Source organism: Bacillus manliponensis, assembly GCF_000712595.1.
GTDB lineage: Bacteria > Bacillota > Bacilli > Bacillales > Bacillaceae_G > Bacillus_A > Bacillus_A manliponensis.
The window spans coordinates 1-115,343 of record NZ_JOTN01000013.1 but is presented as its reverse complement, the minus strand read 5'-3'; the positions used below and the strand labels follow the sequence as shown (position 1 = coordinate 115,343).

Genomic DNA, 115,343 nt, shown 5'->3' with positions numbered 1-115,343 from the left:
ACACTTCCATCAAACTCCGGAAGGTAATTTCGCTATTGTATCAATTAAATCAGGTGAACAACTATTATCTGAAACACTCTTTGAAGAAGTTACATCGTCTAAAGCAAAACAAGTATATAATGCACAAGTAGTAGGCGTAAATGGCGAACGTCGTTATGTAATTATTGAGGTGAAAGGTGTACAGACAATCGTTCCATTTGATAAATGGTCACATTCGTATACAACCGCTACTTCCATTACAGTTGGTGAAAAGGTAGAAGTAGTTATTGACCGTGCCGCGAAGAAAGAAAACAACTATGTATTCGTTGCAAATAAGCGCGTACTAGAGCAAGACCCAATGGAACAATTATTAACAATCAAGAGAAAAGACCGTTTTGTAGGAAAAATTGTACAAGTTGATCCCATTGCTGGTATTTTTGTTGAAGTTGCACCTGGTGTTGTATTTAAAGGTCTAAAGGGTAGAGGTGTATCTGACCCAACATTCTTAGATGCTGAAAATCACACTTTAGTTACCTGTGAACTATTAAAAATGGATGCAAATACAAGAAGAGGGACTGTACGTATTATCAACTATCCACAAGGTCAAAAGAAAAATTTAGATGTTTACCGTTACTAATCAATGATAAATCAAGAAACAAAATTGCCCCTGTATTGTCCCTCTTTACAGGGGTTATCCCATGATGAAATTAATAATTTAAATATATATCGTGTACATAATCAAAATAAAAAGTATCGGTATAGCAATGGCCATGATTTAATTTCTAAAAGACCTGAGTTACAAGAAAATGAGGGTTGGCTCATTTTACTGTTTATAGGTGATCATGTTAGCGTACGTTATAGTCAGCTGCTGTACTTTATGAAAAACAGAATTAAACGTCAAACGATGAGCAAAACCTTACAAACTCTTGATTACTTTCAACTGATTCAAAAATGGAAGGTTGAATTATTAAATGAGGATGAACCCGAAAAATCCTATGAAGAAAGTGCATTCACCTTAACTGAGTATGGGTACCAAATATTGAAATATTGGTGTGGCAGGCAATATTTCTATCACCCTAAATATTTTGATAAGCACGGAAAATATGTTCATATACGCTACTGGCAAGATATTGATATGTTATGCCATTTACGCTATAAATCAGCTTTCATTGACCATAAAATGCACGCAAAACTTAGCGGAGGTTTATTACCAGCCTCCTTCTGCTTTAGAGCTTCACAGCAAGAAGATAAACAAATCAATTTTTTAGTTTACTCTGTAATCGAATCAGAAGACCTTCGAAAAATTAAGTCTGTAATGAGTGCTTGGGATGAATTTGTTGAAAAAGGTAAAAACCTTATTATTAACAACTATCCAATACAACCAACTGTTTTAGTTATTTATGTATCGAGTGTAAAGAAGGCAAGGTACATTAATCGTGAATTAATGATAGATTTAAAAAAGGCTAATATACGTTTCTGTGTAGCAGAGGTTCTACATAAAGATGGCTTAGTTCATGCTTTCTTTAACCCTCTACCTGAAGAGGAGTTACAACAAATTCAAATTTCATTATTTAACTAATAACAAGTAATCTACTTCCTCTTTCTTTTAATAAAGATTTACTAAAAATTCAACAAGACAATAGTTACATAATCGATAAATTGTAATTTATATAAATTGAATGATAGAGAAAACCCTTATATCTCAACTGCCATGTTATAGGCAATGAAGATATAAGGGTTTTTTGTATATAGATTTATATTTCGTATATAATTAGGCTAAACTTATATTTAAATCTCCAATGATATAGAAAATGTCAAAGGTATTCTTGATAATAGATTATAATATTCTTAAGTATAAGAGATTAAATTCTCAACATTTCCAAAAATTCTCAAAGTTTCACTATAAAATCTAAGATATTTCTAATATTATTAATTATGAGGGGGAATAAAGTATGTATATTTTAACAAGAAGCTTTATATTAGATACTACAAATTTAGACGTTACAATTATTGAAATCCTGATGGATCGTGAAGGAAAACAAGAAGGTTTAAAACGTACTGTACGAAAAATGAAAGATATACCTAAAACTGTCCTGGAATCTATAGAATTATTAGAGAATCAGTCTCATTATGAGGTTCAAGAAATTGATCAAAGTTCTGCTAAGTTTTTTATCGAAAAAGAACAGTCTGTCCTTTATCTTGATAAACAAATACAAGATAAAAATCTCCATTAAATAAATTGAATTATTTATCTTTTGTTATTACTTATTTATTTGTTAGTTAATTATTATTAGTTATTATTAATTATTTTTATCGTTTATACAATATAATGTCTAGTCCCCAAGTCTAATATTGCTTATATGCAGGAAACTAGATGAACATAAACTATATATATATTTATTTAGTTTATGTTTATCTAGTTTCCTGTTTTTTTATTTTCCAGCCAAGTTACTTATACTTGATGAATTAAAAAACAGTTGAGTATTTCAAACTGAACAAGTATCTTTTACACTTCAGTTTCAATCTAGAAGGGCTTTTCTTGAGCCGAATTTCAAAGAATTATTTCTGTCTTCTTTGTGTTATTCGACTTTAGAAAAGCCCTTTTTGTGTTTTTCTTTAGTGTTATATGAAATTTATATTTTTAGAGGTAAAGGGCAATACATCAATACTCTTGATGTATTAAATTAACTTTTAGGAGGATTTAATTATGGAGAGAAATTATTTAGAGGAATTAAAATCACCATTTGAGGATTGTGAGTTAGAATGGCGTGTAACCCATGTAAGTAATATAAAAGGTAAATTGAAAGCAGCGGTTGTTCCTTATGTTTCAGCTCGTGCAATCATGAACAGATTAGATACTGTTTTTGGGTTGGCAAATTGGAAAGTTAGTTACGACGAATGGAAAAACAATGGTACGAAATGTACGATTTCAGTTCGTATTAACAATGAATGGGTCTCCAAGGAAGATGGTGGTGCGCTCTGTTCCTAATTTAAACCAATCTCGAAAGAGTTGGGTAAAGATTAGGTGCTGAGAAATCAGCAAACTTTAAGTGAAGATGTTAGGAGGAAGAACCTAACCGACTTGAATGCTGGCAAGTTAGACTTGATACTCCGACATGCATTCACTTCTACTAAAGTGGGTGTATGAAGCTCGGTGAAGACGGCGAAAAACAGACCTGTGAAGTGGTTAGTAAAGTAGTCGGAGTGCCATAAAATGACTATGTTGAGGACGCCATTAGGCTAGACGAACCTTCGGATGAAAGGCCCGTAAGCTTTGGGGAATGAGAATCAAGAATCGCCCACTCCTATAAGGGAGTCCGATTGCAGATATGGTATTCGCCATTGCAGTATCTGCTTTTAACCAGTTAGGTTATAAGCCCTTAATCCACCAGCAAAGGGTGAAAGGGTAGTCGGTGGGTTAGAGAAGGCAACTAAGGTCATATGTAAGGCTAACACTTAAGGAACAGAGGAAGCTGATGAGAAGATGGTAAAGGGTAGTAGCCCCAATGCTTCTAAATGGTAGGAAATGACCATTGAACATTAGTGACAGCAGCCCGTAGTAGTGATGAAGCAGGGTAATGCCGGTGGAGCGAAGGGGCATAGTCAATACGATTGAACCCACAACTATTGTTAAGGATGCCGGTGAGCACAACTGACTAACCCAACACTCTACTCCCGAAAGGAGGAGAAATAGTTGGTACAGGAACTTAACAAACCCGAAACTGAGCAGGAATTATATAAAATCTTAGATGATTTATATAGCACCTCTAAAGAGGAATATGAAAAGGGTAGAAGACCCCGATGCAAAGGATTGTTAGAAGTCATAAGTTCAGAACTCGTTATCATCAGTGCAATCCACAGGTTGAAAAGTAACAGAGGAAGTCAAACTCCTGGTAGCGACAGTAGAAGAATTAGAGACGCCATCCTTCACATGAATCAGAGGGATATAATCAATCTCATACAAACCTCCTTATATGACTATAAGGCACAGCCTGTACGGAGGGTGATGATTCCAAAGCCAGGAAAGAAGGAAAAACGTCCACTAGGTATCCCAACCATAATCGACCGAGTTATTCAAGAATGCGTAAGAATGGTAATTCAGCCTATTCTTGAAGCGCAGTTCTTCGCTCACTCTTACGGCTCACGTCCTATGAGAGACGCAGGAATGGTTTTAACTAGATTACAAACCCTTTGTAACAGTACAAGGTACTGCTGGGTAGTTGAGGGAGATATTAGTAAATTCTTTGACAACGTGAATCATACCATCCTCATAAAGAGACTATATGGTATGGGAATTCGAGACCGAAGGGTTCTAATGATTATTAAGGAAATGTTGAAAGCTGGTGTGATGGGGGAAACTTTCAGAAACGAACTCGGTACACCTCAAGGTGGGATTATATCCCCACTTTTGGCTAATGTTTACCTTGATGCATTAGATCATTTCGTTTCTAGGGAGTGGGAAAAAAAGAAAACAAGATACAAGTACAGTAAACAAGAGCACCGATTGAGAGCTTTACGAAAAACAAAGCTTAGACCAGCGTTCTTTGTAAGATATATGGATGATTGGGTGTTGTTTACCAACTCAAAGGAAAATGCTCAAGTGTGGAAGGAACGTATCTCTGAATTTCTACATGACAAACTCAAATTAGAACTATCAGGGGAAAAAACGCTCATAACAAATGTAATGAAACGTCCTATTAAATTCTTAGGATTCGATTTTAAGAGAGTGACGAACGACGGAAAAAAGTATATAACTCGGACAAAACCAAACGAAAAATTACTCAGACGGAAACTCAGGGATATAAAACATCTCCTTAAAGCTATCCGAAAAGCTCCCAACGAAGTGTTACTGTTGGCCGCTATCAACAGAGTAAATTCTAAAATCCGAGGATTAATCAATTATTTCCAAGCCGCCACATGGGTACACATTATCTTCAGAAAGTATGCCGAAAGGTTGAAATACTCAGCCTATAAAGCACTTAAAAGAAGAACAAATGGCAAGGTGCGATGGGTAAATGCTACAAGAGTTAGTAATTTAATCGGTTTACACACCGAATATGCTAGCCAAAACATTCCAGCCATCGAACATAAAGGATTGTGGATTGGTATTACAAACTTAAGATTCTGTAAATGGGAATTTTCTCCTCCTAAGAATCAAAAGGAAACCCCACATTCCCCCGAAGGTAGGGAAATTTACGCGAAACGAACAGGTAAGAAACCTTTAAAACTGAGGGTGGATGAACTCTTTGGTGAAAAGGTTGCACATTCAACCCTACTCAAGGTGATTGAGAATCCTCACACCATATATAATTTTGAGTATATGATGAATCGAGCCTATGCATTCAATCGTGATAAAGGGAAATGCAGATTTTGTGGAGATGCGATTATAGATGCGGTTCAGACCCATCATATCAACCCGCATCTCCCCATAGAGCTTATCAATCGAGTAAACAACCTTGCTAGTGTGCACTATATTTGTCACCAACTAATCCATGGAAAATTAGAAGCTGTTATTGTTACAAATAAAATGAGCAAAAATATCAAGAAGTTTAGGGACAAGTTAGGGTTAATCAGCGGGTAAAATCGTATTGATGGAACGCCGTATGAGGTGAAAGTGTGCGCCATGTCATTCATGGTTGGGATTGTCCAAACATTGGACCAAAGCCCTTGGAAAATGCTTTGAGAACAACTCCTTACCTAAACCCGAAAGGGCAAGGGGACAAGAGCATGGAGGTAACGCAGAGGCTATCAGAAGGTTGTTTATGGTATCGCTCTGCTAGTTCTGCACGATATGGTTAAGGCTAAACTGCTTAAACTTCAATTACCAGTGTAGGAACCGCACTTTCGGGGATACACAACCTAAATACTCCCCGCCTATAACATACTTGGTTACGACTTTCGACCAAGGAAATCCAAGGTTGTAGGACGTTGAGCAGTGAGCTCAATTAAGGTGATAAATGAAGAACCTAAGTCGTGCTAGCACGTTCCAACCCCGAAGAACATGGGATTGCCTACGAAGGGAGACCTTTAAGGTAACGGAATTTCCATAGTATCCAATGTAATTTCTGTAATGGAAATTACACAGATGGACTGTAATGTGTGCCATTGACTCGTATGAGTAGGAGAAGGGAAATAGGTGATTATGATATCAAATCTAGGAGGAACGCGAGATGCGAACGACCGAAGCAGTTTTGAATATCATCAGCGAACGAGGAAAGAAAGGACTTCCCATTGAAAGAATCTATCGATTACTTTACAATCGAGAACTCTATCTCATGGCATACCAAAATATCTATAGCAATAACGGATCAATGACCAAAGGCATTACCGAAGAAACTGTAGATGGTATGTCTATGAAGAAAATTGATGATATCATCGAAAAGGTTAAGCGAGAGTCTTATCGATGGACACCTGTAAGAAGAACTTACATTCCAAAGAAAAATGGAAAGATGAGACCATTAGGCATGCCTTCTTGGTCAGATAAACTCCTACAAGAAGTTATGCGAATCATTATGAATGCATACTACGACCCACAATTTAGTGATAAGTCACATGGATTCCGCGAGAATCGTGGGTGTCAAACCGCACTTGAAGCTATTCGCTATCGAGATGGATGGAAAAGCGTTAAATGGTTTGTTGAAGGAGATATAAGTGATTGCTTTGGAAGCATAAACCACGAGATTATAATCAGAATTATGTCAGAAAAGATACACGACAGTCGATTTCTGAGATTAATTAAGCATCTTCTCGTAAGTGGTTACATGGAGGATTGGAAATATAGCCAAACTCTCAGCGGGTGTCCACAAGGAGGAATTCTAAGTCCCTTACTCTCTAATATTTACATGAATAAACTTGACCAATATGTGGAAAAGACATTAATTCATCTGTACACGTCTGGAATAAGACGCACAGAAAATAAGGAATACAGAGCAATTCTCAAGCAAATCGATAAATATAAACGTCATGGTAACTGGCAAAAAGTTAAGGAACTAAGAAAAATTGCGCAGCAAATGCCCTCGAAAAACCCAACTGACCCAAAATTTAAACGGCTTTATTACGTTCGATATGCGGACGATTGGCTAATTGGTTTATCTGGGAGCAAACAAGATGCAGAGGAAGTTAAGGCGAAAATTAAAACTTTCCTAAAAACAGAGTTGAACCTTAACCTTAGCCCAGAAAAGACGTTAATTACACACGCTAGAGAAGAAAAAGCACGTTTCCTTGGTTACGACATCCATGTATTACATTGCAATACACAACATGATAGACGTGGTCAAAGAATAATTAATGGGGTAATTGGACTAAGGGTACCAGAGGACAAAATGAAGGCTAAGATGAACGAATATATGGCAAAAGGACAACCTATCCACAGAAAAGAAAGAACCACAAACTCTGATTATGATATTGTTAGCCAGTTTCAAGCAGAGTTTAGAGGATTTGCCCAATATTATCTACTTGCCTACAATGCTCATCAACTCCATAACGTAAAACGAGTTATGGAGCTCTCTCTCGCAAGAACATTAGCAAATAAGCACAAAACTACCATCAACAAAATCTTTTAAAAATATAAAAAGGTATTGAAAACAAAAGATGGGGAATATAAGGTGCTTCATGTCGCAATTGAGAGAGAAAACAAAAAGCCTCTGGCTACTTATTTCGGTGGTATGAAACTAGCCTACAATAAAACCGCTACAATCATAGAAAATCCTGTCAAAATTTTCAATACTAGAACTCAATTGATAGACAGGTTGCGGAATAATACTTGCGAACTATGTGGAGCACGAGGAAATATTGAGATGCATCACGTTAAAAAGCTAAAAAATCTTCGCAATAATAGTAGGAAAGAAAAGCCTGAGTGGATAAAGAGGATGGTAGCCATGAATCGCAAAACACTAGCTGTTTGTGAGGAATGCCACGATAAAATTCACGCGGGAAAATACAATGGGATGAAAATTCGTTGATATATAGTCACTGGCGAGCGGAGTGACTAGGAAACTGTCACGCTCCGTTCTGGGAGGGGTAGTTGGAAAAGTGCTTATTTCAAATATGTAACTCGCTGGCTACCTACTCTACCTCACGTACCGTGTGAACTGGGGGAAAAGAGAAACTGAACAGATAATGCTGAAGATTTCTCTTACCTATCAGAATCATCATACGCTGGCTGCTATTCCATCTGAAACAGATAATCGTAGTGAACGAGCATTTTTACTATATTGTATCGTTGGAAAGATTAATAAGATCTTCCCTGATTTATATGTGCGTACATGTTATAAAGGACAACATATAAAAATTAATCCTACTTTGGTATTTGATAATAAGTACTTATTAAGCGATATTACTGCTTATTCATTGACTGGTGTCACTAGATATGAACAATTGCAGAAAGGGAATGATGACATACAAGCAGGCTAATCGTATCACTTTAATGATGCCTAAAGCGTTGGATGATATATAAGATAATTTAGAGGAGGTGTAAGAAGAAAGTTCATTAGCAACTTTCTTCTTTTTTATGATTGTTATTGATATTACAGAAGGAAAAAGACTTGTACCTCAAATCGTTCTAGTTGGAGCTGGAGGTACTGGTGGATACACATTGCAACATATCGCACAAATGATGAATATATTCAATATAAATGGGAGCTTACTAGTAAGTGATCCTGATATTATCGAAGATAAAGTGCGCCCATAAGGGCCTTGTAAATTCTGATTTAGTAAATCAGCGGGTCAAGTGAAACAAGGTAATAACCCGACACCGGTAGCCTTATCCGTAATCGAAAGTAAGCGGGGAGTGTAGCATGGCTACAACGGGATAAGTCACTCTAATGTCATGAGTGCGACTGAATTTCTAGGTGTATCGTGGTAAATAAGGTTGAATGCTAAACTGCGTGAAGGATAAATCAAGGGGTCTTATCGACGACCATATCGAAATTGACATTGAAACGATATGTCTCTAGTTCATTTCATCTATTTTTATTGGAGAGAGATGTGTTTCACACTAGAGAACCAACTAAAGTACATTAGTAAAGGTTGAAAGTCCCAACCGACATTACTACAAACTATTTACAAGGTACTAAATGGGGATTACCTAAGTGGAAATGCCATTTATGGCTATAGAGGATGATTTCAAGGCAAAAGCCAAGAAATGTAGCTCTGGAATATTCCATACGGTAACGGAGCCTTCGTAGTAGTCAGAGATAGGGAGAGCCTATCACACTGACGTATGACAAATTACGTTAGGTCATGGTTGTGAAATCAAGATGGCGAAGGAAGGTAGTCAATTAGTTCATGATGATAATAAACAGGAAGGAAGCGAGATGCTAATGAGAAATCCAGTTTATGTATTGAACACTTTGTCGAAGAATGCTATTAAAGAAAACTACAAGTTTAAGAGATTATATAGAAATCTTTATAATCCAGAATTCTACTATAAAGGTTATGAAGAAATATATGCCAACCCAGGTAATATGACCAGAGGAACTATAAATAACACTGTTGATGGCTTCTCAAAAAATAGAGTATCTAAAATCATCAACAATATTAAAAATGGCAATTATAAGCCTACTCCTGTTAAGCGAGTATATATTGATAAAAAAGGCAGTAAGAAAAAGCGTCCTCTTGGTGTACCGACATTTGACGATAAACTTGTCCAGTTAGTAATAAAGTACATCTTAGAAGCTATTTATGAACCAAACTTCTCTGAAAACTCACATGGATTCAGGAAAAATAGAGGTTGTCATACAGCCCTGAAACAAATTAAAAAGAGTGGTAACGGAACTAAATGGTTTATTGAAGGTGATATTCACGGTTTCTTTGACAATATCGACCACCATATCCTAATTGGCCTACTAAGAAAACGTATTAATGACGAAACACTTCTTGGGTTAATATGGAAGTTCTTAAGAGCTGGATACATGGAGGATTGGCAATTCCACAAAACATTCAGCGGAACACCACAAGGAGGGATTCTCAGTCCTCTTCTTGCCAACATATATCTAAACGAATTGGATATATACATGGAAAAATACGTTGAAGAGTTCGGAAAAGGTCAACCAAAAGACAGAGAAGTTGATAAAAGATATCAATACTTACACCTCAAAATAAAAAGAGGCCGTAAGAAAGTGGATTTACTAAGAGAACAAGACAAACATGATGAAGCTCAAGAATTAATTGAACAAGTCAACGAATGGATTAAGGAAAGGGGGCAACGTCCCTACTACAATCCAATGTCGGGTAAATTCAAGTCTCTAAAGTATGTTAGATATGCTGATGACTTCATTGTAATGATGATTGGTAGTAAAAATGATGCCAAAGTTATTAAATCTGATATAGCTCGATTCCTCAATGAAGAATTGAAATTAACTTTATCAGATAAAAAAACACTTATCACCCATTCTAGCAAGAAAGCAACATTTCTTGGATACAATGTCAATGTCACTAGAAATGAGCTATTTACCAAATACTCGGTGAGAGGTGCTAAAAGAAGACATCACAATCTAAAAGTAAGACTTGAAGTACCCCATGAAGCATGGCGAAATAAATTACTGGACCTGAATGTTTTAGAAATGAAGTATGTGAACGGGAGAGAAACTTGGAAACCAAAGCATAGACCGGAAATGGCACATTTAGACGATTTAGAAATCCTAAATAATTATGTATTGCAGATTAGAGGGATGTACAACTATTACAAATATGCGGTCAATTCATCGGTACTCCAAAAATTCAGTTATGTTCTAGAATACAGCATGTATAAAACGTTCGCCAATAAATATAAAAGCTCAATTGGCAAAATTAAGGGTAAATATTGCAAAAACGGTGTATTCATAGTTAATTACAAAGATAAAAAAGGCAAACAACACTCTCACTCCTTCTACAAAGAAGGTTTTAGAACGGTTGATATAACTAAGATGAAAGCACAAGAAAATAACATCGACAACATGGTAGCCCCAAGAGTTCACATGTCAACAACTAGCCTTATGGATAGATTGTCGGCCAACAAATGTGAATACTGTGGTAAAACCGACTCTAACCTAGTAATGCACCATGTTAGAAAAATAAAAGATGTTGAGAAGGGCAAAGCCAAATGGCAAAAATTAATGATTGCCCGTAGACGTAAAACATTAGCCGTATGTGAGAATTGCCATAATGAAATTCACTATGACATGAGAGTAGAACTTGTAGCGAAAAACAGAAAAAATAACTTTGACAAGCAATTGATGGAGAGCCGTATACTCTGAGAGGAGTACGTACGGTTCGGTGAGGGGTTTTGAGAAACCTGTCATAACAATATGACAAGGCGCTCGCTTCCTACTCAACAATTTGGGAAACCAGTTATTTATTAAGAATGATGTAGGTAAACCCAAAGCAGAGGTTCTTGCTAGAAGATATCGTGCTGCTTACTCTATGCAAATCTCTCATCATACCAATAAATATATTGAAAAAGTAGAGATGCTAGAAGAACTATTTAATACAAAACAGCAGCTCTTAATGAATCAAGGAACAGATGACTACACGCTATTACCAATATTAATTGGTGCTGTAGATAATCATTTTACACGTAAAATCTTTCATGAATTTTTCTGTAAGTCTGAGAATCTGTTATACATCGATGTTGGTAATACCGCTACTACTGTTCCTGATGATTGGCAACAGAGAAAGAAATCGAATTGGAGTGCGGCAGAACTAGAGGAATACAACCGTAGCGGATATAACGGCCAAGTTGTAGTTGGACTAAAACGAGATGGAGAAGAAGTACTTCAACCTGTAGCTCACCTTTTCCCAGAAATTCTAACTTCCAACGATGAAATTGCACCGAGTCAGCTTAGCTGTTCTCAACTAGCGAAGTCTGAACCACAGCGGGTAATTACTAATAAATTTGCGGCTTTAGCAGTAGCAAATTATATAAATGAAATATTTGATGAAGGGACTATTTCTCATCATCTTACTCTATTCCATGCGAAAAAGAGTTTTATGAAAGCAGTCCCAATTAAAGAATAATAGTGAACAAATATACTAGGAGGACAATTATGTATACATTATTAGTAGAAAATCAAGAATTCATAACAGATCATGAACAGGTTATAGCTGATGTTATTAGTCAATTAGCAAGTGAACACTCCCCAGTCTCTTCAAAGTGGACACCTATATTTCATGAAAGCTATGCATTTGGCTTTTCTGTAACGGTCCATACTGATACATGGGAAGATGAAGACTATTATAACAAGTCAGCAATAGCAGCTTGGGAAAATCTATTAGATTGTTCTTTAGATGATGATGTTGCTCTATGGGAACGACTACAAAAATTATTAGATATAAAGGTTATAACTGTTGCATAACTAAAATAAAAGGGGAATCATATCATGGTAGAATTTAAATTAGAAACAATGATGAAATTAGCTGAGGAAGATTCGTTAATCCAATTTATGGTCAACGGCTTAGGCGGAGACGAGTGCGCTTATAGAGTAGTATTTAATAGTGAAGTCCTTGAGGATTCGCTATACGAAGAGAAGTACTTAGAGCTAGACTCAAATAACTAGACAGAGGATGAAAAGAGCACAAAGAACCATGGGCGTTATACCTGGTACTTTGTGCTCTTTTTTATAAGGGAGAATACTATGAAACGACTACGACCACTTAATGATGTAATTTTTAAGAAGTTATTTGGAGAGAAGAAGGACAAACACTTATTAATTAGTTTTCTGAATGCAATTTTGAACTATGATATAGTAGATGTCGATATTCAGGAAGAAAAACTAACAAAAGAAACTTTAGATAGTAAACAAGGTATTTTAGATATCAAAGCGAAAACGTATGCAGGGGAAAAAATAAATATTGAAGTACAGCTGCTTAATCAATACAATATGATTCAAAGAACTCTATTTTATTGGTCAAAGCTTTATACTGAAAACTTTAAAACAAAAGGAAACTACAAAGACTTATCAAAAACTGTTACCATTAACTTATTAGGGTTTACTTTATTTGAAGAATCTCCTTATCATACGACATATCATTTGTATGAGGATACATCAAAGCAAAGACTCAATGATTTATTGGAGATTCATTTTATTGAGTTCCCTAAGTTTGAACAGATCGATAAGAATTTGCATAATTCGTTGCATTGTTGGCTACTATTCTTAAAAGGTGATATTGCCGACTCTTTGTTAAAGGAGGTCATCCAAATGGATGAATTGATTCAACAAGCTAATGATAAATTGATGTTTTTAGCTTCGGACGACGAAACTAGAAGATTGTATGAATTGCGTGAGAAACATCTGTCAGATGAAATAACACGTATAGAGGGAGCAAAGGAAGAAGCTGCTTCAATTAAAGCAAAAGAAATTGCTGTAAAGCTTCTTAAAATGGGACATTCAGTAGATTCTATTTGCGAATTAACTGGATTAAGTAAAGAAGAAATTGAAGAAATCAAACATAAAAGTAACTAGTTAAATTATTGTAAGCAAAACAGCACTAGAAAGGATATCTAGTGCTGTTTCTATTTTACAGGTGTGGCTTTGAAATAAAGTTGTACCGTTTTAAAAAAGGATGTACTGTTTGAAATAAATTCATACCGTTTATAAAAAAGTTGTATCGTTTTACCCATTTGGATATGATTTGAAAGGAGTGTTTTTATAGAGAAAGGGAAAATAACCTTTGAATTGAAAGTTTGATTAAAGAACTGTTAAGTAGCAATAAAATTACTCCACTAAAGGGCCATTTTGTTGAATAGGAGGTACCGATTTAACCATTTTATTAGGAGTTTATTTGGTTTAAGATTAATGGTGGCGAATCGTATCATAAGTAAGTGGAGTTTAGAAATATAGTATTTCATAATTTTTTTAAAAATAATAATCTATGTTAAATAGAAGAGGCAGAACTATACTAGTTCTGCCTTTATGTAGCCAGTTATGGCAGGAATTTTGTACAAATCTAAGTCTATTTAGATACAAAATCAATATGTCTTCTTAGGATTGAAATGACCAATGCCTTTTAATTCATAGTCAAAAAATTTAAGAATTAATTCATTTTCCATTTCAATACAGTAATATGGATCAATGTTGGCTTTTCCACCTTGCAGCGTATTTGTAAGTATAGGAGAGAAAAGCTGTAAATCGGTCAAGCTTAAATGTTTTGCCCCTTTAAAATGAGTAGTATATGCACCTTCGAACTGTTTATTGTTGAGTTTGTTCGCTACATAAATAGGAACACTATCCAGTTGTCTCCAAACATCGTCCGAATAAATGTTAAAAAGTGGGGTTGTGTAGCTTTTGCTGCTTGCTACAAAATTATCAGCTGCTTTGTTATAAACAAGTTCACTAAAGAAAGGGGCATCGATATTTACTACTGCACTTACATCATCGCGCTCTCTGCTTAGCCATACACTTGCGGCACCTCCCATTGAGTGCCCAAACAAACCAATTTTCTCTGTATTGATATGTTGATAAAGAGAATTATTGTCGTTTTTGGCTTTTTTAAGGATGGTATCAATAACAAAATTCATGTCGTCTGTTCGCAGTTTCATCCATTTTTGAATAATATTGTACAGTTCTTCATTCGAGTAAACGCCTTTATTCTTATTTTCGACTTCATGGCCAAAATCTGAATTGACCATAGTTACTGTTCTATCCTCTGAACGAGTATAGAAGGAATGATAAGGATGATCGATGGAAACGACTACATAACCGTGGCTTGCAAGTTCAGTATAGGTAGAGCTATTGCTATCCTTTATGCCATATGCTCCATGTGAGAACACCAAAAGTGGGTATTTACCATTGCCGTTTTTCGGATACCAAAATCCTACATTCACAAATCTGTGCTGCTCCTTATCCGTAAATTCTTCCATACGGTTTTTATCCGTATATGTGTAAGTAGTGGTTGCAACTTTATATTCACCAGTTAATTTTGGTGATTTATGCTGCGGAAAAACAATTGCAGGTACAAGTGCAAATACTGTTACAACTATCATTACAATGGATTTCCACACAATTTTAGAAGCTTTATATTTTTTGTTTTCCTTGTTACGGATAAGAGAAACTGTCGCCTTTACTGCTAATAGGAGAAGCAGTATACCAAACATTACCCAGCGTAAACTCCACACAATCACAGAGGAAAGTATGAGTATTACAAATGCAATAAATGCAGCAATCCTAATATAATTTTTTATTTTTCTATAGTTTTGCTTTGTTACCATACAGTAAACTGCAGAAACAATTTCGAAAATCAAAGTGATAATTAATAATAAAGTTCCCATTTTTGTTACTCCTTTTCCAATCAATTTTTATTAACTCATCATAATAAGCAGCCGAAAAGAAGTATATAGAAAAACGGTAAGTTGCTTCTACAGGCAAATAAGTTGCAAAAAAAAATCGGTAAACTATAAAGTTTACCGTAAAATAATCTGTTGCAGAAAAAACTGCATAATGATTTTCTTGACTACTCATTATCATTTTTCTTAAATGTTTTTAGTTTTTCATTAATTTTTTGGGCTTCTTCTATATCATTTTTCCATGACAACAGACGAACTATAATATAGATAACAGCAATTTGCAGTGCCATAGTAATTACATCTAATCCACTTTTCAAAATACCAAAAATGCCGCCAAGGGTAATCAATAGAATCTCCAAGGTGAAAAAATGAATAGCAATTTTTATCCGCATTTTCTTTTCACTTATTTCATTAGGAGAATATAAAATAAATCCCGTTAGTGCACTTAAAAATGAAAACGCAATAATGATATAAATTGACTTTAAATCAAAAGCCATATTGGGATAATATATTTGTCTTAAAATAGTAATAATAATAACTATAGATGCGAAGATAATCAAGAAATCCCTAATGGTGTTTTGTACAAATTCAGAAAGTTTCATATATGTATCCCACCTTTTACAATCCAAGCATTTTTTTTAGAACAGGCACATACTGCCTTGATATAACAGCACGTTCCCCATTATCAAGCACTGCCTCAAATCGGCCACTAAGGGAAGGGTGAACGGACGAAATTTTAGCTATGTTTAGAATGGTTGATTTGGTGGCACGAAAAAAGTCCTTTTCTTTGCATATTTCCTCCAACTCATAAAGCTTATGTTTTACCTCAAAAACTTTGTCCTTGCGGTAAAGAAAAACCTTTCCGTCAACTGCCTCAAAATAATAGATATCTCTAAAATTAATACGATGAACTCTATCATTTTGATATCCGAGTATTATGAAGGTTTCAGTTTTTAGTTTACTTACGATTTCATGTATTTCTTCATCTACCTCATGACACCTAATAAGGATTTCTTCTTCCAGTTCTCTACTTATTTCTTGTATTGAAATTTTCAAATTATCACCTACGAAAATTCAAATTATTTCAGGTTCGATGTCCGTGATTCTACTAATACCGTCGGATTTGGAAATAACAACTTTCAGACCAGACCATTATAACACATTCAAATATTCCTCATCATGGAGTGGTTATTTAAGTAATTTATCAACTGGTAATCCTCTAATGACTTTATTTAACTCTCGCTTAATGAAATTAATAACAGGTAAAAAAGCAGGTAGAGCAGATAGGGTAAGGGTTAAATAAAATGTTTGAGAAGAATATTCAAGACTCTACTAAAGAGGCTTTACCAATAATAGATGAATTAATTGAAGAAGTAGTTAAGCATATCTCTTATGAAAGGGGCTTTAGCTAAAAAATATCATACTTATTCCGCAATCGGGCGCGATTGTGGAACAACATAGGTAGAAATGATCAAATTTTTTTATAAAAACTAAACTTAAATCTGCTGGAGAAGAATCCATTTTGATCAATCTTTTTTCAAAATGGACTCTTTTTATTGATCGTAAAACTTGGTATTTCAAGGTATTTTTGAACAAACTTTATTTCAAAGCTACACCGAGGGGTTTGATAGATAAAAAATAGCCCGCCTAGTGGTGGGCTATCACATGTACAAGAAATACCATTGTGTAATTTTCATCTTAGCATACGTTTACATATATTTACATATTTTTTTACAGTTGACTTGTCCTAATCATGATAAGATTTAGTTAGTCATCTTCGTTCCCGAGAAGACAAACTACCCTAAGTGAAGAGACTCATCATAGAGTCTCTTTTCTCAATATTCCCCTGAATATTCCATACATTATTGATAAAAAAATCTATATATTAAAAATGTCTGTAATTATAAGTATAGTTAAGGTGTACCAATTATCAAAAGGGGGAATAAAAGATGAAAATGAAAAAAATGGCTCCAGTATTATTTTCTTTAGGTTTAGCTTTTGGTGTAGGCGCGACTGCTACAATGTCATTTCCTACAAACGCTAGTGCAGAGGTAAAAGATAAAGGAGGCTCTCCTCTCTATGAAACATCAGGATATAAGAACATAGAATTCAGTGTAACTGGAGGATATGGTCATCTTAAGGTATATATTGCAAATACAAGTAAAACTGACATGAAGGTTGATCTTGTACATAGAGACACAAAAAAGATTTATATAGATGGTGTAAAGATTGCACCCGGTAAAGTTCTTGATTGGAGAAGTAATGATACTATCTCTCAAGGAGTAAGGTCTGGAATGTATGACCTGCAATTGCATACTGGCACAACAACATTAGAAGGCTCCTATGCTTATAAATCATCTGATGTTAAATGGTAATAGATGAAGAAGACGGAATGACCGTCTTCTTTTCTTATTGTTTGCTATAAAATCACCATTTTAGTTTGCTCCTGATTACAGCAACGCCGGTACTGAGACTACTACTCTTAAATTTCTCTTTTACTATGAGCTAATGCAAATGATTTTTTAACTTCTTCAACACGACTTGCCCAAATTATAAAAAATACTTCTTCCCAATCAGAACAAATATTTTTAAACTCTTTCTTATCTTTCGTTTCAATGGTCCCTAACAAAATAAGATAAATCGCATCTCTCATCTCAGCTTTTAGTCTGTCAACGATAGGCAAATCACCATTCACATCATAAGTAGATGCATTAATTGGAAAATAATCATATCTAAAAATTTCCGAATCTGGTTTTATAACTAAATACTTTTCAATAAATTTATCTAACTCTTTATGCATATTAGTACTAATAAAAACAATCTTGATACAATCATTAACTGATGTAGAATTCTCTTTATCACGAAAATCCCTAACAGCCAAATCAAATAAAGAATCCAAAAATTCATCTAAAGACAATTGCTCACAAACATAACTTTCTAATAAAGAAACACAATCAATCATAAGATTCCCTTCTTTCCAAGAAATAATAATAAAGATTAACTATCATATAAGATAAAAGTATAACAGGTATATGTATTAGTAGGGGTACAGCCAACGTACTAACATAAAACCCACGCTAAGAAAAAGAAAGATTGATATAAAAGGGTTTCTAGCGTAACAAAAAGGATTGTGATAAATAATGTTACGAATTATTTTTGATACAGTATTTTGTTACAGCTAAATTAGCTTAGTAAAGGCTAACGCTTCTTGAAACCAATGTTGTAAAACCAGCATGGATTGATACAGTCATTGGTAAAGAAGCAAATCGAATTAATCGAGTGAATTATGAAATTTGTGTTCTTCAAGCTTTACGAGATCGATTGCGTTGCAAAGAGGTATGGGTAGTTGGAGCAGACTAATATAGCATTACCAGAGGATTTTAGAGCCTTAACACCACTTATCTATGCTCATGTAAATCCATATGGGACATTCAAGTTAAATATGAAGGAGCGCCTAACAATTCAAAGTTCTTCTTACAGAGTCGTCAACTAAATGACATAACACTCAGATTAAGAATTTTTCAGAAAGAAAATGTGTTAAATATTGTATGCATCGTGTTAGCATGTAAGTATATAAGAATATAGGAGGGAGTTTATGAGCAAAAGATATTTGTCTAAAATTGCTTTAATTGGAGTATCTACATCTCTACTAATACCTACTAGTGCTGCATATGGAGACACTTCATCTTCTACTGTAATCAAACCTACAAAAGAAGTGAAGTATGAACAATCATCTGAAATGAATAATGAAAAATTACTTATAGAGATTTACGACAAAGATGACAATTTGATTAAAACCTATTCTGAAGAGGAAGCAAAACAATTTAACCAACATGTAATGGTTCCCAATTTTTTATTACCTGAAGTATCTGGAGAGAAATTAGGTGTCAATTATTATGATGAAAATAATATCTTAACCAGCTCTAGTAATAAAAACCTACTTAATTCTCAAAAAGAAGCTATTGAAAAATTAATGGCTGCTAATCTTAAAGTTTATAACTTTCCCAAAACATCATTCAGTGATAGTATTTGGGTTGCTGGTGGCAGAACGTTTTATCAACCTCAAAGTGTACATGTAATAGCCGTTAAGCAAGTAAACGGAATGGCAGTTCGTTTATATCAAGATAACACATATACTGGACAAGCTGTAGTTAATGGTAGTTTTACAGGTGGATTAAATATCCCTGTTGGACACCTCTCAAATTCAGGAGGTAGTTACAGTATTAAACTTCAAAATAGAAGCAACTACGACATTTCACCTTCTGGAGGACAAGTCTACTATAAATAAATTCTAAAGAGAAACATCATATAAGTGGACAGAAAAAAAAGAAGCATATGAACTAGATGCTTCTTTTTTACTCATTTACTTTTTATAAAAATCGTAATTAAGTTTACTTTAATAATGTTTTTAATCCCTGAATTTCATACTCTTTAATATGAATCTCCCTTTTTATTTTTTCTTGAGACCATTTTTCTTCAATAACTCGATTTATATATCTAACGGGCTTAATCACAGGGTTGCTGCTCTAGTCCGTCACATCGTCTTTAATACTAATGAAATAGCTGTTCTTCTTTGTTTAATACCATAAACGGTCGTTTTTGTTACATGTGGTCAGGCGGAATTTATAGAAATAATTTGACAGTATCTCATTTATATAGTATTTTTCATCTTCTTTACCTTTAATAAACCCCTATGGTATAAAATTGTCTAAATTTCTCAGTGTTTTTTTCGAGCTAATATAAACTGAAACAAAAACCAATTATCTACACAGGGAATTGGTTTTTGTTTATCATAAGTTAGTTGTTTATTTAATAAAAAAATACATAGAAATGAATACTATGACTCATTTTTACATGTATCTCGTCTAGACACATCTATTCATTATCTATTTGGTATATTTTGTCTTATCCCCCTTTTTCGGGGGATGGGTAAAAACACCCAAGATGAAACAAAAAAGAACAGCTAGCAAAAGCTAACTGCCCTTCAAATGGAATGAAGTGTGTATTTATATTATGGTCTAGCTGCCCATATTTCTATTTCAATTTTAATCTCGGGTAATCCTAATTCTGAAATATATCCAATTGTCATTGCTGGGTATTCAGTATTAAATACTTGTTCCCATTCAAAATCCATGTATTCCCAATCGATTTCTTCTGTTGCCCATATATTCACCTTTATAATGTTAGCAGCAGTTAATTCTTCAGATTCCAAAACTTTATTTATATTTTGGAAAGTATTACTGATTTGTTCATTCATAATCTTTGGGAATTGGCCGTCCTGATTTATCCCAATCTGTCCTGATGATACAAATAACTCTGCGTTTCTAGGGATTTTAGTAATATGCGTATAGTTTCCTACTGGTTCTGGCATATTTGTTGGGTTTTTTCTAGTAATTATTCCGTTTCTCATTTATTCCACCTCATCATAAAAAAATAACTGCGGTTTCTTCTATATCATTTTTAGACACACTTCACCCTATAAAAATGATTTTAGAAAAAAACAGCAGTTGAGTACCCATATCCATTTGATAAAAATTTCATTGATTTTTTCTTCATGATCTTGGCACTCTCCTCTTTTTAAAATGATAAAGTAAAATATTTACTTTAAATAATACATGAATAATATCTCGATAGCAACAGAATTTAAAAAAAGGGGGATTAGGGAAAAAACACCGTTAAGGGGTTTATAAAGATTTTCGATATTTATAAACGTTTAAAAATGCTATTTCATCACCTTTACAAACTTGATAATTCAAAGTTCTTCCTAACATAGATTTTTGTTTAACAAGGTATACCTTTATAAAAACGCTTAGCGTTGTTGAAATAGCTTATTTTCATGTCGAATTTTGCTTAACGTGGGGTTTTTCTCTTTTGCAGGAGGTACTCCTATACAGAAGTTAGCTGTATATTTTAAAGAATCTATAGCATCTTCAATGTCATATGGATACTCATCAATATTCCTTCTGTTATTATTGAGCCATCAATCAGAGGAAACTTGAAGAAACACAGAAGTGAAATTTCTTTATTTTTACTTTGCGGTCTATGACGGCAACCCTGTCACCACCCCTATAAAGTGTTATGGCAGAGAAAGTTTATTGTTATTGAGCTATCAATCAAAGGAAACATAGAAGTAAAAAAATTGTGTCCCTTTTTATAAATACATTTATTGAAAGCTACTTTGCACTTCCCGGCACGGTTGCTCCTTCTACCCCCATTAAGAGAATAGTGGATGGTGATATTCCATGAGAAGACCTTTAATTTTAATACTAAGTATTACATTTTTATTTTTAATAATAACTAAAGTCCATGCTCAAAATGAACCCACAAGAGAGGAACTTTTGGAAGAAGCATTAATTGTAAGGTATCTTCCATACATTTTAGAAGTTACTAACACATTGTCTATGTGTGAACGAATTACTGATATAAAAAGACTTGGTGGAAATCGTCGCCATGAATTAACCATTAAAGTAGTAACGTATGAAAAAGCTCACGATCCTCCTTATGATTTGTTTCGTTTAAGACTTACCGATATACCTGATGGGATAACTGTTACAAATGTTGAACGTACAGAGAATTTATCACCCGAACAGCTTAAAAAGTATTGTTCCAGATAAATAAAGGAAAAATTTGTTTGTAGTATAACTTTAATAAAATAAGACTATTTAAACTAACAGAGTTCTAAGTTCAATGAGTGGAAGCTGTATTCAAAAATCTTTGATTTTCCGTAATAGGGCGCTTTAGTTAAATAAGGAGCATTAAATTAATCAAACTTTTTTATAAAAAATAGTTCTAAAACTAAAGAGAGCCATCGTTTTAATCAAGCTTTATTCAAAAGAATGGCTTTTGTTATGTCGTGATATTAAGGGTTTAAAGTTACTTTTAATCAAACTTTATTCTAAACCAACAGAGGAACATAAAGAAACGAATCCAAATTGATTAAACTTTTTTCAAATTGGATTCGTTTTATTTTCTGTAGAACAAGGTTTTGTGAGCTGCTTTTAATCAAGCTTTATTCCAAACCAACATCTTTTCTTTTATTTTATTTAACTAGCAAGATAAGGACTCAATAGTAGATAATGTATTATCATCTTAGTAAATAATTAACTAAGTATTCTACGAAATTTGAGTTGGAATTATTTCGATATTTTTCAATGAGAGTAATAGCGTTATTCATATGAATTTTTGAGAGAACTAGCGTGTAATCAATAGCCCCAACATTCTTTATATATTTTTGAATATCAATTAAGATTTCAGTGGACTGTGTTTCTCTTAGCGATATTAATTTTTTTATTAGATCTCCATTTTCGTGTTGGGAACTATACTCTACAGCTTTAATTAGTGGAAGAGTAGCCTTTAAGTGGAATAAATCATTTTTTTCTGGTACAAATATATCCGTGGCATCATTTTTCAATTGCCCAGCAATCCCTATATTTGTAGCTGCTTCTATCAGACTATGATGTTTGTTTTTATCAAAACCATTTACCTTAAATAATAACCTTACTAATGAACTTGACTTCATATTTATCACTTCAAAATATTCCTGTTCTGTTACAATGTTTTCTGGAGATAAAGTAAATGAAATATCCTTCCATTGTCCAATAGATGCATTACGTAACTCATCAAAAACTAAATCCAAATGACTTCGATTTTTTAGTAGTAAAACGAATGCTTCAATTAATAAAGCATTTGCTATTGTTAACGCTTTAGGTACACCTAATTGAGATATATTTTCTCCCTTTGTCTCATTGTCACTAATTTCATCCATTATGTCAGTTGCTAAAATCAATAACTCTATAGCAGCAGCAATTGGGAAATGTGATTCTAATTCATCTTCGTTTATAAAAATTAGAGAGTACAATAAATAAAATTCACTCCAAACAAAGTCATCGTTACTGTTGAATATCTTGCCTCTATTATGGAGCAATGTATGAATTACATCTTTCATTTCATTATCTAGGATATTATTTTCACAATAGGATGTAAGATAGTTATAAAGTTTTTCTTTATAACCAACCAATCCTACCATTATTACCTCTTAATATATGCTCTTCTAAAGCAGCATATTGCTCAGGATTTAGTGATGATTCAACAAGAGCCAACCCCGATTGATTCATCTCTCCATTTTTGACCATATTACTAATTACTTCCCATAATTTATCCATAATAACCCATCTCCTTTTTCCATATTCTAAAAAATAAGTTACCAATTAAAGACGTACTATGCTTTGGGAGAAAATCAAATATTTATTATAAAGTTCTAAAGATTTATAGAGTTATAAAACTAGCTATTTTATCTCAACCTTTTCCAATCTTGTTTAGTATAAAAATGAGATGCTGCTAACTATAAAGTTTTTCCTTAGCGCCATTGATTACTAGAATTTTCCCCTCTTAATATATGTTCTTCTAAAGCAGCATATTGCTCAGGATTTAGTGATGATTCAACAAGAGCTAACTCAGATTGATTCATCTCTCCATTTTTGACCATATTACTAATTACTTCCCATAATCCATCCATAATAACCCATCTCCTTTTTCCATATTTTTAAAATAAGTTACCAATTATAAACATACTATAACTTGGTATAAAATTAAACATTTATTTGAAAATTCGAAAATCAAATAGGGATATAAGGCCACCAAATTTATTTCACTGATCGTAACATTAGTTAAAGACACATTTTCAACCTTCAAATTAATTACCAATTAACGAAAGATGAAACGTATTATGAAACACTTCTACCATATTGATTACCATCCCACAAAAGATGAAACACTTTTAATCCAAATAAATTAATCCTCTACCTCATAACGTTTACAATGATGTAGAGGATTAATTTGTAGGACCTTATAAGCTCTCGATGAGTTTTCTTCTCTCATACCACTTAGAAAGCTTGTCCATAGCTTGTTTAGACATTCGCTTTGTTTTCTTATTACAAAAGCGTGAGAGTGTAGAAGGGGATAAAGAGATTTCTTCAGCTATCTCCCTAATACTAATTTTTTGTTTTGTTTGTACCTCTATTAATTTATTACGAATCAGTTCCATATCTGTTTCTGGACTTTCTTTTGAAACTTTTGTTTCTTTGACCTTAACCGACGGAACTTCGCTATAATCTATTACTTTTTTATCAACATATTTCTCCATCTGCTCCAGTAATTCATGAGGAGGTAATATTGTTATTCCTAATTTTGCATAGTAATTCTTAAACCAATTCTTTTTACCGATTTTTTCTTCATCTAAGGGCTCACTGTATTCCCATTTTGAAATTACTTGCTCTCGCTCTAAATCCATAAGCACATCTTCTAGCTGTTCCTTAATTCTATTAGGTTTCCATGTTTTTGGGATGTCCAACACAGCTAATAACCCTTTTTCACCACCGATAGAAAAAGGCTTGCTTAATGAAACATAAACCTGTCTGATCCGCCATTGCCATGTTAGATATCTAATAAGCCTTTTATGATACTTATATCGATAACTATTGTATTCCAGTGCTTTTTTCGATAATAATGCTGTTGTATTAGCTGAACCGTATAGGTAACTTGTTAAGAAGCTTCCTGGTTTAATTCGGCATGATTCTATTCCCATATATTCATTTGTAGTGTTATGTCTCCAAAGTACAACCGAATCGAGTACAAATAATCGTTTAATCACTTCACGCTTAACCTCAACCTTTTCGCTATCTTCTTCATTTAAAACGACTACTTCGTTATCATCATTTAAATAAATAAAGATACTAGCCAAAGCTGCGAGACGCTTAGCAACTTTTATTTTATCTTCTGCTCGGTAATATTCATTTTTCCCTACAACTGTTTTAGGAATACTGCACATTTCTAATACTTGTTCATATGAAAAATCAATAAAATCCTCTGGTGACTTTGCTTGGTTAAGCCATTGAATTGTAATTGCATCTAAACAATCTGCAGTTAAATCATCCATATTGCTCATTACATCATTCATAAGGGTTGTCCAACGAGCAGCTTCCTCTGTATTACGGATCCTTAAATCACCATCCTTATGAGATGATAATTGAGCAATACTACTTTGACCTTTAGTTTCAATTTCATACTGTAATACTTTTCTATCTTGGTCCTCTTCAAAGTTATTCTTTGCAATACCATCCCTTAATTTATAGTAAACCGAGGAATTATTTACTGCATAATAATCTTCTTCATGTTCAATTAGCGCGGGTTCTACTTTCTCTACAATTTCCTGCTGCGCATCATTATCATTAAAGACTATATCCTCTTTAAACTCGTCTCGTATAATCGGTCCCACTTGCCGATGAATTTCATCTTTGTACATTTCTATGTTCTTGTAAATATGTAATAATGATTCTCCTTCTTCTTGCTTTCTCATAACCCATACTAAAAGTGCACTAAAAGAAGGGGAGGCGTATTGTGATGTTATAATTTTTGTACTATTTGATTTCGCATCCTCAACATAGTTATTCCATTTTGTCCATAAAACTTCATTGTTCTTATAAAGTGGCTCCGATATTAAAAGAGCATCATTAAAATTGTGTATAAATTGATCCATTATGGAGCACCTCCTTAATATTCATGTAAAGATACATACTAAACATCTATTATTCAAGTTACATTTTTGCTGTATCTACTACCTATAGTGCAAAAGATGCAACACTTTTGTCATGTTCTTTCCCTAATATCTTATAAATTATAAGCTACTGCAAGTATTTATATTGTTATCCTATCAAATTTTGCAACATCTTTGCGGTATCCTATCCCAATACAATATAAAACGCAATATTATCTGAATAATCCCTTCATTTAGATGTTATGAAGCATTCTCAATTTGATAAAATTTATAACCGCATATAAAACCTTTGCGGTATGCTAACCCTATTTTCTTAAACATGCAACATTATCACATATAACGGTTGCTACTTTACCTCAATAATTTATATTAATTTTTACTTTTAAAATTTTTTTTAGTGCTTTCCACTGAAAATTGCAGTGCCTCTTTGCGGTATCCTTACCCTATTTTTTTATACAAAAACTCCTATAAACCCTTATATATCATAGACTTATAAGGTTTCTATGTTAAAAATAGAAAAAATACAACATGCAACACTTTTGCGGTATCCTATACCTATTTTTTCATATGGAATATATCAAAAAACTATATATATCAAGGACTTATAGACCAAAACTAATTATATTTAAAATATTCTGAACTTACAACACCTTTTTGCGGTATCCTTGACGTAAAATCCCTCAAACATGCAACACCTTTTTGCGGTATCCTTACCCTATTTTTAAAACTAAATTCCAATAAAATATATATGTATCAACGGTTTAACTAGATATTTTATCTTTCTAATCATTTATCAAAACATGCAACACTTTTGCGGTATCCTATACCTATCTTCGTATATGAAATACATAAAGAATCTATGTATATCAAGGGATGATGAATGATTTCATTCAAAATTAACTCATTTTAAAACATGCAACACCTCTTTGCGGTATCCTTGACATAAAAAATTTTTAACTAAATTCGCAATCCCTTGGTACACATAGGATTGAAGGGTGTTGCATGTTTTGAAGATTTCTCTTAAAGGGGGCAAATTTTGCTAATTTCAATTTGATATAATCAAGAATGATATTTTATGTCTAATTTTAGGTCATTATGTTATGAAACAAGACTAGGAGGTGAAAAAGATGGGAAAGCCATTTGTACTTAAGAATAAACGTAGTTTAGAAGGACAAGCTACTACACCAGTATTAATTACAATTAAGTCGTGGCAAAAGTTAGTAGAAGCCTTCGAGGGAAAGTATTATAGCTATACAGATACATACCTTGAAGACATTATTAATCATATGTCTTACGAGGAACGTATTGCAGATGAAGACAATTTTGTTGAACAAGCAAAACCATCTTTTTCACTTCTGTCTGGTAGAACTTATATACGCAACAATGAACGTAAACATAAATTATACGGTATAACCAACGCCGATCTTGAAGTATTCATTTTCCTTCATAAAAAATGCAATACTTTCGGTGTTCTTTCTCATGTTTCCATTCATATGTTGTGGGAAGAATACAAGAAGTATAAAGAGGAACTAGCATTTATACAACATTCGCAATTCTATATTGCGCTTAAAAAGTTGTGCATACATAATATCGTTTCTATTCAAAAAGAGCTTAGTGGTAAGTGTACGATTAAGTTAACTCATTTTATGAATGACGAAACAAAGAAATCAAACCCTTATACATTCATTAATCCAGTTGTGTTCACAAAGCAATTCTTTAGTCTATCCATTGCTGCTAAGAAACTATTTTTAGATGTTGCTATGCAACAAAAACGTGAAACAACATTAAAACGTTCACTTTTTAAACAAGATGAAAACGGAAACTCAACACACTTTGGTGGTATGTATCGTTTCTTACATAAAAAGTACCCTCATCAAATTCGAGAAGTAATGAATGAACTTACTCAAACATTTCCATGTACTGGTGCACCACTATTTAAAATTTGCAAACTAGAAAAGGGAAAGAAAAATGTTAGGACATATACTACTATGTACCTTTCTATTCATTCGGATTTTCTTTGTGATCGAGAAGCTGGTGAAGAGTATCGTGATCCGATTACACCTAGAGTTGGTTATGCGCGTAAGGCTCGTTTCATTGAGGGGGTATTAAATGAATTGAATATCGGGGAATTTGTGCAAGATATGAACTACTTTATTAATATTTTAAAGTACACTTGTCACCGTCAGATTCGTCAAGTTCTTCGTGGGTTACGTGACATGATTCATAGAGAGGAAGAATACCCTAGCAACTTAGTTTATACACTTAAGAAACTATTAATTCAATCCGCATCATATCGTGTACAAGACGCTGCTGCAAAAGCAGGTATCTATTCTCTTATTACACATAATGTAGCGAAGGAACAGCAAGAACAAGCAATATTTGATTTTGCTAAGCATTATTCAACTTATTCTCTACATACTGTAAAGAAACTGTTTAATAAAGCTTATGAACTGCTACACAGTGAATATACGGTTCCAGTAACAGAAGAGATATATCAGAAGCACCATCTAAAATATCAAGAGGAATCTTTATTTAGAAAGTATGCGTTTGAACAAGGTGTAAATGTAAACACATATCTTGCACTTGAACTTGAAATAAGAGAATTATTAAAAGCTAGAGGACATAAAATGGGCCCAATCCCTAGTGATGTACGAGAAATGTTTATTGAAAGAATTGATAAATTACCACAAGAGCAAATTAGAGTAATAGAGGTACCAGATAACTTCAGTTTAATTGATTTTATTAATACTATTGAAGAATATACACATAACGGTAGAGAAGCGTTTGCAGCTTCTGAGATTATGCAAGCAATATAACTATGAATAGCTCTCTTTTTTGAAAAAATTCAAATGAAGAGGGCTATTTGACGTTGCAGTAAGGCGAAATAAAACAAAGTTAAACTCCAGATTTCATGATAGGACCACAACTACCCATGAACACTGGAGCTTTTTTATACATAAATTTGTATAGTCTCTTGTGAAATAGAAACACTCAATGTAGTTGCTGTTAATAAATAATTTAAAATGCACCTAAAATGTTCATTTATATCTACAAAAAATCTTAAAAAAAATAATAAATTATGTTTATATGTTTATAAAAACATCCTATTCTGAATAACATTTTAGAATAAATCCCGTAGTTATAGTCTTTATATCCTAAAACTACAAAAAATCATCAAATAGTTTCTGAATAATGTTTATATATTGAGTAATGGGAGTAAATAAATCATAGTGTGCATAAAATGTGAACATTTTTCTCTATTTTGTGGAAAAATAGTTAATAACTAAATCATGTTCTATATGTATAAATTTAATATTAACTGTATTATTTTTTTGATGTATTTTTGTAGGTTTCATGTTTTGTATTTATGATTATTTGTAGATGTATTATTGCAATAAACACTAATAATACATTACCAGTTTATTGAATTTGTGATTTTATATGATAGAAAATTGCAGAAACCCTTATTTATCAAGTATTTAACACCACTTTTGAGGGACTATAATAGTTTTATCTTTTATCTTTTTATATAATAGAATTTCTTATTATATTAGGTTTTTAGCAAAGGGAACTTCAATTTAGCCTATTGCTAATTATTAATTCTTAATATAAAATTAAAATGTATTTCTTAGTTTATCGTTTACTTTGTTTCCTGTCTTTTTGCCAATGGCAGACAGTTGAGTGTATGAGGAAATGAGATACTTGTTATATTTGTTATAACCTTATCTTTTACATGTAGAAGGGCTTTTCTTGAGCCGAATATCAAATTGAGATACTTTCTTTGTATCCTTTTTGAATCATTCGACTTAGGAAAAGCCCTTTTTGTGTTGTCCTAAGACTCGTGAACTATGTAAATTACAAACTAATAATTTATAACTATTATTAGAGTGAGGGGAAAATATTATGTTCAACGAAAAGAAAATTATTAAATTTGAGAAGGTAAATAGAACGAATGTAGATTGTATGAATGAATCTCCTAGGGATTCTAATACAAAACAAATATTTGATCAAAGAACCGCTAAAACAGTAAACATTCCAGTAATGGATGCTACAAGTGGTGAAGTACATTTATCAAAAACAGGCAGTGTATTAAATAAAGCTTTGTTTTCTGATGAAACAAGAGGAAAAAGAAATTTACAAATTGCAAAACGCTATTCAGCATCTATTATTTTACCAAATGGTGAAGTGCGTAAATATATTTCACCTATTAAAAATAAAGATGCGGCCATTGAAGACATTTCGCAGTATGTAACAGCAATTGAAGATGCTATAGGAAAAGAATGTGTCTGGCAATTAGACCAAACACAAGTATTTTATATTGGAAAAAAACATATTGGTGCTACTCAAATTGAACGCTTGAAAGCACAATGTAAAGTATTGGGTAAACGAGTATTCGGCTTACTATTTGATACGGTAAAAGAAGGTTAATTACAGATAATATTATAATTATTGGGGGGACTTTGATTGATGAATCGAATATTACTTGTGGGACGTCTGACGAAAAATCCCGATTTACGGTACACGCCTAACGGTGTTGCAGTAGCTACTTTCACATTAGCTGTGAATCGTACTTTTGCAAAATAACAAGGTGAACGTGAGGCTGACTTTATTAACTGTGTTATATGGCGCAAACAGGCAGAAAACGTTGCTAATTTCTTAAAGAAGGGAAGTTTAGCAGGCGTAGATGGGCGTCTTCATACGCGGAATTTTGAGGGACAAGATGGAAAGCATGTATATGTAACTGAAGTAGTTGCAGAAAACGTACAATTTTTAGATACACGCAATAGTTCAGAATGTCAACAAAACACAGGTGCAGCTAATACTTCACCTAGTTATAAGCAGCAGTCAGAACATGTAAATGATGATCCATTTGCTCAAGGAAATCAAGTAGATTTTAATGATGATGATCTACCGTTTTAAAAATATATAGGACTAATGAAGGAAGGATTGTACTTTTCAATTCTTCCTTCATTTTTATTTTATTTAGAGAGGAAGAGCATATATGAGAATTCTTTTATGATGTTAGTTTTTTATTAAAAGAAGCATTCTTTAATAGAATAATACAAGCTATTAAACACGAGATGATACTAGGTATCTAAGTCATTCAAGGAGTTTTAGAGGTTAATGGTGATACAGCATCTTTGACACTCCCACAGCTAAAGCCGCAAGCTGACTAACGTCAGTGGGATTCTTGCTACCAAAGGCGAAGTCTATTTCTAGTATCGCTGACGTACAAGATTCGGGTGTGCCATCACCCGTCCCACGACAGACCATATAGGTTCGTAGGCTACAGTACTATGACCATACTGTACAGATAGTGATTCTCAAATGTTTTAGCGTCTCGTTCTTGACGACTCAATACATTTTACAAAGTAGAAGAATTTGCTACTCCAACCTCGTATGTATTCTGTTTTCAGAGAACATAGTTGTTTTAGAGTCTTTTGCATGACTATGAGTGAATTATATCATTTTTTGCGTTGCAAAAGCGATACTATTATTCCATGCCAAAAGATGGAGTAAACTCCTACATGGGCTGTCCTGTATCGCAAAATTTGTAATCCATTTGCTTTCTTTATTAGGTATAGAGAAAGCAACGTGTAAAGGAAGAGGATGAACAAATTCGATTTGACCTATTTGGTTAATGTAGGAGGGATTGTTTTGATATATTTGTTATCTATTATAATGCTTGTTACGGCGTTTAAAGTAATTAAACACCGTTTCTCTACCCAAGTTATTGAAATAGAGGAAAAGGAGCCAATTAAGCCATATTGGGACTTTAAAGAGAATAAACCTGTAGGTATTGATTTAGAGATTGTTAAACCAATACCACCACAAGAGTCTCAGTTAAGCGAGCAGGATAATCAGTTTTATCAGGAGCTAACAAATGAGATTAAAGGAAAGGATAAATGTGAAGAACAATCAGCAGGTTTAGGGGATTCTTATTATGATAGTTTATACTCATATGTTCCAGAAGAAGAGCCGTTTTTGGACGAACTGGAACTGAATGATGTATGTAACCAATTAAGTGAAGAAGAATCAAAAATCATAGAAACGACAGGTCAGGTAATCGGTAGAGAAAATGATTTTGTACATTTTTATTCAAATGAACAGGCTGCTCGTTGCTGGATACGTGCAGGTGGTGAGCAAATTCCAATGCAACAAGAGGTATTAGTTATTATAGAGAAGAACGGTGATTCAACCAAACTTCTCCATTGGGAAGAAATCTAATAAAAATGAGATAAGCGGTAAATATTCCGTTTATCTCAGCTGTACTTATTTAAATTTTTCAACCTTTAGATAAGATACAACCTGTTTGTATTTTACCTAAAGGTTGAAAATGCAAAATGCTTGAAAAGAATAAATAGGTTTATATATAAATTCAGTAAAAAAAGTTCGTGAGCAAAAATTCAGTTGGTTCGGCATGTAAATTATAATGAAGGGAGAGACATATATTTTATTCTAATTATATTAATATGTTAATTTTAAAATATTTTTTCGTAAGTTAGGGAGGCTTTTACAATGATGAATAATATTAAAGGAACTATTGATTTCGAAACAAATGATATAGTAGAAAAACTAGGACGGTCTGTAATGACAGAGAGAAGAAAAGTTAAAGAGATTCAGTTACAGTTTTCTACAAAGGGTAGTCATAAATTTAACATATCAGTCGTATTCGATAAAATTTTCCTTGCAAATGATGAGATTGAAGATTATCGATTAAACTTAACAGATGGAATTACTTATGCTAGTCAAAAGTTTATTGAGAAGCAAGTGTTAGAAGAATTAAACGCAAATCAAGTAGTTACATTTTCATGTCCAGTTGATGAAGATGGCTTTTTAGAAGATGAATATGCTACAGTGTCTATCCAATACAGTTTAAAGCACTGTAGGGTTAAAGGAGAGACGGATTGGTTTGGATGGATTAATGATATTAATACTACAATTAATCGAATTGAGCAAATTAAGGTACAGATTACTAATTTCAAGATTTCTGCAATTGAATTAAGAGTAAATGTTTCAAAAGAACCAATTCATGTTGAAAGTGCTTGGATTAAGGATATTATAGCTCAGTCAAACCAGCGAAAAAGATTTTATCACACATGTCATGTTACTTATAAGAATTCGGGAAGCCAATTCCATATGTCAGACTTGGTTACTTCTATGGCAGGTGACCTATAAAAATGTCGATTTTTAAAAAAAGAGCTGTAATGTTACTTACACTAAGCATGATAATTATAAGTTCTATATCATTCCTTCCTTTCACTGCACATGCGATTACAAACTCACCATTTGATAATAAGGTGGAAAGTAAAAATCCATTTACCGATGAGGGACAAGCACATAATGAGGATAAGGGTGACTTGCTAGAAAATGTACAAAGTAAAATAAACTCCTTATATGTACCGTTGTTTAGAATGGCAATTCTAGTGTTTTCAATCATCTTTACTTTAGGTGTTATAGGGATGCTATTCTCAATAACAACTAAGAATGGTCAATGGATGAAGTGGTCTACTGGTGCAATGATTTTTTCTTTTTTAGTCGTTGTTACAATACGGGTAGGAGTTTACATACTTTATTCGAGTAATGTAGCCGATTTTGATGAGATCCTATCAGATATAGCGAGCTTTATTGCATCACTAACATTATTACTTTCTCCATTTATGCTGGTATGCGGGTTAAGATTGCAGATGTTATATTGTGGAACAGAGCAGCCAGAATATTATCGATGGGCACGAAGAGTAATGTTTGGGTCTGTTTCATTATGTTTACTATCTTTAATGATGCCATGGTTGTTTGCTAATTTATAGAAAATAAAAAGAAAAAGAGTATGATTTAGGAATGAAATGGTCGTCTTAACTCATACTCTTTTTTTATTACTTGATATTCTCTTTTATTAATTCTGTATATTTGGTTTTATTGATTTTTGTTAAGGAAAAAACAAAGTAAATATCTAAACATAAAAAGTATTGATTAGTATTGGTTTGAAATGCAAAGTTGCTATTTTCACTGGCTACTCCTGGTACTATATCTATCATTGACTGATCTTTATTATGTAGCATATCTCGTACTTTACTTAAATTTCTTATTGGAAGACGAGAACATTTATATTCAAGACAATTAGTAATGAAGTATACAACTGCGCATTGCATTAAAAATATAAGAACAATATATATGTGTAGTTGAAATACAGTTAGCCCAGAGCCAATAACGAAAGCCGTACATATTAGTGTATTAAATCGTTCTATCTTAATTAATTCTTCTAGTTTTGTACGATATGGATATACAAAGAGTCTACTAATTAAGTAATATCCGAGCATTATGAAATAGACATAGAATATTTCTTTGTAATTCTCTTGTATGAATTCAATTTGCCATAAGTTTGTTATAACGGTTACTACGATACAAGTATGGATATATGCAGCGAAAAAGATCAGAGAATGTAACTTGAATCGTTTATCGAGAATGAAGGAGTTATACATAAATGTCTACTCCTTCAGGAATCTTTGAAAGTAACCCACCGATTAACAAACAATATCGCCCTTGTCCTTCCGTATTTATGTACCAGCATATATGTGGTGCCAAACGTTTAGAAGCATTATGCGGCCGTGTTGGTGTTAACGAATGCTGCTCACTCATTTGATCAGCTAGTAAAAACTTTCGTTTATAGTCATTCACTATCCAACAACCGTATTTATTGTTTTCAGAAGTATACCATGTGGCGGAATTATATAAAGGTTCAATACCAGGTTCAATAGGATATTTTCCATTACTTAAGTCTGTATCATTATCTTCAGCTAGTGCTCGAATAGTGATATCTAGTAAATCTACTTCTTCATCGTCGGTATCTTCTATGTCATTAAAGAACATGTTAGATGATACATTTGTATCCTCTGTAAAGTAATCACACATATGGTGAGTAAATGGATTATCGAAATCTGTAGTTAAATTTAAGCTACAGATTTCAAGTTCTTTATTAAATTGTGTACAGGTATTACGACATGTATCAAATAATTCGGTATTTACTGTTTCTGCTTTCTCTATTTTCTGTTCATTGTTTACAACAAGTGTCAGCATTATAGATGCTGCTACAGCTGTAGCAGCTGCACCACCTTTCAGTTTTTATCTTTTACATAATGTTTTAATAACTGTTGAATAGAGAAGTCAATAAGTTCTCTTTTATCAACACCGGTCTTTCTATGAATTTGATCTAGACAATCAAAATAATCTTGAGCACCTAGTTTATAGATTTCTGCTGATTGAAAAATGGCTTTATCTATTAGCCGAGTTCTGGGGATACCCCCTGTCATTTCATATAAGTCTTCTAGGGTAGTCAATGCATTGTTATCTATAGAGTAAGTTCGATTAGTTCGATTCACTAAACCATTTTTCTTTTTTGTAGTCACAATATTCACCTCAAACAAATTTTAAAAACATCTTAACATTTGAATAAGGTTATTTCAATCTAAATAAGAATGAATAAAGTCATTGTACTATATTGTACCTTATTTCAACTTATTGTAGTTGTTATATTATTATATTAAGTTTTATTGAAATTGAAAAGGAGGAGATTAATGAAACATGAAATTTTTAGAAGAATATAGGTATTTAAGAAAATCATTAATGTTTGGTTATAGTGTGATTGTGTTAGGACTAGCTTTAGGTGTTGTTTTTGATTCCTTAATTTTTGTAGCTCTTATTGCATTGGTGTTAGCAGTCCGGTACGCATTGATTTCAATTAGTCCACATGTAAAGAAAAGTTTACCTATCTGGGCGACATTTGACGCGATAGAGAAGGTAATTAACAGAAGGGCAAGTAATAGATTTAGATTTTTTGGAGGTTTTTGGGCGTCATTAGCATTAGGAGTACTTATTGCATTAACAAAAGGAACTTTAATTTCATTTTTCATCTTACTTAAAGAAACTGAGGTCTTTTTCAGATTTCGTAAAAGGGTTTAGGGAGATTATAAGATATGAAACGTCTTTTTAAAGAATTAAAAATTTTATCGTTATTGGTATTGTTAGCAACTCTTATTAACTTAGGATTATTTGGCATGAACTAGACTGAAATATTAATAATCACTTATGAGGGAATCATATATTATGTGTTTGTCTATTTAGATATAGGAGGAGCTTCCATGTATATATTTGAGGTTGAGTATCAGGTGAAAAGTCAAAAGTTTTATAAATCATATTTACTAAGCAAAGTTACTGAAGGATTTTATATGAAAAACCATATACAAGGGATTTTAGCCAAGAAGCATAATAGGGAAGTAACAATTATATCGACCGAATTAGAAGAATTATAGGAAGAGTACAGATACCGGAAACATAGTAACTTAACCAGGGGGTAACTTGTTTCTTATATAAAACAAGGAGGTATTAGAATGGGTACAATTAATAACAAAAGAATTAACTATGCGTATGAAAATGCTAAAGCTTCTTTAGAAATTGAGGGTTATAAAGCAAAACAGGAAGATAAAGAATTAATTACTGCTTACTTAAAGAAAGAAATTTCATTTGACACATTTGTTGAAATTGCAAAGAAACGAGCAAAAACAACAGGTGTGCATATTTTTAAAATTGCTCATTTTTATAGCACTAATCATGATAAGACCTCTTTTTTTATAAAAACGAATATTGATACAGAGACTTTAGGAGAGATTATTGCATGTATCCAGTTTCGATTTGAAGAATTAGTGAATGAATCATTATGTATAAACGATGAGCACTTGCTATCGATTTTAAAAGAGTATTTTGGAGTAGAAGATGTTACAAAGGAGTATCAAAAATATTTACCATATACTCAATTAGCTCAACATGAGTGGAGTGCAGTAAATGTGTTTTATGTTCCTGATCCTATATTAGTAATAACTCAAATTGACCAGTACCACATGAGAGAAAGTTGCTGCGGACCTAATTACAAAGATTTAATGGATAAACGCTTACCTGGTAATGAGGACTTTGACAAAGCAATTATAAATCCGAAGTATGGGTATGAATATTAAAATGTAATAAAAGTTTTATGCTGTAAATATTTGATATGAAAGTGTGTGGTTCATGAGTTCATTTTTGTTGATTTTCGCGCCGTTGTTGACTATGATTTTAACTTTTTTGGTACTTGAATTTACTAAGGAATTTCTTGATAGGTATGTTGATAGTTCTATTATAGCTGTATTAATAATTATGGGTGCGTTTGGTGTAATTTCAGCTGGTATTTATTATATTGTTAAATTTATATAGTTTGTTTTTATTATAAAGAGTTTAGTAATACAAATACATTTAGCGAGAAAGTAGGGGGAATTTTGAAAGATATCTATTCATTCGTTGCAAAGAAAAATAACGCAATCATGGATTGTGACTCTTATCAATTGAACAGCAAGGATGATGCATATGAAATGGCAGGTAACCTTTCATATATTTATATGGATGTTAACATCGTTGAGATTTTCAAATATGAACATAAGAATTTTGTTTTTATTGGCAGTGTTGAGGTTAAAGAATAAAGTACATACCAACAGAATGAATTGTGTACAGCTTAAGCTTGTAAGAAGGGGGAATTAAAGTATTATAAATCTGAAGAGAACAAGCGTGGAGAATAGATTATAACAGTTGAAGCTATGCATGTATTATTCAAAAAACAATTAAATTATTAAAGCAGATGGCTATAGGAAGCAGGGAAATCGCTAAAAACGATTACCCTGCTTTGTTTTTTATTATTCCATGGATTTAATAATTTGTTGCCTTTCATACCACTTTATTAATTTTTCTTTTATCTGATTCGACATACGCTTCATTTTTTGATTATAAAACCTAGACAGGGTAGCTGGTGATAATCCTATTTCATTTGCAAGCTCACGCATTGTTACATTTTTTTTTGTATATTCATATATAATTTGGTTCCTTATGGTCTCTTCTATGTTCTTATTGTTATTAGCCTCTGTTATAGCATAACTGTTTTTTTGTAATGAACCAGTTTCTTTCGTTTGTTCTAAAAGCACTTGAGTAGAATTCTGCATTAATTCTTCTAGTGGCAAGATGATAATTCCTAACTTTGCATAGTAATTATCGAACCAGTTTCTTTTTTTTACCTGATTTTCATCAATCTCTTCTGAATAGGACCAATGAGAAATAACTTTTTCTTTTTCCAAATCCATTAGCACGTTTTCTAATAGTTCACGAACTCGATTCGGACGGTTACCTATTTTCACTCCCATTACAGCTAATAATCCTTTATCTCCACCAATAGAATAGGGTCTTCGTAAATTATCGTACTGCTGGCGTATTCTCCACTGCCAACTTAAGTATCGTATAAGTCTTTTATGATATTTGTGTCTATAACTGTTATACTCTAATGCTTTTTTAGATAATAAAGCGGTTGTACTGTTTGAACCAAATAAATAACGCGATAAAAAGCTACCTGGTTTAATTCTACATGACTCAATCCCCATGTATTCATTCGTATTCTTATCTCTCCAAAGAACTACTGAATCTAAAACAAATAAACGCTTAATAACTTCTCGTTTCATCTCATACTGTTTACCGGTTTCTGTTTGTTCATTTAAAACAACCACTTCATTATTATCATTTAAATAAATAAAAATACTGGCTAGGGCAGCAATACGTTTTGCAATTTTTATTTTATCTTCTGCTCGGAAGTATTCAATTCCATTTGCATATGCCTTTGGGATATTACACATATCCAATACCTGTCGGTAAGAAAAATCAATAAATTCATCAGGAGATTTTGCCTGTTTTAACCACTGTATTGTTATCGAATCTAAACAGTCCGCTGTTAAGTCATCCATGTTGGACATTACTCCATTAATAAGTGTAGTCCATCTAGCTGCCTCATCATTGTTAGTTAAACGTAAATCCTCATCTTTATGTGCAGATAGTTGTGCAACACCATTCGTATTTTTCGCTTCAATGGCATACATTTTCAGATTTGTAGCTTCATCTTCTTCAAATTGATTTTTAGCAATACCATCTCTTAAATGAAAATAAATAGCAGAATTATTAACTTCAAAGTAATCCTTAGTTATCGTGTCCTCTTCTACAATTGTTTTGTGTGCTATTTGTTCAAGGTTATTTCGTGTTTCCTTAGTTTCAAATTCATTAGCTATCATTACTCCGACAGAGGAATTATGAATTTCTTCCTTATATTTTTCAATATTTGTGTATATTTGAAGTAATGAAATGCCCTGTTCATTTTTTAATTCTAACCATGAAACAAACGCAGAAAAAGAAGGTGAAAAATGAGAAGATGTTGCAAGTTTCCCATGATTTGCTTCTACATCAGTATAATAAGTAGTCCATTGATCCCATACCGCTTTATTATTTGGAAACAAAACCCTCGATAATAGCAGTGCATCCCTAAATTGATTAAGGACTTTCTCGATATTTCTCATTAACCTAACCCCCTTCATATTTTAGAATGCCTCGTACACTTTAAATTTTTTACAGTGTTATAGTGGCACTTCCGTAATTCGTCTAACATAATCAAAATCTATTAATATAGCCTGATATAACTATTTATATAATAATTGTATTGCCCAATATGGAACTACCAACAAATAAAATTAGCCTTTTATATGATTATATAAATCTTATTTTATTTGTAAACTAGGATCCGTATGTACCAAGCAAGTTTAAAAACAAAATAAAGTAACTATTTTGTTTTTTAATGTTATGTCATTGTTTCATGCTATTTCAATTTATATAAAACCTTAATAAAAGTATAACTAACTCTTTAATAAGTTGAAACATTATAGCTATATCTTGGCACTAACTCGAAAGCTTGAAACATTATATTGTCTTTAGAACTTTCTCAACAAATTATTTGTATTTAATGAAATATCCTTCAACCATTGATATATAAGGTTTTTTTTATGGTATTGGTTTTATAACATGACATTACATAGTGATATGATGACACTAAACTTTTCTTCTTTCTTCTAAAAAAGCTTATGTATCAATGTTTTTACGGATCTTTCAAGTAATTTATCGTTTCAAAAACTTGAAACCGTTATAGCGGTATCCTGGCACATAATTTTTATAATTCTGAAACAATTATAGCGATATGATGGCACCAAATTTTTTATTGAAAATTAAATAAACATATATATATCAATTGTTTTAGTCTAATCATCTACATTTTATGGTTTTTCATAAACATAAATTATATAGCGATATCTTGGTAGAAAACATCATTAAAAATCTGTGTAAAACCCATATGTATCAATGTTTATTACTAATTAATAGCATTTTTATCCGTTTCATAATTTCAAAACCATTATAGCGGTATGATGACTGTTAAATCTTTTTTTATAATCGCTGAATCCCTTGTAGCGCAAGGGATTCAAGCCTGTTTTAACTTTCTTTTTTCTCTCTTAAAAGGACAAGTTTTACCAATTTTCGATTTGATATAATCAAAATTAATATTATATATCTTAATTTAGTAATAAATATACTGTTTCTTTAAGAGAGGTGAAAAAGAATGGCGAAACCATTTATTGTTAAAAACAAACGTAGTTTAGATGGTAATCCAACTACTGCAGTTCTAGTTACAATTAAATCTTGGCAAAAATTAGTTAAAGCTATGGAAAGTGAATACTATAGCTTTAAGGATACATATCTCGAAGATATTTTAAAACATATGTCCTATGAAGACCATCTAGCTGATGAAGACCAGTTTGTAGAAAAGGCGAGGCCATCTTTTTCACTTCAAATGAGTAGCATTTTTTCTAAAGCGGAGGGGCGTAAACATAAATTATATGGTATTACAAACGCTGATTTAGAAGTATTTTTGTTCTTACATAAGAAATGTAATACCTTCGGTGTACTTTCACATGTTTCAATCCATATGCTATGGGAAGATTACAAAAAATATAAAGAGGTATTTTCATATATTCATCATTCACAGTTTTATATTGCATTAAAAAAGCTTTGCTTGCACGAAATCATTCAAATTGAGAAAGATGCAGGTGGAAAATACCGTATTACTCTAACTCATTTTATGAATGAAGAAACGGGTAAGGCAAATCCGTATGCCTTTATTAGTCCAGTAGTATTTACAAAAGAATTTTTTAAATTATCTATCGCTGCAAAAAAGCTATTTATTGATATTGCAATGCAGCAAAAAACAGAAACGACTTTAAAGCGTTCCTTATATAAAACAGATGAGCAAGGACAACCGACTCATTTTAGCGGTATGTATCGCTTTTTACATAAAAAATACCCTCATCAACTACGAGGGGTAATGGCTGAATTAACAAGAAAAATGTCTTACACAGGTTCTCCTTTACTCAAAATCTGTAAATTAGAAAAAGGAAAGAAGAATAAAAAGCTCTATACAACTTTATTTATATCAATCCATCCAGATTTCTTATGTGAAAAAACGGCAGAAGAAAGCTACCGTGATCCGTTTGCACCAAAGGTTGCCTATGCTAGGAAAGCTAAATTTATTGAAAACCTTTTAAATGAGATGAATATTGGCGAGTTTACAAAGGATATGAATCAATTCATTAATATTCTTAAAAATAGTTGCCATCGTCAAATCCGTCAAGTTATACGTGGCTTACGCGATATGATTAATCGAAAAGAAGGTCATCCGAAAAAGTTAGTTTATACATTACGTAAATTATTAAATCAAGCTTCACAATATAGAGTGTTAGATACAGCTGCAAAAGAAGGAATATATTCTTTAATTACGCATAACATGCCAAGAGAGAAACAAGAGCAGGCAATATTTGATTTTGGTGTACATTTTTCTATGTATTCTTTAAATAACGTAAAAAAACTATTTAAAACGACATACGAATTATTACGTAAGCAGTTTTCAATTCCTGTAGCTGAAAATAATTATCACCAAAATTATATGCAGTATCAAGAAGAATCGTTATTTAGAAAATATGCATTTGAACAAGGTACTAATATTAACGCTTATATTGCATTAGAAATTGAAATTCGTGAATTGTTAAAAACTAATGGCCATAAAGAAAAATCGATTCCGAGTGATATTAGAGAACAATTTATTGAAAAGATTGATAGATTACCAAAAGAAGAACTACGTGTATTGGCAGTACCAGAAGACTTTGATTTAATTAGGTTCATCCGCTTATTGGAGCAATACTATCGTACTAAATGCAAAATTCCAACAGTTAATCAGCTGCTCGTGTTAATGTAACAATAATAGCTCTCCTTTTTTGAAAAAATTAAAGAAGGAGGGCTATTCGTGTTGCATCTTACTTTTTATTTCTACTCATAACTCATCCAAATACTTTAAAGTTATTGCGAAATTCCCATTTATACATATTAAATATTCATTCATATACACTAATTAATCTAATCGATTACAATTTCCACAATAATTATATTCCCTATTTTTAGTTTCACGTCTTTTTACCTACATTTAATCGTAAGCAATTATTTAAAAATAGGGGATAACTGTATAAACAGTCTCAATTGTTTATAAAAATTACTATCAATTATTATTGTACCAATGTTTTTCTCATAAACCTACTTAAAATCATCGATTTAAAAGTGAATTATGTTAAATAAGTGAATTATGTTAGTCGTTAGTTCTTAATTGTACATAGAATGTGGATATATTTATAAAAATTGTGTAAAAGTTAGGAATAACTTACTAAATAAGGTTATGTATAAAAAATCGTCTATTTGTATTATTTTTCTGATGGATTTATGTAGATTTTATGTATGTACTTTCTGATTAATTGTAGATAAATATCTCAAATCAAGCTTATATTTCCGCTTCCAAATAATGTACTTTCTGATTTTTTAGAGGGGATTTCAATATAAAGCTATATATATCAAGTGTTTAACTGTATTTTTCAATCAGTATAGTAGTTTTATCTTTTTATCTTTTTAGTATAAAGACTTATAGTATATTAGGTTTTATTATAAGTTTCTATTTACTAAAGACATTGATGTACTGTAAACAATTAATTTTAAAGCATTAATTTACTTATTATCGATTTTCCAAATCAGATAGTATATTCTTTCAGCTGTAGGGTATAGAGAGGTTCATATTGATTTTATCATCTGTGATGCCGTTAATTTTGAGTATAAAAATAGTAACAGGATAGGGTTAATCTCTACAAAGAAAATGTGTTGGTAGCTACAAGAAGTAGATCAATAAGGTTTGGACCGTTGCCAATCTTATTGACTAGGTACTGAAAAAGATAAAAAAGACCGCCTCTACGTCAGAGACTGGTCTTACGAGGAGAACTTCTAGATCATCTTTAGGTGTCTTCCTTAGCTAGTATGTACGAAATCTCCACATTTATGTGGAAGGTAACTGATTAAGCTATTTACCGCAGCATAACAGATGGGGACCTGTTTAACGGTACTGGAAGAGGTATTTGCTAAGGTGAAGCCATGGTAGGGGAGTTTATTATAATAACGAAAAAACAAGTTCTTCGAAGGGGCTGACTCTCTTTATTATTACTTTAAGGAGTGGAAATAGGTAGTATAAAGTAATTGCATTTCGGAAAATTCAATCTATTATTGTCCGTATTTGTAATACAATATGGTTAGTAACATTTATATTAAACTTACTTAATTATATTTTAAAGATCAAGGAGGAGATTATAATAAGTAAACAAATGACATCGATTAATCTTATTCCAGTCAATGACATAAGGGGAGGGAATGATCAAATCCATCCTTATAACCCGTTTCCGTGGTATGTAGAAATGAGAGAAAGTACACCTGTGTATTATAATGAAAAAACAGATATGTGGAATGTTTTTTATACCATGAGGTGAAATGTGTAATAGTAAATATCAAGAAAATATATAACTCGTTAAGCTGATGTATCTGTATAGTAAGGGTATATATTAATTGATATAATAAGTTAATTAAACATAGATGGTGAGGGATAGATTTTGAAGAAATGGTTTTCAAAAACAACAAATGGGATGTTTTTTATCTCAATGTTGTGTATTGTAGGGGCGGTTGGTTCACCGCTTTTCGTTTATTTACGATATAGTGGCTATGGAGATTACACAGGAATAGCAGGTTTAGGACCAATAGGAGATTTTGTAGGGGGGACAACTGTAACTTTTTTAACTGCTGCCAGTGTATTTCTATTAATTGGCACAAATATTATGCAGCGTAAAGAGCTACAAATGAGCAGGAAAAGTGTTGAAGAAATGATAAAACAAACTGAAGCTTCTGTAGAACAAATGAAAGCTTCAGTCCAACAAGCTAAAGAAGCTAAAAAAGAAACACAAATTACGAATGAAACGATGAAAAAGCAACAATTTGAAACAACATTTTTTAATATGATTAATCTACATCATAATATTTTAAAAGAACTCAGATATAATAATAAGGTAGGGCGTGAAGCGATATCGAAGTTTTATGCAGAACTAAAAGGTATAAATATGTTTGATATATATTCGGAGCATAAGCTTTCAATATTGGAAGAAGGGAATATTGAAGAAATAAATGAATTAACAAAACGATTTTTAATTGCTGAGAAATTAGATGAATATAAAAATGAATTTATACAAAAGTATTGTAATCCAATTTGGGATTCTGATGATGAATACAACTATAATTTAAAAAAGTTTAATGACTTTCTAGCAGTTCTTGATGGTGGAAACGATGAAAAATGGCATGAAATTGAAGCTAAAGTTATAGAGGGTTTTGAAAAAAACACCAAAAATAACCATAAGAGCTGTATTGATGTATTAGAAAACAATAAGTTACAGTGGTATAGTGAAGAAAAAAAAGAGATTCAAATAAAACATGAATACATAACAAAATTTGAAAATGAATATTATGTTGAAACATTAAAATCATTAAAATGCAGTGCGTATGAAAGGTTATATAAAGAACATGAAAATATAATTGGTCATTACTATCGCAATTTATATAGAATTGTAAAACTAATACAAAACAATACCTTTGATAATGAATCGGAAGAACGGGATAATGAAGAGAAACGTATGTATAGAGGAATACTTAGAGCTCAGCTTTCTTCATTTGAGTTGCTGATGTTATTTTATAATATTTCATACTCTGAAAAAGGAAAAAAATTCAAAGAATTAATTGCAGGGATTAACTTTTTTGATGACCATCTAATTGAGGAAGACTTTATTTGGAAAAATGATGTGAAAGAATTAGCTAGTTTAAGTGCTTCTAGAGGTGTAACGGAAACTAATTCAATTTATTATATAAGAAAAGACATTGGACGATGATCCAATGTCTTTTCTTATATAATAAATTGTTAAATGAAAACCTAAGTAAAATGTATTGTATTTATTGAATCTGGTGGTTTTGTACATTCCTTGATATGAAAAATGCCAAACGTACATTCTGTGAAATATGCTATAATATTTGGTATATCATTACATGGGAGGAATACTTTTGAAGTATGAAATGACAATAAAAGAAGCGTGTAATTCTGGATTTTGGTCTTGTTTAGAACCTACAGATTGGATTGCGTTAGTTTCTGTGTTTATAGCCATGATTGCTGCTATTGCTTCATGGATGACAATATATTCTCAAAAACGAATTAATGAAAAAAACCAAGAAGCAATTATTGTTCCTGGAATTAAAAGTATCGAAGCTAAAATAGAACACATACTGAGCGATTGGGATGTAGAAGAGGAAATTCCTAAAAAGTTTTCAAATACAAAATTACCAATTTGGAATTACGGAAATTCTCCAGTGTTTAATGTGAGATATTGCTACTACATTGAAAATATTGATGGTTTAATACAGGAAGAACAAAATGAAATGGGTGAGCATGATGCTCATGTTATCAATGTTATAAAAGATAAAGATTCTTATGAGCTATACGTATCTTACAAAAATATTGAAAAGAGACAAGGTTCTCAAAGAAGAGAAATACAACCTTACCTAAGGAATGTAGATGTTATTATGCCGAAAGAAAATACAAAAATATTAATTCCAGATTATTTTATTATTATGCTTAACGATTATTTTATTAACTCATTGTTTTATGAAAGAAAAGCACCAATTTTATTATTGAAAATAGCTTATGATGATATTAACTTCAATACATGGGAGCTACAGTTTAGAATATTTGTCCCAAGTTCCTACAACTTTACTGGTAAAAAAGCATTGACTACTAGTTTCCATTATGAAACAGTTCAAACTAAACAAAAAAAGAAAAGGTTGACAGTTGCGGAAAACGAAAAATTGATGAAAGAAAGAAAAGAAAAAGAAGCAAAGAAATAATAAAAAGGAAGCTCATAGCGGAGGTTCCTTTTTATTATTTCTTTTATCATTTCCTGTCGTTGTAACTGTCGTTCTTCACGCTCCTGTTCAATCCGTTCCATATGTTCATCACTGGGGGCTTTTCTTTTTAAGCAGGGTTTATGAATCCCTCTCAGTATAGCAGCTGACCTATTCTAGTACAAAACGAAGAAATTTTATTTTCAGTCAACAAAATTCCCATTTCGTTTTCTCAATATCTAACTACCTGTACTATGATAATACGATTACACTTTCATGTTCAGAAAAGGATACATGCTAATCCTAGTTATTCTCTTTTGTAAAACTATTTATTGTTATTTAATAATAAATAATTGTACATCCGTTACGTAGTATATAAGAAACCGGCTTGTTATTTGTTAAATTTTGCTTAGTGGGGGAGAGGAGTACTAATAATTTTAATTACGAATTAAAAGGATGTGCTGTAGAAGTATAATTTAAATGAAGTATATAATTAAAAACTTGCACTACTCAGCTTAAGATGAGTAGTGCAAATTCCTAAGATTTTAATGTGAATATCTCTGATTTAGAAGTTTGAGAAATAAGTTTTTTTATTCGATTAGGCCACTTGTTACTGTCTAGACCGTATTGGGATAGGAATGCAAAAACCCATCTTTCTAGACCAAAAGCTAAACAACCAGTAGATACATAATTGTGTTCCTTTTTTATTGAAAATGCTTGTCCAAATACATTACCATGATAATTTGAAGAGCTGACTGAAATTGCACTTTTGAGATAGGGAACTTTAAACTTTACTTCATATTTCATTTCCATATCTCTTTGGAAGAATGATTTAACCTGGTAGTCATCTGTAAAGAAAGGATCATTTGCATTTTCAATTAACGCATCTATTTCCCATAGAGAAAGGAAATTTTTGAGTAACTCAATTGATTTTGAACGCATTTTCTTTACAAATTCATCTTCACCTACAAAAATAATTTCTCTCATAGAAAAGTCAAGTAATCTACCGAAATCTGAGTGGTTGTTAGATTCATATCTACTACATTTCCCCATAGATGTTACAACATAGCCTTCTCCTTGAACTTCAGTATTTTCTAAAGATTTATAACAGTGATAGCACACAGCAGGGTTTTTAACTAAGCTAGTTGTTTTTACATCGTTAGGTTGTATCATATCTTTGTGTAAGCCATTGTTCTCTTTCACCTTACGGGTAAATGAATCTATAGTGGAAAGGTCTTCTTCCAAGTGTTGAGTGAACAAAACATGATGAGGGAAGGATGTAAAGTGATTAGTTTTATTTAACGTATCCATTGAAATGAGACTAGGATACTGCTCATTTAATGCACCTAATGGTTTAGCGATATGATCAACGATAAGTTGGTCTAAGAGTAAAATTAAATCTGAAAAGGGTGGACGGAAACTAAAAAGACCATTACCATTATTTGTGATAACCTTTTTTTCTAGTAGTTCATCTAAGATGTTGTTCTGAAAAGGAGGTGTTATAGAAGTTTCATAGTAAGTTTGGTTTTTAAACGGCAAGTTTCTACTTCCTGATACTCTTTTTAATATCTCGGAAATTTGTGTTTTTAGGCTACCTTCTTCATTTGAATCATGTTCAATAACAATTTTATTATTTCTTAGGGAACAGGAGCTAACTTTATTATTTATAAATCGAAGTAGGTATTGAAATTGTTGAAACTCTTCTTCAGTTTTTAAAGCATTTTCGATAATTAGTTGCTTCATGATAGGGCAACTCCTTTAGTCTTAATTTGAATGAAGTCTAAAATCTTTTTAACAGTATTGAAGTTATCTAGTGTTAATTCTTCATCTAATACCTCAATTTCAAAATGCATTTCCAAATCAACAATAAAATGCATAAATATAATAGAGTTTAAACCTAAAAAGAATAAATTCTCATTCTCATCAATATCATCACTAATGTTAATTTGATTTTTTAGTAATTTAATAATAGATTCTCGCACCTGTAATCCCCCTTTACATTAAAGTCATTCACTTCTTTTTTGTTTAGGATGCTCTGTACAATTTTTATCCCATGATAACGGCCGTCAGAAATAGTAACAGTATTAACGTCAGATCCACCAGCTACTACGCCACAACAGTATATGCCTTTAACATTTGTTTCAAAGCTGTTTTTATCAAATCTTGGAATATTGGTTACGGGGTCAAATTCTACTCCTAATGCTTGAAGAGGTACGTAGTTTGGTTGAAAACCAATTAATCTTAATATAAAGTTATTATCAATTTCTTTTACGCCATTTGGAGTTTCTATCATTACTTTTTCCGGTGTAATTTCTTGGACAGTTGAATTGAAATAGGCAGTAACTTTACCTTCATCAATAGCTTTACGAACATTAGCCATCATCCATCTTTTCGGAGTGTAACTTAGATTACTTCCACGATGTACAAGTGTAACTTGGGCATTTACCTTTATTAAATCACAAATAGCTTCTAATCCAGAGTGACCCGTACCTACAACAATCACTTTTTGGTTTGCGTAATAATGAGCTTCTGTGAACATAGTTTTGACTTTATCTAATTCTTCACCTGGAACATTAAACTTCCGAGGATTATCAACAAATCCAGTAGCAAAGACTACATTTCTTGTTTCATATTCTCTCTTATTTGTAGATACTTTAAAACCAGTCTGTTGTGGTTTATCTAACTTAGAAACATCGATGACCTCTTCATATTGATGAACATTTAAGTTAAAATGTTCTGTTATCTTATAGTAATATCTCATCATGTCATTTTTATCTGGGAGTCCATATGGTAAAGAGAAAGGGATGGAGTCTATCTCAAAATCTTCAATCTCTCCAAAAAGTCGAACGTAAGTTGGGAATTTTGTAATATTATTAACGATACATCCTTTTTCGATTACAGTGTAATCTAATTTGTTTTTTTGAGCTTCTACTGCTGCAGCTAGACCACATGGACCAGCTCCAATTATAATTAGGTCTTTCATAATTGATGAACTCCTTTGACTAAATTTTTGTAAAGCGGTAATATATCGGTCTCCATTTTGATAATTTCTTGTAAGTGATCTAAAGAATTCTCAATTAGTCTTTCTTTTTTTGTAAGGTTGGCTTTTAATAAATAGTTTGCAACCAATTTCCACTTTATATCTAATTCATTAAAAGCTTGTTTTAATATAGGTTGAGAAAAATGCCGATTAATAAAATCTGCATGTTGTTGTCTGTAAGTTCCCATGTGCTTTAATTTCGAAAAAATATTAATAACTTTAATATAATCGTCTAAATAGGAATCTCTATTTTGAATATCTGAATATAAACTATTTATCCCAGCTATACCAGACGATAAGAAAATATCTGATGTCATATGGGTAATGTTTTGTTGAACAATTTCCGAAAGAACATTATCATCAAAATGGTGTTGAATCTTTCCTAATCGCCCTATAATCATAGGGTGTTCTTTGCAAAAAGAATCCCTCATTGACTTTTCAAGAATTGGGCGTTTAACTGTAGCAAAAGAAGGGGTAGTAAAAAAATCTACAATGTGATATTCATCTTTAATTACATCGTAACCTTGAATAAGTACATAATGATTTTCGTGAAATTTCTGATAACATATATTGTCATATGGCATATCATATCTATCAATAAAAACCATAGGAAGTTCTAATTTTGCAATCGTTTTAATAATATGTTCATGATAACTGGAAACTGGATCTTCAATAGGATCTAAGTGAATATCGAAATATTTTTTAAGCAGTATATTTCTTTCTTGAGGTGACTCAAAAAGACTTAAAGAAAAGAATATTAAGGGATCTTTTCTGTAATTAAAGCGCCAGAAAGCCCCTGTAATTTCATCAAAATTTTCTTTACCTCTACCTTTTAATGCAGCCATACAGTAAACGGTAATACAGTCTGCAAGTTGTTCGTCCATTTGCGCTATTGCCAAAGTGTCCATTAGCTGCCTCCTTATCAAATAGCTTTTACAACAAAATTATTAAAGTTATAAAAGCTATTTAGATTTTATAATTAAAAAGTGTTTACTTATCGATTTATGATTGTTGTGTTTCTTATTGAAGAATACTGGATAGATCTACTAAAGATTTTACATGTTCTTCCTCTTTTTCTTTTAATTTAGGCAGGCGGTCTAAAATCTTTTGTGCAGAGTATTGTTTACGGACCACATTTCGAAGTGCTAAGTTAGCACAAACCCTATATTCTTGAGCTAATTCGATAAGTTCTTTTCTTAGCTTAGATGTTTTTCCATTAATATCATATCTTTCTAGAAATTCAGAGAAAATATAACGAGAATTTCCAATTGCATAAAGATCTTCATATAGATCGTCAAAGATCTTTTCTTTTACCTTTTCATCGGATTCATTGGAAACAGACTCTAGAGTTGAATGAATATCTTTAAACACATCTAATCCTCGCGATACAACAAAAGAATCATCAAATATTGTATATGGAACGGTTTTTCCAATTTCTTCATTTGATATAAATGACTTTAAATTAATATGAATAGCTTGTTCAAAATTTTCTGTGGCTAGGGATTTATAATTTTTAGTATCGAGAGAGTAATATTGATAAGGTGCCAATGTTAAAATCTCTCTACACCCTTCAACAGCACTTTTTAAAACTTCTTCATTAATATCCCCAATAAAATGATAGTAATGATCAATTATTTTATATACGTTGCCTTCCTTGTGAAAAACATGAGCCCAATGAAAATTGTGTTCTCTTTGATATTGAGGGCAATAAGGGAGATAAAAAGTATCAATTGGTACGATTAATTGTATTGAGTTTTTGAGTGTCTTATCTAAATTGTTTTTAAATAATTGATAGTCAGCAGAAGTATGGTGATTAATTTCTAAGGTTGAAAACTCACAAGCTTCATCATTAAAGAATTTAATTTTTGGAGCAAATCGTATTTTGTTATCTGGAAGTTTAATACTATAAAGTTGACTAAGAAACCACATGCCTTCTACTTCAACTTCTTGATGAACTACACCTGTAACTGTGACAGTTAAACAATTATGGTAGGGATGAGTATATAATTTTGGATTATGCAAAGTTATCACCTCTTAATGTAATTGAGAATATATGAATGAAGGGATTGTCTCCTAGTTTAATTTCGTCAAATTCAATGTTAGAAGGTAAAGTTTCTTTATGACAGTATATTCTCGCTGTATACTGATTTAAATCATTATTAATATTTCTTACAAAGGGACATTCTAATACGGTAACATCATTAAAACGAGTGTCTTTTTCAATGAAATCTGTTAGAGCTAAATCGAAGGAATAAACGGTTTCATTATTTAATCGAAGCTCAATCTTGTCATAGAAGTTACCATTATTTGATGCCCCTAGTATATAAATTTCTTTAGTGCTACCTTGAGGTATTTTAATAATTTGGTTATCTAGGACTAAGTTGTCAAAATTATAGTTATTTCTTTCAGGAAATAAAAATGAAGTATTATCCCAATCTATAATTTCTCCGTAATTAGGTAGATGCTCTGATGGAAAATATGATTCTACTAAACTAAAGCTGGTATTCTGATGATTAGGTTCTTTTTTTGAAAGAGTACCCTGATTATTGAATAGTTTATTCAAATTTAAATGATAATCTTTTAGTTGGTTCAAAATAACCCCTCACTTTATTTAGGTTTAATGTAAGCTTATATTAACTTAAACTATCAAGACATAAACTATTTGTTAAGGAGATGTTAGTTTACAGACTTGTAGTTATTTTCATAGGATACCGCGAAAAACAGCATTATTTAGAAAGAATGATAATTATTCTAAAATATATACTTCTTCAGTGTATTTACGCAGTCTATTTTTGTATAAAGAAATTTGTTGATGAAAGTCGCTTTTATCTTCTTGGTTAAAAAGACTTAAAGGGAATTTTAAATTGAGCAATCTGTCTGGTATTAACAATCGTGTTAAACCTGGTGGAGTAATATAATGGTGATCTTTTAATTCATTAAACTCTTCTAAAGTAAAAGGTTGGAATGTTATGTATTGTTTACCTGGATCTAGGAAATCAGGGGATTCAGGTAATCTTTCGATTTCTTCTTCTTTTAAATATGCGGAAGAAATATTATGCATAATTGCTAGTCTTTGTTGTAAGCATTTAGGTCCTAAATAGGTTTTTACTTGATTTGATCGGTATAACGTAAACATAGGGACTTCCTTCGGAAAATTCTCATCGCTTATAATATCAATGTAATCTGGAATAACATGAGTCCAGGATAAAATCTTTAACTTGGGGTGATTTAAATCAACCCGTTGAATAATAAGTTTATTCATTTCTAACTCACCTAAAGCTTTTGCACGGTGTAAACCATCTAAGATTAAATAAGTTCCATCATTACAGATAGTGGCCATTGGAGGATTATTTAAATGTTTCGATTCTTTAATATCTGCAACAATACGTTGAAGTCTACAAGGATCATGTTCCTCATGAAAACGCAGTAAGTTCATTGGAACTATTTCTAAATTATTTAAGATAGACAAAATCATCATCCTTTTCTTTTTTTAGTAGTACTAGTCCTATATGCGAAAGGGGACCTGCTTGTAATAGCAAAATATTATCGTTAATATTAAAAACCTGTTTAGCTTCAGCATCTTTTAAAGAAACTAAACAGTCACTAGTCAAAAGGTTACACTCTTTTGCAATAAATCTTTTAAATAAAGTACAGGGTGTGCCTTCAAAAAAATTTTCTAAATTATTAACAAAACGCTCGCTTAAGTTTTGTATAATTACCCATTGAATATTGTGTTTTGCAATCCAATCAGTTAATAAATCATAAGTGCATGAGAGAAGTTGCGTTTCGAAATCCATATAATCTGAATGATTCCATTCTAGAGGGTTTCCTGGTATTGGGAATGAATGAGTACAATAGTTTAAGACTTTGTATTGTCCAGTATCATAACTAAAAATACTAGAAGTTGAACAATCTCCTTTTGGGTACGTACTTAGAAAAAATCTAGTCTGTGGCATACAAACTTGATCAGTAGTTGTAATAATTGAATATTTATTTGAATCTGTATTGTGATGAAGGTTATCTAATAAAGAAAGTGCACCTGTGAAAGCGGCTGAACCTTGATAACCTATAGAAAATGGGATTGTACTTTTTAGTTTTAATAGTTTTTTTAATTTTAGTGCTGGAGTTAGATAAATGCTAGGTTCATTAGTTTCCTGGCAGTAAGTTAAATATGAAGGTCTGCTGGCAGGAGTTATTTCTAATAGTTTTTTTAGTGAATTGACTCCCAAATCGGATGACGTTTTTTCGAAAGATACGGGTATCTTTTTTGAAAGGAAATTTAAGTCATTCTTTATAGGAGAATCATTATTTATTCCATACTCTCTATTAAGGGCAAATAAAGGATGCAATCGCTTTTGTTTCTCTGGATGCAGGGGCTGATTGTTTTTATTGTGTAAAATAATTTCTGATAATTTCTGATTAGAAGGGACTGAAATAGAAATATTTGAAATAAACTTGTTTGATGCCATGGATTTTACACCTCTTATCTAATGTTGGAAGAGAGTACAACCAAATGTACCACCTATTCCAGCTGTTAGTGTTACAAAGTAATCACCTTTTGATAATTTTTTCCTATGAAGTGCGTGCTGTAGATTTAGAATTGGATCAGAGTTATGAGCATGTCCTATATCTTTTAGAGTTGGAAAATAGATATTTTCAATAGGTATTTTCAAAATTTTCCCTATGTTATTCCAAGTTGGTACATTTACATTACTGGCAATAATTAAGCTAATATCGTTATTATCCATATCACATTTCTTTAATAAAGCACGAAAGTTTTTTATAATGCCGGTGGAAACACTTTTCAAAAACCAATCAAATTCTTTTGGACTAGATGCTTCACCGTTAAAAATTGTAGCGTCTACATTAATTTGAGATTGAATAATTTTATTTTTATCCGCAGTTTTAGATATTAAAATCGCAGAAGCTGCATCTCCCATAACAGAACTTTCTTTTAAATATCTAAAATCCTCAACAAAAGTTTTATCACTAGTTAAAAGTAATACACTTTTTTCATCCGGGTTATTAGATAACCATTTATGAGAAATAGAAAATAAAAAATCCATACCAGAGCAATTTAAATTGGATACAGACATACTTTGAGCATTACAAAAACCGAATTGCTCTTTAATATGCAAAAAGGGATCTGATAGGAATGGAGAAAATTGTAATATGGTGTGAGTAAATAGTATTAATCCAACCTCGGCCGGATCAATATCTTCATGTAGTAGTAAATTTTCAATGGCTGATACTAGCATTTCTTCAGCGTTCTTTTCATCCTCAATAGCAATGTTACTGAGTTGATGTGTATGTAAGAGTAGATTTAAGTCTGAATCGGATAATTGCAGCGTATTTGCTAATTGTTTTAAATGGACACGTTTTTCAGGTACATAAGTGCCAATTCCTTGAATACCAATATACATCTATAACCTCCTGATATACTTCATATTAAAAATAAATTACAATAGATACCATTTGGTGCTACATAATTTAGAAGTTAAACCTACGTTAAAAAGAATGAAAATTCTAAAACAAACAACCTCTTTAATGTATTATGAATATAACTTTACATAGAGGTGGGGATTAAGGTGTATTTGAATACAATTTCAACTTTTAGACCGGCTAATAGAGTAGATATAAAAGACATTAAAGAATCAATAGGATTAAATGCTAGAGAATATGAACGTGTTACTGATTTTCATCAATTGAGGTATATTATGGATTCAGGTAAAGAAACTTCATATGATATGGTTAAAAACGCATTACAAAATTTATTTCAAGAAAGTAGCATCACTTCCAATGATCTAGGTGGGATTATATATGGACATGCTATGCAAAGTCATCCTGATGGAAACAGCTTTTTAGAAAAGTTAAAAGTTGAATTTTCTTTAGAAAAGATTCCGTCTTTTACAATTTCAGATTTGAATTGTGTAACACCTATTACTGCAATTGAGATAGCTACAAAATTACTATCTAATTCTAATAAAAAATATGTTTTATTATTGTTTGCCGAGAAAATGTATATTGACTCTATGCGGAAAATTGAAGATATGACAGTATTTTCAGATGGAGCTGTAGCATGTTTAATTTCAGCAGAAGGGGAAGGGAATGAAATAATAAGCATAAACCAATTCGTTGATTCTAAGGTTTCTAATATTGGTAATTGGGACGAACAGTCATACAGATGGTTTCAGATGTCTTACTTTTTAGGTATCAAAAAGCTATTAAAATTAACTCAGCAGAAAACAGGAGTTGATTTGAGTGATATTAAGCTGGTTGTTCCACATAATGTGAATTATGATACATGGGAGCTAGCATCTCGTTCTTTAAATATTCCAATTGAGAATATTTACACAGACAATATAGCGGCACTGGGACATGTTAGTGGATGCGATATTTTCCTAAACCTTCAAGATGCTTTGAGTAATTGTAAATTGAAAAAAGGGTCATACTATCTATTATTAAGTGTAGGATTAGGAGGCGCATATGGATGCATTCTTCTGAAACATTAAGTACAGACTACTTTTAAAGTTTTAGTAGTCTCCCTTTAAAGCGCTGTTAGATAATTTTCTAGATGTGCTTTTTATGTTAAAAATCGATATATTTTCTATTTGTAGAGTATTTTATGTACATATAGAAAGTGTAATTATTTTAATATAACTGATTTATTTTAAACAAGACAAAGGTGAATGGCCTTTGTCTTGTTTTTTTACCTATGAATTTACTAGTGTCAATATTATTTAAAATTATTAATATAAATTTCACGTATAGTTAACAAATGTTTTATGTATTTTAGGAAAATATTTACTTAAAATATTTTAGAAAAGATAAAAAATATAAAATTTTCTTTAAATTCAAAGGAGGGCTTCCGTGGACTTTAAAGTTTCTAATAGAATCTTAAATTTACCTAGCTATTTATTTGCACATCTTGAAAATCTAAAACAAGAAAAAGAAAGAAATGGATACAGTGTAATTGATTTAAGTGTAGGTGATCCCAATTTCCCTACAGAGGGTCGTATTGTAGAGAAGATGAAGAGCTCATTATCAGATTTTGAGACACATCGTTATCCACCTTTTCGAGGGTATAAAGAATTAAAAGAAAGTGTTTCTAATTGGTATAAGCGCCGTTTTGATGTAGAGATTGATCCGGAAAAAGAAGTTTTAATTTTATTGGGGTCTAAAGAAGGCTTATCACATATATCACTATCGTATTTAGATCCAGGTGATATAGCTTTAGCACCTAACCCAGGTTATCCAGCTTACGCGGGTGGGATAGCTCTTGCAGGGGGGGTTTTAAAAGAGCTGCCTTTATTAGAAAAGAATAATTTTTTTCCGAATTTTTCTAATGTTTCTTCATCAGTTGCTGAAAAGGCGAAGTTAATGTTTTTGAACTATCCTAATAACCCAACTGGTGCTGTAATTGATGTCGAAAAGTTTGAAGAAGCAGTTAGTTTTGCGAGCGAGAACAACATTATTGTGGCTCATGATGCTGCGTATTCAGAAGTTTCTTTTGGTGATTATGTTTCTCCAAGTTTTCTTCAGGTAAAAGGGGCGAAAGATGTTGGAGTAGAGTTTCATTCTTTTTCTAAAACTTTTTGTATGACTGGATGGCGTATTGGGATGGTTGTTGGTAATGCTGAAATTATTAACAATATCGCTAAAACAAAAGCATTTGTGGATTCGGGTGTATTTGGAGCCATTCAAAAATCTGCGAGCTTTGCGCTTGATTCATATGGTGAAGTATCGAAAGAAATAAAGGAACGTTATATGGAAAGAATAAAGATTTTAAAGAATGGCTTAAATCCTTTAGGGTGGGAAATAAAAGAGCCTAAAGCAGGGTATTTTATTTGGACAAAGGTTCCAAATAATCTTTCCTCTATGGAGTTCTGTGAGATGTTACTAGATAAAGCAGGAGTGCTAATGACTCCAGGAGTTGGGTTTGGTAGTCATGGAGAAGGTTATGTAAGAATTTCTTTAAATGTAGAAGAAGAAGAACTACATGCTGCAATTAAAGCTATTAGTAAAAATATTTATGTATATTAATGCTCAATATTGAAGTGGAAAATTGCATTTTAAACTATTAATTAAAAGGGGAAAAAATTATGAATATGATTGAAGTTTATGAAATTTATCAAAAGTTATTTGGATTTGTTCCAGATCCTACAAAGGCTAGGCATGAAATTACAAATCAAGTTAGACCTGAAGAATTAGAATTACATGAGGTTTTTAGAAAAAATAGTATGGAATCTAAGCATATCCCAGAGAAGTATACACAATTAATGTTATTTGGAATGCTTCTTATGCTTACAGCGCCAGGAGCAAAGGTTCATTTAATTGCTTCAAGACGAGCTGGTGCAAGTTGGGATGAATTATTTGATGTAGCAAAATTAGCATTTTTGTTTAGAGGTTTATCGGCGTTTAATTTTGGAATGACTTTAATTAAAGAAGTAATGAAAGAAGAAAATTAAACAATTGGGAGCGACTAGAAGATGGAGTTATTTATCTCTAATTTAGAGGTTCTTTATATAGAAGAGTATCAAACAGTAACTGAATATTTGCAAGATTTGAAGTCTGAAAAAGTGAACACGGAGTTTAACTCAATGTTTGAATCCTATGGATATGTGTCTAGTATTGCAACTAAAAGTAAGGATTTGGATTCATTTAAAAAGCATATGTATATTATCCCTGTAAGTCAGAGAAATGTTGTAGAAATGTCTGGAGACGTTGTTAATAAATCTTTAGAGGGATTATCTACTGGAGATATTACACATTTAGTTTATTGTCATGAGTTATTGAATCTTCCTCAACCTATTACGGTAGCAATGAATATTAAAAAACAAGGGAATTTATCTAAAGCATTGCCATATGCTATCAAGGATCAAGGGGCTTGTGTATCTTTAACGGGTATAAATATTGCAAATATGTTTATAGAAGAAGATCAAAAGTTTCAAATTATTTGTGCGGATAAATGTAATTCACCTCAAAACAGACTAAATGATGAGGGCTTTCCATATGGTGACGGAGCAGCATCTTTTACTATCTCTAAAGATCAGGGGAGCTTTAAAATCATTTCGTGGAATTTACATACATGGTATACAGAAGAGGGTTCTAATTTTGAGAAAAATATACAAAATAATATTGAAAAGTATCTTTTGGATATTGTAGCAGGGGATTCTGATAAAATTCCTGAGTATGTAATTCTACAAAATTACTCTTTAGATATTATAAATCATTTAAAAGATAAATTTAATAATGTTCATTTTTATCAACGTTCTTATCGAAATACCGCAAATTTAAGTACTTCAGATCCTTATTACTCTTTAAAAGAATTATATCAAGAGAAGAAAATGTCAGAGGGGACACAAGTACTGTTGATTTTTGCTGGTTCTAAAGGAACAATAGGTACACTCCTTTTAGAATGTACATAATAAATCTTTGGTAAGGGAAAGAGAGGAACTAGGTAGATGCAATTATTAGATTATGTATATGAATCTGCAAGTCGTTTTGCTAATAAAGAAGCCTTAATATACGAGGGTGATAAATTAACTTATCAAGAATTGGTTAATTGTTTTGATAATATAGGAGATAAAGTCTCGCAAGATTTAATCAACTTTAATTATCCAATTGGTATTTATATTAAAAATCACCCAGATTTTATTATTGCCTATTATTCTTTAATAAAAGCACAAAAAGTGGCTCATTTAGTTGATCGAAAGTGGGGAGCACTTGAGCTTGAAGGTTTAATCAATCATATTCATCTGGGGGGATTTATGGTTCGAACAGAAGAACTTGCTGATTTTCCTTTAAGGGAGAAGGTTAAGAATGTTATTAATTATGGGGATTTATCTTTAGTTATTATTAAAGATGAATTTCTCTCTCCAGATTTAAATCAAAAAAGGTTAGACGGTGTAATATCTTGTAGATATTCTTCAGGAACCACAGGTGTTCCAAAATGTATTATGTACAAAGAAAAAAATGTAATTGCAGCTTCTACCAATTGGTTGGAATCAATTGATCTTCAGTCAAATGATTTAGTTTATTGTGCAGCTTACTTAACTCATGGATTAGCATTTAATACCTCTATCCTTGCCCCATTACGAGTCGGGGCTACAATTCTACTACATAGTGATCTTACCCCAAGAAGAGTAATCGAAACCATATTAGATAATAAACCTACAATTTTTGTAGCGTTCCCTGTACTTTATGACTTAATGACAAAAGCAAAAAATGTTCAACCATTAGATGGTATTAGAATGTGTGTGTCATCCGGTACAGTTCTTCATGAAAGTATAAAAAGAAAGTTTAAGCAATCTTTTGGAATACATATATCTGATTTATATGGCGTAGCGGAAACAGGTTTATCTATTTTAAACCAACAAGAAGACTATAAAAGTGTTGGTTTTCCATTAAAGAATGTTGCCGTTAGAATTTTAGATTGCAATTATCAGAATCTTCTAGAGGGCCAAGTAGGTGAAGTGGCATTACTTACTGAGTCTAGGGCAGTAGGGTATTATAACTATCCTGGTGAGTTAGAAAATAGAATCGTAGATGGCTTTTATCTAACAGGCGATTTGGGTTCCATAGAAGCTGATGGGAAGTTATATATCAGAGGAAGAAAAAGTGATGTTGTGGATATTGCAGGGAAAAAAGTTGATCCGGTTGAAGTAGAGGATGTTTTAAGAACACATCCAGAAGTATATGATGTAGCCGTTTTTGGAAAGAAGAATGTAGAAAATGGAACGGAAACTTTAGCTGCAGTTGTTGTAGCTAATGATTACATGAAGAGAGAACATGTAGTGAAGTTTTGTAAAGAGAGGTTAGTTAGTTATAAGGTTCCACAAATCGTCAAATTTGTTGTTGATATTCCTCGCAATAACAACGGTAAAGTGCTTAGAAGAGAGTTACAAAACTTAATTTAGGAGGAGTATATGGCTTTTTATGATGAACTAAAAAAGTGTATCAGTAGAGAAGACGAAAATTTTATTTGGTTAGGTAATGTTGAAGTAGAACAACATTGGGGTAAAGAGGACGTTATTACTTTACCCGGAAGTAACATTTCAAAATCACAACCGTTAGTAAATAAAATTGGTGAAATGGGACTTTTTTTAGCAGGTCAAAACGATATTGTTTGCTTAAAAGATACTGTAGATGAAGATTATGCACAATATATTGAAGAAATTCGAGGGTTTATTCCAGAGGTTTTAAATTTCCATGTAGATAATCCAGATATTAATATTTCTGAAACGATTTTATGGAATAAGGAAAGTACAAACCTTTTACAAAAAATGAATGTAGAAAATAAATATAGTTTATTACCTTACGGAACATCACAACTTGAAGAAGAGATATCTATTAGAACTTCAATACCTCTTACTACACCGAAAGCAAACGTATGTCAAGAAGTTAATAGTAAGTTATATAGTTGGGAACTTAGTGAGAAATTTGAACTTAGGCAAGTGACAGGAACTGTTAGTCGAAGCCTTGATGAGCTAGAAGGAAATTATAAAAAGATTAGAAAACAACTAGGTGAAAAACCCCTAGTATTAAAAGATTCTATGGGGGTTTCTGGAAAAGGAATGGTTTTAATAGATTCAGAGAATAAGTTTAATAGCATTATGAATTTGTTGAGAAGGTCTTCAAAGAAAAAGGGACATACCAATATAGAAATGTTACTAGAAAGTTGGATTGAGAAAGAAAGAGATCTTAATTATCAATTTTTAATAGATAGAAAGGGTAATGTGACATTTACCTCGGTTCGGGAGGCTCTAGTTTATAAGGGAGTACACCTTGGTCATAAATTACCGGTTAATTTAACTTCGGAACAAGAAGCTGAATTAGAAAGAGCATATAAGGTTATCGGTAAGCAGTTAGCTGAAAGTGGATATTATGGGGTTGTTGGAGTAGATGCAATGATTGATAGGAAAGGGTTATTGTATCCGTGTGTCGAAATAAATGCTAGATTCAATATGGCAACTTATCAAAATGAAATTGTTGAAAGTTTTTTTGAACCAGAGACGTTTTTTACTGCTATCCCTTTAGAAATTACACTAAAAGAATTGGTACCTTTTAATAAAATTAAAAAGGAACTAAATAGTATCTTGTACACTAAAGAAAAAGGATACGGTGTCATTATTAATGGTTTTTCTACGTTGAATCTAGGAATCAATAAAAAAGGGAGGTTATATACTATTATTTTAGGTCGTTCAATGCAACATTGTGAGGAAATGACTAAAAAATTGAAAGAATTTTTAAGTGATTTTAGTGTGGAAAGATAAAGATAAAGATAAAGGGGATTCATAATGAGAACGGTAATTGACTTTGAGTTGCAATCTTCGTTTAAACCAATGGGAGATCAACCACAAGCAATAAAAAAGTTAATTGATGGGATTGAGTCTGAAGAAGAGAGGTTATTGTTAAAAGGAGCGACTGGTACTGGCAAGACATTTACTATAGCAAATATAATTCAAAAACTTAATCGGCAGACTTTAATCATTGCACATAATAAGACGTTAGTAGCTCAATTGTGGAGTGAATTGAAAGAATTATTTCCTAATAACGCTGTGGAATATTTTGTTAGTTATTATGATTATTATCAACCAGAAGCTTATATCCCTCATAAAGATTTGTTTATTGAAAAAGATTCTAAAGTTAATGAGGAAATTGAACGAATGAGGCATTCTGTTATGGATAGTCTCTTGAAACGTACAGACGTCATTGTAGTCGCAAGTATTTCATGTTTATATCCTATGAGTTCGCCACAAGATTTTAGTACCAGCTCTTTTGTCCTTTCCATTGAAGCGGACGGATATTTTTCCTATAGGTATGAACAAGTTATTAAAATGCTTATTGATAATCAATACACAAGAAATGACATCGAATTAAAACCTGGAAACTTTAGATTAAGCGGTGGCGTTATAGATGTATACCCAATGGGGAAAAAAGAAGCAATCAGATTAACATTTTTTGGAGATGAATTAGAAGAAATTTTAGCTATTCATCCCCTTACCGAGGAAATTTTAGAGGCTTTGGAAGAAGTGCATATTTTTGCAGCAAGTAGCTTTGTAGCTACATCTAAGCAAATTGAAAATGCGGTTCCACTTATTGAACAGGATTTACGAGAACAAATTAACTATTTAAGAAATTTAGGTCATATTATAGAAGCGGAAAGGTTAGAGAAAAGAACTCTTTATGACTTAGAGATGTTAAAAAATACAGGATATTGTGTAGGTATTGAAAATTATTCTAGGTATATGCAAAACAGAGAGAAGGGCTCACGATGCTTTAATTTAACAGATTATTTTGATTCCAATTATTTAACGGTTATTGATGAGTCCCATGTGTTATTACCACAACTTCGAGCTATGTATGCTGGGGATCAATCTCGAAAAAGAAGTCTAATAGATTATGGGTACCGATTACCATCTACTTTAGATAATAGACCACCTACTTTTGATGAGTTTATGGATCATACTAAAAAGTTGATATTTATGTCTGCTACTCCAGGGAACTATGAGCTAGAAGCTAGTAAGATATTTGCTGAACAAGTTATTCGTCCGACTGGTTTGGTTGATCCAAAAATAGAGCTGAAGAGTAGTGGGGATTATTTCCAATATCTTGTTCAAGAGATTAACAAAACTATTAATAAGAACGAAAGAGTATTGGTTATAGCTCTAACAAAAAAACAGGCCGAAAAAATAACACAAGAGTTGAGCGCTTTAAAGATTAAATCCGCTTATTTACATTCTGAAATAGAGAATATCGAAAGATCAGAGATTATCCGTTCTTTTAGAATGGGAGAGTTTGATGTCCTTGTGGGAATTAATCTTTTAAGAGAAGGATTGGATTTACCAGAAGTATCTTTGGTTAGTGTAATAGGCGCTGATAAGAGAGGTTTTCTAAGATCTAAAAGTGCTTTATTACAAATAATTGGGAGAGCATCGAGGAATGTAAATGGTCGGGTTATTTTGTTTGCTGATAATAAGACAGAGAATATTAAAGAAGCGATGGAAGAAACAGAGCGAAGAAGAGATATACAGATTGCTTATAACAAAGAGAACGGCATTAAACCTAAAACAATTATAAAGAAAGATACAGGGTCTTTACGAAGTTTATTAGGATTCAAAGAAAATATCTAAAGATAAAATAGGGTGGTAGCACTATGAAAAAAAGAAAAATAAAAGTAAGAGGTGCAAGGGCAAATAATCTCAAAAATGTTAGTTTAGACTTAGACTTTGATAGCCTTACAGTATTTTCAGGTGTAAGTGGATCGGGGAAATCATCTTTAGCTTTTGATACAATTTTTGCTGAAGGGCATCGAAGGTATGTGGATTCATTATCATCTTATGCAAGGCAATTTTTAGGTCAAATAGAGAAGCCGGATGTTGATTCTATTGAAGGGCTTACCCCGTCAGTATCTATAGAGCAAAAGGTTATCCATAAAAATCCAAGGTCCACAGTAGGTACTGTCACTGAAATTTATGATTACATTAGAATACTATATTCTACAATAGGAATACCCTACTGTCCTGAACATCATATTCCTATTCAACCACAATCAATTGATCAAATGATTAATAAATTAAAAGATTTAGAGGACGGGGTAGAATTATATATTTATGCGCCGCTCGTTAAAGGGGGGAAAGGAGAGTTTAAAAATTTAATTAGTGATATATCCCAAAAGAGGTTTATAAGGGTTCGAATTAACGACGAACTAATTAAGCCAAGTGCAAAAATAACTTTAGATAAAAATAAGAAGCATACTATTGAAGCTCTAATAGATAAAGTAATCTTCTTAAAAGAAAACAAAAGAAGAATTACAGATTCTATAAAAAGAGCTGCACGGGAAGCAAAAGGGCAAGTGTTAGTAGAAGCTTTCAAAGGAAATGAGAAAAAAGAAAGTTACTTCTTTAATAGTTTACAGGCCTGTTCGACATGTGGGTACTCAATTGATAATTTATCACCTAGAAACTTTTCTTTTAATAGCCCATATGGTGCATGTAACGAGTGTCATGGATTAGGATCCACTTTGCAAGTTAATCCGCGTTTATTAATAACTAATTGGAATAAATCCATTAACGATGGGGTATTTGATAATTGGGCTACAAGTACAGCCAAGTGGTACCACAATATAATTGATAGTGTATGTCAACACTATGGGATTTTGAAAGATACGCCATTTAAAGATTTACCTTCAGAGCATAGAGATATCCTTTTGTATGGAAGTGGTAACGAAGAGATTCTATTTGATTACCAATCTGACCGGAAGCAACGTACCCATACCTCTACGTTTGAGGGAGTAATTCCTAATATAAACAGAAGGTATAGTGCAAGTAACTCAGCAAGCGTTAAAGAAAAGCTTGAGGAAGTTATGTCTAGTATTAAGTGTCAGGTATGTCACGGTAAGCGTTTAAAGATATCGAGTTTGGCTGTGTATATTGGTGATAAAAACATCTCACAACTATCTGAGATGTCGATAGAAGAGTTGTATAAATATTTTAAACAAATTGAAGACCAATTAGATAATAAACAATTAGAAATTTCCAGTAAAGTTTTAGACGAAATTTTAAGTAGACTTCAATTCTTATTAGATGTTGGATTAGAATATTTAACTTTAGATAGGGAAGCTAAGACATTATCTGGAGGTGAGGCACAAAGGATTAGATTAGCTACTCAGATTGGATCTGCTTTATCTGGAGTTATTTATGTGTTAGATGAACCTAGCATTGGGTTGCATCAAAGGGATAATTTACGCTTAATAAATACATTAAAACGCTTAAAAGAACTTGGAAACATGGTTATAGTCGTAGAACATGATATAGATACAATGCTAGCAGCAGATTATATTGTAGAGTTAGGAAAAGGTGCTGGGAAAGATGGGGGAGAAATTGTTGCTGCTGATACACCAAAAGGATTTATAAAAGGTAATCCCTCTTTAACTAGTCAATATTTATCAGGTGCTAAGAAAATAGAAATACCTAAAGAAAGAAGAAAGCCTAATGGGAATTATTTATCCATTATTGGTGCTAAAGAAAATAATTTAAAAAGTGTCAATGTTGACATTCCTTTAGGTGTACTGACCTGTATTACAGGTGTTTCTGGTTCAGGGAAAAGCACCTTAATTAATGGGATTTTATATAAACATTTAGCTAGAGAAATTAATAGGGCACATAAGTTATTACCAGGGCTGTTTGATAATATACAAGGGTTAAATCATATTGATAGAGTAATTAACATCGATCAATCTCCTATTGGAAAATCACCAAGATCCAACCCAGCAACTTATACTGGTATGTTTGATGAAATTAGGGATTTATTTGCCAAGACAACAGATGCAAAAGTAAGAGGGTTACTAAAAAAAGCTTTTAGCTTCAATGTACCAGGTGGTAGATGTGATACCTGTAAAGGCGATGGGGTTGTGAAAATTGAAATGCACTACTTACCAGATGTGTATGTTGTTTGTGATGATTGTGAAGGGAACAGATATACACAAGAAACGTTAAGTGTTCAATTTAAAAACAAGAATATTTCTGATGTTCTAAATATGACGGTTTCTGATGCTATGGAGTTCTTCAAGGATCATCCTAAAATAATGAGATATTTACAAAGCCTAAGTAATGTAGGGTTAGGTTATATGAAAATTGGACAACCAGCAACTACGTTGTCTGGTGGAGAAGCACAACGCATTAAATTAGCTACTGAGTTAGCGAGGACTTCTACAAATAAGACACTGTATATATTAGATGAGCCTACCACAGGATTACACTTAGAGGATATAAATAGAATATTAAAGGTGCTGCAACGTTTGGTAGATAAAGGTTCGTCTGTATTGGTAATAGAGCATAACTTAGACGTTATTAAAACTGCTGATTATATTATTGATATGGGGCCAAATGGTGGTGAAAATGGTGGCGAGGTAGTTGCTGTGGGAACACCAGAGGATATCTGTCGGGTAGATAGCTCAATAACCGGTATGTTTTTGAAAAATACTTTAGATTTAACGTATAACTAACCTAAGTGTATTTAATGAAAGGAGGTGATTGCTTGATTGATTTTCATGTTCATATAGGCAGATTACATGATGAGTATACAGAAGATTTTGCATCTCAAATGATGACTCCTTGTAATAAAAACACTGAAAATATGGAAGTTGATATAGGAAGACTAATTCAGGAAATGGATAGAAGTAATGTTCAAAAAGCAGTATTGCTAGGGTTTAATGCTAAACGTACTTTGGGTGTACACGTTACCAATGAATATGTGTCCAACATATGTAAAGAAAACCCAACACGTTTTATAGGATTTGCTTCTTTTGATGGTATGGATAATACCTTATGTAAGGGGGATTTACAAAAGGAATTAGTAAACTATAATCTTAAAGGTTATAAATTAGCATTTGGTTATTTAAATATGTCTCCTAATGATCAGGGGTGGTACCCAATTTATGAAGATGCCATAGAGCGTGAACTTCCCATTTTGGTACATATGGGATATACACCTATTAAACAAGCTAACTTACGTTACTGTCATCCTATATTACTGGATAAGGTACTAAGTAATTTTCCTAAATTAAAAATCGTGATTGCTCATATGGGGTGGCCATGGATTGAGGATACACTAGAATTGTTAAAGCGCTATGAAAATGTTTATGCAGATTTATCAATAGTTTCTTCTTACCAATCTATTAGCACAATTTCTAACATAATTAGATTAGCTAAAAAGCATGAGGTTGTTAATAAACTTATTTGGGGCACAGATTATCCAATGTGTTCTATGATAGATAGCCTAAATCGTTTTAAAGAAATTAAAAGTCATCTAGATGATAATAAGATTGTAATTGAATCGGGAACTTGGGAGAGGATATTTCAAGGGAACGCTAATTATTTATTGGGGATTAAGGAGGTAGCGATTTAGTTGGATAACAATAAAAAAGTATTGAAAATAGGAAATATTGAATGTGATGATTTAGTTGAAAAAGTTGGGACACCTGCCTATATATACGATGCTGATATTATTAAAAATCAGGTAGAGAGACTCAATAGTCTACATAAAGATGTTCAATTATTTTATTCATTAAAAGCAAACCCCAATCCGTCGATTGTAAAGTTTATTTATAGTCTTGGGGCAAACCTGGAAATTTGTTCTTTGAAGGAATTAGAAATTGTAGAGAAAATCAATGCTTCACCAGAACGTGTTCTATATTTAGGTCCTGGAAAAACTGAAAAAGAAATTAGAAGGGTATTAGAATACGGAGTGAAGTATTTTATTATTGAATCGTTACAAGAAATGAAGAAAATTAATGAAATTGGAGAAGAAAAAGGTAGAGAAATTAAAGTAGGTGTACGACTAAATCCCAGCGTGTCAGCTAAAGGCTCTAAATTAACTATGGGAGGAAAACCAAGGCAATTTGGGATTGATGAAGAGCAATTATCAGAAATATTTGCTCTAGAAACATCGTTGAAAAATGTAAAGATAGTAGGGATTCATGTATATAATGGTACCCGAATCCTCGCTAGTGATGTTTTTATAGAAAATACATCTCATGTTTTAAATCTAGCAAAGAAAGTTATTAAAGAATATCAGGTAGATTTAGAGTTCGTTGATATTGGTGGAGGCATGGGCATTCCATATTTCCCAAATGAAAGTACACTTGATTTGGAGGATATATCTAAGAAATTATCCGAGTTGATCCCAATTTTTCACAAAGAGGTTGGAGCTAAAATCCCTATCTTTTTAGAATCAGGTAGATATGTAGTTGGTGAGAGTGGGGTATATGTAACAGAAGTGTTATATAAAAAGATATCTAAAAATTTTGAATTTTTAACTGTTGATGGCGGCACACATCATCATATGGCCGCGGGAGGTATGGGGAATGCTTTAAAAAAGAATTTTCCAATTAAAGTTTTAAATAAATATGATGAAGAGCCAGAAATAGAATATTACATCTCAGGTCCTTTATGTACACCCAATGACCTTATTGCAAAAAAGATTAAACTTCCTCAAACGCAGACAGGTGACCTGATTGGTATTTTAAATGCTGGTGCATATGGATTAACGGCTAGTCCTGTTTTGTTTTTAAGTCACTATCTCCCAGTAGAAGTCTTGGTACAGCAGGATAACTATATGGTCATTCGAGAGAATACAGAATATGATTCTCCAGATATACGGGAATTTCAAGAAGTTGAGGAGGTACTGAATACATGAACTTTATGCTGAAAACCAAAGGTATTTCTGAAAAAATTAATCTGATTATTGATAATGAACATGATAAAAGTCTTTATGATGAACTACTTGCTGTGGAACAAGAGTTATCAAAAAAATTAGAGGTTCCTAATGTTAGTTTAGGATCAAAAGTCGGTGATACCTTCTTGTTTCTAGATCACTTAGCAGAGGGTGTGGTCTTCTATTTAGATAATAATGTTTGGTATAAGGTACTTTTTCATGAAAGTGTACCTATTTGTAATAAAGACTCTTATATTCTTGCATTAAGAAAAGTGGAAAATTATACGAAGATAGAGCAGGCTTCAACACAAGAACAAAAAATTTTATGGTTATATGGATTACACTATAAATTGATATTAGCATCTTATGTGTTGAAATCTATTGAAACTATCTTACAATTATGTAAAGAATATGTAAAAGAACGAAAGACATTTGGAATTCCCATCTCCAAACATCAAATGGTCTATGATACATTTGTTACGGTTAGTAGTGAATTTGATGGTAATGTACTGTTCTTAAGGGAGTTATCAAGTCAGGTTCATTCAAATGGACTAGAATATCAGAAGTATTTTAAACAAATCGACTTTATGTTGGAAAATAATAGTGAGTTAGTCGATAGAATCCTCCCATTATTTGGGGCTTATGGTTTAGAGAATAATTCAATTATTGATAATTTCCTAAATGTTCATCACTTATCAATATTTAAGGGGGTTTAAAGCATTGTTGGATTCACTCAGAGATGGAGTAAAAGAGTACGCATTAGAGTTAAGGAGTTATGCTTTAGAAGCTGATAAGAATAGGGATTTGCCTACAAAGTATCTTCAACAATACTCAACCTTTCAGCCTCTATGGCGCTTAGGTGTGCCAAAAGAGTATGGTTATAGTGGCATCAAGACCAAAGAGGGAGATTTTTATGGAGATTCATCCATTGAGCTAGCGGTATGTACAGAGGAGTTAGCATACGGAGACCCTGCTATGATGTTATCAATGCCAGGACCACAATTATTAGGGCCAATATTACAAGAGCTAGGTACGAAGGAACAACAAGATAAATTTTTCTCATCTTTTATGACTTCAGAACCAATTTGGACAGCATTTAATTTAACCGAGCCAAATGCCGGATCAGACATTGCAGCAATAGAAACGGTTTCTATTAAGAAAGATGATGAAACTTATGTAATGAATGGAGAAAAGAAATATATAGCAAACGCAGAGAGAGCTCAATGGGCACTTACATTTACAAAAATGGGGTCTAAAAATAATCAATTTGCTATTCAAAGCTTTTTAATCCATGAAGATCAATTCAAAGGTCATAATACTGTTGAGAGAGAATATGGACGAACGTTAGGTATGAGAGTTGCTAGACTAGGTCATACCATCTATCGTGGTCTAGAAGTAAATCAATCACAAATTATCGGTCTAACTAAATCACCTCTTCAAAGAGGATTAAGAGGTGCAATGAAAGTGTTTTTTAGGATGCGTCCTTCTACATCTTCAATTGCAATAGGAACGTGTAGAGCAATATTAGATTATGTAAGGGATAATGTAAAAGTAAATGTAAGACAAGAGCTTATGCTAGATGAGTTACAATGGAAGGTTGAAAGAACAAGAAGATTAGTTTACCGTGCTGCAAATGAAGTTGATCAGAATATTTTTAATCCAAAAACTTCTTCAATGGCAAAGTGGATGGCTAATAATTTAGTTTATGAGGTATCTAGAAAAGTAACGCAGTTGTTAGGTCCAATTGTTATTGCTGAGCACCCATTATTAGAAAAATGGATGCGAGATGGACGAATGATTGAGTTTATGGAAGGATCAACGAATATCCATAAACGAGAAGTTGCGCAGGAACTATTAGGGATAAACTAAAAAAGTATTAGGAGGTAATAACTATGAATACAGTTGAAAATTTGAAGGATTTAGTAACAGAAATTGTGGCGAAGCAACTAGAGTTGCAGAAGAATGAGATTAAAGAAGATGCAAATATTTTTGAAGATCTAGGGTTAGATTCAACAGGTGTAATTGAATTGTTGTTAGCATTAGAAGAAGAATGTGAAATTGAATTTGATATGGAAGAGCTAGATCCTGGTAATTTAGAAAGTATCAATGCCATTACAGAATACATTTTAGAATTAAGATAGATGCTATGTTTATAACAAGATTAGACGATTTAGGAGTCGAGATTAAAGATGAATCAAAATAACGTAGTTCCATTTGTAACTAATGTATACGGTATAGGAATAGATATTCAAAGCATTAATGAGATAGAATCTTCTATTGAAAAGCACGGTTTGAAATTTTTAAATAAAATTTTTACTTCAGAGGAAATTGCATATTGTAGTAACAAACATAAACCATCTCAACATTTTGCAGCAAGATTCTCAGCAAAAGAAGCTTTCTTAAAAGCGCTGGGTACGGGTATAGGGTCCGGATTTTGTTTAAAGGATGTTGTGGTATTAAATAAAGATTCTGGAGAGCCATATCTCACATACTGTAACCAAGTTAACAGAGTGGTAATCGAGAAAAAATTGAAAGCTTTTGTGTCACTTTCTCACTCTCTGGAATATTCGATAGCACAAGTTATATTGGAGCATGATTTGACATAATATAAAATGCGTAGGGGTGAGGATATGAAAGTTGCAGTTATTAGTACTGAACTATTTGTACTTAAATCAGCTAGGAAGATTGCATATCATGACAATTGGGAAATAGTTCATGTAGGAGATATAACTTCTTTAAATTATATATTAAAAGATCAACAGAGTTACTTTAATGGGATTGTATGGCATCTTAAAGATTTAGACTTTGAAGAAGTAAAGCAGTTTCGTAATTTTAAAAAGGGCTTTAAAAGCATCCCTACGATGGTCCTTTTTGAACATAGTATTAATAAGCAGCAAACAGAGGTAGAATTTTTGAAAAAAAATTCTACCATGTCCTTTGATATTTATACAGATCATCAAGCGGGTGAATATTTCGATTGTTTTTATAATTATATGATTCAGTTAAACAGACATGATAAACATTCTAAAAATATTATTAATATTTATCCTAATATATCTTTAAATATTGATATGAGATATTTAAATAATAATGGGAAAATATTACCCTTAGCTGGAAAAGAATTTGAGATGCTTATGTTTTTCATCGATACGAGAGATCGATTTGTTACAACTGAAGAAATCTTACTTGCAATTTGGGATGAGTATACTACTAATGAGACAGTTAGGCAGTATATATATAAACTCCGTAAGAAATTGCATACTAATCAGAAAAATTTCAATCTACTAATTCACCGAAAAAGTATTGGGTACACTTTAATTGGTGAAGGTAATGAATTCTTGGTAGGTCTTTAGTAACATAATACATATGGTATTTATAGACCGATATATATTTAATGTGCTCTTATGGAATTGGTAGTTCGTGGTGTATTGATATAAGATCAACGGTTACATCTTTTTAACATTCGGTGATATGTAAAAAGGTAACGAAGTTATGTGATATTAATACCAAAAGCACTGTACATGATATTTGATTATCATATACTAAGCAATATAAGCAATTATTTAGGAGAGCAGGAGCATGTGATTGCGATTGATTGGAATATAGCCCTATTTTAGTCGTAATATCTTGTTAGAAAGCAAGGACATGTAAATGCTCTTATTTTTAACAAAAAAGAGTATTCTATCAATTTATTAAATTCGACTTTATTATTCGTAATCCTTCTAATTTAATTTTATTTTTTAGTGTAATTAAGTCAAGGTTTTTTCTTTTAATTGATTATGAAAGATAAGTTGAAAGTAGCTGGATAAATATTAAAAGTACGAATAGAATAAATGCCCAGATTTAACAAAATTGTAGCTGATTTAATGTTATATCAAAATGATTAATTCATATTTTTTAAGAGATTTAAAAGGTAACCTAGGATTACAAGTGTTATAAATTTATTATTTATTATATATTAAATAACAGATAATATAACGAATAATAAAACGTAAATAGTAAAGTATCAATAAAATATTTAATAAGTCTGTAGGAGAACAACCCAATGTTGTACTTTTATTTATAAAATAAAAGTACAACATTGGGTCTTTTAATTTTAGCTGTATATAAGGTGCTAAAATGTCTTTCTATAGAGAATTTATTCTTCAGGAACTATACAATCTGCTTCAATTTCTACAAGCCATTCTTCTTTAATAAATCTGTTAACTTCAAAGACTGTACATGCTGGTTTGATTTGATCAAAGTATTCTTTATGTGCTTTTGCAGCTTCATCTACATTCTTCATATCTGTAAGATAAATTTTTGTACGTACAATATTTTCAAGGGAAAGTCCCATTTCTTCTACAGCATTTTTAATAATTTCAATACAACTCTTTGTTTGATCATAAACATTATTAGCTACACCTTTATTGTTAGGATCAATGGGTGCAGTGCCAGCGATTGCAATAATATTTCCTACTTTAACAGCTCGAGATGATCCTAAATAATTTTCAAAAGGAGAATTTGAACTTATTACAGTTTTATTGGGCATTGAATATCAACTCCGTGTTTTTCTTTTATAATAGATTGAAATTACGATTTTTCACATGGGTTTTAAAATAACTTCAATGTTAATTATGTGTTAATTGCCAAAGAGCTTTCAGGTGTTAAGTATTGTTAATTGTTAATTAATGTTACTTTAACACTAAATTAATTTAAAAGAGGTGATATAAATGTGAAACTATAATAAAAAACAAAGGACGGGGTAAGGTGAGAGAGAGTCTTCAGGTTTTTTTAAAAAATGCAACCTTTCAGTATGGAAGTAGAGTAGCTTATCAATTTCAGAAAAAGAGATACAGGTATAAAGATATCGATTTATTATCCGATCAGCTAGCGAATGCTTTAAAATCCCGAGATATCTTGGTAGGAGATAGAGTAGGTATTTTAACAAATAATCCTATTCATAATGTAATAACTTATCTAGCGGCACTAAAAGTTGGGGCAGTATGTGTACCATTAAATCCAGGACAAGATCAAACGATAGTTAACGAGATAAAAAAAGTTTCAGAAATAAAATGTTTTGTAGTCGATGAAAAAATGTATAAATTTTATGGACCAAGTACATTTCAAGAACAATCTATTTTTTCATTAGAGGTCTTCAAAGATTCAAGCGCAGTATGTGACTTGAAAGATATACAATGCTTTTCTACGGATTATATTAGTACAGATATAGAAGATGATAATGAGTCTTTTATTTTCTTTACTTCAGGTTCAACGGGAGTGAAAAAAGGGGTTGTTTTACAAAGAAAAAGTTTATTGGAATTTATTAAATGGGGAGGCGATTTCTTAGGAGTTACATCTAATGATAAATTTTTGTGCCATGCTCCATTGTATTTTGATATGTCTTTATTTTCATTGTTCATTCCATTTTCCTTAGGAGGAATGTGTGTACTTACATCTAATGAACAAAGGAATAATCCACGATATTTAAATCAACTAATTACGGAAGAACAGGTAAGTGTTTTACATTTGGTCCCCTCATCATTGAAATTACTCCTAAATGAAAAAAATCAGGATTATAAATCGGTTCGTTTTTTAGGATTAGCTGGAGAAGCATTACCGTCTGGCAATATACAAATGGTCAGAAGTGCATTTCAACATGCGCATATTGTGAATTTTTATGGGAGTACAGAGGTAAATGAAGCATTAGCATTCTTTCTTCCTCAAAATGTAGAGGGCATGAAGCGTTTACCAATTGGTAAACCATTAAAACATGTAGAAGTGTGTGTGTTAAATCAGGATTTATTACCTTGTAAAGAGGGGGAAGTAGGTGAACTGTATGTAAATTCATCTACAATGTTAAAATGCTATGTTAACAAATCAATAGATACTACATTTAAATTTCTTGGGGAGGATTCAATTTTAAAATACTTTCCAACTGGTGATTTGGTGAAATTTGAAAATGATCTCTTTTATTATATGGGCCGAAAAGATGACATGGTAAAGGTTCAGGGGAAGAGAGTATATCTTTCAGAAGTGCGAGATTTAGTATCTAAACATGAGGCAATTAATGAAGTCTTTGTATGTATGTATAAAGGAAGTCTTATTTCGATTGTTAATAGTAATACAGTTATTAATTCTTTAGAGATGAGAGTATACTGTTCTAAATATTTAGAGCCTCATGCTATACCGTCTAAATTTATTTTTATAGAGAATCATTTACCTAAGACTAGTACTGGAAAGATTGATAGAAAATTATTACAGGAATGTTTAGGAGGGTAATTATGCTAGCAAAACGTATAGAAGAGTTTATCAAAGATGAGGTATTTATGGAGGAGTCTATAGACACTATACCAGGTGATCTCGATTTAATAACTACAGGAGTTCTCAATTCATTGAGTGTTATGAAATTAATTGGTTACGTTGAGGGTTTGAAAAATGTGAAATTTAAAGAGGAAGAAATTGTAATAGATAACTTTTCATCTATTAATAAAGTTGTAGAATTTATTAATAAACAATAGATTGTGTTGGTATTCATTCGGATAAAGTATAAAGATTTTTTAGATAAGGTCGGAGGTATATATGGGTAATATTTATGGAGAATGGAAAGACTTAACGAATTTTAAAAGAAATATTGCTACATTATTATTTTCAGGAGGTTTAGATAGTTTATATACTGCGTATCAATTAAAATTGAACGATATTGAAACACATGCAATTTTAATTGATGTTGGGCAAAAAATTCCTAAAGATTTATCCAAGTTAGCTCAATTACTAGACATTCATCTCGTAACTATTGAGGCAAAAGATGAGTTGTGTGAGGAGTATGTCAAACTAGGGATAATGTCAAATGCTCTGTATAATAATCATTTCCCTGTTTCTTCAAGCTATACTCGACCAATGTTCTCAAAAATAGTGTGTGAATATGCTAAAGAGGTTAATAGCTCATTAATTGTTCATAACTCAACACCTTATCAAAATTCAGCCATGCGTTTTAACCTTTCCATTATGGCAAACTATCCTCAAGCTAACATTTTTTGTCCAGCAATTGGAGAGTATGTGACGCGAGAAGAAAAGAAAAGGATTATTGAAAAAGAATTAGGTATATCGGTATCTGATTACTCTAAATATTCTGTTGATGAAAATCTGTGGTGCAGGGTAATTGAGAACGATACATTAGAATACACTGAAATAGAAATACCAAATGATGTATTTAAATGGACAAGTATTAGAAACAATACGAAGGACTGCTACCTGGAGTTAACTTTTAAAGATGGCTTACCATATAAAATTAATGGTCAAGAATTAAGTTTAAAGGAGATTATTGAAACTTTAAATGATTTGCTCTCTGGTTACGGTATTGGGAGATATGCTGGTCTAGAGGATAGTAGTTTTGGGGTTAAGAATCCAGAAATAAGAGAAGCACCTGCAGCTATGTTGATCCACCAGTCACATTTATTGTTAGAGGAAATGATTTTGACAGATGAGGAATTAAGAGTCAAATCATCTCTTGATAGAGAATGGACAAATTTGGTGGTACAAGGTGGGTGGTTCAGTCCGTTAAAGTTCTGCATAGAGGAAAGTATAAAGTGCTTTAATAAATACATTAATGGAAAAATTAAGTGGAAAATAACTAAAAATAATATTTTTTGTGTTGCGAAAGATTCTAAGAATAGTATGAGTTTCTCAAAATTTGATGATTTTATTAGCGAGTTTAGCCCTTACTCTATTAATAGTTTCTTTCAGCAAAAAGCACGTGAAATGAGAATAGGATTAGAAAGGAATGAAGACTAATGATGGATTACAATGGTTCTTGGGAATTTGAGCTAGAGGAAAGTGAGAAATTACAATTAGAAAAAATAATTGATGAGCTTCCACGTTTAAACAGGTTTGATGAAGTAGATGATGCATTCTTGAATGAATTAGAAGTAGTGAAAAGTAAAATGCCAGTTAGGATTCTAAAAGAGCTTGTTTCATTTAAGCGGTCTTCTAATTTATATGGAACAATTAAATTTTCTAATTTACCTACTGATGCTATTTTGCCAATTACACCTGAGAAAGGTGAGTTTGCTAAGGGAAAGATGACAAATGTAAGTGAATATGTATTATTGCTATTTATGCTTTGTTTAGGAGAACCTCTAGCATATGAAGATGAAAAAGGTGGGCTATTAATTCAAAACATCTGTCCAGTAAAAGGTCAGGAAAAGAAACAGGAGAATACTGGATCTGATTTGTTAGAATTTCACACAGAGGATGGATTTCATCCATATAAACCAGATTTTTTAGCTTTGTATTGTGTTAAACCGGACAGAGATAATAAAGCAAAGACTATCACTTCTTCTATCAGAAGAGTTTTAAAACATCTACCCAATGATGCGATAGAAATATTAAGAGAGCCACTATACGCAATTAACCCCCCGTCTTCATTTGGCAATGGGGATCAAGGTGAGTTAGTTCAAACAATACCAGTACTAAGCGGAGCATTATTAGATCCAGAAATTTGTATGGACTTTTATTTAATGGAACCTCAAAATGAATTAGCTGCATGGGCATTAGATTGCTTAAAGAAGGAACTTTTAAATGCGTCTATAGGCGTAATTCTTCAAAAAGGTGAATTATTAATAGTTGACAATAAAAAAGCAATACACGCTAGAACGGGATTTATACCTAAATATGATGGAGAAGATCGTTGGTTACAGAGAATGTTTGTGGTTAGGGATATTCATGCTTCTGTAGCATCTAGGAGTTTTGGAAAACGCATATGTACCCCAGTCAATGTAATACTAGGCCAAAAAAATAAAGGGTATAAGGAGTTAGTATTAAATGGGGAATAATGCTTATGAACATTATAGAAGAGGAGTAAACTGTTATTGGAATAGTATGGCTCTTTTGTTAGAGCAGTATGGATTAGAGCATCTGATTTTAAAGCATTTATCGTTTGGTTATATCTACAGTAATACTGAATTAGATATTACGTTTGAGCTGGAAGCGGAATCTCCAAATTCGTTAGGATGGTTGGCACAATATATAAAAATTAGTCGGTATAGAGTTAGTAAAGAAGAGTTATATAAGCTTTTAAAGCAAAATAAAGGTTTATTTTTATTATGTGTTAACATTCAAACTCTTTCAAGTGAGTATCCATCTTTCCCAAATGTTCATGATTATCATTATTTAAATATTGTAGGTGTAGAAGGTGATAGTGTAAGAGTTAAAGATCAATATTTTGGATATAGGGGCTTAATACCTATAAAACTTATTTTAAAAGCTGCTCAACCTGATGGCATTGTACAGATTGGTGAAGTTATTCAATTAGAAATAGACTCTAATCACTTAAAGGAAAAATCTAAAGATATTATGAGCCTTATCAGAAATGAACTATTAATGAAAACCGACCAATATTTAAAGGGATCTTTTACATTTGATGGCGTTTCAAATCTTGTAGGGAAGAAAGCGCTTGGGAAATTTTATGAGGAACTAGATGTTGTAATTTCTTCAGCGATGGAGCGTAAAGAAAGTATAGAAGATAATTGGAATTACTTATTAAGAAGGTTTAATACTTCCTTTATTTATAGTAGAGAGGGAATGATATATTACTTAAATAAGTATAAGAATCTGTTTCCATATGATATGAGTACTTTGGTTAGTTATATGGAAGAGTCTCTTGCAGTTACAAGACAGATGTCTTTCCTTATCATTCAAGCTAATTTAAAGAAAAAAGGTCCAGAGAACTTAATAAGGTCTTTTAAACAGAAGTTAGAAGAGGTTATTAGAATCGAAAAACAAATTTATCAACAAATTAGTTTGTTGCATGATGAAGTGAACTTACCCACCACTTAACGCCCTTACGGATTGTTTAAAGTGGGTGCTATCCATATCGTAGTAATCTTCCTTGTCCGAAAATTGTGCGATTAATACTTGTATAGATATGTATGTTCTAAATAGCTGAAGGAGATGAATAACATGTTAAAGGATTGTACAAAACCGCAAATACTTTATTTGAATAGAGAAGATATTTTAAGCTTGGGTAATAATAGTTCTAAAATTTATGTAGATGCGGTCAGAAGAGCTCTAGTTTTACATTCGGAAAAGAATTTTAGTCAGCCATTGAAACCTTATTTAAAGACGTATCAAACAGAGGAGCATATTGCAGATAGAATTATTGCAATGCCTGCATATTTGGGTGAACCAGCAGTGTCAGGAATTAAATGGATTGGAAGTAAATATAACAATCCAATAAAAAGAAACATGGAACGTGCTAGTGCACTAATCATTCTAAATGATCCTGAAACAAACTTTCCAGTCGCTATTCTAGAAGGTAGTGTAATTAGCTCGATGAGGACAGCTGCAGTTACTGTAGTGGCTGCACAATATTTGGCAAAGAAAAATTTTGAAAGTTTATCAATTATAGGGTGTGGTTTAATAGCTAACAAACATTTGCAATCTATGCTGGAAAATTTCAGTGATATCAAAAGTGTATACTTATATGATTTATCTGCAGATAAAGCAAATGAGCTTGCAGATGTATTCGGGATGAGGTATACCAATGTACAGTTTGAGGTTTGTACTAACCTTAAACGCGTTGTCGAAGAAGCTGAAGTTTTAGTAACATGTACAGTTACAGATAAGCCTTATATTCAAGCAGAATGGTTAAAAAAAGGTGTATTTGTTAGTAATATCTCAATTATGGACTTAGAGAAGGATACTTTTTTAAAGGCTGATAAAGTAATTGTAGATGATTGGGATCAAGCTAATCGGGAAAAGAAAGTAATTAATCAATTAGTTGAAGAAGGTAAATTTTCAAGAGACATGTTATATGCTGAACTAGGAGAAGTCGTTTCTGGGAAAAAAGCAGGAAGAGAAAGTGAAGAGGAAATAATTATTTTAAATCCAATGGGAATGGCAATAGAAGACATTTCATGTGCATATGAATTGTATGAAAAAGCACGTAATCATAACGTTGGAAAGAAGTTAAGTTTATATTAAGGGTACCAAAGGTATTGTTGCTGTCAGTAAAAAATAGTTGGCTGTTATAGTATATAAAAGTATTTATACCTCCCTTTCTCTCAATAATCCTAATAGGAGAGGGAGGTAATTAATTTAATATGTTGATTTTGTTAATTGTACATACCTAAAAGATTAGCAGCTTGTTTTTTTATTAGGTTAACCATTTCAGCAGGTTCTTGAACTTTTGCGTCGGTACCGAGTCCAAAAAAGAATTCACTCATATAAGGGATTTCTTCTTTGTTTAAATGTGTATTAATTGTACCAGATCCATTCTCGGATAATTGAATATTTTCTCTAACCCAGGGGTTAAAGTCACATTTTAATACACCTTCTCTAGTCAATGAAACTTGTAACCTCACTAACTCAGAGGGTTTAGAGTCGATAGTGTTAAACCATCGATCTAATGATAGGTTAGTAAAGTCTTTTTTAAGGTGAAATCCGTGTTTTATTTCAAAGGATTTAATTCTATCTACTCTAAATAGTCTATTTTGGTTTCGTATAAAGCAATATGCTGGTAAATACCAATAACCATTACAACTATACACCCCTATCGGTTGGATGACTCTTTTTGATTTTCCTTTTTTTGATTCATACTCAATTTTTATAACTTCTTGGTTTATTGCAGCATCCATTGCCTCTTTTAAAAATAGGTTTTTTTCTTTTCTTTTAGGAGTTAAAAAGATAATACGTTTACTCATTGAGTCTATTCGTTTTTTAAAATCCAACGGAAGATAATGATAAAATTTATCCAATGCGGATTTTACGTCATTTTCAAAAGGTAGAGAATTATAATATTGTAAGGATTGACATGCAAAAAATAATGAGATTGCTTCATCGTGAGAGAACGCAATAGATGGTAATATACCATTTTGGTTAATTAAACGGAATCCACCATGCGGCCCTCTTTCTGAATAAAGCGGGATACCAAAACTGCATAATTCATTTAAATCTCTAGAAATTGTACGAGTGGAGACATTAAATTCTTCTGAAAGTTCTTTTATAGTAAAGTGTTTCTTTGTGTTAATCTTTAACAATATATTAAAGAGACGTTCTGTTTTAGCCATATCTTTAACCTTCTTTTCTTAAAATTTTTTCTGTATATATGACAAAAGGTGTCAAGTTCTTATGTTACGATTGAGATGTTCAAATAATTAAATGGAGGCGAAAGAATGTACAGTAAATTAATGATAACTACTCTAAAGAATGCTACAGTTTATAAATTTAATGTACTAACTAAAGTCATTGCGACAATCATCGCAGTGTTTGCAGTAAGACAAGTTTGGACGGTGTTATATGAAAATCCTCCCGCTAATGGTGTAAATGTTTCTTTAAGTGATATGTTGACCTATATGACTATTGCAATCATATTGCAATCTTTATATACACCTACAATTGTTTGGGAAGTAAGCGAAAAAATTCAAAATGGTCAAATTGCACATGAATTTCAACGTCCTTGGAATTTTGAATTTGCAATGCTATTTCGCTCTTTAGGAATGATATTGGCTAATATACTCACGGTTGTTTTGCCGATTGCAGTAATTACCTTATTTATTTTTCCTATTCAAGTAAGTGGTTCTTGGCTTATGTGGTTATTTTTTATCATTAGTATTACATTTGGTATTATTATAAATTTTTGTATTCAGCTTTTTATTGCATTACTCGCTTTTGTTTTTGTAGAAGTTTGGGGGTTTGAAATAGTTGTGAGTTTAGCGACCTCATTTTTGTCGGGACAGTTGATCCCCCTGTGGTTTTTTCCAGAATTCCTACAAAAAATCGCAGAAGTTTTACCTTTTAGGGGAATGTATGATATTCCTCTATCAATTATAACAGATAGAATCAATATTCAAAATACTCTGGAATTACTTGCTTTTCAGGGGATTTGGGTTGTTGTTTTAGTACTTATGATTCGTTTAATTGTTAGGTACTTCCAAAGGTTGCTTGTAGTAGCAGGAGGATAAGGAGGGAGAACAGATATGGAATATTTAAAATTATATTTTAAAATGCAAGGAGCAAATATTCGTTCAAGAATGGCATATCCGTTTAACTTTTTTTTAGGGATTTTTTGTGTTACATGCTTTGGGATTTTTTCTACTTTATTTATTTGGGTACTGACAAGAAACTTCCCTAGTATAGCGGGATGGGATTTTTATGAAATTTTATTTGTTTCATCATTTAATATGCTGGCCTATTCTTTAGGGCTACTTTTCTTTATTCACATTATGGAAATTGACCAATTTGTGCGTAATGCAGAATTCGATAGAATACTTATTCGTCCGATGAACTCGTTACTACAATTTGCAAGTAAGCAATTTAATATAAATAGTCTAGGAACTGTAATTTATGCCACCGGTGCTTTAATATACGCAGGGTTTCATATCGAGGGATGGACGATAGTCACAATTTTATATACAGTCTTATTGATTCTATGTGGATCAATAGTATCTGTATCCATCCATCTTATCCTAGGGTCCACATCATTTATTACCTTACAAAGTGGCGGTTTATTTCAAATGTTGGACACAATTTATACCAATGTTGATAATTACCCTATCATTATCTTCCCAAAATGGATACAAGTTTTTCTAACTTTTATATTACCAATTGGATTTATAGGCTACTATCCTAGTGCTGGTTTGCTAGAAAAGGGTTCATATTTGCTTAATGACCACATTATATTGATTTGCATAGGTGTAACTGCTATATTAGCTATTTTAAGTTATATATTTTGGAATTTTTGTATTAAATTTTATTCAGGAGCAGGATCTTAATTACTTATATTTTGGAGGTGTGTATTGTGATTATTCAAGCTAAAAACTTATCTAGAGAGTTCACTGTATATTCGAAAAGTAGCGATTCTTTTTTTATGTTAAATCAAATTATTGGTCGAAAAGGTACGAAGAAAAAAGTAGTAGATAATATAAATATGTATATAGAAGAAGGAGAAATAGTAGGATATTTAGGGCCTAATGGAGCAGGAAAATCGACAACTATAAAAATGCTTTCTGGTGTACTTACTCCAACATCGGGTGAACTTACTGTTTTAGGAAAAGAACCTAGTAAGAATCGAAAAGAACACGCGAAGAATATAGGAGTACTTTATGGACAAAGAACGCAGTTATGGTGGGACTTACCACTAAAGGACTCCTTTGAATTATTGAAAGCTATTTACAAAATTGATTCTCAGGTATATAAGAAAAGATTAGCTAATTTTGTTGAAATTTTAGATATGGAAGATTTCTTGGACCGACCTGTACGCCAGTTATCTTTGGGACAAAGGATGAGAGGTGAAATGGTTGCAACCCTTCTACATTCACCACCGATTCTTTTTTTAGATGAGCCTACCATAGGTTTAGACGTTTTAGCAAAGCTTAAAATACAAGAATTTCTTAAGTTTTTAAATAAAGAAGAGGGAACCACAATCCTTATCACATCACATAACATGGATGATATAGAAAAGTTATGTAACAGAATCGTACTAATTGATCAAGGAAAAATAATGTTTGATGGATCGAAAGAGAGTTTAAAAAGAAAAACAACTAGAAAAGATGTATTGATAATTGAAGTATCACCAGAAGATATGAATAAGACTCCTAGTATTCTCCCTATAAAACGCGAAGAAAATACATTATATTTTGAAGTTAGTACGCATGAAGAAGTTCCACAACTTATTAATGAATTATCTAAGCAGTTTAGGATTTTAAAAATAGAAGTTGAAACTCCAGGAATCGAGCAAGTATTAAGAGAATTGTATGAAAAAAAACAATATGAAGTAATGCTATAACAATGGATTAACATTAAAATGACTAAAGAGTAATGGAATCATCATAGTGGTTATGAGATGATAAAAGAGCCAAAAGGAAATGTAGAAAATTCACTTTAAGCTAAGAGGGATTTTCTATCTCCTATATAATATAGTGGCCATTTTGGTACATAACGCTAGTTAGATGGCGTGTTGTTCCTTGTATCAGTTTTTCTTTTGTCATTTGAAAAGTTACCATTCGTGAATCCCTGTAATTGCTTTATTTAATAGGTTACCTTTTGAGGATAAATTCCAAAAAAGGTAACCTTTTTTTTGAAATGTTTCATGAATAGATGTATATATGTAACACAACAAGAGATATGAATGTGTGACTTTAAAAAAGAAAATAATAATAGTTAACGGAAAGTTCACATTTTTCTTACAATTAGATAATGGAGAAAATGCAGTAAGAATGAGATGATAAAGATGCCAAAAGGCAGTATAAAAAAAAAGGAGGTTGTTAATATGTACGAAGGAAAAACACAAGTTGCTCCACAAGGAAAATCTCAAGTCGCTCCAGAAGCAAAACAAGTTTAATTATTGAAAGAAAAATAAGGACCTTTAGATTATTTCTAAAGGTCCTTATTTCTTTAAAAGATGAGTTTTGTAAATATTTATAGTTTTACTGGTTATTCCTCTGAATCCCCTATTAAACCCCTTAATTTGAACTAATGTATCATTTAAAAAGCTTAAGCGCGGAGCTAAAAGTAAAGAAAATGGACTTTCTAATAGTTTCTATAATGTATTCCCAATGTACTTATTTAAATTTAAAATACAGGGTTTATTGATATTTCCACAGTTTAAACCGCAAGCTGAATGAAATCAGTTACGTCTAGTACAAAGTTTGGGTATGTTATCACAGCATACTTCAGACCATTAAGATAGAAAAGGTTAGCTTTTGTCTATAACTTATTCATAGTGTAACTAAAATGAATCACGCTATTTCTTAATATAAAATTCAGGATTAAAAACACTGTTGGAAAATTTAGATAATAACAAAAAAATAACTTTCCATTTATGTCTTTAATTTAATTAAGTTTGTATGCTTTTTATAAGAAAAAATAATATGAGGTAGGATAACATGAGGAAAAATAGAGTCTCACAATCTGTATTGGGTTTAATAGGCGAAACACCTTTAATATTATTAGAATCTTTTTCTGATAAAGGTGTAAATATCTTTGCGAAGCTAGAAGGTTTTAATCCAGGAGGGAGCATGAAAGATCGTCCAGCGATGAGTATGATTCAATCTGCTGAAGAGAAGGGGCTATTAAAACCTGAAGGACGGATTATTGAATCGAGTTCAGGAAATTTAGCTATATCTTTATCCATGATTGGAGCTCTTAAAGGATATAAGGTTCATTGTGTTGTTGATCCTAGGACAAGTGAGACAAACTTAAAAATTATGAAAGCTTATGGTGCAACAATTGAGATGGTTACTTCCCCAGATCCAGAAGGTGGGTATCAAAAAAGCAGAATTAAGAGAGTGCAAGAATTACTGAATTTATATGAGGGGGCTTTTTGGCCTAATCAATATGATAATGAAAAAAATCCTGAATCCCATTATAAAGGAACCGCTTATGAAATTTATAATGCCTTACAAGGAAATATTGATTATCTTGTAATACCTGTAAGTTCAGCAGGTTTAATCACTGGGTGTGGAGAGTTTTTTAAAGAACATATTCCTAATGTGAAAATTATTGCTGTAGATGCAAAAGGATCTACAATATTTGGTGGCAAGCCTTCTCCAAGAAAGATGACGGGGATTGGCGGGAATATTACTCCACCGAATTTAAAGATGGAATTAGTAGATGAGGTAGCTTATGTGGGGGATTCAGAAGGGGTTAATATGTGTCAGGAGTTAATGGCTAGTGAGAGTCTATTAGTTGGTCCGTCATCGGGAGCTGCTTTATTTGTAGCAAATAAAATAAAACAAGAAAATGAAGGCAGTAAAAATATCGTTGTGATTTTTCCGGATAACGGAGATAGATATTTAGATGGACTTTTAGAAAAGTTATCCTCTAAAAGCCATGAAAGAGTTAGCACTAGGGATTTAATACAGGTATGAGAAGGGGTAAGGTAATGAAGTATGTTAAAAATGTATTTGAATTATGTGGAAATACTCCTGTCGTAAAGTTAAATAAGATCGCAAGCTTTGACAATGTGTATCTAAAACTAGAAAGTTTTAATCCTGGGAAAAGTGTGAAGGATAGACCTGTGGTCGAAATGATAAATGAAGCAGAAAGGTTAGGAAAGTTAAAGCCTGGAATGACAGTAATTGAATCTACTTCAGGTAATACAGGGATAGCATTGGCTTTATATGCAAAAAAGAAAGGGTATCATGTTATTTGTGTAGCGGATGAAAATATTCCCAAGGAGAAGCTGAATTTATTAAAAGCATATGGTGCTGAAGTCCGAATGGTCGAGGGTTCTATTGAAGTTAAAAATGCAGATTTGACTGAGTATAGGATTCAATATATTCAAGGATTACTTAAAAAGAATGATAATTTTATAAATTTAAGTCAATATGATAATGAAATGAACCCGTATGCCCACCAACGATCCACAGCACAAGAAATTCTAAAACAAATAGATGAAACTACCAAAGCGATAGTTGTAAGTGTCGGTACTGGAGGAACAATCACTGGTATCTCTAGAGAAATAAAGAAGAGAAAGCCAGATCTTTTAATATACGGGGTAGAACCTGAGGGATCCACTTTGTTTGGTGGAGAAAAAGCCCCTTATTTACAACAAGGTCCTGGTAACTATTTTAAACCCAAAATTTTTGACGCTACACATGTTGATGGTTATGAAAAAGTAAGTGATTATAATGCTTTTAAAACAGCAAGAGATTTGGCTAAGAAAGAAGGCTTATTGTTAGGGGGATCCTCAGGCGCTGTAGTGTATGCTGCTATGAAATTAGGTGGATATTTTAGGGACTCTGGCAGCGTACTGGCGGTTTGTCCCGATAATGGTACTAAGTATCTAGATACTATTTTCAATGAACAATGGCTAGCAAAGCATAACCTACTCTAACAAGGAAGTGGATTTTATGATAATGACTGAGAAAGAAGCACATAATTATCAATTAGTAAAAGAGTTTTGTGAAAAAGATATAACAGATATAAGAGAGTTTATACGAGATGTAAAGAAAAAAGGATATGAATTTTTGCAAATTGAAAATTTATATTTGTTATTTCCAATTAGTATTCAAAAGAATAGATATATGCTTATAAAAGAAAAAAAAATCGAAAATAGTGGCAGTATTATTTCTTTATACAAAAATAAAGTTTATAAAATAGATTCTGCTTATATTTTTCATAAAATCGAATTAAATGATTACACTATCTTAATGGTGGATATAGATTTAGAAGAACAACAAGTCTATCGTACTTTGAAATCGACAAAAGAGTTAATAGTGTATCAGAACCTCAATTATTTGCTCTTGCCGATTTTACAGTTGCTATCACTAAAACAAGTTCTGAAAAATTGTATTGAATACTCTCGTAATCGAACTACATTTGGAATGCCTATTCATAAGCATCAAATGGTCGCGCAAATTTTAGCAGAGGGTTTTACTGAATATAGCTCAAATAAACTATACTTGATTGATTTTGTTGAAAAACTAGACAAAGAATTAATTACTTTTAAGGACTATATAGAAAACATCAAATTAATCATGGAAAGCCAACAAAAAATGTTAGATCAACTAATACCGGTGACTGGAGCCCATGGCTTGTTAGATGAGTCTGAAGTTAATAAATATTTTTTAGAAATCCACATAATTGGCTCTGTTTTTCGTTATGTAAATTATATTTTTGATTAAAGGTGTTAGATAGATGAATAGAATAAAGGCTTTATTACAAGAACAAATAAATCTAGGTAATAAAATAAGTATTGTGAATGAAGAAACAATGTATTCTCCCTCTAGAGTATTAGATGAAGTTAATGCTATTAGTAAGAATTTTAAATATGTACAAGCAGGTGAAAAGATTGGTCTAGTCATAGATCATTCTATGGAGTCACTTTTTATATTATTAACAATAATAAATCAAGAATGTTGTGTCATCCTAATGGATGTTCAGTCACAAGAATTTGAAATAGAAAGAGTTAGTAAAATCTCTAATGTTAATATGTGGATATTGCCTGATGATCATAACTATAAATTAGCTTCAAAGTTTTCGACATATACCTATACATATGTTTATCAAAATGCAATTCAACCTAATGATTATAAAAATATAGATTTAGGTTACATATATATGTTAACTTCTGGAACTAAAGGCATGAGTAAAATTGCAAAAATTCCTTATCAGAGTTTATGGGATGGTGCTTCTGCTTACCAACAATGGTTTGAAATACAGCGCTCTGATGTAATTCTTTCGACAGTTCCATTAACTCATTCGTATGGATTAATTGGTTCCTGTCTAGTGGCTTTATACAGTGGAGCTGCATTATATTTGTGTAAAAACCCTACCCCAAGAAGGGTCGTTAATGTTATTAGGAAGTCGCAGCCAACAATATTGTTTGGGGTACCAGTTCTGTATTCTTTACTTAACCAAGCAAATAAAGTCAAAAAGGAGGATTTAGCTCCTTTACGTTTATTAATATCATCTGGAGGTCCCCTTAATAATGATGTCCAAGAGACTTTTTATAAAAAGTATGAACTCTCTATTCAACAAGTCTATGGTAGTACTGAGACGGGTATGATTGCAGCGACACACCCGGATAAGAAAGCTTCTCCGGAATCAGTAGGACATCTTTTACCACATGTACGAGCTGAACAAGATGTTAATGGTCATATAACCATTAGAAGTAAAACAGTGTTTGGAGGTTATTTAACAGAGCTAGGGGAGCAAAACCCAGTAGTTAATAACACGTACGTAATTGCGGATTACGGAAAGATAGAAAACAATGAAGTATTTTTACTCGGAAGATCACCAAATTTTATAAATGTTGCTGGGAGAAAAGTAAATCCAACCGAAATAGAGAATCTCCTGATGAAGTATCCAAGTGTCAAAGAAACTAGAGTTATTGGTCAACAAGATATGTTATATGGAGAGAAAATCATTGCATATGTTAAAAGTTCAGAAAATGGATTTGATGAAAAAGTGTTAAAAGAATATTTAATGAGTAATTTAGCATTTTATAAGTTACCTCATGAAATAAAAAATGTAGAAGAAATCCCTAAGAGTTGGAAAGAAATTTATGTAAAGGAGTAGAGTATCGATGATTTATGTAGAAGATAAAGAGCTAACTGATGTGTGTATAGTAGGTCTAGGGTATGTGGGTATTACTCTAGCGGGTGCTTTCCTTGCAAAAGGACAAAAAGTCTTTGGGGTTGAGGTAAAGCAAGAAGTTAGGGATAGTTTAAAGGATGGGTCGATACATTTATTTGAACCAGGTGTCGAAGAGGTTATTCAAAAAGAATATAATGATAAGTTAATAGTTAGCGAAGAAATTCCTGACAATTTAAAGAATGTAATTATATGTGTAGGAACTCCTTATTCAAAAAAACATGAAAAGCCTTATTTAGAATATCTAATTTCTGCTGTAAAAGCTGTAAAAGATAAAATGACATCTGAAACTTTAATTGTAATTCGGAGTACTCTACCTGTAGGGGTAACTAGAGAAGTTGTAATTCCTATCCTCCAAAATAGTATTGATAATCCTAAGGTGGTTTTTGCACCAGAACGAACGATTCAAGGTAAGGCGTTGGAGGAATTATTAAGTTTACCACAAGTTATAGGAACTGATAATGATAAACATTTTGAAGAAGCTAAAATTCTTTTTGAAAAATTAGGAGTGGAAGTAGTAAGAGTGGCTTCTTTTGAAACTGCAGAAATGTTAAAGCTTATGTGTAACGCACATACAGATACCTTGTATAGTTTTGGGAATGAAATGGCAAAGATATCGGAAGGATATAATGTGGATATCCATGAGATGGTACAAGCTGCTAATCATAATTATCCAAGACCTAATATTGCAGTACCTGGTTATGTTGGGGGATCTTGTTTAACAAAAGATCCATACCATTTAATGTATTCAGCGAAACAAAAAGGATATTTTCCAAACATAATTAAAGCTGCAAGGGAAAAAAATGAACAGTTGATAGGAGAATCTGTAGAAAAAATATCGAAAATTTTAAAAAATAAGAATATAAAATGGGATAAAGTAAAAGTTTTTGTTTCGGGTCTGGCCTATAAAGGTAAGCCAGAGACTGATGATTTAAGAGGAAGTGCAATTTGGGAAGTACTAGAACTGATACAAACAAAAAAAGTTGCAGATGTCTTTCTACATGATTTTGTGATTGAAGATGATAAAATTCAAAAAGAATTTGATAAACAAGTAGTAAGTTTTAAAGAGGGAATTGAACGTAGTGACATTATAATCATTTTAAATAATCACCCTAAATATAAAGATGAATTTGAAGGAAGTCAGTTTAATATCAATAAAGATGCAATTATCTTTGATGTTTGGGGTGTTTTTAAAGATAAATTTAAAAATGAAAGTGAAAAAAAATATGAATATTTAGGGGTTGGTTTTCATGGCTAATATCTTAGTAACTGGTGGAGCAGGGTTTATAGGCTTTCATTTAGTAAAACATTTATTAAAACTAAAACATAATGTTACTGTAGTTGACAACTTTTTTAGAATTAAAGAAGACGAAGAATTTAAAAGATACGAATCCAGTTTCCACTTCATTCAAGGTGATTTGACTAAACCGTTAGGTAGTGTTTTAGATAATCAATCCTTTGATTATGTATTTCATTTAGCGGCTATTAATGGTGTGAAATATGCGAATGAGATTCCAGAGACGGTATTAAGGACTAACATTTTAAGCACTATTAATATACTTGATTGGTGTGCCGAGAACCCACCTAAATCATTTGTATTTGCCTCATCGAGTGAAACTTATAATGGTTCTAAAGAGTGCTTTGATATGCCAATTCCTACACCAGAGAACGTACCTCTAGCCATTAAAGATGTTTCTTTACCAAGAAATTCTTACGCATGTTCAAAGATGACAGGCGAGTTGTTAACAATTCACTACGCTAATAAATATAATTTTATGGGAAGAGTGGTTAGATATCACAATATTTATGGTCCGAGAATGGGGAAAGATCATGTAATCCCAGCTTTAATTGACAGAATTTTAAATAAAGAAAATCCATTTAACTTGTATGGTGCAGAACAGACGCGAGCATTTTGTTATATTGCTGATGCAGTTGAGGCAACATATAATGTTGCTTTATTAGAAGATAAAGAGGGTCATATTGTTCATATTGGTAACTCTGATGAAGAGATTGATATTAAATCATTATGCAATAAAATTTTTGCAGTTGCTAAGTATGAAGCTGAAATCAAAGAGCTACCAGCACCTCCTGGCTCACCTTCTCGAAGATGCCCGAGTACAGAAAAACTTAAAGAGTTAACGGATTATAAGCCTAGAGTGTCTTTAGAGGAAGGTTTGTATCAGACTTATACTTGGTATAAAGAAGAGCATGAAAAAAGTTTTAATACTGTTCAGAAGTAGCCATCCTTTATTATCTGGTGCTGATAATATGGCTATTTATACAGCAAGGTATTTAGCTAGATTTTCTGAATTTGAGATTACCTTGGTACAAAAAAGCGAAGCGCACTCTGAAAAATATGTATGTCAGGACCAAATGGTAAAAAGAATTTTTATCCCAGCATGTTCTTTTTCCGAAACTTACTTACCTTTGCTTAATGAATTACAACCAGATATCGTTCATTTAATCGATTTAGTTGATGAAGAATTTTGTGATATGGCATTAATTCTGGCCAAGGATTTTCCTTTAGTTCTAACTCCTGCAACAGATGTTAGTTTATGGGGAAATGAAAAAAAGGGGTTCGATTTATGTCGTCTAGCTCAAAAAATCATCACTTTAACTAGTCACGAAGAGAATAACATTATTGAAAAAGTAGGACGAGATTGTATAACTCGAATCACTAGAGTACCGCAGGCGCCCATATTAAGTGATAGTATAGGATTTGATTTTAGGGATAGATACAATATTAGGAAAGATGATCCGATTGTTCTGTTTCTAGGTAGGAAATTAAAGTCAAAAGGTTATCATATTTTATTAGAGTCCAGTAAGCATGTGAAAAAGAAATATCCAAATAGTAAGTTTGTGTTTATTGGTCCACATCAGTTAGATTCGCGAGATATATTTTCGGGTTATATCAATGATGAAGCGATTATTGATTTAGAACAGGTTTCTGAAGTAGAGAAATTATCTGCGTTGAGGGCTTGTAATCTACTCTGTTTGCCTTCAACAGCAGATGTTTTCCCATTAACTTTCCTAGAAGCATGGGCATGTAAAAAACCTATAATTTCAGCTTCCTTCTCAGGAGTAGAACAGATTATTCAACATAGGTTTGATGGGTTAATAACTGAAGCAACAGTTTATGGTATTTCTGATAATATAGAATTTTTGTTAGAACATAAGCAAACTGCTAGAAAGTATGGAGAAAATGGTCATGAGAAAGTAATTAATCATTACTCATGGGAAAAAGTAGCCGAGACTATGGCTTCAATCTATGGAGAAGTAACTAAAAAGGAGGGAACAACTCTATGAGAGCAGTTATTATGGCTGGTGGGAAAGGAATGCGATTACGACCCTATACGAAAGTTATTCCAAAGCCTCTTATTCCTTTAAACGAAATTCCAATTCTTGAAATTATATTGAGACAGCTTCAATATCATGGGTTTACTCATGTAACTTTAACCTTAAATTATAAAGCACGCTTAATTCAAAGCTATTTTGGAGATGGAAAATGGTTAGGTCTATCATTGGACTATACAATAGAAGATAAAGAGTTGAGTACAATTGGTCCATTAGCTTTAATTAATAATTTAAATGAGCCATTTTTATTAATGAATGCAGATATTCTAACCGATATTGATTTTGGTAAGTTTTATAAAGATCATCTTAAATCTAAAGCCGTTGGAACGGTTATGTTATACCAGTACGGTTTGAATGTGGATTTTGGAGTGATTGAGCGGGATAGTGAAGGGGATATTGTTAATTATGTAGAAAAGCCTTCGCAAAATGTGTTGATTTCTTCAGGGATTTACATGTTAAATCCAGAATCACTTAACTGCATTAAAAAGGGGGAAAAACTAGGAGCACCTGAATTTTTACAAAGATTAATCAATTCTAATAAAAGAGTAAAGTCTAATATCCATGAAGGAGTTTGGATGGATATTGGGACAAAAAAAGGATTAGATGAAGCAGAAGAATTCTTCCAAAAAAACAGGAAAAAAATTCTAAAGACAGAGAGTGAAGATCTAATGGAAAAAGAGCGAGTGGTATAAGTTATGGAGTGGAAAATATCACTATACGATTTAACAATTGGGAAAGAAGAATTACTTGCTGTAGAGAAAGCAATGAAGTCTAAATGGATTTCTATGGGAGAACAAACTAAAAGATTTGAACAAGTGTTTGCTGAAAAGTTGGAGGTTAAGTTACCTGGTGTAGCAATGAATAGTGGTACGGCTGCATTGCATACAGCGATGAAAGTACTAGATATTGGGCCTGGAGACGAAGTACTAGTTCCTTCAATGACATTCGTCGCTTCTGCCAATGCAGTTAAAATGGTTGGTGCTACTCCAATTTTTGTAGATTCAGTCAGTGAACTGGACTTTAATATGGATATAGAATCTATCGAAAGGAATATTACTAGTAAAACGAAAGCAATTATCGTTGTTCACTATGGTGGTTATAGTGCGGATATGACAAATATTTTAGCAATTGCTAAAAATAAAGGGTTAAAAGTGGTTGAAGATGTTGCGCATGGGCCATTTATTAAATCGAAAGAAGGATTTTTAGGAACACTTGGAGATGTTGGATGTTATAGTTTCTTCTCTACTAAAAATATTACAACTGGTGAGGGTGGAATGCTTGTAACTTCCAATCCGAAATTGCATGAAAGAGCGCGTTTATTTAGATCACATTCTATGAGTATTAGTTCTTGGGATAAGCATAAAGGGCGTCCTACTACATATGATGTGAGTGAAGTAGGGATGAACTATAGAACTACTGATATCGCCTCTGCAATTGGTATTGAGCAAATTAAAAAATATGATTCTAACCAGAGTAAGCGAGAAAATCTAGTTGAATTATATAGGGAAAACCTTCGTCGTATTTCCGGTTTATTAGTACCCTTTGAGTCTATTTGTGTTTCTGAAAGTAGTCATCATATTTTACCGGTTTTATTGCCAAAAGAAGTTAATAGAAATAATATCATTAATTTCTTAAAGGAGAAAGGAATACAAACAAGCGTGCATTATCCAGCATGCCATCTATTTACTTTGTTTAGGAAAGAGCAAGGGACAAAACGAGGTCTTTGTCCAGTAGCAGAAGATATTGCGGATAAAGAGCTTACATTACCTCTGCATCCTCAGATGGTTCAAGACGATGTTCACTTAGTATGTGAATTGTTAGAGGCGGCTTTGAAAGAGGAGGTATAAAAGGCGTGTACTTTGGATTTAATTATCATCCTTCTAATGCTGGTTGTCATTATTGGACAAATTGGAATGAGAGTGAGATTAAAGAAGATTTATTACTCATGTCAAAGGAAGGATACAATGTAGTAAGGTTCTTCTTATTTTGGAAGGATTTCGAGCCGGATGAAGGAAGGTATAACAAGCTTGTAGTAGAAAGATTACATCGTTTTATCCAGTTAGCTAATGAAGCAAATCTATATTGTATCCCTTCGGTTTTAACAATTTGGATGAATGGACAATTATTTAAATTACCTTGGACAGAATCAACGGATTTGTGGAAAGATGCTAATTTGAAAAAGAGAGCAGAAGATTTTTTGGAGTTTATAGGATTAGAATTAAGAGAGTATAAAAATATATTATATTATGATATTGGTGATGAAATTGTATATGTAAATAAAGAAACTTCACTTTCTTTAGGCGCAACAGAAGCAAAGCAGTGGTTGAAGGAAATGAAAATAGCATTAAATAGGGGAAATGTATTTGGGAAAGTGATGTTGGGAACTGATCATTTATCTATTGTTGGAAATAATGCTTTTCATATTTCTCATATTGAAAAACAGTTAGATATATTAGCGGTGCACGGTTTCCCATTGTGGACAGACTTTAACATTGAATCTAATGATTCCTGGAAGTCATCATTATATGTTTCATTTTTAGTATCAATCGCTTCTATCTATGGGGAGTGTATTGTTGATGAATTTGGCTTATATGGATGTTCAGATGACATAAGGGCTGATTATATGTTGACTAGCGGGTTAAGTAGTATTTTACACGGTGCGAATGGGCTGATCTCTTGGTGCTGGAAGGATTTCGAGAGTACAGAGAAGCCATATGATTTAAGACCGGGAGAACGATTCGTTGGTTTCTATAATTTATTAGGAGAACCTAAAGCGAGTATTAACAATTTAAAAGAATGCATGAAAATATCTAGAGAAATACAAAATGGAAATCAAGTTACAAAAGAAGTAGGGATATTTATATCTGAATGTTCAGAAGAAAACAGTGACTCAGAGGTGAAGTTTACTAAAAACTCTATCTCAAATTTTTATGCATTTTTATTACTAAAAAAAGCTCATGTCCCAGTAGAATTTTGCAAGGATAACTTATTGCAATACAAAGTACTTATTGTACCTTCTAATAATCAGTTAACAGCTAAGGATTTAGAGAACTTAAAAAGATTTGTGAAGTATGGTGGCACATTAATCTACTCAACTGGAGATTATTTGTATGGACACGGTATAGGTGATTTATTTGGTATTGAATTATGTGATTTTTCGTTAGATAAAGATGCTTTTAGTCACTTTAATTATAAGGGGTGTTCTCATTCAATAGATTGGGGAAATGATGTAAGTAATCAAATTCCAGTGATTAAAGAGACAACAGCAGATGTATTGACTAGATTTACAAAGTCTAATACACCTGCAATTACCTGCAACATGTATGGAAAGGGAAAGGTGTATTATATTAATTTCCCTATGGAACTTTTGTTGAACCGACCATATTCCATGGATTCAGAAGAGTTTTATAAAATATACAAGGTGATTCTTGATGAGGAAGGAATTGTGTCTCCTATAGAATTCTCAAATCCATTTGTTGATGTTCATTATTTATATTATGAAGATTATAATGAATGCCTTTTAATTAACCATACACCGAAAGAGCAAAGTGGCCGATTAATAAGCAATGAGAGTTCTATTGATATTCAATTGGACCCTAAGTCTGTTAAGCGGTTCAAGATGTTTCTAAGTGAGGGGAGTATAAATGAAAGCTGCCGTTTTGAAGAATACAAAAAAGATTGCAATTGAAGATAAAACTAGCCCAAAACTACTGCATCCTAAAGATGTAATTATTAAAGTAACATTGACATCTATTTGTGGAACTGATATGCATCCGTATCGTGGTCAATTAAAGGATTTTGCATACGGTAGTATTATGGGGCACGAGTTCACAGGAATTGTAGAAGAAGTAGGAAGTGAAGTGAAAGATTATTGCATCGGTGATAGAGTAGTTGTTTCTGATATTATCGCTTGTGGTGAATGTTGGTATTGTAAAAAAGAACTACATTATCATTGTGAAAATGCTTCGTTGTTTGGGTATGGTGAAGTGGTAGGAGAATATTATCCAGGAGGACAAGCTGAAAGGGTAAGGGTGCCATTTGCAAATCAAGTATTATTAAAAATTCCCGATAACTTATCAGATGAAAAAGCGATATTTGTAGGGGATATTTTATCTACTGGATATGCTTGTGCTATAGAAGCAAACATTAAAGAAGGGGATTGTGTATTAGTAATTGGCGGAGGACCAGTTGGTTTGATGGCAGTATTAAGTGCTCAATTGTTTAAACCCTCAAAGATTTTTGTTGTTGAACCTAATGAAGATAGACATGGAATTGCAAAAGTAATTGGTGCACACCCAATCACACCACAACAAATGTCACTAGTAAATGAGTATACAGAAAAAAGAGGCGTGGATGTTGTATTAGAAGCCGTGGGAACGGACTGCACATTACAAACAGCATTTGATATAGTTCGCCCTAAAGGAAATGTAGTGTGTGTAGGTGCACATCATTCTAAAGAAATGCCATTTAATACCGAAAATGCTTTTGCAAAGGAGTTATCTTTAAAGTTTATAGTTGGGAACCCTTTGAAGTATGGAGGAATCTTACTAGAAAAAATCAAGGATGGGGATTTAGATCCGAGTGTCATCATCTCTCATCGATTGGCATTTAAAGATATTGAAAAGGCATACGAAATGTTTGATAGTCAAGAAGCTTTAAAGGTTGTATTAAGCTTAGAGGAAGTGGAGTGACACTATGAAAAAAGAAGAAATATTTGAAAAAGTAAAATCTGTTTTTAAAGATAATGAAATCAGAACAGAAGATTTACAGTTAAGCCATCAACTGGGTTCTGGAGTATTAAAAATTGATTCTGTTAAATTTATGAAATTGATGGTTGATTTAGAAAATGAATTTGATATTGAACTCGATTATAGAGATACTTTTGGACAGGATAATACTCTTGATGAGTTAATTGACTATATACAAACAAAATATGCAAGTTAAAGTGAAAGATCGTATACAACAAAAATTTATAGCATTGGTGTTAGGGGCTGGGAAATCTTCTAGGATGGGGCAGCCTAAGCAATTATTAAAGATAAATCAAGAAATTTTGCTTCAACATGTGGTGAGAAGAATATTAGAGTTAGATTTTTATCGTGTTATTGTGGTTCTAGGCCACTTCAAAGATGAAATCGAGAGTGAACTTTCAACAGAAGTATTACAAAAAATCCATATTGTACACAATAAGGACTATGAGGAGGGTATTTCTACATCAATAAAGATAGGAATACATTCTTGTACAAAGGATATTCCTATCTTTATATTTGTAGGTGATCAGCCTATTATTTGTCCTAAAACAATTACTCGTATGAAAAATCATTACCATAAAATTAAGTTTGATGTAGGACGTATTTTTTATAATGGAACTCCTGCTCACCCTGTTTTGTTGGGAAGAAAAGCGATAAGTATGATAAAGCTGCTGCAAGGAGACAATGGGTTTAGTTCACTAATAAAAAATAAGAATTTAGATACTCAAGATTATCATATAGATGAATGTGTTCCATTAATTGATATTGATCGCCCAGAGGATTATTTGTTATACATTAAATCTATTGAAGGAGCATAGTTGTGAGTGAAAAGCTACCTACTAAACTAGTAATAAATGAAGAAAGAGTTGAAAGAGAGATTTTACCTACTCAGAGATTGGTAGATTTTTTAAGAGAAGACTTAAAGCTGACAGGCACTCATATAGGATGTGACTGTGTCTCTTGTGGTGCTTGTACAGTATTAATAGATGGTAAGCCGATAAAATCTTGTGCTGTACTAACAGCTCAATGTCATGAGAAATCTATAACAACAGTTGAAGGTATTGGTGAGAAGAATAATTTAAGCATTTTACAACAGGCGTTTCAAAAACATTATGCTTTACAATGTGGTTTTTGTACCCCCGGATTTTTAATGATTGGAACTTATATTGTGAATAATTATAAGGAGTTAACAGATTCAGAGATTGCAGAATTGTTAAGAGGTAACTATTGTCGTTGTACAGGATATACACCTATTATTGAGGCAATCAAACATAGTTTAAGTAAGGGGTCTAATGATGAAAGTAGTGGAGAGGTTATTAAATGAGGTAACAAATAACCAAGCTAGTGTATTAGCTACAATTATAGGTACAAAGGGATCTACGTATAGAAAATCAGGGGCAAAAATGGTTGTTAATAGTTCAGGAGAAGCATTTAGTCAATTGAGTGGTGGTTGTATAGAATTTGATTTAATTGAGCGAGCATTGTCTTTAATTGCAAATGAGCAAAAAATTGATATGGCCAGTTATTTAAATCTTACACAGCCTGATCCTATTTTGGGTTTTGATAAAGGTTGTAAAGGAGATATGCATGTATTGTTATTAAACATCAAAAGATTTTCCTCTGAAATACAACACATTAATGCTGCACTTGATAGAAAAGAAAGAGTATTGCTAGGGACGATTATAGATAGTAAAGCAAATCCAGCTTTAATTGGAGAGAGTTTCGTTAAATATGAGAATAAAGAAATGAAAGTACTCAATAATTCAGTTTCTTTCGATCCCATTATTAAAGAAGCTTTAAAAGAAAATATCTTCAATCTAGGAGTTTATCATGATAAGAATGGCGAAATAACCACCTTTACTCAAGTTTTTTATCCAGCCAAAGAAATTATTGTAGTAGGGGCAGGGAATGATGTAATCCCGGTAGTAGAAACTGCGGGAAATTTATCTTATCAAATAACTTTGGCGGATTTTAGGCCTAGTTTAATGCATAAGTTTACTGGAAAATGCAAAGAGATTAACGTGTTGTTGCGAGATTTTGAAGAAATAAAGTCATTTCTTCAAAATAAAAGTCGTGATATTCCAGTTATAATTATGAGCCATGATTTTGCTTTTGACAGTTTATGTTTAAAGAGTGCAATGGATTTAGAATTTAAATATATTGGAGTAATGGGTCCTAGGACGCGCTTACATAACTTATTAAAGGAAACGAACTCTAGTGAAAAAGGAAAAATCCATTGCCCTATTGGATTAGAAATCGGAGCTAAAACACCGGAGGAAATAGCAATTAGTATTTTAAGTGAAATCATCAAGTACTATTCAGGTTATGTTGGTAATTAAGTAGATAGGGAGGATAAAAATGAAGGAAATTAAGGAACGAATTATCAATACATTGGTGGATGCATCAGAGGGTGCTTTAGATAGAGAGATAATTGTACAAGTAAATGATGACATTAATGCTTTGTCACTTAACTCATTAACAATTATTCGATGGTTAGTAAATATGGAAGATGAATTTGATGTTGAATTTGATATGGAAAAGGTGGTTTTGCAAGATAAATTGATTGATTCTTTTGAAAAATTAACGGATTATATCCAAAATCATAACTAATAAGGAGGAAATATAATGATGAACCAAGGAGATCAAGCTATTAATTTTGAATTACCGTCTTCAATGGGGGGCAATGTAAACCTGAAGGAGTATTTAGGTAAATATATTGTATTGTTCTTTTATCCAAAGGATGGTACACCGGGGTGTACAAAAGAGGTTTGCTCGTTTCGAGATAGCTTTGAGAAATTCTTAGAATTTGAGGATGTCGTTTTATTTGGAATCAGTGCGGATGGTTTAGAATCTCATAAGAAGTTTATTGTCAAGAATAATTTACCGTTTGAACTTTTAAGTGATGAGAAATTTGAAGTCGCAAAACAATATGGTGTTTTTGAAGAAAAGAAATTTTTAAAGAAAGTTATTAATTCTATTGTTCGCACTACTTTTATTCTTAATAAAGAAGGAGTTGTTCAAAAAGTCTTCAGAGATGTTAATCCTAATCAGCATGCAGAAGAAGTTCTTGTTGAGATAGCAAATTTAAAGAAATCGAATGAAGAGAGGGAATCTCTTGAGGAAAAATCCTTCTAGAAAAGAAGATCTTAGATTTATTACCGGACAAGGGAGATATGTAGGGGATATTGAGGTTCCTAATATGTATCACGTTGTTTTTGTGAGAAGTTCGGTTTCCCATGCCATTATAGAGGATATTGATTGTAAAGATGCTTTAATCCCTGGAGTCGTAGACATCTTTACATTTAAAGAACTCCCGGATACTTTAGGGGAGGTACCAATGGTTTGGCCAGTTGATACTCTTAAAAATCCAGGCCATCCTTTATTAGCTAAGGATAAAGTTCGACATGTAGGTGAGCCTGTTGTCATGATAATCTCAGAAAGTAGGGAAATAGGATTACATGCAGCAAGTAAAGTCCGTATAAAATACAAGGAATTAAAAAGTGTCACAAGTTTATCTCAAGTTATAAACAAAAATAGTCCTCTTGTTCATGAAGATATTGAGGGGAATATAGCATATGATATAAAAAAAACATTTGGAGATACAGGGATTCTTGAAAGTGCAGAATTTTCTTTTCGAAAGAGAATTACTATCCCTAGAGTAGGGCCGCTCCCATTAGAGACAAGGGGAGTTGTGGCTCAATATGATGGATATACTGATAATTTAACAATATGGAGTTCAACACAATTGCCGCATGTTTTACGATTATCATTATCTCTTGCCACAGGGCATCCTGAAAATCGTCTATTTGTAAAGTGCCCTGATGTAGGAGGGGCTTTTGGTTCGAAGATGAATATTTATCGGGAAGAAATTCTTTTAGCTTATTATGCTAAAAAATTAAAGAAAAATTTAAAGTTTATTGAAACAAGACAAGAACATTTTTTTAATACTACTCAAGGAAGAGATCAAATTCACGATGTAGAAGTTTATTATAATTCTAATGGAAAAATCGTGGGTATAGATTTAGTGTTGCATGCAAATATGGGAGCTTATTTGCATGCAGCTACAACAGGGATGCCAATTTATACTTTAAAAATGCTATCTAATTGTTATGACATTCCTTACATCAATGTAAATGTAAAAGCATATTATACCAACCAAATAGCCATTGATGCTTATAGAGGAGCTGGTAGACCAGAGGCTATTTTTTTATTAGAAAGAATAATTGATATGGTATCTCAAAAGTGCAATAAGAGCCCGATAGAAGTGCGAAAGGAAAATTTTATTAGAGCTACGGATTTTCCGAAAAAGGTAATAACAGGTCTTGAATATGATAGTGGAGACTATCATAAATCATTAGATAAAGTACTTAAGATTAGTGGATATAATGAGTGGAAAAATGAACAAGAAAGAAGAAGAAAAAAGGGAGATATCTATCAATTAGGTATTGGGATATCAAGTTATGTAGAGTTTTGTGGGACAGGTCCTTCTAAAGAAAATAAAGCTTTGGGATTAATGACAAGTGGATTTGAATCTGCAGTTGTACGATTCCATCCTTTAGGCTCTGTAACTGTTATATCTGGCTCATGCCCAGCTGGTCAAGGACATGAAACTACTTGGGCACAAATTGTATCTCGTGAACTAGGTGTTAGCTTTGAAAATATTGAAGTTATTACTGGTGAAACCAGTAATGTTCCTTGGGGAGGCGGGACGTATGGAAGTAGAAGTGCGGCAGTTGGTGGAACGGCCATATATAATGCTTGTCAAAAAATTATTCAAAAATCAAAAATGTACGTTTCTTTAATTTGGAATGTCGATATCTCCCAGGTGAGCTTTGAAAATGGTGTTTTTTTCACAGAAGAGGGAATCTCTATTGGAATCGAAGAAGTGTCTCAAAAGTTATATATAGCTCATGAATTACCTGAAGGTATGGAGCCTGGTTTAGAGGCTACAGTGTTTTTTGAACCTTCGAACCTAACCTTTCCTTTTGGAACACATCTATGCATTGTTGAAATTAATACCATGACTGGTGAACCTAGAATACTAGAATATTTTACAGTGGATGATTGTGGCTATATTATCCATGAGGACATTGTGGAAGGGCAAATTAGAGGAGGGATTGCTCAAGGTATAGGACAAGCCCTTATGGAAGAAATTTGTAATGGAAAATCAAGTTCGATGCCAGTTTCCCAGTCATTTCGAACTTATCAATTACCAAGAGCCTTTGACATTCCCAAAATTACATTAGATAAAACAATCACACCATCTCCTACAAATCCTCTAAAGGTTAAGGGGGTAGGGGAAGCCGGAGCTATTGGAAGTCCGCCAGCTATTATAAATGCTATTGTAGATGCTTTGTCAATTTTTGGCATAGATCATATTGATATGCCTGCTACTTCAGATAAAATATGGGCAGCTATACAAGGTATGGATTTTGCAAATAGTTAATAAAAAGCTAAACGGCGTATTAAGATAAAATACTGTATCTTAAGTTACCGTGTCTGGGAATTAGTTCAGTCATTGAAGAAATATTTTTAGATCAACATAAGACATGATTATCCTTATTAATAAGATTTAAATGTTTGATTGTGAAAGTTTGCACTAACTTAAGGGGTCTAATTGAATTATAAGAATCGAATTATCTAACGTTTTTTATAAGGGGGAAAAATGACTGTATATCTAGCACCAAAAAGTATAGAAGAAGCGGTAATGCTACTATCAAAAGAAAAAGAGAAGGTTACGATAATAAGTGGTGGACAGGTTGTTGTTAATAAGATATCTAAAGGAGAGTTATATCCTGATTATTTAGTGGATGTATCTAATATACAAGAGTTAAAAAGTGTCAGAGAAAATGAGCATAGTATATTTATAGGTGCTTGCGTTACACATACAGAAATAGTGAATAACGATAAAATAAAATTAAATATTCCTGCATTTTGTCAGGCAGCAATAACCATTGGAGATTTACAAGTGCGTAACAGGGCTACGATAGGTGGAACAATTTGTGATGCCAATTTAGCAGGGGATTATTGGGGGGTATGGTATCTAACTAATTCTGAGGTATGGGTTTGTTCTCAAGAGGGGATTAGGAAGGTACCAATTAGAAGTTTAGTAAAGGGACAAAATGAACTGCTTTTAAAACCAGAGGAATTTATTTACGGTATTGAAATTCCAAAACTTCTAGAGAGTGCATACATTAAATTTTATTTAAGAAGTAGACAGATGCTAGGAGTTACTATTGTTCATAATCAAGCTGCTATTACTGGTATCCAATTACATCCTATATTAGTAGATACAATAAGAGAAAATATTTTTGATTTTTTTGATGAAACCCTAATTTCTTCGTATCAAAAATATAAGGTACATATAGCTAATTATTTAATTACCAAATTTAAAAAGGGTGATAATAAATGCAAATAGATTTATTCAAAAAATGGTTAAATCCATACAAAAAATTAATTAGAGAAATTGCTTTAGAAAGTGATAAACAAAATCAGCCAGTGGACAGTTTCGTCAATGACCCCATCTTTAAACCATTACAATTATTTAAAACTCCTTCTAGGTATTGGGATGGAATCACGTTAGAAGATGGTAGTACAATTTTTGGAACTACAGCACTAGAGAACGTATTATTTGTAGAAGAAATTGCTTATGGTGATCCAGGATTATATTTAGCCCTACCAGGGCCTAATCTTTCTGGTACTATTGTGGATAAGATTGGAACCGAAAAGCAAAAGGATGATTTTTTTGGATATTTTATCAACAATAAAGCATGGTCAGCTTTTGCATTGACAGAGCCGTCGGCAGGATCGGATATCGCAAGCATGACTATGCAAGCTGATATGAAAGACAACAATACGTATGTATTGAATGGACAAAAAAGATATGTTGGTAATGGAGCTGTAGCGGATTATATGATCGTTTTTGCAAGAAAAAGAAAAAAGGATGTTCAGAAAAACAATAGTATTTTTTTAGAGGCATTTCTTGTAAATAAACAGAATCATAAGCATGGAATTAATCAATCCATCGACAAAACATTGGGATTGAAAGCAGCTCGCTTGGGTTATATCCATTTCGATGAATGTATAGTCGATGAAAAAGATATCTTAGGATATGACAAAAAGCCTTTAAATAGAGGGATTAGAGGCGCTATGGAAACTTTTCTTCATATGAGGCCAGCTACTGCAGCCATTGCTGTTGGATTAAGTAATGCAATAATTGATTATGTAAAAGAACATATTACATTTGAGTACAATCATTTTATTCTAGATAGACTTCGTTGGGAGGTTGACCGTGGAAGGATTTTAACACTACATGCAGCTAAACTTTCTGATGACGGGGTTTTTAACTCTTATTATTCATCGATGGCTAAACAATATATGAATCAAGTAGTTGTGAAAGTAGCTAGAGAGTGTGTGAGTTTAATGGGTAATCAAGCTTTTGGAGAACATCCTTTGCTCGAAAAGTGGCTGAGAGATGCTAGAATGATAGAGTTCATGGAGGGATCTTCAAATATATTAAAGCTAGACATAAAAAACAAAGTTATGAACGGTAAGGTATAGGGATTATGGAGCCAATTTATTTATCGCATATATCTAGCTACATCCCAGAAAAAAAAGTGGGGGTTGAAGATGTTGCAAAGATGATACGCAACATAAACACCCCTTTTGAAGACACAGATGTAACAAGATTTAAAGAAGAGCTAGGTTTCGAATTTATTCCAATAGAAGATAGATTAAGTTTAGAAGAAATGGTTTATAACGCTTGTAAACCGACAGTTGAACAGGTAAAGAAAGACAGAAAGCCTATAGACTACATCGTATTTGTAAAAACATCTCAAGTATTTTGGCATGAACAAAATGTTTTTAGGAAATTAATTCATGATTTTGATTTAATTGAAGCTCGTACGTTTTCTGTTGGCCAGCAAAATTGTGCTTCAATCCATACAGCATTGTTATTAATTCAGAACCTCATGAATAACAACGATGATGTTAGAGGTGCCTTATTAGTTACAGGGGATAAAGCATTTTATCCAAGCTTACGTCGTATCCCTGATTCATTATTAGGCGATAGTGCTGTTTGTTGTTATCTAAGTAAGGAGATGAAAACGGGGAGACATCGTATTAATGTTGTTCAAAATGATGTCGATGCTGTCACATATAATGGTGTCAATTCTACTACAGAGCAATTAGCTTGGTTTAACACTACTTATTATTTTGCTATTAGACAATTAATAAGGAAAGTATTAAAAGAGGCGCAGTTAGATTTAGATCAGGTCAGTATTATAGTGGGAAGCAATGCAAATTATTTAACTTGGGTGAAGGTTTCTGAAGTGTTAAATTGTTCTATAGATAAATTTTATATTTCTACAATTAAGGAATTAGGACATTTATACTGTGGAGATATTCTTTATAACATTGGCAGTATGGATAAAGAAAAAATACTTAAACCAGGTGACTATTACTTAACCCTTACAGTAGGGTTAGGTGGTACATATGGATGTGCCTTACATCAGTATGTATAAGGAGGTTATTCTATGAAAGAGATTTTTTTATCTTTATTAAATTTTGAAACAGCGAATGAAATTAAATACCAAGATTACATAGAGGATTTTAAGCAGAAAAGTTATTCTGATGAAGACCCTTTATATTGGCTATTTAAAGATAATCGAGGAGTCTTGTCACAATTTCATAATGTAGAGTTGCAAAAAAGTTTTGATTTAGGCAATCCTCATATCCCGGTGTTCGATGAATTACATTCAAATATTCTACTTGAACTATTAAGTAAATCTAATATTTCTCCAAAAAACATAGATGTCTTCTGTTATTGTCATGAAACTATAGAAAGTAGTCATAGTATATTACCGGTGTTAAGAGCAAAAAAGAAACTTGGTTTAAAGAGAAGCCTGCCATTTTCAATTGGACATGCTGGTAGTTTAAATAGCGCTATTGCTATAGAATTAGCTGTCTCTTTACTAAACGGGAATTATGAAAATTTCCTCCTAACTATAGTGGACTCGGTGGTTCCACCCTTTTCGAGGTTTTCGTTTAATGGACATATAAAAGGTGATGGAGCAACATCCATTTTATTAAGTAATAATCAAGGTAGCTATAAAATTAAAGATGTTAAAATTTATCCGAGCTGCCTAAACATAGATTTAAGTAAATGGGGAATCGAGGAGTATATTGAGTCAGAAAATTTAATTGTTGCTAAATATAAAGATTTATCGGATGATATTAATAGCAATGAAAATTCTGTTAAATTTGTTTTACATCAAAATTTATCCTATAGGTTACATTGTAAGTTCGAAGAAATCAATAGTAATATTTCATGGAAAACTATAAAAAGAGAAAGATATCCTAAAGCAAATTTATTAGGTAGTGATATCTTTTATTCTTTAAAAGAACTAGAAGAAAAGAACGTATTAGTTGCTGGGGATGGAATTTTATTGGTTAGCGCTAGTATTGATCATGGAATTGCGGGTATTGTACTAGAAAAGACTTAGTAGTTATAAGATCGGGGGACATATAGTAAATGGTTAGCATATTAACTGAGTTACTCAGACCTCAAAGTTTATCTGAGGTTTTAGGACAAACACATATAAAGAATAAAAATCACCCAATCATGAAAATGTTGAAAAATAATAATTTAAAGTCCGTACTATTGTATGGTCCCCCAGGTACAGGAAAATCAAGTTTAGCAAAAATATTAGCTAGAGCTTCCTCGCTTCCCTATGAAGAAATGAATGCTACGGTACACTCCACTACTGATATTAGGAATGCTATTGACAGCCATTTTGGACCGTTTGTTTTAATACTTGATGAAATTCATTATCTAAATAAGAGGCTACAGAGTATCTTATTATCTTATATGGAGGAAGAAAGGGTAATTTGTATAGGTACAACAACGGAGAATCCTTATAAGACAATTTCACAAGCAATAAGGTCAAGAATGTTCTTAACAAGATTATATCCACCATCTAAAAAAGAAATAAATTTATTATTAGATAGGATAAGGGATGAATTTCCAAATGTGGACGTTGATTCTAATGCACAAGAGTTGTTATTAGGTGCTTATGAAAATGATGTAAGAAAATTTATTACGACTTTAGAATTACTATTTAATTCAGCTGAAGGCATAATAACTGTGGAAGATGTACAGTCTGTACTTGGAGTTTCTCAAGGTGATGATCCATCTAAATTAATGTCAGCCTTTATAAAGTCACTTAGAGGTAGTGATGAAAATGCCTCTGTATACTACCTTTGTCGTATGATAAGGATTGGTGTGCCTGGGAGTCAAATTTTTAGAAGGCTATCTATCTTTGCTGCTGAAGATATAGGATTAGCTAAAATAGATGCTATGCAACAAATTGCTAGTGCGCAACAATTATATAATAATTTAGGTGATGAGGAATATGATTCAATATTAATCTTAGCTAGCTTGGTAACTTATCTCTCTTTTATACCTAAATCTAGGAGTATTGTTACTGCAGTTCAAAAAGCATTTAATGAAATAGAAAATGGTTCGTTACCTGATGTACCGGAATATTTATTAAATTATTATAAAGGAAATGAGAAAGCTGGATCGCAAAGTGCGCCTTTCTTACCTAAGGAATGTGAGACAAGAATATTTTTTGAACCTTGGGATGTAGGACAAGAAGCGAATCTAAGGAAATTTTTAGAAAGAAGAAATAAATAGGGGGGATTTTATGTGGCAAGAATTGCTATTAAAGAAACTAATTTTAAAAATAATTGAAGCGGATAGAGAGAGTTTTAAGGTTGTTGCAGCTTTAAGTGATTTAGATATACATGTAGAAAACAAAACCTTTTTTTCATTATTTAACATATTAAGGGATATGATTGGTGAAGATTGTTTTATAGAAGTGCTAGAGTCTTACGAGAAGGGTGAGGTAACCTTAGAAGAGATGGGGGATATTTTTTACCAGCGTATAGAAAGTAAACATACGAATTTAAGTTCGTCTATTAATGAGAATTGATTTACCCTCAATAAAGTGTATATATTTAGACATATAGTTAGAAAAACGAGGGGCTTGACTTTAGGTTGTTTTAGAAAAATAACCTTTTAAAAAGGTGCACCTAATAGCTAAAAAACAATACACAATAAATGTATTAACTTAAATTAATGCATTTATTGTGTATTGTTTTTTTATAACAAATAACTTTTTTATGACTCCTTCAAGCTTTGCAAAGTAAAGGATAGTTTATATTGAAAAAGACATATTATTTATTCAGTAGATATTCCAAAAAAGTCTAGTAATGGATTGCTTTTTAACTCTTTTATATCAAATGTAAATTTCTCATTGTAGTAAATTATAGAAAGAGTATCGTTAAGCAAATTTACTGTGCCGTACGGAGTTTCAATTGTACATATCCTATTTTCGCTTATTGGATTTGAACTTGTACGAAACCAATCCCAAGATTCCCTAAAGTCTTGTGGCTCACGTTTTTCTTTAGTAAAAACATATTTTGTAGTCCATTCATTTTCTTCTTTTCTCTGTAAACAGTAGCTGTTAACACCCTCTTCAGAATTAATTATTCGAAATGTTCCACTAAAAAAAGAACTACTTACGCCATTAAATGGTAAAGGATGACGAAAAGAGAACTCACCAAACCCAACGTCAACTAAGTAGTCTTGATCAAGATGAACAAGGATAATCATATGGTCTAAAAAGTTCCTTCTTACTTTTCCTGATATTAACGTACATGTAAAGCCTAATTCTTTTAACAGTAGGTACAAAAGGTAATTAATTTCTAGACAGATTCCCCCACGTTTTTCTAAAACAATTTTTTCATAAATTTTTTTGGGTGTCATAAAATCTCTAATCCCTAAAAGATATTCCGTATTTTCATAGGGAACTGTGTAAAGGTGCTGTTCTTGTATTTTGCACAATAATTTAAATTTATCATCCTCTAAATCTAATTTTGTTAAGCCAATACGTGATAAATAAGAGAATATATTCATTAAAAATCACCTTCTTATCAATAGAATAATTTAATCCTAGTAACGGTAGCCTTATGATTTTATGTAAGGGAATCATCTGTTAAAATGGGAAATATTTTGAAGTTTAAAGAGAAATTATAACATAATAAGCTTTTAATAGGAGTTTATTTACCGTTATAAATAGTTAAGCGAGAGACTTAGAACAGCAATTTTTTTACTGTCATACATTAATTATTGATTCAGCGCTCATATAAGCATCTATGCTATTTAAATTTGAATCTAAATAATAGAAATTTTCTCACTTAGGTATAACATTTTTTGTTAAAAAATATAAAAATCGCTAGAATTAGCAGGGGAAAGTATTTATTTTTCTTCTTTTGTTATAAGAGATGTATATATAATGTATCAATCATAACTGGTAAGAAGAGGAAGGATTTTATTTCTCAATATCAAAATGTTCGTAATGTAATAAAATAAATAGTATAAGATGGTTTTTTCTATATAGTCACCCCTGACATAAATTTTACCAAGAAGATAAGCACTCATTAGAGGTGTTTATTTTCTTTTTTATTATAAAATTTCATATACCGTAATTAATGAATGTATAGAACATCTCCATTTTTATAAGGAGGGACGGAGTGCTTAAGCATTGAATGGTTTAAAATTAATCTAAATAGCGATAGAATTTGCATGTATAAGGAATTATCTTACAAAATAAAAGGAAAAGAAAGACAGAAAGAGGGAACCCATGTCCACAAAATTAGTAAATTTACGAATTGATTTTGCATTTAAACAGTTATTTGGTACAAAAGGAAATGGATAAAAAACATAGAATCGCTATGCCTGTATATGGCTATTAGTAAAATAATCCATATTTGATGTTGCATGGTTTGTATCCAGAGCGTTTCCCAAAAAGTATCATGAAAACATATAATTCGTTACGTAAATGGTTTACAACATTCAGTGATACATTTGAGTATTCTCTCGCGTTACAGTTTGCTTGGGAAAATGGATATGAAACAGAAAGTCATTTTGTTCTAGTACATGAAAAATGTGATGAAGTTATTCAATTTGTTTATTGGATTAAAGGAGCAAGTTCTGCTGAAGGTCATTATAATGAACTAACGAAAAAAGAATGGTATTGTACATTAAGTAAATTATATCCTCTTGTCTTAAAAATAAAAGAATTAGGTTTGAAATGTCCTAAGATAAAGCATCCTGAACTTGCGGATTTACAAAGTTAAATTGTTTGGAATTTATTTATCGAAAAGTTGTTATATAAACACATCTTATGCGCGGTAATCTTGATGAAAAGTATTTAAAGGGCTCATGGCAGGGAATGTAAGCTGTCGTTACCTCTGACTAAAATTCCGTAGTTGCCGCTTAACCCCTACTCACATCGATAACGACAGACTGTATAAACTGAGGTTCTACTATATACTACGCTGTTTTTTTGAAATGTATTATAATTGTCTGCGAATTTTGGAGAAAGTTTTTATTAAATATGGTTAAGTGTTTAGTGTCTTAATTTTCTGTTATTATAGATGTAGTATATAGCTATAAAGGAGGGTTTCCATGTACACTATTACAGATAAAGAGAAAACAATAGAGTTACTGAATGATTGGTATGTTGAGATGAGAGCGAGAAACGTAGGGGATGCGCGAAGTATTAAAGAAAAGTTAGAGCTTCAATTCAGCTCATCTATCAATGATGAAATAACTATACAAGACGAAGAATTGTTGTTGTATTATGCTTTGCTAGACTTTAGATATAATCATTTGGTAGATAACTTAAGGATTTCTAAAGATAGTTTTAATAAAATCGAGTCTTTTAGTAAACCGTCAGAGGGTTTTCTTGCCTATTATTATCACTTTTTCAAGGCGATATATTTTAGTGAGGTTGGTAACTTTAACGATGCGAGAGAAGAATATGAAAAGGCTGATAACCTTTTGAAATTCGTTCCCGATAAGCTAGAAAAAGCCGAGTTCTACTACAAATTATCTACATACTATTACTACACGCAGCAGTCACTTTTAGCTGTGAAATACGCAAGCAAAGCGAAAGATATATTTACTAACTACAACGGAAACGAAGTCAACAAAGCTTTCTGCGATAATGTACTAGGTCTAGCTTGTACTTATTTACGAGAGTGGGAACTAGCCGAAGAGCATTTTGCCGCGGCAATGGATCAGTTCCAAAAAGTCGGCGAAGAAAGATTCATCTTAATGACTCGCCACAATCTAGGATGGCTGTATGCAAAGCAAAATTTATCCGAACTTTCGTTACGCTATCTTTCGGAAGTCGTAGAGAAGTCACCGAATCACTACAAAGCTATATACGTGAAAGCGAAAGAGCATTTCAAACTAGGACAAACGGAAGAGGCTAACGCGTTAATTGAACGGGGCTTAAAAATTAGCTATGATTTACAACAAGAAGAGTACCAGCATCGTAATATGATCCTAAAGGCGATGAACAACAATTATTCAGCGGAAAAGCTTGAAGATACAATTTTAACAGGAATTACGTACTTCGATAGAGAAGAATTATATGATAACGTGCAAGACTATTACGAAATACTAGGTGCTAAGTGCTATGAAGAAGAGTTACACGTTAAATCTAGTAAGTATTTCTACTTAGGTATGCAGGCGAAAAAGGAATCGGCAGCGAAAGGAGCGTTAGTATGAAAAAATCATTATTGAGTTTAATGGGATTGGCTTTAGTCTTTACCTTCTCGTTAGGTATTACAGAGAAAGTCGATAACCCTAAGAACAATAAAGTGAGCCTTATGGCAGAGGGCGACGTTGGTGGTTGATGCGACTTTCTAATTTAAAATAGCATTAGTTTTGTATCTATTTTAAATACAAGAGGAGTATGCAGATGTTTAAATTTATTTGGGCTATTGCTTTTGCCTTCATCATGTTTTTTGCAGTACGCAGTTCGTTAATACCTTATGTTGCTTCAAATGAGAGCATTGTTGCTATACTTGTAATTTTTACATTAGTTGTAATAAACTCTTGGATTATACAACTTATACATCGTTTGTATAATAAAAAAATCCGAACTAGGCAAATGACCTAGTTCGGATCTTTTATTATTTAGCGTATTTCATAACCTTTGTGTCAGTATAAACAATTTTCCCGTCCTTCTTTGAAGTCTCGAAAAAAATGGAGTCTGCACTTGTTGGTGGTTTGTAATAGGTTCCGGAATTACCGCCCTTTACCTCAGCATTCGCTCCTGTCGGAAATGAGATTGCAGATAATCCTACTAAAAACGCTAATCCTAAAGAAAGAAAAATTGACAATACTTTGTTTCTTTTCATCAGTTAAACCTCCTTGCAATTATTTGGTACGATTAAGTCGTATATCAATCTATCAATATTTGGAAGAAATATTGATATTTCTCAAATTTAGACCCAATTTTCAATATTTTGTTGAATAACAACTAATATTATAGCTTTCTATTAACACAAGGTTATATACATTATATTTCCGGGTTTTTATAACAAAAAGAGACTCGTATATGAGTCTCAAATTCTATTATGTTTTGGTTTTGAAAAATACAAAATTCACTTAAATTTCGTTTAAAGTTATTTAAAGGCTCGTAAGGGTGTTTTTTAGGGTTTACATAGAATTGTATTAAAAAAAATTTTTGGGTACCTTTAAAACAGAAACTAATACGTCGTTTTCAAGCGTGGATTTATCACTATCTACAGCAAATGAAATTTATATTTAATCATTTTTATTAAATGATATTTATTAAATGATATTTATTAAATGATATTTATTAAACAATAAAAGATTAATATTTGAAATAGGGGTACAGCCGAGATATTCCAATTATCTTAACTTCGATGTGAGAACAATTGAAATATCAATTGTTCTCACACCATTTACATGTATTCAATGTAAATATTGGTTTAAATAAAGTTTACCCTTTTATGATGTGTTATTAAATTAACGCACCGTTCGTTGAATAACAAAGTCACCCAAAAATCTGCGCAGCTATTCCATATAATGTTTTATTACGTGATGGTAATTGCTTTGAATTTTTAATCATTATAGGAGATTGACTTACTTTTACAAAACCATGTTTTTCTAAATGTGACATAAAAGCCCCATTCTCTGATGGAATATTGATTCTTAATTTACCTTGATGGTTGTAAGCCAATTTATCAATTAATAAGGAGGCTATATGATCATTAGGGGCTACAATAGACCCTAGAATTAGATTAATAGGTCCTAAAATAGACAAGCCAAACCCTATGATTGTTCCATAGGAATCTTTGACGACAAGTGCCTCTTTTGTTTGCCTAATCCGATGGATTAGAAAAGTCATTCTTTCTTCGCCAAATGCATTTTTATCTAATTTTACAACTTGAGGTAAATTCTCTTCTCGCATAGGAGTTATTTCCATATCCAAATTATTGTTTGGCTCTATCAAAAGATAGCTATCACTAAGATATTTATGAACAGAGTCTATCGAACAAAATCCCATGCTCTCATACATTGGCTTTCCTTCATGTGTCGCAATTAACATAACCGTGGTATCGTCTGAAATAGAATCTAAACATTTTTGTGTTACTTTTCTTCCTAGCCCATTACCTCTGTAATCTTGATGAACAATGACCAAACCAATAGATGCTAGGCTTGACCCGTAAGGAATAATTGCCGCACTCGATACAATTTCTCCCTCGTTATTCTTGTGTCCGTAAACTCTGCCAGATGACATCACTGTTTGAATTTCATGTATATCATAATCCCATCCAACTAAAGCCGAAAGTGCAATTAACCCGGGTATATCCCGTTCTTCAAGTGCTACTAAATTAAATTCGGTTCTCTCGGATACACTCATTTGAGTTTGTGGGGAATTTAACCCTTCTGGTTGTTTTCGTAATCCCTTTATTCGATTTCGTATTTCTCGATTATTATAAAGAAATGCTTTAGATACACCTGATTCTAGCGCAACTTGATTAAAATTGATTTTAGCCTTTGTTTTTATAAGACGTTGTATTGCTTGATCTACCTTCTTTGATGTCTCTTGGCTTTTCATTAGTGCGTGTATAGACTTAAAATCATTTTATGCCAGATGTTGAATGTATTTTGCAGGGATTAGATTCATTAAGAGTTAAACTAGCCGTAGTTAGTAATAAGACTAGGTCTGGTTCGGTTGTGTTAGCTGCAACCCCAAAGTTGAAGAAGGTGATTCGTAATGGTTGCCGGTTATACGATATACCAAATGAAGAGGATATAATCATTGTTAATCCACAGATGAAATGATAAAACAATTAGAAAAGAACCTTTTCTTACTTCATAAGTTATCTAAAGTAGAATATTGTCCGACAGTTGAAATAACTGTGAAGGAGTATTTATTCTTAAAAGCTGTGAATAACTCGAAAAGTTAATAATAGATACATAAATAGTTAGTATTATATTTATCGTTAATGAAAGTTAAGAAGAATCATAAGTTACCGTTCTAAAAGCCTACAATCATTTTATGCGATTGTAGGCTTTTAGCGTGAATTTATCTAGATACAGAACAAATTATAGAAAAGGGAATTTTTATCAAATCATTTTGCAAATTAATACATAATAAATTCAGAATTTTGATACAATGTTTTTTGTAGAATATGCTAGGAGGGAGATAAAAAGAATGGATGTCCGTTATAAGCCAAAAGAGTGGCAAGAAATGAAATAAGGCATCGATAAGGTAACAAAAGAGGCAATTCCGAAATTAAAAGATATTAATGATATGTTAGGAGACATTGAGGAAAAAATAAGAGAACTCGATTCAGATCGAAGCATTCAATTTGAACACCGCAACAAAGAAAAGGAGCTAAATGAACTACATGATGACTACAATCAATTAGGAAACTTTTGTGATAATGTAGGTGATGTAGTGAAAAGGCACTTTGACAAACCATTCTTAGAAGACATGGATAAGTTTGCTGGAAAAATACGTGACTTGTCTTTGAAAAACTACAAAACAGAAAACCGCATCGGTTCCACAACAACGACAACCACACCAGCCGCACACCGCTCTGGACAAGTACAAACAACTACCACAAAAAAAGATGAAATTACAGTAGAAGATATATTTAAAGATTCTGTTGCTTTTGATGAAGTTCTTCAGGCACAGTACAAAGAAATTAAAATGCAAAATCCAGATTTAGAGCTGAATTATGAAAAATACCGAGAATTGGCACCATCCATGCGAGGATTCGATTATGAAACGATTGCAGAGGGCCAACAAAAGTTAGAGTTTTGGCGTGACCTTGCAATTGCCGGAGCATTAATCATTTTAACAATTACAGTTCCACCACTTGGAATTGCAACTTCTGTCGCTTTTGGCGGATTGGAATTAAAAAGCGCAATAGAAGGGAAAGATTGGGGTACTGGCCGTGAATTAAACACAACGGATCGGGTAGGAAGAGGCGCGTTTGGTGCACTAGACATGATTCCGCTTGTAGGACCAGCTGCAAAATCCTTTCGTGCAATGGATAGCTTTATATCTATGTCAAGGCTTGCGAAAGTACAAGGTGGAGGAGTAAAATTCAATCCAAGTAAGATAGAAAATGTGGTACAATCAATGCAAAATAGTAAAAACCATTTATTTGGAAAATTGAGACTGAAAACTTTAGAAGTTGAAAAATACGGTAACAATAAAATGTATGATACCGTTGAAAAGATAGCAAGAAAAATCGACGAACAAACAGCAAAAGTACCTGTTTATCGAATGAATCAAGACGGAACGCTCGAACGAGTAAGCACGAATCTAGAGGAACAGGCGCATTTAAATCGTATTGATAGCAATCGAAAGATACAGGATGAAATTGATAGTGTTGGTGCTTCACTAGCTAAAATGCAGGCATCAAATGGAATTAAGGGTACAGGTAAACTCCAACTTGGTAAAGAGGACTTGGATTTGTTAA

At 32.3% G+C, this 115,343-nt stretch carries 105 protein-coding genes and 4 pseudogenes (1 of these 109 running past the window's edge); 83 read left to right on the top strand and 26 right to left on the bottom strand.

All coding sequences use genetic code 11. From position 1 onward, the window contains the following. The 13 genes and pseudogenes from BAMA_RS15420 to BAMA_RS15365 form a co-directional block, all read left to right on the top strand. A protein-coding gene (locus BAMA_RS15420; protein WP_034640691.1) for a hypothetical protein crosses the window boundary here: on the top strand, positions 1-616 show its 3' portion. Its footprint begins 368 nt before the window's first position; only the last 616 of its 984 coding nucleotides appear in the window; its start codon lies off the left edge, out of view; the stop codon is at positions 614-616. Positions 617-619: 3 nt separating this feature from the next. Further along, on the top strand, positions 620-1,558 hold the full coding sequence (locus BAMA_RS15415) for a hypothetical protein (protein WP_034640688.1): 939 nt from the start codon (positions 620-622) through the stop codon (positions 1,556-1,558). 373 nt (positions 1,559-1,931) lie between these two features. Beyond that, a complete protein-coding gene (locus BAMA_RS15410) occupies positions 1,932-2,213 on the top strand; it encodes a hypothetical protein (RefSeq protein ID WP_034640685.1) in 282 nt (93 codons plus the stop codon). A 473-nt stretch (positions 2,214-2,686) separates the two neighbouring features. Continuing rightward, complete coding sequence (locus BAMA_RS15405) at positions 2,687-2,968, top strand: Rad52/Rad22 family DNA repair protein (RefSeq protein ID WP_051758987.1); 282 nt, start codon at positions 2,687-2,689, stop codon at positions 2,966-2,968. Between the two features lie 705 nt (positions 2,969-3,673). After that, positions 3,674-5,560, top strand: coding sequence for a group II intron reverse transcriptase/maturase (ltrA, locus tag BAMA_RS15400; RefSeq protein WP_034640683.1), 1,887 nt, complete (start codon positions 3,674-3,676; stop codon positions 5,558-5,560). A gap of 589 nt (positions 5,561-6,149) precedes the next feature. Continuing rightward, positions 6,150-7,940: pseudogene (locus tag BAMA_RS15395) on the top strand (reverse transcriptase/maturase family protein). A 157-nt stretch (positions 7,941-8,097) separates the two neighbouring features. After that, a complete protein-coding gene (locus BAMA_RS15390) occupies positions 8,098-8,391 on the top strand; it encodes a hypothetical protein (RefSeq protein WP_034640679.1) in 294 nt (97 codons plus the stop codon). 97 nt (positions 8,392-8,488) lie between these two features. After that, positions 8,489-8,656 (top strand): annotated as a pseudogene (locus BAMA_RS15385) (ThiF family adenylyltransferase); the annotation flags it as partial. Positions 8,657-9,299: 643 nt separating this feature from the next. Continuing rightward, entirely contained in the window at positions 9,300-11,213 is a 1,914-nt protein-coding gene (locus BAMA_RS15380) for a reverse transcriptase/maturase family protein (RefSeq protein WP_338022301.1), read from the top strand. Between the two features lie 166 nt (positions 11,214-11,379). Next, complete coding sequence (locus BAMA_RS15375) at positions 11,380-11,973, top strand: ubiquitin-activating E1 family protein (protein WP_162176068.1); 594 nt, start codon at positions 11,380-11,382, stop codon at positions 11,971-11,973. 29 nt (positions 11,974-12,002) lie between these two features. Beyond that, a complete protein-coding gene (locus BAMA_RS15370) occupies positions 12,003-12,311 on the top strand; it encodes a hypothetical protein (RefSeq protein WP_034640672.1) in 309 nt (102 codons plus the stop codon). A gap of 24 nt (positions 12,312-12,335) precedes the next feature. Then, a complete protein-coding gene (locus BAMA_RS24570; protein ID WP_157406018.1) occupies positions 12,336-12,512 on the top strand; it encodes a hypothetical protein in 177 nt (58 codons plus the stop codon). A gap of 78 nt (positions 12,513-12,590) precedes the next feature. Next, positions 12,591-13,418, top strand: a complete 828-nt coding sequence (locus BAMA_RS15365; RefSeq protein WP_034640669.1) for an Rpn family recombination-promoting nuclease/putative transposase — start codon at positions 12,591-12,593, stop codon at positions 13,416-13,418. A 506-nt stretch (positions 13,419-13,924) separates the two neighbouring features. On the opposite strand, the gene BAMA_RS15360 is transcribed toward BAMA_RS15365, so the two are convergent. The 3 genes from BAMA_RS15360 to BAMA_RS15350 form a co-directional block, all read right to left on the bottom strand. Then, the gene (locus BAMA_RS15360) at positions 13,925-15,223 is read right to left on the bottom strand and encodes an alpha/beta fold hydrolase (protein ID WP_034640665.1); all 1,299 of its coding nucleotides are present in this window, start codon (positions 15,221-15,223) and stop codon (positions 13,925-13,927) included. Between the two features lie 182 nt (positions 15,224-15,405). Further along, a complete protein-coding gene (locus BAMA_RS15355; protein ID WP_034640661.1) occupies positions 15,406-15,840 on the bottom strand; it encodes a DUF3021 family protein in 435 nt (144 codons plus the stop codon). 16 nt (positions 15,841-15,856) lie between these two features. After that, the gene (locus tag BAMA_RS15350) at positions 15,857-16,294 is read right to left on the bottom strand and encodes a LytTR family DNA-binding domain-containing protein (protein WP_034640658.1); all 438 of its coding nucleotides are present in this window, start codon (positions 16,292-16,294) and stop codon (positions 15,857-15,859) included. A gap of 893 nt (positions 16,295-17,187) precedes the next feature. Between BAMA_RS15350 and BAMA_RS15345 the strand changes: the two genes are divergently transcribed. Then, complete coding sequence (locus BAMA_RS15345) at positions 17,188-17,613, top strand: hypothetical protein (RefSeq protein ID WP_034640656.1); 426 nt, start codon at positions 17,188-17,190, stop codon at positions 17,611-17,613. Positions 17,614-17,720: 107 nt separating this feature from the next. On the opposite strand, the gene BAMA_RS15340 is transcribed toward BAMA_RS15345, so the two are convergent. Beyond that, positions 17,721-18,200 carry a hypothetical protein gene (locus BAMA_RS15340; protein ID WP_034640653.1) on the bottom strand — a complete coding sequence of 160 codons (480 nt, stop codon included), beginning with the start codon at positions 18,198-18,200 and terminating at the stop codon, positions 17,721-17,723. A 384-nt stretch (positions 18,201-18,584) separates the two neighbouring features. Between BAMA_RS15340 and BAMA_RS24565 the strand changes: the two genes are divergently transcribed. Together BAMA_RS24565 and BAMA_RS23565 are read left to right on the top strand one after the other, a co-directional pair. Further along, complete coding sequence (locus BAMA_RS24565) at positions 18,585-18,731, top strand: hypothetical protein (protein ID WP_157406017.1); 147 nt, start codon at positions 18,585-18,587, stop codon at positions 18,729-18,731. Positions 18,732-18,833: 102 nt separating this feature from the next. Continuing rightward, entirely contained in the window at positions 18,834-19,526 is a 693-nt protein-coding gene (locus BAMA_RS23565; protein WP_051758984.1) for a hypothetical protein, read from the top strand. Positions 19,527-20,249: 723 nt separating this feature from the next. Here the strand turns inward: BAMA_RS23565 and BAMA_RS15330 are convergent. Beyond that, on the bottom strand, positions 20,250-20,648 hold the full coding sequence (locus BAMA_RS15330) for a RidA family protein (protein ID WP_034640651.1): 399 nt from the start codon (positions 20,646-20,648) through the stop codon (positions 20,250-20,252). Between the two features lie 832 nt (positions 20,649-21,480). Between BAMA_RS15330 and BAMA_RS15325 the strand changes: the two genes are divergently transcribed. Continuing rightward, a complete protein-coding gene (locus BAMA_RS15325) occupies positions 21,481-21,852 on the top strand; it encodes a DUF3888 domain-containing protein (RefSeq protein WP_051758983.1) in 372 nt (123 codons plus the stop codon). Positions 21,853-22,322: 470 nt separating this feature from the next. Here the strand turns inward: BAMA_RS15325 and BAMA_RS15320 are convergent, their stop codons facing one another. The 4 genes from BAMA_RS15320 to BAMA_RS15315 form a co-directional block, all read right to left on the bottom strand. Further along, entirely contained in the window at positions 22,323-23,264 is a 942-nt protein-coding gene (locus BAMA_RS15320; protein WP_051758982.1) for a polyprenyl synthetase family protein, read from the bottom strand. Then, positions 23,242-23,400 carry a hypothetical protein gene (locus BAMA_RS24560; protein ID WP_157406016.1) on the bottom strand — a complete coding sequence of 53 codons (159 nt, stop codon included), beginning with the start codon at positions 23,398-23,400 and terminating at the stop codon, positions 23,242-23,244. The genes BAMA_RS15320 and BAMA_RS24560 overlap by 23 nt, the downstream gene beginning before the upstream one ends. A gap of 194 nt (positions 23,401-23,594) precedes the next feature. Continuing rightward, complete coding sequence (locus tag BAMA_RS24555) at positions 23,595-23,753, bottom strand: hypothetical protein (RefSeq protein ID WP_157406015.1); 159 nt, start codon at positions 23,751-23,753, stop codon at positions 23,595-23,597. Positions 23,754-24,083: 330 nt separating this feature from the next. After that, complete coding sequence (locus tag BAMA_RS15315) at positions 24,084-25,772, bottom strand: helix-turn-helix domain-containing protein (RefSeq protein ID WP_034640649.1); 1,689 nt, start codon at positions 25,770-25,772, stop codon at positions 24,084-24,086. Positions 25,773-26,917: 1,145 nt separating this feature from the next. Between BAMA_RS15315 and BAMA_RS15310 the strand changes: the two genes are divergently transcribed. The 6 genes and pseudogenes from BAMA_RS15310 to BAMA_RS15285 all read left to right on the top strand — a co-directional run bounded on the left by BAMA_RS15310 (position 26,918) and on the right by BAMA_RS15285 (position 33,598). Then, positions 26,918-28,606, top strand: a complete 1,689-nt coding sequence (locus tag BAMA_RS15310) for a hypothetical protein (protein WP_034640647.1) — start codon at positions 26,918-26,920, stop codon at positions 28,604-28,606. A 1,087-nt stretch (positions 28,607-29,693) separates the two neighbouring features. After that, the gene (locus BAMA_RS15305) at positions 29,694-30,218 is read left to right on the top strand and encodes a DUF6018 family natural product bioysynthesis protein (RefSeq protein ID WP_034640644.1); all 525 of its coding nucleotides are present in this window, start codon (positions 29,694-29,696) and stop codon (positions 30,216-30,218) included. 36 nt (positions 30,219-30,254) lie between these two features. Beyond that, a pseudogene (ssb, locus tag BAMA_RS15300) lies at positions 30,255-30,710 on the top strand (single-stranded DNA-binding protein). A 738-nt stretch (positions 30,711-31,448) separates the two neighbouring features. Further along, positions 31,449-32,018, top strand: coding sequence for a hypothetical protein (locus BAMA_RS15295; protein WP_034640642.1), 570 nt, complete (start codon positions 31,449-31,451; stop codon positions 32,016-32,018). A 291-nt stretch (positions 32,019-32,309) separates the two neighbouring features. Further along, positions 32,310-32,969 carry a hypothetical protein gene (locus tag BAMA_RS15290; protein WP_034640639.1) on the top strand — a complete coding sequence of 220 codons (660 nt, stop codon included), beginning with the start codon at positions 32,310-32,312 and terminating at the stop codon, positions 32,967-32,969. Positions 32,970-32,971: 2 nt separating this feature from the next. Then, positions 32,972-33,598 carry a hypothetical protein gene (locus BAMA_RS15285; protein ID WP_051758981.1) on the top strand — a complete coding sequence of 209 codons (627 nt, stop codon included), beginning with the start codon at positions 32,972-32,974 and terminating at the stop codon, positions 33,596-33,598. A 664-nt stretch (positions 33,599-34,262) separates the two neighbouring features. On the opposite strand, the gene BAMA_RS23560 is transcribed toward BAMA_RS15285, so the two are convergent. Together BAMA_RS23560 and BAMA_RS15270 are read right to left on the bottom strand one after the other, a co-directional pair. Then, a complete protein-coding gene (locus tag BAMA_RS23560; RefSeq protein WP_051758980.1) occupies positions 34,263-34,865 on the bottom strand; it encodes a hypothetical protein in 603 nt (200 codons plus the stop codon). A gap of 38 nt (positions 34,866-34,903) precedes the next feature. Further along, on the bottom strand, positions 34,904-35,194 hold the full coding sequence (locus tag BAMA_RS15270; protein WP_034640634.1) for a ribbon-helix-helix domain-containing protein: 291 nt from the start codon (positions 35,192-35,194) through the stop codon (positions 34,904-34,906). Between the two features lie 175 nt (positions 35,195-35,369). On the opposite strand from BAMA_RS15270, the gene BAMA_RS15265 reads away from it, so the two are divergent. The 4 genes from BAMA_RS15265 (at position 35,370) to BAMA_RS15250 (ending at position 37,294) form a co-directional block, all read left to right on the top strand. Further along, positions 35,370-35,747, top strand: coding sequence for a hypothetical protein (locus tag BAMA_RS15265; RefSeq protein WP_034640632.1), 378 nt, complete (start codon positions 35,370-35,372; stop codon positions 35,745-35,747). A gap of 179 nt (positions 35,748-35,926) precedes the next feature. Then, positions 35,927-36,097 carry a hypothetical protein gene (locus BAMA_RS24970; protein WP_200874692.1) on the top strand — a complete coding sequence of 57 codons (171 nt, stop codon included), beginning with the start codon at positions 35,927-35,929 and terminating at the stop codon, positions 36,095-36,097. Between the two features lie 78 nt (positions 36,098-36,175). Next, the gene (locus tag BAMA_RS24965; protein WP_034640630.1) at positions 36,176-36,796 is read left to right on the top strand and encodes an antitoxin VbhA family protein; all 621 of its coding nucleotides are present in this window, start codon (positions 36,176-36,178) and stop codon (positions 36,794-36,796) included. Between the two features lie 297 nt (positions 36,797-37,093). Next, on the top strand, positions 37,094-37,294 hold the full coding sequence (locus tag BAMA_RS15250; protein ID WP_034640625.1) for a hypothetical protein: 201 nt from the start codon (positions 37,094-37,096) through the stop codon (positions 37,292-37,294). Positions 37,295-37,504: 210 nt separating this feature from the next. Here BAMA_RS15250 and BAMA_RS15245 read toward each other — a convergent pair whose 3' ends face one another. Beyond that, complete coding sequence (locus tag BAMA_RS15245) at positions 37,505-39,190, bottom strand: helix-turn-helix domain-containing protein (RefSeq protein WP_034640765.1); 1,686 nt, start codon at positions 39,188-39,190, stop codon at positions 37,505-37,507. 1,097 nt (positions 39,191-40,287) lie between these two features. On the opposite strand from BAMA_RS15245, the gene BAMA_RS15240 reads away from it, so the two are divergent. From BAMA_RS15240 to BAMA_RS15230, 3 genes are all read left to right on the top strand, one after another. Next, entirely contained in the window at positions 40,288-41,976 is a 1,689-nt protein-coding gene (locus BAMA_RS15240) for a hypothetical protein (protein WP_034640623.1), read from the top strand. Between the two features lie 1,720 nt (positions 41,977-43,696). Continuing rightward, entirely contained in the window at positions 43,697-45,016 is a 1,320-nt protein-coding gene (locus tag BAMA_RS23555) for a putative phage abortive infection protein (protein ID WP_051758979.1), read from the top strand. A gap of 169 nt (positions 45,017-45,185) precedes the next feature. Then, entirely contained in the window at positions 45,186-46,022 is an 837-nt protein-coding gene (locus tag BAMA_RS15230) for a hypothetical protein (protein ID WP_034640620.1), read from the top strand. Positions 46,023-46,556: 534 nt separating this feature from the next. Here the strand turns inward: BAMA_RS15230 and BAMA_RS15225 are convergent. From BAMA_RS15225 to BAMA_RS15185, 9 genes are all read right to left on the bottom strand, one after another. Beyond that, complete coding sequence (locus BAMA_RS15225) at positions 46,557-47,762, bottom strand: class-II aminoacyl-tRNA synthetase family protein (RefSeq protein ID WP_051758978.1); 1,206 nt, start codon at positions 47,760-47,762, stop codon at positions 46,557-46,559. Beyond that, entirely contained in the window at positions 47,759-48,001 is a 243-nt protein-coding gene (locus BAMA_RS15220) for an acyl carrier protein (protein ID WP_034640617.1), read from the bottom strand. The genes BAMA_RS15225 and BAMA_RS15220 overlap by 4 nt, the downstream gene beginning before the upstream one ends. Further along, positions 47,974-49,002, bottom strand: a complete 1,029-nt coding sequence (locus BAMA_RS15215; protein ID WP_051758977.1) for a YpdA family putative bacillithiol disulfide reductase — start codon at positions 49,000-49,002, stop codon at positions 47,974-47,976. Before BAMA_RS15215 ends, BAMA_RS15220 begins: the two co-directional genes overlap by 28 nt. Beyond that, entirely contained in the window at positions 48,999-49,967 is a 969-nt protein-coding gene (locus BAMA_RS15210; protein ID WP_034640614.1) for a cysteine peptidase family C39 domain-containing protein, read from the bottom strand. The genes BAMA_RS15215 and BAMA_RS15210 overlap by 4 nt, the downstream gene beginning before the upstream one ends. Positions 49,968-50,079: 112 nt before the next feature. Then, entirely contained in the window at positions 50,080-51,081 is a 1,002-nt protein-coding gene (locus tag BAMA_RS15205; RefSeq protein WP_034640613.1) for a BtrH N-terminal domain-containing protein, read from the bottom strand. Beyond that, on the bottom strand, positions 51,074-51,652 hold the full coding sequence (locus BAMA_RS15200; RefSeq protein WP_034640610.1) for a hypothetical protein: 579 nt from the start codon (positions 51,650-51,652) through the stop codon (positions 51,074-51,076). Before BAMA_RS15200 ends, BAMA_RS15205 begins: the two co-directional genes overlap by 8 nt. Positions 51,653-51,805: 153 nt before the next feature. Next, entirely contained in the window at positions 51,806-52,528 is a 723-nt protein-coding gene (locus tag BAMA_RS15195) for a ParB N-terminal domain-containing protein (RefSeq protein ID WP_034640607.1), read from the bottom strand. Continuing rightward, positions 52,512-53,528, bottom strand: coding sequence for a hypothetical protein (locus BAMA_RS15190; protein ID WP_034640604.1), 1,017 nt, complete (start codon positions 53,526-53,528; stop codon positions 52,512-52,514). Before BAMA_RS15190 ends, BAMA_RS15195 begins: the two co-directional genes overlap by 17 nt. A gap of 18 nt (positions 53,529-53,546) precedes the next feature. Continuing rightward, positions 53,547-54,482, bottom strand: a complete 936-nt coding sequence (locus tag BAMA_RS15185; protein WP_034640601.1) for a 3-oxoacyl-[acyl-carrier-protein] synthase III C-terminal domain-containing protein — start codon at positions 54,480-54,482, stop codon at positions 53,547-53,549. A gap of 165 nt (positions 54,483-54,647) precedes the next feature. Here BAMA_RS15185 and BAMA_RS15180 point away from each other — a divergent pair, with 165 nt between their 5' ends. The 15 genes from BAMA_RS15180 to BAMA_RS23550 all read left to right on the top strand — a co-directional run bounded on the left by BAMA_RS15180 (position 54,648) and on the right by BAMA_RS23550 (position 71,630). Next, positions 54,648-55,571: a 3-oxoacyl-[acyl-carrier-protein] synthase III C-terminal domain-containing protein gene (locus BAMA_RS15180; protein WP_034640599.1), complete on the top strand. Its 924-nt coding sequence runs from the start codon at positions 54,648-54,650 to the stop codon at positions 55,569-55,571. Positions 55,572-55,929: 358 nt separating this feature from the next. Beyond that, complete coding sequence (locus tag BAMA_RS15175; protein WP_034640597.1) at positions 55,930-57,102, top strand: LL-diaminopimelate aminotransferase; 1,173 nt, start codon at positions 55,930-55,932, stop codon at positions 57,100-57,102. Positions 57,103-57,161: 59 nt separating this feature from the next. Further along, on the top strand, positions 57,162-57,527 hold the full coding sequence (locus tag BAMA_RS15170; RefSeq protein ID WP_034640593.1) for a carboxymuconolactone decarboxylase family protein: 366 nt from the start codon (positions 57,162-57,164) through the stop codon (positions 57,525-57,527). Positions 57,528-57,548: 21 nt separating this feature from the next. Continuing rightward, positions 57,549-58,487, top strand: coding sequence for a hypothetical protein (locus BAMA_RS15165; RefSeq protein WP_034640591.1), 939 nt, complete (start codon positions 57,549-57,551; stop codon positions 58,485-58,487). Between the two features lie 36 nt (positions 58,488-58,523). Next, on the top strand, positions 58,524-59,978 hold the full coding sequence (locus tag BAMA_RS15160) for a class I adenylate-forming enzyme family protein (RefSeq protein WP_034640588.1): 1,455 nt from the start codon (positions 58,524-58,526) through the stop codon (positions 59,976-59,978). 9 nt (positions 59,979-59,987) lie between these two features. Further along, positions 59,988-61,334 carry an ATP-binding protein gene (locus BAMA_RS15155; RefSeq protein WP_034640584.1) on the top strand — a complete coding sequence of 449 codons (1,347 nt, stop codon included), beginning with the start codon at positions 59,988-59,990 and terminating at the stop codon, positions 61,332-61,334. A gap of 24 nt (positions 61,335-61,358) precedes the next feature. Further along, a complete protein-coding gene (gene uvrB, locus BAMA_RS15150) occupies positions 61,359-63,194 on the top strand; it encodes an excinuclease ABC subunit UvrB (protein ID WP_051758976.1) in 1,836 nt (611 codons plus the stop codon). 23 nt (positions 63,195-63,217) lie between these two features. Beyond that, complete coding sequence (gene uvrA / locus BAMA_RS15145) at positions 63,218-66,067, top strand: excinuclease ABC subunit UvrA (protein WP_034640580.1); 2,850 nt, start codon at positions 63,218-63,220, stop codon at positions 66,065-66,067. 32 nt (positions 66,068-66,099) lie between these two features. After that, a complete protein-coding gene (locus BAMA_RS15140) occupies positions 66,100-66,969 on the top strand; it encodes an amidohydrolase family protein (protein ID WP_034640577.1) in 870 nt (289 codons plus the stop codon). After that, on the top strand, positions 66,970-68,259 hold the full coding sequence (gene lysA / locus BAMA_RS15135; protein WP_051758975.1) for a diaminopimelate decarboxylase: 1,290 nt from the start codon (positions 66,970-66,972) through the stop codon (positions 68,257-68,259). It abuts the gene before it with no gap. Beyond that, on the top strand, positions 68,256-68,993 hold the full coding sequence (locus tag BAMA_RS15130; protein WP_034640573.1) for an acyl-CoA dehydrogenase family protein: 738 nt from the start codon (positions 68,256-68,258) through the stop codon (positions 68,991-68,993). The genes lysA and BAMA_RS15130 overlap by 4 nt, the downstream gene beginning before the upstream one ends. 4 nt (positions 68,994-68,997) lie before the next feature. After that, positions 68,998-70,146: an acyl-CoA dehydrogenase family protein gene (locus BAMA_RS15125; protein WP_034640570.1), complete on the top strand. Its 1,149-nt coding sequence runs from the start codon at positions 68,998-69,000 to the stop codon at positions 70,144-70,146. Positions 70,147-70,169: 23 nt separating this feature from the next. Further along, entirely contained in the window at positions 70,170-70,418 is a 249-nt protein-coding gene (locus tag BAMA_RS15120; RefSeq protein WP_051758974.1) for an acyl carrier protein, read from the top strand. A gap of 48 nt (positions 70,419-70,466) precedes the next feature. Beyond that, positions 70,467-70,883 (top strand): holo-ACP synthase, encoded by a 417-nt coding sequence (gene acpS, locus BAMA_RS15115; RefSeq protein WP_051758973.1) that lies wholly within the window; start codon positions 70,467-70,469, stop codon positions 70,881-70,883. A 24-nt stretch (positions 70,884-70,907) separates the two neighbouring features. Further along, positions 70,908-71,630, top strand: a complete 723-nt coding sequence (locus tag BAMA_RS23550; protein WP_051758972.1) for a winged helix-turn-helix domain-containing protein — start codon at positions 70,908-70,910, stop codon at positions 71,628-71,630. Between the two features lie 785 nt (positions 71,631-72,415). Here the strand turns inward: BAMA_RS23550 and BAMA_RS15105 are convergent. Further along, a complete protein-coding gene (locus tag BAMA_RS15105; RefSeq protein WP_034640568.1) occupies positions 72,416-72,808 on the bottom strand; it encodes a RidA family protein in 393 nt (130 codons plus the stop codon). A 218-nt stretch (positions 72,809-73,026) separates the two neighbouring features. On the opposite strand from BAMA_RS15105, the gene BAMA_RS15100 reads away from it, so the two are divergent. The 6 genes from BAMA_RS15100 to sbnB all read left to right on the top strand — a co-directional run bounded on the left by BAMA_RS15100 (position 73,027) and on the right by sbnB (position 79,239). Beyond that, positions 73,027-74,538, top strand: coding sequence for an AMP-binding protein (locus BAMA_RS15100; protein WP_034640565.1), 1,512 nt, complete (start codon positions 73,027-73,029; stop codon positions 74,536-74,538). Positions 74,539-74,540: 2 nt separating this feature from the next. After that, positions 74,541-74,777, top strand: coding sequence for a hypothetical protein (locus BAMA_RS15095; RefSeq protein WP_034640562.1), 237 nt, complete (start codon positions 74,541-74,543; stop codon positions 74,775-74,777). A 61-nt stretch (positions 74,778-74,838) separates the two neighbouring features. Beyond that, complete coding sequence (locus tag BAMA_RS15090) at positions 74,839-76,050, top strand: argininosuccinate synthase domain-containing protein (RefSeq protein WP_051758971.1); 1,212 nt, start codon at positions 74,839-74,841, stop codon at positions 76,048-76,050. Next, positions 76,050-77,090, top strand: coding sequence for a TauD/TfdA family dioxygenase (locus BAMA_RS15085; protein WP_051758970.1), 1,041 nt, complete (start codon positions 76,050-76,052; stop codon positions 77,088-77,090). The genes BAMA_RS15090 and BAMA_RS15085 overlap by 1 nt, the downstream gene beginning before the upstream one ends. After that, entirely contained in the window at positions 77,080-78,093 is a 1,014-nt protein-coding gene (locus BAMA_RS15080) for a hypothetical protein (protein WP_034640559.1), read from the top strand. The genes BAMA_RS15085 and BAMA_RS15080 overlap by 11 nt, the downstream gene beginning before the upstream one ends. A 123-nt stretch (positions 78,094-78,216) precedes the next feature. Continuing rightward, the gene (gene sbnB / locus BAMA_RS15075; protein ID WP_034640557.1) at positions 78,217-79,239 is read left to right on the top strand and encodes a 2,3-diaminopropionate biosynthesis protein SbnB; all 1,023 of its coding nucleotides are present in this window, start codon (positions 78,217-78,219) and stop codon (positions 79,237-79,239) included. Positions 79,240-79,370: 131 nt separating this feature from the next. Here sbnB and BAMA_RS15070 read toward each other — a convergent pair whose 3' ends face one another. Next, positions 79,371-80,324, bottom strand: a complete 954-nt coding sequence (locus tag BAMA_RS15070) for a helix-turn-helix transcriptional regulator (protein WP_034640555.1) — start codon at positions 80,322-80,324, stop codon at positions 79,371-79,373. 105 nt (positions 80,325-80,429) lie between these two features. Here BAMA_RS15070 and BAMA_RS15065 point away from each other — a divergent pair, with 105 nt between their 5' ends. The 27 genes from BAMA_RS15065 (at position 80,430) to BAMA_RS14935 (ending at position 107,449) form a co-directional block, all read left to right on the top strand. Beyond that, positions 80,430-81,218 carry an ABC transporter permease gene (locus BAMA_RS15065; RefSeq protein WP_034640552.1) on the top strand — a complete coding sequence of 263 codons (789 nt, stop codon included), beginning with the start codon at positions 80,430-80,432 and terminating at the stop codon, positions 81,216-81,218. A 15-nt stretch (positions 81,219-81,233) separates the two neighbouring features. Then, complete coding sequence (locus BAMA_RS15060) at positions 81,234-82,028, top strand: ABC transporter permease (protein WP_034640551.1); 795 nt, start codon at positions 81,234-81,236, stop codon at positions 82,026-82,028. A 26-nt stretch (positions 82,029-82,054) separates the two neighbouring features. Next, entirely contained in the window at positions 82,055-83,041 is a 987-nt protein-coding gene (locus tag BAMA_RS15055) for an ABC transporter ATP-binding protein (RefSeq protein WP_051758969.1), read from the top strand. 1,099 nt (positions 83,042-84,140) lie between these two features. Then, positions 84,141-85,124, top strand: a complete 984-nt coding sequence (gene sbnA, locus BAMA_RS15050) for a 2,3-diaminopropionate biosynthesis protein SbnA (RefSeq protein ID WP_034640548.1) — start codon at positions 84,141-84,143, stop codon at positions 85,122-85,124. A 14-nt stretch (positions 85,125-85,138) separates the two neighbouring features. Next, entirely contained in the window at positions 85,139-86,092 is a 954-nt protein-coding gene (locus tag BAMA_RS15045) for a PLP-dependent cysteine synthase family protein (protein WP_034640547.1), read from the top strand. A gap of 16 nt (positions 86,093-86,108) precedes the next feature. Next, complete coding sequence (locus tag BAMA_RS15040) at positions 86,109-86,882, top strand: acyl-CoA dehydrogenase family protein (protein WP_034640546.1); 774 nt, start codon at positions 86,109-86,111, stop codon at positions 86,880-86,882. Positions 86,883-86,895: 13 nt separating this feature from the next. After that, positions 86,896-88,278: a class I adenylate-forming enzyme family protein gene (locus BAMA_RS15035; protein WP_034640544.1), complete on the top strand. Its 1,383-nt coding sequence runs from the start codon at positions 86,896-86,898 to the stop codon at positions 88,276-88,278. A gap of 7 nt (positions 88,279-88,285) precedes the next feature. Continuing rightward, positions 88,286-89,611 carry a nucleotide sugar dehydrogenase gene (locus BAMA_RS15030; RefSeq protein ID WP_034640541.1) on the top strand — a complete coding sequence of 442 codons (1,326 nt, stop codon included), beginning with the start codon at positions 88,286-88,288 and terminating at the stop codon, positions 89,609-89,611. Then, positions 89,604-90,593 (top strand): NAD-dependent epimerase/dehydratase family protein, encoded by a 990-nt coding sequence (locus tag BAMA_RS15025; RefSeq protein WP_034640540.1) that lies wholly within the window; start codon positions 89,604-89,606, stop codon positions 90,591-90,593. Before BAMA_RS15030 ends, BAMA_RS15025 begins: the two co-directional genes overlap by 8 nt. Continuing rightward, positions 90,562-91,659 (top strand): glycosyltransferase family 4 protein, encoded by a 1,098-nt coding sequence (locus BAMA_RS15020; RefSeq protein ID WP_034640538.1) that lies wholly within the window; start codon positions 90,562-90,564, stop codon positions 91,657-91,659. Before BAMA_RS15025 ends, BAMA_RS15020 begins: the two co-directional genes overlap by 32 nt. Further along, positions 91,656-92,399, top strand: coding sequence for a nucleotidyltransferase family protein (locus BAMA_RS15015; RefSeq protein ID WP_034640536.1), 744 nt, complete (start codon positions 91,656-91,658; stop codon positions 92,397-92,399). The genes BAMA_RS15020 and BAMA_RS15015 overlap by 4 nt, the downstream gene beginning before the upstream one ends. Positions 92,400-92,402: 3 nt before the next feature. Beyond that, complete coding sequence (locus BAMA_RS15010) at positions 92,403-93,554, top strand: DegT/DnrJ/EryC1/StrS family aminotransferase (protein WP_034640533.1); 1,152 nt, start codon at positions 92,403-92,405, stop codon at positions 93,552-93,554. Positions 93,555-93,559: 5 nt separating this feature from the next. Next, positions 93,560-95,395, top strand: coding sequence for a beta-galactosidase trimerization domain-containing protein (locus BAMA_RS15005; RefSeq protein ID WP_034640530.1), 1,836 nt, complete (start codon positions 93,560-93,562; stop codon positions 95,393-95,395). Further along, complete coding sequence (locus tag BAMA_RS15000; RefSeq protein ID WP_034640528.1) at positions 95,352-96,398, top strand: alcohol dehydrogenase catalytic domain-containing protein; 1,047 nt, start codon at positions 95,352-95,354, stop codon at positions 96,396-96,398. The genes BAMA_RS15005 and BAMA_RS15000 overlap by 44 nt, the downstream gene beginning before the upstream one ends. A 4-nt stretch (positions 96,399-96,402) precedes the next feature. Next, positions 96,403-96,651, top strand: a complete 249-nt coding sequence (locus BAMA_RS14995) for an acyl carrier protein (protein WP_034640525.1) — start codon at positions 96,403-96,405, stop codon at positions 96,649-96,651. 1 nt (position 96,652) lies between these two features. Further along, positions 96,653-97,273: a nucleotidyltransferase family protein gene (locus BAMA_RS23545; protein WP_162176067.1), complete on the top strand. Its 621-nt coding sequence runs from the start codon at positions 96,653-96,655 to the stop codon at positions 97,271-97,273. 2 nt (positions 97,274-97,275) lie between these two features. Next, a complete protein-coding gene (locus tag BAMA_RS14985) occupies positions 97,276-97,779 on the top strand; it encodes a (2Fe-2S)-binding protein (protein ID WP_034640522.1) in 504 nt (167 codons plus the stop codon). After that, the gene (locus BAMA_RS14980; protein WP_034640519.1) at positions 97,751-98,794 is read left to right on the top strand and encodes an XdhC family protein; all 1,044 of its coding nucleotides are present in this window, start codon (positions 97,751-97,753) and stop codon (positions 98,792-98,794) included. The genes BAMA_RS14985 and BAMA_RS14980 overlap by 29 nt, the downstream gene beginning before the upstream one ends. A gap of 19 nt (positions 98,795-98,813) precedes the next feature. After that, positions 98,814-99,065 (top strand): phosphopantetheine-binding protein, encoded by a 252-nt coding sequence (locus BAMA_RS14975; protein ID WP_034640516.1) that lies wholly within the window; start codon positions 98,814-98,816, stop codon positions 99,063-99,065. Positions 99,066-99,080: 15 nt separating this feature from the next. Next, the gene (locus tag BAMA_RS14970; protein WP_034640513.1) at positions 99,081-99,590 is read left to right on the top strand and encodes a peroxiredoxin; all 510 of its coding nucleotides are present in this window, start codon (positions 99,081-99,083) and stop codon (positions 99,588-99,590) included. Further along, positions 99,571-101,901, top strand: coding sequence for a xanthine dehydrogenase family protein molybdopterin-binding subunit (locus BAMA_RS14965; protein ID WP_034640511.1), 2,331 nt, complete (start codon positions 99,571-99,573; stop codon positions 101,899-101,901). The genes BAMA_RS14970 and BAMA_RS14965 overlap by 20 nt, the downstream gene beginning before the upstream one ends. A 219-nt stretch (positions 101,902-102,120) precedes the next feature. Beyond that, positions 102,121-102,873, top strand: a complete 753-nt coding sequence (locus BAMA_RS14960; protein ID WP_034640508.1) for an FAD binding domain-containing protein — start codon at positions 102,121-102,123, stop codon at positions 102,871-102,873. Beyond that, positions 102,864-104,015: an acyl-CoA dehydrogenase family protein gene (locus tag BAMA_RS14955; protein WP_034640507.1), complete on the top strand. Its 1,152-nt coding sequence runs from the start codon at positions 102,864-102,866 to the stop codon at positions 104,013-104,015. Before BAMA_RS14960 ends, BAMA_RS14955 begins: the two co-directional genes overlap by 10 nt. 5 nt (positions 104,016-104,020) lie before the next feature. Further along, positions 104,021-104,977 carry a 3-oxoacyl-[acyl-carrier-protein] synthase III C-terminal domain-containing protein gene (locus BAMA_RS14950; protein WP_034640504.1) on the top strand — a complete coding sequence of 319 codons (957 nt, stop codon included), beginning with the start codon at positions 104,021-104,023 and terminating at the stop codon, positions 104,975-104,977. Between the two features lie 12 nt (positions 104,978-104,989). Further along, positions 104,990-105,958, top strand: coding sequence for a beta-ketoacyl-[acyl-carrier-protein] synthase family protein (locus BAMA_RS14945; protein WP_034640501.1), 969 nt, complete (start codon positions 104,990-104,992; stop codon positions 105,956-105,958). A 29-nt stretch (positions 105,959-105,987) separates the two neighbouring features. Further along, complete coding sequence (locus BAMA_RS14940) at positions 105,988-107,151, top strand: AAA family ATPase (RefSeq protein ID WP_034640499.1); 1,164 nt, start codon at positions 105,988-105,990, stop codon at positions 107,149-107,151. Between the two features lie 10 nt (positions 107,152-107,161). Continuing rightward, positions 107,162-107,449 (top strand): hypothetical protein, encoded by a 288-nt coding sequence (locus BAMA_RS14935; protein ID WP_034640496.1) that lies wholly within the window; start codon positions 107,162-107,164, stop codon positions 107,447-107,449. Between the two features lie 248 nt (positions 107,450-107,697). Here BAMA_RS14935 and BAMA_RS14930 read toward each other — a convergent pair whose 3' ends face one another. Next, positions 107,698-108,435, bottom strand: coding sequence for an arylamine N-acetyltransferase family protein (locus BAMA_RS14930; RefSeq protein ID WP_051758967.1), 738 nt, complete (start codon positions 108,433-108,435; stop codon positions 107,698-107,700). An 899-nt stretch (positions 108,436-109,334) separates the two neighbouring features. Between BAMA_RS14930 and BAMA_RS14925 the strand changes: the two genes are divergently transcribed. The 4 genes from BAMA_RS14925 (at position 109,335) to BAMA_RS25190 (ending at position 111,493) form a co-directional block, all read left to right on the top strand. Continuing rightward, positions 109,335-109,658: a hypothetical protein gene (locus BAMA_RS14925; RefSeq protein ID WP_200874691.1), complete on the top strand. Its 324-nt coding sequence runs from the start codon at positions 109,335-109,337 to the stop codon at positions 109,656-109,658. Between the two features lie 331 nt (positions 109,659-109,989). Continuing rightward, the gene (locus tag BAMA_RS14920; RefSeq protein ID WP_034640493.1) at positions 109,990-111,099 is read left to right on the top strand and encodes a tetratricopeptide repeat protein; all 1,110 of its coding nucleotides are present in this window, start codon (positions 109,990-109,992) and stop codon (positions 111,097-111,099) included. Beyond that, positions 111,096-111,227, top strand: coding sequence for a hypothetical protein (locus tag BAMA_RS25420; RefSeq protein WP_265182746.1), 132 nt, complete (start codon positions 111,096-111,098; stop codon positions 111,225-111,227). The genes BAMA_RS14920 and BAMA_RS25420 overlap by 4 nt, the downstream gene beginning before the upstream one ends. A gap of 65 nt (positions 111,228-111,292) precedes the next feature. Then, positions 111,293-111,493 (top strand): hypothetical protein, encoded by a 201-nt coding sequence (locus tag BAMA_RS25190; RefSeq protein WP_034640491.1) that lies wholly within the window; start codon positions 111,293-111,295, stop codon positions 111,491-111,493. Positions 111,494-111,506: 13 nt separating this feature from the next. Here BAMA_RS25190 and BAMA_RS14910 read toward each other — a convergent pair whose 3' ends face one another. Together BAMA_RS14910 and BAMA_RS14905 are read right to left on the bottom strand one after the other, a co-directional pair. Beyond that, positions 111,507-111,734 carry a hypothetical protein gene (locus tag BAMA_RS14910; RefSeq protein ID WP_051758966.1) on the bottom strand — a complete coding sequence of 76 codons (228 nt, stop codon included), beginning with the start codon at positions 111,732-111,734 and terminating at the stop codon, positions 111,507-111,509. A gap of 662 nt (positions 111,735-112,396) precedes the next feature. Next, entirely contained in the window at positions 112,397-113,464 is a 1,068-nt protein-coding gene (locus BAMA_RS14905) for a DUF6262 family protein (protein ID WP_235184462.1), read from the bottom strand. Between the two features lie 699 nt (positions 113,465-114,163). Here BAMA_RS14905 and BAMA_RS14900 point away from each other — a divergent pair. Continuing rightward, a pseudogene (locus BAMA_RS14900) lies at positions 114,164-115,343 on the top strand (hypothetical protein); the annotation flags it as partial.

What these genes read in the sequence shown, in the direction of transcription:
- BAMA_RS15415 (WP_034640688.1), top strand. Translation starts at nt 620, where the DNA reads ATGATAAATCAAGAAACAAAATTGCCCCTGTATTGTCCCTCTTTACAG.
- BAMA_RS15410 (WP_034640685.1), top strand. Translation starts at nt 1,932, where the DNA reads ATGTATATTTTAACAAGAAGCTTTATATTAGATACTACAAATTTAGAC.
- BAMA_RS15405 (WP_051758987.1), top strand. Translation starts at nt 2,687, where the DNA reads ATGGAGAGAAATTATTTAGAGGAATTAAAATCACCATTTGAGGATTGT.
- BAMA_RS15390 (WP_034640679.1), top strand. Translation starts at nt 8,098, where the DNA reads ATGCTGAAGATTTCTCTTACCTATCAGAATCATCATACGCTGGCTGCT.
- BAMA_RS15380 (WP_338022301.1), top strand. Translation starts at nt 9,300, where the DNA reads ATGAGAAATCCAGTTTATGTATTGAACACTTTGTCGAAGAATGCTATT.
- BAMA_RS15375 (WP_162176068.1), top strand. Translation starts at nt 11,380, where the DNA reads ATGCAAATCTCTCATCATACCAATAAATATATTGAAAAAGTAGAGATG.
- BAMA_RS15370 (WP_034640672.1), top strand. Translation starts at nt 12,003, where the DNA reads ATGTATACATTATTAGTAGAAAATCAAGAATTCATAACAGATCATGAA.
- BAMA_RS24570 (WP_157406018.1), top strand. Translation starts at nt 12,336, where the DNA reads ATGGTAGAATTTAAATTAGAAACAATGATGAAATTAGCTGAGGAAGAT.
- BAMA_RS15365 (WP_034640669.1), top strand. Translation starts at nt 12,591, where the DNA reads ATGAAACGACTACGACCACTTAATGATGTAATTTTTAAGAAGTTATTT.
- BAMA_RS15360 (WP_034640665.1), bottom strand. Translation starts at nt 15,223, where the DNA reads ATGGGAACTTTATTATTAATTATCACTTTGATTTTCGAAATTGTTTCT.
- BAMA_RS15355 (WP_034640661.1), bottom strand. Translation starts at nt 15,840, where the DNA reads ATGAAACTTTCTGAATTTGTACAAAACACCATTAGGGATTTCTTGATT.
- BAMA_RS15345 (WP_034640656.1), top strand. Translation starts at nt 17,188, where the DNA reads ATGAAAATGAAAAAAATGGCTCCAGTATTATTTTCTTTAGGTTTAGCT.
- BAMA_RS15340 (WP_034640653.1), bottom strand. Translation starts at nt 18,200, where the DNA reads ATGATTGATTGTGTTTCTTTATTAGAAAGTTATGTTTGTGAGCAATTG.
- BAMA_RS23565 (WP_051758984.1), top strand. Translation starts at nt 18,834, where the DNA reads ATGAGCAAAAGATATTTGTCTAAAATTGCTTTAATTGGAGTATCTACA.
- BAMA_RS15330 (WP_034640651.1), bottom strand. Translation starts at nt 20,648, where the DNA reads ATGAGAAACGGAATAATTACTAGAAAAAACCCAACAAATATGCCAGAA.
- BAMA_RS15325 (WP_051758983.1), top strand. Translation starts at nt 21,481, where the DNA reads ATGAGAAGACCTTTAATTTTAATACTAAGTATTACATTTTTATTTTTA.
- BAMA_RS15320 (WP_051758982.1), bottom strand. Translation starts at nt 23,264, where the DNA reads ATGGTAGGATTGGTTGGTTATAAAGAAAAACTTTATAACTATCTTACA.
- BAMA_RS24560 (WP_157406016.1), bottom strand. Translation starts at nt 23,400, where the DNA reads ATGGATAAATTATGGGAAGTAATTAGTAATATGGTCAAAAATGGAGAG.
- BAMA_RS24555 (WP_157406015.1), bottom strand. Translation starts at nt 23,753, where the DNA reads ATGGATGGATTATGGGAAGTAATTAGTAATATGGTCAAAAATGGAGAG.
- BAMA_RS15315 (WP_034640649.1), bottom strand. Translation starts at nt 25,772, where the DNA reads ATGGATCAATTTATACACAATTTTAATGATGCTCTTTTAATATCGGAG.
- BAMA_RS15310 (WP_034640647.1), top strand. Translation starts at nt 26,918, where the DNA reads ATGGGAAAGCCATTTGTACTTAAGAATAAACGTAGTTTAGAAGGACAA.
- BAMA_RS15305 (WP_034640644.1), top strand. Translation starts at nt 29,694, where the DNA reads ATGTTCAACGAAAAGAAAATTATTAAATTTGAGAAGGTAAATAGAACG.
- BAMA_RS15290 (WP_034640639.1), top strand. Translation starts at nt 32,310, where the DNA reads ATGATGAATAATATTAAAGGAACTATTGATTTCGAAACAAATGATATA.
- BAMA_RS15285 (WP_051758981.1), top strand. Translation starts at nt 32,972, where the DNA reads ATGTCGATTTTTAAAAAAAGAGCTGTAATGTTACTTACACTAAGCATG.
- BAMA_RS23560 (WP_051758980.1), bottom strand. Translation starts at nt 34,865, where the DNA reads ATGCTGACACTTGTTGTAAACAATGAACAGAAAATAGAGAAAGCAGAA.
- BAMA_RS15265 (WP_034640632.1), top strand. Translation starts at nt 35,370, where the DNA reads ATGAAATTTTTAGAAGAATATAGGTATTTAAGAAAATCATTAATGTTT.
- BAMA_RS24970 (WP_200874692.1), top strand. Translation starts at nt 35,927, where the DNA reads ATGTATATATTTGAGGTTGAGTATCAGGTGAAAAGTCAAAAGTTTTAT.
- BAMA_RS24965 (WP_034640630.1), top strand. Translation starts at nt 36,176, where the DNA reads ATGGGTACAATTAATAACAAAAGAATTAACTATGCGTATGAAAATGCT.
- BAMA_RS15240 (WP_034640623.1), top strand. Translation starts at nt 40,288, where the DNA reads ATGGCGAAACCATTTATTGTTAAAAACAAACGTAGTTTAGATGGTAAT.
- BAMA_RS15225 (WP_051758978.1), bottom strand. Translation starts at nt 47,762, where the DNA reads ATGAAGCAACTAATTATCGAAAATGCTTTAAAAACTGAAGAAGAGTTT.
- BAMA_RS15215 (WP_051758977.1), bottom strand. Translation starts at nt 49,002, where the DNA reads ATGAAAGACCTAATTATAATTGGAGCTGGTCCATGTGGTCTAGCTGCA.
- BAMA_RS15210 (WP_034640614.1), bottom strand. Translation starts at nt 49,967, where the DNA reads ATGGACACTTTGGCAATAGCGCAAATGGACGAACAACTTGCAGACTGT.
- BAMA_RS15190 (WP_034640604.1), bottom strand. Translation starts at nt 53,528, where the DNA reads ATGGCATCAAACAAGTTTATTTCAAATATTTCTATTTCAGTCCCTTCT.
- BAMA_RS15185 (WP_034640601.1), bottom strand. Translation starts at nt 54,482, where the DNA reads ATGTATATTGGTATTCAAGGAATTGGCACTTATGTACCTGAAAAACGT.
- BAMA_RS15170 (WP_034640593.1), top strand. Translation starts at nt 57,162, where the DNA reads ATGAATATGATTGAAGTTTATGAAATTTATCAAAAGTTATTTGGATTT.
- BAMA_RS15165 (WP_034640591.1), top strand. Translation starts at nt 57,549, where the DNA reads ATGGAGTTATTTATCTCTAATTTAGAGGTTCTTTATATAGAAGAGTAT.
- BAMA_RS15160 (WP_034640588.1), top strand. Translation starts at nt 58,524, where the DNA reads ATGCAATTATTAGATTATGTATATGAATCTGCAAGTCGTTTTGCTAAT.
- BAMA_RS15155 (WP_034640584.1), top strand. Translation starts at nt 59,988, where the DNA reads ATGGCTTTTTATGATGAACTAAAAAAGTGTATCAGTAGAGAAGACGAA.
- uvrB (WP_051758976.1), top strand. Translation starts at nt 61,359, where the DNA reads ATGAGAACGGTAATTGACTTTGAGTTGCAATCTTCGTTTAAACCAATG.
- uvrA (WP_034640580.1), top strand. Translation starts at nt 63,218, where the DNA reads ATGAAAAAAAGAAAAATAAAAGTAAGAGGTGCAAGGGCAAATAATCTC.
- BAMA_RS15130 (WP_034640573.1), top strand. Translation starts at nt 68,256, where the DNA reads ATGAACTTTATGCTGAAAACCAAAGGTATTTCTGAAAAAATTAATCTG.
- BAMA_RS15120 (WP_051758974.1), top strand. Translation starts at nt 70,170, where the DNA reads ATGAATACAGTTGAAAATTTGAAGGATTTAGTAACAGAAATTGTGGCG.
- acpS (WP_051758973.1), top strand. Translation starts at nt 70,467, where the DNA reads ATGAATCAAAATAACGTAGTTCCATTTGTAACTAATGTATACGGTATA.
- BAMA_RS23550 (WP_051758972.1), top strand. Translation starts at nt 70,908, where the DNA reads ATGAAAGTTGCAGTTATTAGTACTGAACTATTTGTACTTAAATCAGCT.
- BAMA_RS15105 (WP_034640568.1), bottom strand. Translation starts at nt 72,808, where the DNA reads ATGCCCAATAAAACTGTAATAAGTTCAAATTCTCCTTTTGAAAATTAT.
- BAMA_RS15095 (WP_034640562.1), top strand. Translation starts at nt 74,541, where the DNA reads ATGCTAGCAAAACGTATAGAAGAGTTTATCAAAGATGAGGTATTTATG.
- BAMA_RS15090 (WP_051758971.1), top strand. Translation starts at nt 74,839, where the DNA reads ATGGGTAATATTTATGGAGAATGGAAAGACTTAACGAATTTTAAAAGA.
- BAMA_RS15085 (WP_051758970.1), top strand. Translation starts at nt 76,050, where the DNA reads ATGATGGATTACAATGGTTCTTGGGAATTTGAGCTAGAGGAAAGTGAG.
- BAMA_RS15080 (WP_034640559.1), top strand. Translation starts at nt 77,080, where the DNA reads ATGGGGAATAATGCTTATGAACATTATAGAAGAGGAGTAAACTGTTAT.
- sbnB (WP_034640557.1), top strand. Translation starts at nt 78,217, where the DNA reads ATGTTAAAGGATTGTACAAAACCGCAAATACTTTATTTGAATAGAGAA.
- BAMA_RS15070 (WP_034640555.1), bottom strand. Translation starts at nt 80,324, where the DNA reads ATGGCTAAAACAGAACGTCTCTTTAATATATTGTTAAAGATTAACACA.
- BAMA_RS15065 (WP_034640552.1), top strand. Translation starts at nt 80,430, where the DNA reads ATGTACAGTAAATTAATGATAACTACTCTAAAGAATGCTACAGTTTAT.
- BAMA_RS15060 (WP_034640551.1), top strand. Translation starts at nt 81,234, where the DNA reads ATGGAATATTTAAAATTATATTTTAAAATGCAAGGAGCAAATATTCGT.
- sbnA (WP_034640548.1), top strand. Translation starts at nt 84,141, where the DNA reads ATGAGGAAAAATAGAGTCTCACAATCTGTATTGGGTTTAATAGGCGAA.
- BAMA_RS15045 (WP_034640547.1), top strand. Translation starts at nt 85,139, where the DNA reads ATGAAGTATGTTAAAAATGTATTTGAATTATGTGGAAATACTCCTGTC.
- BAMA_RS15040 (WP_034640546.1), top strand. Translation starts at nt 86,109, where the DNA reads ATGATAATGACTGAGAAAGAAGCACATAATTATCAATTAGTAAAAGAG.
- BAMA_RS15035 (WP_034640544.1), top strand. Translation starts at nt 86,896, where the DNA reads ATGAATAGAATAAAGGCTTTATTACAAGAACAAATAAATCTAGGTAAT.
- BAMA_RS15030 (WP_034640541.1), top strand. Translation starts at nt 88,286, where the DNA reads ATGATTTATGTAGAAGATAAAGAGCTAACTGATGTGTGTATAGTAGGT.
- BAMA_RS15025 (WP_034640540.1), top strand. Translation starts at nt 89,604, where the DNA reads ATGGCTAATATCTTAGTAACTGGTGGAGCAGGGTTTATAGGCTTTCAT.
- BAMA_RS15020 (WP_034640538.1), top strand. Translation starts at nt 90,562, where the DNA reads ATGAAAAAAGTTTTAATACTGTTCAGAAGTAGCCATCCTTTATTATCT.
- BAMA_RS15015 (WP_034640536.1), top strand. Translation starts at nt 91,656, where the DNA reads ATGAGAGCAGTTATTATGGCTGGTGGGAAAGGAATGCGATTACGACCC.
- BAMA_RS15010 (WP_034640533.1), top strand. Translation starts at nt 92,403, where the DNA reads ATGGAGTGGAAAATATCACTATACGATTTAACAATTGGGAAAGAAGAA.
- BAMA_RS15000 (WP_034640528.1), top strand. Translation starts at nt 95,352, where the DNA reads ATGAAAGCTGCCGTTTTGAAGAATACAAAAAAGATTGCAATTGAAGAT.
- BAMA_RS14995 (WP_034640525.1), top strand. Translation starts at nt 96,403, where the DNA reads ATGAAAAAAGAAGAAATATTTGAAAAAGTAAAATCTGTTTTTAAAGAT.
- BAMA_RS14980 (WP_034640519.1), top strand. Translation starts at nt 97,751, where the DNA reads ATGAAAGTAGTGGAGAGGTTATTAAATGAGGTAACAAATAACCAAGCT.
- BAMA_RS14975 (WP_034640516.1), top strand. Translation starts at nt 98,814, where the DNA reads ATGAAGGAAATTAAGGAACGAATTATCAATACATTGGTGGATGCATCA.
- BAMA_RS14970 (WP_034640513.1), top strand. Translation starts at nt 99,081, where the DNA reads ATGATGAACCAAGGAGATCAAGCTATTAATTTTGAATTACCGTCTTCA.
- BAMA_RS14960 (WP_034640508.1), top strand. Translation starts at nt 102,121, where the DNA reads ATGACTGTATATCTAGCACCAAAAAGTATAGAAGAAGCGGTAATGCTA.
- BAMA_RS14955 (WP_034640507.1), top strand. Translation starts at nt 102,864, where the DNA reads ATGCAAATAGATTTATTCAAAAAATGGTTAAATCCATACAAAAAATTA.
- BAMA_RS14950 (WP_034640504.1), top strand. Translation starts at nt 104,021, where the DNA reads ATGGAGCCAATTTATTTATCGCATATATCTAGCTACATCCCAGAAAAA.
- BAMA_RS14945 (WP_034640501.1), top strand. Translation starts at nt 104,990, where the DNA reads ATGAAAGAGATTTTTTTATCTTTATTAAATTTTGAAACAGCGAATGAA.
- BAMA_RS14940 (WP_034640499.1), top strand. Translation starts at nt 105,988, where the DNA reads ATGGTTAGCATATTAACTGAGTTACTCAGACCTCAAAGTTTATCTGAG.
- BAMA_RS14935 (WP_034640496.1), top strand. Translation starts at nt 107,162, where the DNA reads ATGTGGCAAGAATTGCTATTAAAGAAACTAATTTTAAAAATAATTGAA.
- BAMA_RS14930 (WP_051758967.1), bottom strand. Translation starts at nt 108,435, where the DNA reads ATGAATATATTCTCTTATTTATCACGTATTGGCTTAACAAAATTAGAT.
- BAMA_RS14925 (WP_200874691.1), top strand. Translation starts at nt 109,335, where the DNA reads ATGAAAACATATAATTCGTTACGTAAATGGTTTACAACATTCAGTGAT.
- BAMA_RS14920 (WP_034640493.1), top strand. Translation starts at nt 109,990, where the DNA reads ATGTACACTATTACAGATAAAGAGAAAACAATAGAGTTACTGAATGAT.
- BAMA_RS25420 (WP_265182746.1), top strand. Translation starts at nt 111,096, where the DNA reads ATGAAAAAATCATTATTGAGTTTAATGGGATTGGCTTTAGTCTTTACC.
- BAMA_RS25190 (WP_034640491.1), top strand. Translation starts at nt 111,293, where the DNA reads ATGTTTAAATTTATTTGGGCTATTGCTTTTGCCTTCATCATGTTTTTT.
- BAMA_RS14910 (WP_051758966.1), bottom strand. Translation starts at nt 111,734, where the DNA reads ATGAAAAGAAACAAAGTATTGTCAATTTTTCTTTCTTTAGGATTAGCG.
- BAMA_RS14905 (WP_235184462.1), bottom strand. Translation starts at nt 113,464, where the DNA reads ATGAAAAGCCAAGAGACATCAAAGAAGGTAGATCAAGCAATACAACGT.